We start from the raw sequence: 115,343 nt of genomic DNA, 5'->3' as shown, positions 1-115,343 counted from the left end.
GGGTTGTTCCCTTAGAAACTTATCCTGCGGGCTATCATTGTACGCCAAATACTCCTTTGCCGTTTATCAATCTGGCTTCACAAAAGAATTTTATAGCTTTATATCATATGGGGTTGTATTCCCGTCCGGAGCTTTTAGATTGGTTTGTTGCAGAGTATCCGAAACATTCCAAAAAGAAGCTGGACATGGGGAAATCATGTGTACGTTTTAAAAACCCGGAAGATATTCCTTTTGAATTGATTGCGGAACTGAGTCAAAAGATGACAGTAAAAGACTGGATTGATATTTATGAATCTAAGTATAAGAAATAAAAAAAGCCCTGAATCATATGGATGTCAGGGCTTTTTTAGGTATGAAGTTACTATTGTGTTTCTGCGAGCTTATTATTAAAAATATTCCCGCTTTTTAAAAATCAATATCCCAGATTCCTGCTTTACGTTCAAGATCAATTAAAGCAGAAGCATTGTCAGCAAGGAGCTGGAAATAATTCTGACGAAGCTCGTTGTATGTTCTTTGGGCATTGAGAACTTCCAGAATAGAACTTTCTCCACGCTGATAGCTGTAAGTAATTCCTTTTAATATACTTTCAGCTTCTGTTAACATGCCATTGTCAAATTGTTGCAGCTGTTTTTGTGCAAAAGTATACTGTTGATAAGCCTGAGTAATTTCCATTCGAATACTGTTTTCAATCTGTTTGTATTCTGTTTCTGCCTGAGAGTAGCTCATTTCTGCAATTTTTAAATCTGCATTCCTTCGATTTGAGAATTTTAAAGGAACACTAATCCCTAATTTTACGGTGTTGACAGCAGGTGAAGGTGCTATTTCATTATTGGCAACGGTGTTGTGTCCTGCTCCAGCACTTAATCCTAAATCTATGACACGATTGGCTTTTTCAAGTTTAATTCGGCTCGCTGCAGTATTGATATTCTGTTTTGAAGCTAAAAGATCTGCTCTTTCGTTGAAGGCATTGATGATAAGATCATTCAACGTATAGCTTCTGTTAAAAGAATTGAGATTTCCTGTGACTTCTTTTCCAGTGCTGTCGCTGCCAATAAAATCTGACAAAGCAGTGATCGATTGTTGTTGAGCTCCTTCAAGCTGATAAACTTCATTAAGCAAAGAAGTGGCTTCCAGTCTGCTTTGTTGGGAAGTAACTTTTGAAATGTCTCCTAATTTGTATCGGATACTATCGGATTTTGCCAGCTTAAGCATGCTTTGATAAGATTCTTTCTGAACGTTCAGTAAGGCTTTTGATTTTAAAGCTTCAATATAACTTAAGGTAGCATCAGCAAGCAGATTTCTTACATAATCCTGTAGCTGTAATTTGGAATATTCAGCTTCATTTTTTGCTGTTTCTATTCTTGCTTTTCTTTTTCCACCCAGTTCAAGAGTCCAGCTGATTGCTCCGCCCATAGTATATCCCATGTCCTTGGAAACCCCGTTGTTTGAGGTTTCCATTTCTATTTGAGGATCAGGAAAAATTCCGGCAGTAAGGATAGAGGCTTCTGCAATACTGACATTGTACTTCTGTGCAGCTAGCCCGAGGTTTTTATCCTTTACATACTTCAGATACTCATTGAAGGAGATAGGCTCATTTTCAGATTGTGCCTTGGTGAAAATACCAGTTGCAGTACAAAATAATATGATTAAAAAATTAGATTTCATGAGATGTTGCATTTTGTTTTTCAAAACGATATTCAGCTAAATAATAAATGGCAGGAAGTACAAAAAGGGTAAGGAAAGTAGAGAACATCAATCCATACACAATGACGGTAGCCAAAGGTCTTTGTACATCTGATCCAATGCCTGTAGCAAGTGATGCCGGTAATAATCCTATAATTGCTACGGATGCTGTCATCAATACGGGTCTGAAGCGGTCCTTTGCTCCCTGGATAACCGATGCTTTCAATGGAACTCCTCCTTTTCTGAGCGTATTGATATGGGAAACCATGATCACTCCATTTTGAATGGCAACTCCAAATAAGGCAATGAAACCTACGGCGGAAGAAACATTCAATGACATTCCCCTGATATTGAGCGCCAGCATTCCTCCAAATAAAGCAAGCGGAATAATACTCATTAAAATCAATGCCTGTCTGAAAGTTCCAAAGGCACCATAAAGTAAAAGGAACATCACAGCCAATGCTAAAGGAACAATAACTGCAAGCCTTGAATAAGCTCTGTTTTTATTTTCAAATTGTCCGCCCCATTTGATCTGGTATTTTTCATGGTCATAACGGATGTTTTTTTCAATGCTTTTTTGTGCATCGTTGAGGAATGATGTAAGATCTCGACCTCTCAGATTGAGTTTTACGGTAAGATGTCTCTTATTCATTTCCCTGGTAATGGTGCTTTCCCCTGTACTTAATTTTACGGTTGCTATCTGTGAAAGAGGAATTTTGGCTCCTGATGAAGAAGCAAGCATCAGGTTTCCTATTTTTTCAGGAGTATTACGGCTGTTTTCCACATAGCGGCAGGAAATATCATACACTTTGTTACCAATGAAAATTTGCGAGACGGCTTTTCCTCCAAGAGCGGTTTCAATAAGATCAGTAACATCGGAAACGTTCAGTCCGTATTGTGCGATTTTATTTCTGTCGGCAATAATTTGCAATTGAGGAAGCGGGGGCTCCTGATCAATGGCAAGATCTGCGGAACCGGGAATAGTTTTTAGTAATGAAAGAACATTTTCGGCAACCTGTCTTGTTCCTGCGAAATCATCACCATAGATTTTTACCACTAATTCACTGTGGGCTCCGGATATTTTATCCATTACTCCATCAATCATTGGTTGGGAAAAACCAACTGTAAAGCCTGGCATTTCCTTGTAATCTTCTGCAAGTTCTTTGATGAGGTCCGCTTTTGTTTTTCCTGATGCCCATTCTTTGTAAGGTTTGATTCCTACGGATACTTCAAAGTGGGAAGCTGTCCATGGATCGGTACCATCATCATTACGTCCTGCCTGTACCATGATGTAAGTGACTTCGGAATGTTTCATAGTTCTGAGACGGAGAGAATCACTCATTTCCTGTGCTTTTTTCAGAGAAATTCCGGGTGGAAGCTGTACCTGCAACCAGATGGATCCTTCGTCAAGTTCCGGTAAGAAATCTTTACCCACGCTGTAGGAAAGAATTCCGGCTCCCAGTAATACAATTCCGGCTGGAATGAAAATCTTTTTTGGTGCGGACATGATTTTATCAATTCCTTTTCCATAAGCATTGCTTACTTTTTCAAGCCATTGGTTGTGATAAAGTTTTCTGGGCTTTCTGTAAATCATATAAGCAAGCCCGGGAATTAATAGTAAAGCTACTGCTAAAGCTCCTAATAATGCGTATCCTACTGTAAATGCCATGGGAGTAAATAATTTTTTTTCCACTCTTTCAAATGCGAATAAAGGCAGGTAAGCCGTAATGATGATAATTCCGGAAAAGAATATCGGTTTCGCAATTTCAGTGGCTTTTTGAATGATTGTTTTCTCTTCCAGTTCTTTGTCGGGATGTTCCTCTCTCTGTCTTAAAATAGCTTCCAGCATTACAATAGAACCATCTACAATAATCCCGAAATCTATGGCTCCCAATGAAAGAAGGTTTGCCGGAATATTGGTAAAATGCATTAAAATAAAAGCAATAAGAAGTGAAAATGGAATGGTGATCGCCGTTAAAAGAGCCCCACGCCAGCTTCCAAGGAATACAATCAATATAATAATGACTAATACAATGCCTTCCGTCAATGTATGAGAAACCGTATTAAGAGTTGTTTTTACTAGATCAGTTCTGTCCAGATAGGTATGAATTTTTACACCAGCCGGAAGAATATTTTTGTTGAGTTCATCTACTGCTTCATGTACGCCAATCAAAACCTGTGACGGATTTTGTCCTTTTAATAATAAGACGATTCCACCTACACTTTCATTATAGTTTCTGTTTCTATCGGTAAACCCAAGGATTCCTTTACGTTCAAGGTTCCCATATTTTAAAGTTCCGATATCATTTAAAAAAACAGGAACTCCTTTTTCGGTCTTTACAACGGTTTTTCCAAGATCGTCAAGATTTTTGATCAATCCTATTCCACGAACTACATACGCCAGATCTCCACGGGGAAGCATACTTCCTCCTGCACTGGCATTGTTTTTACTGATTGTTTCAATAATTTCTGCTAAAGAAAGACCGTATTGCTCAAGTTTATTGGGATCAAGTTCGATCTGAAACTGAGTGGTAATCCCTCCAAAATTGGTTACATCTGCAATCCCTGAGACCTGTTTTATTCTGGGAATAATAACGAAATTCTGAAGATCGGTAAGTTCTCTTAAGCTATGATTGTCACTTTCAATCACGTATCTGTAAATTTCTCCTACGGGCGAGGTTAAAGGATCCAAACCCGGCTGTGCTCCATAAGGTAAGGAAACTTCAGCAAGCCTTTCCTGGATACGCTGTCTAGCCCAATAATCATCAATACCGTCATCAAAAACGATGGTAATCATGGATAGTCCGAACGTGCTTTTACTTCGCATCACGTGCATTCCGGGAATTCCGTTGAGAGCTCTTTCCAGAGGAATGGTAATCTGTTGTTCTACTTCTTCAGCAGCCAAGCCCTGTACCTGTGTTACAACCTGTGAAGTAGTATCTGCAATATCGGGATAAGCTTCAACGGAAAGCTTAGTCCATGAATAATATCCAAAAAATCCTAATAATATAAAAAGAGCCAGTATAAGCCACTTTTTCTGTATGGAAACTGTTAATAACTTTTTCATATTCTCACTTTAATGGGAAGCTTAAACTTCCTCAATGAACATTTATTTTACATCCAAAAGATAGATTCCTCCTGTTGTCATGATCTCATCGCCGGATTTTAGCCCTGATGTGATCTTTACGGTTTTCTCCGAAGCTTCAGTAGTCGTCACATTACGCTTCATAAATTGATTTTTTCCTGTTTTGATCCATACATATTGATTGTCGTCTTTTTGCATCAGTGCGGAGGTAGGGATGATAATTGTGTTTTCAGAATCGGTAGAATAGATGATAGTGGCAAACATGCCGGGTTTTAATGTTCTGTCGAGATTATTACATTCTATTAAAACTTTGATACTTCGTGTAGCTTCATCTACCCAGTCGTTAATATGGTATACTTTTCCAGTAATGGCTCTGTCAGGATAGGTATTGACTTTCACGGATACCTGATCTCCATTTTTGATAAAACGAAGATCTTTTTCTTTGACTTCTCCGGAGATCCAAACTTTTGAAAGTTCAGCAACAATCATTACGGGTTCAGCATCTTCACGGAGATATTGTCCGGTAACAATTTTGTTGGAAATAACTTCTCCGGCAATAGGAGCCCTTACAATCAATCCTCCGGAACCTTTACTTTGACTGTTGTAAATCTTTAAAGCTGTAGATGCATTGGACAGTGAGATTTTTTTATTTTTAAATTCGGTCTCTGCTTCTTCCAGTTCTTTCTGTATACCTACGCCATGTTTTACAAGATCCTGTTGGCGTTTATATCTTTTTTCTGCCAAACCCGCTTCATTCAACGCGTCAGAATATTCTTTCTGTACATCCAGATAGCCTGATGAGAGCACTTCAAATAAAGGACTTCCGGCACTTACTTTCTGACCAATATTAACAAAAGCCTTGGTTATTCTTCCTGAAAAAGGGCTTGCTATCTCTGCGTAATTATTGGGTATCGCTTCTATGGTTCCTACAGAAGTAATGTCATGATTATATTCCTGATCACTGACAGTTAAAGTTTTAATTTTCTTTAAAATAGGACTGCTCTCTGGGATGGTAACCTGATTATTTTTAACAATAATTTCCTGTTCCGGAGACTGCTGAGGTACATTGTCTTTGCATGAGGCTGCAAAAAGTATGATAATGCTTAAGATTATTCTTTTCATGATCTTAATAAAATTGAGTACTGTTGCTGATTTTTGGTTTTGTATTATTCTTTTTCTTGTTAATGACCAGCTTTTTACTTCGTGCTTCCTTTTGGGTAGATAAAGTAGGGCGTAGAAATATATTGGTAGAAACAATGAAAAAGACGGTAATGAGTGCTTCTTTTGGATATCCCAGAGCGCATAATGCTCCTATTGCTGCGGAACACCATAAGGTAGCTGCGGTATTCAATCCTCTTACGGTAAGCCCATCTTTCATGATCACACCACCACCAAGAAAACCAATTCCGCTGACGATATAAGAGGTGATTCTTCCGGCTGCATCACCACCAATTCTGATGGCAATCAGTACAAATGCTGCGGAGCCTATGCAAACTAAAGTATTGGTGCGAAGACCTGCATTTTTTTTACGCCACTGTCTTTCGAAACCTATGCCGGCTCCTAAACAGAATGCAGTCAATAAACGAAGTGTAAATTCAAATGTATTCATAACTTTTCCTTTTTTTATAAAGCCTGTAAGCTGTACGGGAAAAGTGAATACAACTAAAGCTTTTAAGATTGATAATTACTGTAAGGATCTGCGTCCATGTGCTTTATTTTTTACAGTGCAAAAGTAGGAAGAGTGGCTTTTTTAAGCCGTTAGAAAAGCTTTAGAATGCTATTAGAATTTTATTAGAAAAAATGAGGAAAGGACTTTTTAAATTAAGAATCATATAATTAATAGTGTTATTTGATGCTATGTATAGATTGATTAATGGTTACAGATTAAGAAATAAAGCTTTCATCTGTAACCATTTTTTAAGATAAAATTTCAATACATTTGGCAAAAGTCCAGCTTTTTACTATACTATTATTAATTTTGTAGAATAAAGCTTGTTTTATTTCCTGGTTTCATACCAAAAGTTGTCTTTATAAATTATATAATTTTAGAAATGAAAAATTCGAATTTAGCGATTCCTGCTACACTTTTAGCGATCATCTGCGTACAGGGTGGAGCATCTATTGCCAAACAGCTCTTCCCGGCAATTGGTGCTATTGGAACCGTTACTTTGAGGATTGTACTTTCTGCAATTCTGTTGACCATCATTAATCGTCCCAAATTTTTAGAATTTACACCACAAAAGTGGAAATATTGCGCCATGTATGGAACGGGGCTGGCAGCTATGAATCTTATTTTTTATATGGCGATTCAAAGAATACCTCTAGGATTAGCTGTTACCGTTGAGTTTGCAGGACCTTTATTTCTTGCATTAGCATTGTCCCGTAAAGTGTTGGACGTTGTATGGGCATTATTAGCTTGTGTAGGAATATTGCTTATTGTTCCGTGGAAGAGTGATCATATAGATTTGTTAGGACTTGGATTAGCTTTTCTTGCTGGTATATTCTGGGCTCTTTATATCGTAATGGGTGGAAAAGTTTCTAAAATAATGGATGGAAAAGATGCTGTAACCACGGGGATGCTATTTGCCAGTCTTGTGATTATTCCTTTTACAATTTGGGACGGTGCGGTTTTTAATATGACTCCAACCATTTTTATAAAAGGTTTGGGGGTTGCTATTTTATCCAGCGCTTTACCATTTTCATTAGAAATGATGGCTCTGAAAAAGCTTCCAGCTAAAACTTTCAGTATTCTGATGAGTCTGGAACCTGCATTTGCGGCACTCTCGGGATTAGTTTTCTTAGCGGAAGAACTTTCTTTTTTACAGTGGATTTCTATTAGTTGTGTTATTGCGGCAAGTATAGGAACTACCGTTTTCAATAAAGCGGCAGCTTCTCATACTTAAAGCCGCTCAATATTTAAACTATTTGTGGTTATTATATTTCTTGATAAATAATTGTATTATTTTATGCTCCCACAGTTTGCGCTAATTTACAATGGTTTTCACTGATGTTTTTAGATAAGAATATCAGGGTTTTTCAAAACTTAAGTGTACTTTTATGCATAAAGCTTGTTACTTAAAATAGCTTAAGTGTTTAAAATCTTTTGTGACTTTTGTGGTTCAAAAAGAGGTAGACTAAGTCGTTTCAATTTCAAATATCACTGTAAATACGGTTTCATTATTTTCAGAGACCACTTTTATAGTTGCATGATGCAGGTGAATAATTTTTTCTGTCAGAAAAAGCCCGATTCCATATCCTTTTTCCTTTGTTGAATCTTCACTTCTATAAAATGGCTCAAAAATATGTAATAAGTCATTCTGAGAAATAGTAATTCCTGTATTGATAAATTGGATTGAAAGTGTTTTTGAGTCTCCTTTCACTTCAATGGAGCATGTGTGTATTGGAGAATATTTACAGGCATTATCGATGAGATTGTTGAAGGCAACCTGTAACAGATATTCATTCCCTTGTAGAAGGAGTTGAGGTTCATCAATATCGCTATCAATATTCAAAGAAACTTTATATTCTGAATTCTCTTTTATTATCTTTGAATAAGACTCCAGAAGAATTTCATCAAGTCGTATTTCAGAAAAACTTATTTCATTAGGATCATAGCTCGCTTTGGCAAGATCCATTAAACTGTTGGATAATTTGACCATATTTCTGGCGTCATCCAAAGCATATTGAATAGTTTGTTGATATTCCTCTTGTGTCTGTTCTTTTTCAGAAGAATGTTCCAATTCTGTAATAATGGCAGATAACGGGGTGCGAAGTTCATGTGAAATATTAGAAACAAAATGTTTTTGAGCATCAAAAGAATTCTCAAGCCTTTCCAGCATTCCGTTGAAGTTTTGGGCTAACTCATTAAGTTCATCTTTTTCACCTGTTGTTTTCAGACGTAATTGTAACTTTCCGGCAGTTATTTTTTTTATTTGGCTCACCATTTCACTGAGTGGGTTCAATGCTTTTTTTGAAAGAAATATTCCTGCCAGATAAACCAGAATCAAAATGCTGATAAAAGCTATGATACTGATGGTTAATAAATGGTTGATCGAGCTATATCCGTATTGGTCATATCCTGCTGCTGTTACCAGATATTCTTTTCCGTTATGAGAATAAATGGTTCCTATTGCTTGTAGATCATCAATAAAGAAACTGAGCTCTTTCTTTTTCTGAATATTAGAAAGCATTTTAGGATCTTCCTTTACGTAATCTACCTTTGAGTCATCATGATAAATCAGGTTGAATTCCGGATCATAGATGGCTACCTGAACCTCGTTGATGGTTTTTGTATTGTTCTTGTAAACACGATGCATTTCCTTTTCACTCAATGTACTTTGGAAAAAAAGATTTGCCTTTGCCACCGCTTCATTTCTCAGCTGAGCATAGAATGAAATTTCCCTTGCTTCACTTGAAGAATAATATACCGCAATACCATAAAACACCATCAGCATTGCCGTGACAAAGGTAAAAAGTAAGGTAAGACGGGTTCTGACTTTCATGTGTTAAGAATTATTGCTGATGTTCCTCGTATCCTTTTTTTAAAATAAAACCCATTCCGGCTTTGGTATGAATCAGTTTATTTTCAAAATCCTTATCAATTTTCTTTCTGATATAATTGATATATACGTCAATGAAATTGGTTCCGGTATCAAAATGAGTTTCCCATACGTTTTCGGCAATTTCCGAACGGGAAAGAACTCTTTCAGGGTTTTCAAGCATGTATTTCATCAGATTGAACTCTTTTGGGGTAAGCTTAATCGCAATTCCGCTTCGGCTTACAGATTTCAGCTTGAGATCCATTTCAATGCTTTCGTATTTTAATACTTGTTCTGTAGGTGAGTGAAGCGAGAATCTTTTCATTAAAACTTTAACCCTTGCAATCAGTTCACGCATTTCAAAAGGTTTGGTAAGATAATCATCAGCTCCTGAATCAAAACCTTCCAGTTTGTCATCTGTAGTTCCCAGTGCTGTAAGCATAATGACAGGAATCAGGGGTTTTAAGGTCTTAATTTCTTTACAAAAATCCAATCCATTTTTTAACGGAACAATAATATCAGTAATAATGAGATCAAAATCCTGAGTAGAGGCAAGTTCTGTGGCTTTTTCACCATCATAGGCAAAACTTACATCCATATCCTGTTCCAAAAGTCCTCTACCAATAAGGCGTGAAAGTCTTTTATCATCTTCAACAAGCAAAATATGAGGCATAAGAAAGGATAGTGTGTTTGGGTTACTAAGAGAAGTTACTCGATATGCACTACAAATGTAATGATTTCTATTTTGTAATTTTGAGCAGAAATAATAATTAGAATACAGAAATTTAAAATGATCTTGAATAAAAAAGGAATTGGTAAAGGGTTTTTGATCCTTTTGATTGTACTGTTTGTACAGTGTACTTCTTATCAGGGGACAAGCCAACTTCAAAATGGTGATTTACTTTTTGTAACAGCAAAGGAAACCGGACTTTCCGGGGCAATTAATAATGTTACTCAAAAACAGAAAGCAGCTTCATTTGATCATATTGGTATTTTAGAAAAGGACGGAAATAAAATGTACGTTTTGCACGCTGCTCCAAAAGGAGGATCTCAAAAACAAAATCTGAAGAGTTTTATTAACGATCAGAAAAAAGATCAGCAAAATATTGTTGTCTACCGCCTGAAGCCTGAATATCAAAACTCAATTCCAGCAGCCATTACAAAGGCAAATTCTATGTTAGGAAAACCTTATAATTTCAACTATATCTTAGATGAAAGCTCGTACTATTGTTCAGATTTTGTGGAAAGAGCTTTTCGGGATAATCATATTTTTAAATTAGAACCAATGACTTTCATTGATCCAAAAACAAAAAAAGTTAATACTTTCTGGGAAGAATTTTATAGTAAGAAAAACCTGAAAGTACCTGAAGGAGAGCTAGGTTGTAATCCGAATGGATTGGCTGGATCAGAAAAACTAAAAAGGGTAGGAGATCTTTAAAATATGAGGAGAAGCAATTATTGCTTCTCTTTTTTTTAAAATTTTTTCAAAAATATTAGTCTACTAATTTGGTGGACTAATATTTTTTTATATTTTTGTGACAGATTTAAATGCAGAGCGCAATATGATCTGAGAGTATTTAACCCAAAAATGTTTAACGATGATTACACCTAACCCAAGCCTGCAGGTTTTTCAAAATAAACTGAACCTGCCTAAAAAAGAATTGTTATTGGAAATAGAATTAAATGGTAAAATGAAATTTGAGCATTTAATGAACACCATCCACAATCAATTGGGAATTTGTCATAGAGTGTTGTCAGCAAACGTTGAATATGTAAACGGATATAGTTTTGGTTCGGTACAGTTGTATATAAATGCAAATTCAGAGGACTATCATAAACTTGAAGTCTATTTGAATAAAAATAAACTTCTGAATACAACGGTGGAGTACTTCTGCCGAAAATATTCTTAAGGGAGATTCATATAGTTTTAATTACCCAAAGTGTCCGGTTCTTTTACCGGACGCTTTTTTTATGCTCTCGCAGATTAAACACATTACGCAGATTTTTTAATAAAAAGTAAATATTGACCTCTACAAACTTTCAATCTTAACAAATATTCCAATGGATGGAATGAAAATTCCCCTACTCTGGAGGGGTGGCAAAAATTCAAAGAATTTTTGATGGGGTAGCCATAAAAAGAACAATTATTACTTTCTTAAATACAAAGTTCTATTCTCCAAATCCCATATTTTAAGACCGCAAAGAGATAATCAATTAAAATTCATTTGATGAAGCTTACGTAAAAACGAGGGAAATAAAAAAGCGCTCAGATTTCTCTGAACGCTCTATAGTAATAAAAATAAGTTTAAATTCTTTCGATATCAGCACCTAATGCTTTTAGTCTTCCATCGATGTTTTCATATCCTCTGTCGATTTGCTCGATGTTATGGATAATAGATTTTCCTTCTGCAGAAAGGGCTGCAATAAGAAGGGCGTTACCAGCTCTAATATCTGGGGAAACCATTGTAGTTCCTCTTAACGGCGCTTCCTGATTCAATCCGATTACTGTAGCTCTGTGCGGATCACATAAAATGATCTGAGCTCCCATATCAATTAATTTATCTACAAAGAATAATCTGGATTCAAACATTTTCTGATGAACCAAAATACTTCCTTTAGCCTGAGTAGCCACTACCAGAATAATAGATAATAAATCCGGTGTGAAACCTGGCCATGGAGCATCGGAAATAGTAAGGATAGATCCGTCAATAAATTTCTGAATTTTATAATGTTCCTGAGCCGGGATGTAAATATCATCACCACTTTGCTCAAGCTGAATTCCTAGTTTTCTGAATGTATTTGGAATTACTCCCAATTGATTCCAGTTTACATTTTTGATAGTGATTTCAGATTTTGTCATAGCTGCAAGCCCAATCCAAGATCCGATTTCTACCATATCCGGAAGCATAGTGTGTTCAGTACCTCTTAAATAATCTACCCCTTCAATGGTAAGAAGATTAGATCCGATTCCTGAAATATTTGCTCCCATTCTGTTCAGCATTTTACATAATTGCTGAAGGTAAGGTTCGCAAGCAGCGTTGTAAATTCTTGTTTTACCTTTTGCTAAAGCTGCAGCCATTACAATATTAGCCGTTCCCGTTACAGAAGCTTCTTCCAACAGGATGAATTTTCCTGTAAGTTCTTTCGCTTTTAAAGAATAGAAATATTCCTCTTCATCATAATGGAACTCCGCACCAAGTTCTACTAATCCCTGGAAATGGGTATCCAATCTTCTTCTTCCGATCTTATCACCTCCAGGTGTTGGCATATAAGCTTCTCCATAACGAGCTAACATTGGTCCCATCAACATGATAGATCCACGTAACTTTGCACCGTCTTTTTTGAATTCGTTTGACTTTATATAATCGAAGTTTACTTTATCAGCCTTGAAAGTATAATCTCCATGGCCGTTTTTAGTAACTTTTACTCCGAAATCTCCAAGAATCTCAATCAGTCTGTTTACATCATGAATGTCCGGAATATTTTTAATTCTTACTTCCTCGTCAGTTAACAAAACTGCACATAAAATTTGTAGAGCTTCATTCTTAGCTCCTTGTGGAGTTATTTCACCCTGCAGTCTTTTTCCTCCTCTTATTTGAAATGTTCCACTCATTATTTTCTGTTTTTATGATTGTTGTTATGCCTTCTTTTATTAGGTTGGTTCTTATTGTTATTATTGTTGTTCCCGCTATTTCGGTTGTTGTTATTGTTGTTTCGGTTGTTATTATTGCTAGTATAATAAATTTTACTCTTTTCAAGAGAATCAATTCCTGTAAGATCCAACCTGTTTTCTGATAATTCTTTCAGATGTCTGAAAATAACATCATCCGTTACGTGTTCTTTATTGTAAACATTGTAAGACTTCTTCATATTGTTGGCAATTACCTCAATAAGGGCTTCTTTTTCATCACCCGTCTCCAGTTCAATTGCTTTTTCTATTAATTGAAGAATACTTTTTCCGTAAAATTTAAAGTCACCCTGCAGTTTTGGATATTCCATTCTTTTAGGTTTTTCTGCCAATTGTTCCATGGTAGGGAACGGATAAGGAGAATCTACATCCAAATCATGATTGGCAAGAATAAAAAGATGATCCCAAAGTTTATGTTTATAATTTTCTTCGTCGCGAAGTTGTGGGTTTCTCTGACCCATAAAATCGATGATTGCCATAGCCATTTCGTTCCTTTCCTCTTTGGTAGGAAGTTCTTTGCAGCGCTCAACCAACTGTTGTATAATTCTGCCGTATTCCGGCATATGAAGCTGAGTTTTTTGGGTATTGTATTCCATAGTATGCAAATATATGGATTAAAAGAAAAATTGTTTCGAGAATCTTAAAAATTTATGATTTTTTAATGAAAAATTTAGATGAGTTTCTTCTTGAATTATTATTTAAAATAAAAATATTTCTCGTTATATTGAATTTGTTTTCAATAAAAATGTAATTTAGTTAATAGGTTAATAATTGAATTTTACAATGAGAAAAACGAATTTTATTCTTTCCCTATTGGCTTTAGCCCTGATCAGCTCTTGTCAGAACAGAGATGAAGCTGATATAAAAACTTCTCAACAGGAAGAAGTACATGATAAAATTGTAAATGTTACCCATCATGACGGAAAACCTTTCAGTACGGGAAGCGGATCTGGCTCAGCTCACGCAAAATTTGTAGCAGGACCTGGTGGCAGTGTTCTGATGCAGGGATTTTATTGGGATGTTCCTGATGGTGGTAACTGGTGGAATACGGTTAAAGACAAATTAACAGCGTGGTCTAATGCAGGAATTGGTGCAGTCTGGCTTCCTCCGGCTTCAAAAGCGCAGAATGGTGCCTATTCTATGGGGTATGATCCTACTGATTATTATGATTTTGGAAACTTTAATCAAAACGGAAGCGTAGAAACCCGTTTTGGATCAAGAATAGAACTAGAAGCATTGATTACAAAAGCTCACGCAGAAAATATGCAGGTTTATGCTGATATCGTTATTAATCATAACAGTGGCGGGCAATCTGAAGCCAATCCTTTTACAGGAACAAATACATGGACTAACTTTTCTGGAGTTGCTTCCGGAAAGTTTCAGAGAAATTATAACGACTTTTATAAAAATTCTTACGGAAACAATGATGAAGGTGCCTTTGGTGGATTTCCAGATCTTTGTCATGCTAATCCTCATGTACAGGATTGGCTTTGGGGAAGAGATGATTCGGTAGCGAAGTACTATAAAAATGTGATGAAATTTGATGGCTGGAGATTTGATTACGTTAAAGGTTTTGGTCCCTGGGTCGTTAATACATGGAACTCAAAAGTAGGTGGTTTTTCTGTAGGTGAATTGTGGGATTCCAATGTCAATACTTTAGAATGGTGGGCAAATAATGCAAACAGTTCTGTATTTGATTTTGCTGCGTATTATAAAATGGATGAAGCTTTTGATAACGGAAATCTGAATGTGTTGAATGATGATATGATGTGGAAAAGAAATCCTTACAAAGCGGTAACCTTCGTGGCAAATCATGATACGGATGTTATCTATAATAAAATGCCGGCATATGCCTATATTTTAACTCATGAAGGGTATCCTACCATTTTTTACCGGGATTATGAAGAGTGGCTGAATAAGGAAAGATTAAATAATCTAATTTGGATTCATAATAATAAAGCTACCGGAACAACCTCTATTTTATATACAGACAATGATGAATATATTGCAAGACGTAACGGATACAATGGAAATCCGGGATTAGTCGTATATATCAATACCTCGTCAAACTGGCAGGAAAGATGGGTTGATACCAATTGGAGTAATCAGCAGATCAAAGATTTTACAGGGCATTCGACTTGGTATCCGACTACGCAGGCAGATAAGCGTGTGAAAATTCAATGTCCACCGAATAGTTATTCTGTATGGTCACTTAATTTATAAATAATGAGTAACGTATTCAGAGCTCAAAACTTAAGTAATATAATTTTTATCTCTCGCAGATTTTGTAGATAAAGCAGATTTACAATTTATAGCATCAACATCTGTGTAAATTTGTGAAATCTGTGGGAGATTATACCTGTATGAATTTTTTCTTCTGATGCTGATCTGGAAGAAAACACTTTTGATTGGCAAGTTTCATTCTGTTTCTTGAAACCATATCATATGCTTTATCACTCAAAGAGGATGGCAGTATTTTACCAATAGCGGAAAGTTTATAAACGCCTCCTAAAATATTGGCAATTTGTAATACTGCTTTCGATTTTATAAGGTAATATTGTTTCGGTTTCCAAAGATATAGAGTGTTGAAAACTTTAGATTCTAAACCTCTTTCGGATAAAAATTTCTGCCCAAATTCAGATTGAAGTGAAGCAAACATAAATTGGTCTTTTTTATCTCTTTCCAGAATCCATTGCACCCAGAAATTGCAGACACCACAATCTCCGTCAAAAAATACAATATGTTTATTCTCCCAGTTTTCCATCACTTTTATTTGTTGAACATGATCCTTCTTTCAGTATCTTCTTTAGCCTGTTTGAAATATTTTACAAGATCTGCACGTTGTTCATCAGTTAGTTTTGCATTTTGATGTCCAATATAGTAAGACTCAAGCGGCATTTCTTTTTTCTCAACCATTTCTATACATTCTTCCAGTTTACGAAGCTGTCTTTGAGATTCATATACTGCAAAGGTAGAAAAATTAAGATGCTTTCTTCCTTCATCAATATGATTTTTTACATACCATGAAACAGGAGAAATATCAGCATACCACGGGTATTTAGTTTCATTGGAATGACAGTCATAGCATGAAGTTCTGATGATTTTTGCCACTTTTTCCGGAGTGTTTTTTATTTTCAGAAAGTCCATGCCGGGAGTAGGGCGTGGATTGGTTTTATCAATTGGAAAAAACTGGATTATAATAAATCCTACGAGAATAATAACTAATATTTTTTTCATGGGACAATATTCATACTTGTGATTTATAAAGATAGTTAATTTTTTTATGATAAGGTTGAAAGCTGTGAGTGGGTATGTAGAAGACGAGGATTTTTTCTTTTACTCATTAAAATAAACATTCTAAAATTGTTTTCTGTCTATTATAGTTTTCTCCCCTTCAGCTTTATGCTTCCAACTTTTCTTCCTTACGTTGAGTTATTCTAAATAAAGCATTGGTCCCCGAACGGATTTAAAAAATTACTAACTTAATACCACAATTGTGTCTATAGTTCAGATGCTGTCGGAAATATTTCTTTATAGTTTTTAACTATCATTGAAATAAATATTAATAGATTGTATTTATTATGTGAACGTTGTAAGTTTGTCATGTCCTTACAACAGAGGAATTACTTAAAACTGTATTAATCAATATAAAATAAATAAACGACAATGGAAAAAGATTTGAATGACATCAGTAAATGCCCGTTTCATAACGGAACAATGAAGAAGAGTGTAGCAGGTGAAGGAACTCAAAATAAAGATTGGTGGCCTGATCAGCTAAGGGTAGATCTTCTACGTCAGCATTCATCACTGTCTGATCCTATGGATAAAGACTTTGATTACGCAGAAGCATTTAAAAGCCTTGATCTTGAGGCGGTAAAAAAAGACCTTCATGCTTTAATGACAGATTCTCAGGACTGGTGGCCTGCAGACTTTGGACATTACGGACCTTTATTTATCCGTATGGCATGGCATAGCGCCGGAACTTACCGTGTAGGTGACGGTAGAGGTGGAGCCGGAGCAGGACAACAACGCTTTGCACCATTAAATAGCTGGCCTGACAACGTAAGTCTTGATAAAGCCAGAAGATTATTATGGCCCATCAAACAAAAATATGGTAGAAATATATCTTGGGCAGACCTTTTAATTCTTACAGGAAACGTTGCTCTTGAATCTATGGGATTCAAAACATTCGGATTTGCCGGAGGACGTGCAGATGTATGGGAACCGGATGCAGATGTATATTGGGGATCAGAAAAAACATGGCTTGGAGGTGATCTACGTTATGCTCATGGATCAGAAGGTGCTATTGAAGGGCATTCTGCAGTTTTGCCTACCGATGACAAAGCAGATGGAGATATTCATTCCAGAAATCTTGAAAATCCATTGGCGGCAGTACAAATGGGATTAATTTATGTAAATCCTGAAGGACCGGATGGAAATCCAGATCCGATTGCAGCAGCCAAAGATATCAGAGATACTTTCGGTCGTATGGCGATGAATGATGAAGAAACTGTTGCTTTAATTGCTGGTGGACATACTTTTGGAAAAACACACGGAGCAGGACCAGCAGATCATGTTGGTAAAGAACCGGAAGCAGCCGGAATTGAACAACAAGGATTAGGATGGGCAAGCAGCTATAAATCAGGAAGTGGAAGAGATGCTATTTCCAGTGGATTGGAAGTGACGTGGACGGAAACACCTACTCAATGGAGTAACTACTTCTTTAAAAACTTATTCGAAAATGAATGGGAACTGACAAAAAGCCCTGCCGGAGCTCATCAATGGGTAGCGAAGGACGGAGCTGAAATCATTCCTGATGCATTTGATCCTAATAAAAAGCATAGACCGACAATGCTTACAACAGACCTTTCATTAAGATTGGATCCTGTTTACGAAAAAATATCAAGACATTTCTACGAAAACCCCGATGCGTTTGCAGATGCATTTGCACGTGCATGGTTTAAATTAACACACAGAGATATGGGACCTCGTGCCCGCTATTTAGGACCAGATGTTCCGCAAGAAGAATTAATCTGGCAAGATCCAATCCCTGAGGTAAATCACGAACTGGTAAACGATTCAGATGTTGAAGCATTAAAATCTAAAGTTCTGAATTCCGGATTAAGTATCTCGGAATTGGTATCTACTGCTTGGGCTTCTGCTTCTACTTTTAGAGGAAGTGATAAACGTGGTGGTGCTAATGGATCAAGAATCAGACTGGAGCCTCAAAGAAACTGGGCGGTAAACAATCCTACTCAATTACAAAAAGTTTTAGGAGTATTGGAAGGAATCCAAAATGAATTCAATGCTCAAAACGGAGGTAAGAAAATATCTTTAGCAGATTTAATTGTTCTAGCAGGAAATGCAGCTGTAGAAGCAGCCGCAAGAAATGCAGGACATGAAGTGAAAGTTTCTTTTGCACCAGGAAGAATGGATGCTTCTCAGGAGCAAACGGATGTAGAGTCTATGGGATATTTAGAGCCTGCAGCAGATGGATTCCGTAACTACCTGAAAACGAAATTCACTGTTTCTACAGAGTCTTTATTAATTGATAAAGCTCAGTTATTAACACTTACTGCTCCTGAATTAACCGTTCTGGTAGGAGGTATGCGTTCTTTAGATACTAATTTTGATGGTTCAAAACATGGAGTATTTACCAGCCGTCCGGGAGTTCTTACCAATGATTTCTTTGTTAATCTTTTGGATATGGGAACACAATGGAAAGCTATGTCAGACGATAAAGAAGTATACATAGGAACAGATCGTAAAACAGGACAGCCAAAATGGACAGCTACCCGTGCGGATCTTGTATTCGGATCAAATTCTGAATTGAGAGCGGTTGCTGAAGTGTATGGAAGTGCCGATGCGCAAGGAAAATTTATCAATGATTTTGTTAAAGCTTGGACAAAGGTGATGAATCTGGATAGATTCGATCTGGCTTAATCTTTTTTAATCTTATATAAACGGGCTGTCTTGGAAAAGGCAGCCCGTTGTTTTTATGAGTAATATTTTATATTCATTGTAAGAAGAATGCTTGACTGGGAAATAGTTCTAATTAATTTCAGTAGGATCGAAAACAAATATAAGAAACACCTGAAAAAGTAAAATTGGAAATGTTAAAGCTAATAAAAAAAGCAATCTTCCGATAATCAGAAGATTGCTTGTGTTCAATGTAGACCCACAGGGATTCGAACCCCAGATGACTGAACCAAAATCAGTAGTGTTACCGCTACACCATGGGTCTGTTTTGATGCTGCAAAACTAGAAAAATTATTTGAACTACAAAAATCAAAATTAAAAAATTATTAACATTATTGCCTGTAAATAGCCTTATGTATTGATATACAAATAATTATTTTTCATGAAAAATTTTTCAAAATAGAGGAGATTTTTAAAACTAAATAATAAAACCTTATCTTTGCAAAAAATTGGGCTCCAAAAGTTGGAGTAACCCATTAATAACTTATCCTGAGCACAGCAAAAGGATTATTAAACATTTTTTATGTCAAATATTGTCGCAATCGTTGGACGTCCCAACGTAGGAAAATCCACGCTTTTTAACCGTTTATTAGAAAGAAGAGAGGCTATTGTAGATTCTACAGCCGGTGTAACCAGAGACCGTCACTACGGAAAATCTGACTGGAATGGGGTAGATTTTACAGTAATTGATACAGGAGGATATGATGTAGGTACAGATGATATCTTTGAAGAAGAGATTCGTAAGCAGGTACAATTGGCAGTAGATGAAGCTACTTCTATTATCTTTATGATGAATGTGGAAGAAGGGCTTACTGATACGGATCAGGAAATTTACAGATTATTGAGAAGATCCAATAAACCGATTTATATTGTTATCAATAAAGTGGATTCTTCAAAAGAAGAACTTCCTGCAACAGAATTTTACCAGTTAGGAATCGATAAATATTACACTCTTTCTTCAGCTACAGGTTCAGGAACAGGAGATTTATTAGATGATATCGTAAAAGATTTTCCAACAACAGAATATAAAGATCCTTTCGAAGGATTACCTAAAATTACCATTGCCGGTCGTCCGAACGTAGGAAAGTCTACCATGACTAATGCCTTATTGGATGTAGAAAGAAATATTGTAACAGATATTGCCGGAACAACAAGAGACAGTATTCAAACTTTATATAACAAATTCGGACATGAGTTTGTATTGGTTGATACTGCCGGAATGAGAAGAAAGTCCAAAGTAAACGAAGATCTTGAATTCTATTCAGTAATGAGATCTATCCGTTCTATCGAATATTCTGATGTAGTGATCATTATGGTAGATGCTACACAAGGATGGGAATCTCAGGATATGAATATCTTCGGATTGGCACAGAAAAACAGAAAAGGTATCGTTATCCTTGTTAATAAATGGGATTTAGTTGAAGACAAGCAGACCAATACAATGCGTGACTTCGAGAAAGCGATCAAAGATAAAATTGGTCAATTCCAGGATATTCCAATTTTATTCGTTTCAGCATTAACGAAACAGAGAATCCTTAAAGCTGTAGATGTAGCAATGGAGGTATATGAAGACCGTAAAAAGAAGATCAAAACTTCAAAACTGAATGAAGTAATGCTTCCTATTTTCGAAAACACTCCACCACCTGCGTTGAAAGGAAAATATATCAAAATTAAATATTGCGTTCAGCTTCCTACACCTTCGCCGCAGTTTGTATTCTTCTGCAACCTGCCACAGTATGTGAAAGAGCCGTATAAGAGATTTACTGAAAATCAATTGAGAAAAGAATTCGGGTTTACCGGAGTTCCTATCGAAGTCTATTTCAGACAAAAATAAAAAACGACTTTTAATAGAATCTGGTGAGGTAAATTCCTTACCAGATTTTTTATAGACCTACTTTATTCCTCGGACATGAATCTGCAAATTCATTTTTTAGTTGTAATTTTGTAGAATCAATGTCGATTAACTGTAATTAAAAACCTAAAATTTTCATGCTTACTATTTTATCGCAAAATTTTTCCCTTGTTAATGAATGGATTAATGAACTTCGAAACGTTCAGGTTCAGCATGATCGGATGAGATTCCGACGAAATATGGAGAGAATCGGAGAAATTGCTGCCTTTGAGATCAGTAAAGGATTGGAAGTAAGAGAAGTTGAAATTCAGACTCCTTTAGATACCATTAAAAGCACCGAAATAGCAGTACAACCTGTTATTACAACTATTTTAAGAGCTGGTGTTCCTTTATTTGAAGGTATTCTGAACTATCTTGACAGAGCAGATTGTGGTTTTGTAGCAGCTTACAGAAAACACGATGCTAATGATTATTTTTCAATCAAACAAGATTATCTTACTTGCCCGAATATTGAAGGAAGACCTTTAATCGTTGCAGATCCAATGTTAGCTACAGGAGCTTCTCTGATTGAAGCAATCAAAGACTTATTAACAAACGGAAATCCTACACAGCTTCATATCGTGGCAGCAATCGCTTCAAGACAAGGTGTTGAAACCGTTCAGAATGCATATCCGGATGCTCACATTTGGGTAGGAGCTATTGATGAAGATTTAACTTCAAAAGGATATATCACGCCAGGATTGGGTGATGCCGGAGATCTTAGCTACGGAGAAAAACTTCAGAGATAATACGCTAGGAAAGGTTCCAGAAATCTTTTATTAAGCTTAACAATAAATTTGGTCGTACTTTATCCATAGGATGCTTGGTGTCTGGGAGTACGACCAATTTTGCATTCGGAAGTGCCCTGTAAACATCAGTGCTTTCTTCAATAGTTACCATATTATCTTTATCTCCCACCATAATCTGAACAGGTATATTAATCGTTGCAAGATTGTTTTTCAAAGGTGGATTTTTCCCCAGATTAATCATTAAATCGGCAATGGCAGGAAGGAGTTGTTTCCATTTTGTACCATGCTGTTTCTCTAAAGCTTGGGCGTATTGTGGGATTTTTTCAAGAATTGTATCAGGATTAAGCATTTTGCTTTCTTTGATAGCCTGCTCTTCACTCCATTCAAATTTTGTCCCCAAAGTAATAATTGAATTGACATTTTCTGGATTCTTCAAAGCATAGCAAAGCGCAACATAGCCACCCATGCTGTGTCCAAAAATAAATACATCTTTAAGATTGTTCTCTGCACAATATTCCGCCAATTCCTGAGTGTATTTTTCTATGTTGATTCCCTCTGCAGGAATTTCAAGACTTCCATGTCCTGAAAATAGCGGAGTGTGAATGGTAAAATAAGATGAAAGTTTTTCCAGATAAGGATTGAATATGTCAGAGTGACCTAAAGCTCCATGTAATAAGATCAGATTGGGCATAGCTATTTGTTTCCGGAAAATTAAGTAAAAGAATCGGAACAGGAAAAAAAGAAATTACTTAAAATTAATAATTTGTAGTAAACCTTAAACTTCTTTAAACGTCCATTGCCATCACCAGCACACTCACTTTATTATCTCCGGCATTCAAAATTTCCCATGCAATAGAAGAGACTGTATTTCCTGTTGTAAAAACATCATCAATCAGAAGAATATGCTTTCCGGTAACAGGTTTTGTTATTGAAAAAGTATTGATTGTATCTATACGATGTTGTTTATCTTTTAAAGCTTGTGCCTTGGAATAATGATTTCGTTGAATTAAATGGTGATCAAAAGGTATTTCGTAGAACTTAGACAGTGTTTCCGTAAACAGATGAAGTTGGTTGTATCCACGTTCTCTCAATTTTTTAGGATGAAGAGGAACACTTATCATTAGATCAGGTTTCAGATCTTTAAAATCTAATCTTTCTATGGTCCAGTCTGCAAGGATTTTTCCTGTTATTTCCCTGTTTCTGTATTTTAATTCATGGATGATTTTCCGACTTAGACTTTCCTCCTCAAACTGAATTAATGCATAAGAATTCTCAATAGGAAAAAGAAGCTTGCATTTCTCTTTCACTGGATTATTTTCAGAATAATCATAATGCATAAAATTGATTTGATTGAAACATAAATTACAAACAAGAAGCTCAGCTTCAATAATTCTGTTACAATGAAGACGTCGATTGGGAAATAGAAGATCCAATATCATGATTGTGTTTTTACTAAGATATAAAATTGTTTCGAACTATCGTTGTTAAATAATTCATGAAAATTTTTTTACACTCAAACACTTATGCTTAAAATTCTTTTCTGATCTTCTCAATAGCACTCTTCATGCTAAGGTTGAAATGTTCCTTTTCCAATCGTACCGGAGGTGCCTGTCTTACTTCACAATCTGGAATACTGCATGATTCGCAGGTTACGCCTACATTGATGGTTTTTAATGTTGGAGATTTTATAAAACCAATTTTCTTAATGGTCTGAGAGTTCAATAAAATCCCCAGGCAATAACTTCTGTTGCTTCCATCAGAAAAAGGATTTCTTTGTGAAGTGGAAATAACCAGATAACTTATTCCCTGATCTTTATAATGTGAGATCTGAGCGTCCGTAAGCGTTTCATTTTCCTTTAGATGATGGAGATTTTTAACGGCTATCCATCTGCGGCAATAATGTTCGTTGGTCGCATTTGCATGAGGAGCCTGTTGATGATTCAAATGAAGTTCCTTTAAGATTTGGATTTTGTCAGAATCTTTCTTTTTAACAAGGCAAAGATAGAACAGATCCTTAATGCCCATTTCCGCAGAAAGAATATTAGTCAGACGATAATAAAATGTTTCAGGTGAATTGGTGAAACTATTAATCAACTGTTCAAAACCTTTAGGTTCCCAAGTGTTTTGCTGAAAAAACTCTGAAGTCTTCTCAATTGCAGTATCTTTTGAAATTAATAAAGCACCGGCAAAATAAGATGCATAAAAATTATTCAGGATTTCTTCAAAGCTTCCGAAATCAAGCCATGAATAAGTAGTAGGACGATTTTTTAACTCAAGAACGTTGAACCCTATTTCTTTAGCAAGGATAAAAGTTTTCTGATCCTTCTCCAATTTTTTATTCAATAACAATAGTTTTTTCTCAGGAATAAATAAAGAACGTAGATTATCCAGTGTTCCATACTTTTCAAAATCCTCAGATTGAATTCTGTAATCGAACTTCTCGGTAAGAATACTCTCCAGAATATCAGACTTTAAGTTCTTCTCAATTTGTAAATGATTTTCATCAATAAATTGCTTAACCTTCTCCTCAATTTCCGGAAAATAATTATCGTACAACTCCTGAAATGATCTTAGCACAGCAAAATAAAATCTTTCTTTTCCCAAGTTATAATTCTGTGAAATCTCTATCAGAGCATTGATAAAAGCTGTTACTTTTTTAGGAGCATCACTGATGATACTAATGAGATTGTTTTTGTTGATCCCAAATAACTCCAAAGGAACCTCCTTAAAAAAATCAGATTGAAGAATTTCATTAAAAGGAGCTAAGCTTTTATCCAGTTTTGTGGAAACAAGATCATCAAAAGTGCAATTCAGTGCTTCAGAAAGCTGAATGATCTTATCATGTTTCGGATATTTCTTTCCGTTTTCAATTTCATTGAGATAAGATTTTGATAATCCTGTCTTTACAGCAAGATCCTGCAGAGACCAATTTTTCTTTTGTCTCTGTTGTTTCAGTTTTAGCCCGAAAACCGTTTTGATAAAGTCGCTTTCTGAATTCATTACTCAAATATAAATATTTAGATGCGATTATTCGCATAATAATTTTTAAATAAATTTAGCGAACGTTCGCTGTTTGTGAAAATTTTTATTTATGTTTGTAACATCAAATCTCAAAATCAATATGTTATGGAAACCAAGGTACAATTAAAAATTACGGCACAGAAGCAGTTTGAAGAAATTTTCACTCCTGATTTAGTAGATTTTCTGGTTGCACTTCATCAGAATTTTAATCATAAAAGGTCAGAACTTTTAGAAGGAAGAAAAAAAACTCAGAAAGAATTTGATAATGGTGTTCTTCCTACATTTTTAAAAGAAACCGAAGAAATCAGAAACGAAAATTGGGTGTGCGCTCCATTACCAGAAGATTTATTGGACAGAAGAGTAGAGATTACAGGTCCTGTAGATAGAAAAATGATTATTAACGCGCTTAATTCAGGTGCATTAACCTTCATGGCAGATTTTGAAGACAGTACAGCTCCTACCTGGGAAAATTGTATGGAAGGACAGATCAATCTTACAGACGCGATTAACCGAACGATTGATTTTGTTAACGAACAGGGAAAAGCTTACAAGCTTAATGAAAAAACTGCAGTGCTGCTTGTTCGTCCCAGAGGATTACACCTTCCTGAAAAACATATTAAAATTAATGATGAAGTGACATCCGGTTCATTAATTGATTTTGGAATTTACTTTTTCAGGAACGTAAAAAAACTCTTGGAAAAAGGAAGCGGACCTTATTTTTATCTACCCAAACTTGAACATTATAAAGAAGCTGCTTGGTGGAATGAAGTATTTGCTTTTGCTCAGGATTACCTTGAAATTCCACAAGGAACCATTAAAGCAACTGTTTTAATAGAAACCATTACAGCATCATTTCAGATCGATGAAATTTTATATCAGTTAAAAGAACATAGCTCAGGACTGAATTGTGGGAGATGGGATTATATTTTCTCATATATTAAAAAATTCAGAAACCTGCCGGAATTTATAGTTCCCGATCGAGATCAGGTAACAATGACTTCACCTTTCATGAGTGCATATTCCAAAAGGGTAATCGAAGGCTGTCATAAAAGAAATGTACATGCCATGGGCGGAATGGCTGCACAAATTCCTGTAAAGAATGATGATGAAGCTAATAATATCGCTTTTGAAAAAGTAAGAAGTGATAAAGAAAGAGAAGTGAAAAATGGTCATGACGGAACTTGGGTGGCACATCCTGCATTGGTTTCAGTTGCGAAAGACATTTTTGATCAATATATGCCTTCAAAAAATCAGATTGATAAAAAAGTTGAGTATCACATCCAGGAAAAAGATCTGCTGGAAATTCCAAAAGGTGAGATTACAGAAAAAGGAGTCCGTAAAAATATCAATGTTGGAATTCTATATCTCGAAAGCTGGTTGATGGGAGTAGGGGCAGCCGCAATTTATAATCTTATGGAAGATGCTGCCACGGCAGAAATTTCAAGAACGCAGATCTGGCAATGGTTGAAAAATGAAGCGGTATTAAGTGATGACAGAACATTGACGAGAAATATGATCCTTCAATGGGAAAGAGAAGAAATGGACAATATTGAAAAATATGTAGGTGAAGAACGTTTTAAAAACGGAAAGTTTAATCTCGCCAAAGAACTTTTCAATGAATTGATATTCTCAGAAAACTTTGAAGAATTTTTAACCCTAAAAGCATATCCTTTTATTTAAATCAACAAACAAAATCCAAATATTATGAAAACAAGACAAGAACAAATCCAGGCTATAGAGCAAGATTGGCTGACAAATCCACGCTGGAACGGTGTAAAAAGACCTTACACGGCGGAAGAAGTTTTAAAACTTCGTGGTTCTTATAAAATAGATTATACGATTGCAACGGAAATGTCTAAAAAATTCTGGGATAAATTAAATAACCAGGATTTTGTTGCTGGACTGGGAGCATTAACGGGTAACCAGGCTGTACAGGAAGTAGATGCTGGTTTGGAAGCAATTTACCTTTCCGGATGGCAGGTGGCAGCTGATGCTAATCTCTCTGGAGAAATGTATCCCGATCAGTCATTGTATCCGGCAAATTCTGTGCCTTCAGTAGTGAAAAAAATCAATAATGCTTTAATAAGAGCAGATCAGGTACAATCTGTAAGCGGAGCAGGAAATAAAGAATATCTGGTGCCTATTATTGCAGATGCCGAAGCAGGTTTTGGAGGAAACCTCAATGCTTTTGAACTCATGAAACAGATGATCGAAGCAGGTGCAGCAGGAGTTCATTTTGAAGATCAGCTTTCTTCAGCAAAGAAATGTGGTCATTTAGGAGGGAAAGTATTGGTTCCTACTCAGGAAGCCGTTAATAAATTAATTGCAGCTCGCCTTGCAGCGGATGTATTGGGTGTTCCAACACTTATTATTGCAAGAACAGATGCGGATGCGGCAGATTTACTGACTTCAGATATCGATGACAGAGATAAAAAATTCGTGACTGGAGAGAGAACTTCTGAAGGGTTTTATGTGGTAAAAAACGGAGTAGAACAAGGTATCGACAGAGGTTTATCTTACGCTCCTTACGCTGATCTGATCTGGATGGAAACCTCCAACCCGGATTTGGAGCAGGCAAGAAGGTTCGCAGAAGGTATTCATGCTAAGTTTCCAGGGAAAATGCTTGCTTACAACTGTTCACCATCATTCAACTGGGCGGCAAAGCTAAGTGTTGAAGAAATGTCTACTTTCCGCGAAGAATTGGCAAAAATGGGATACAAATTCCAGTTTATCACGTTAGCAGGGTTCCATGCGTTGAATACGGCAATGTTTGAATTGGCATTAGCTTATAAAGAAAGAGGAATGGCTGGATATTCAGAACTGCAGGAGCGTGAGTTTGCTTTACAGCAAAAAGGATTTAGAGCAGTAAAACATCAGTCTTTTGTAGGAACAGGATACTTTGATGAGGTGCAAAATGTTGTTACCAATGGTTCCTCGGCTACCGTAGCAATGAAAGACTCTACAGAAACGGCTCAGTTTCATTAATCATTTTCCATATTTTTTTGATGTAAACCTTCTCATTTCGGGAAGGTTTTTATTTGAAATGGATAAAATCCAAGCTTGTTTTTAAGGTTTTATAACTGTTTTTTAAGTGATAATAGTTAAATGAAAAATTACATTTATATTTGGAACCGGAAAAAAACAAAAGTTTTTGAATAAAAGAGATAACAATGAAACTAATTAAATTATTTTTTATTGCAGCAGGATTGACACTAACTGCAAATGTTGCAAATGCTCAGCAGAAGATCGGAAATGTAAATACAGAAGATATTTTTGCAAATTTAGCTGAAGTAAAAACAGCTGGTGCTACTATTGATAACCTGACCAAGGCAAAGCAGGGCGAAATTGAAAAACTGATCACTGAATATCAGACAAAACTGAAGGCTGCTCAGGACAAAGAAAAAACATTAACTGAAGCGAATAAAGAAGCAGTAACTAAAGAACTGATGGCTGCTCAGACTGAACTACAAGGTTTAGGAAAGAAAATTGAAGACGGCAGAGCTCAGGCTGCAAAAGAAATTTCTACAAAGCAAGGAGAATTGATTACTCCAATTCAGCAGAAAGTAAAAGCTGCGATCTCAGCGGTGGCTAAAGAAAGAAACTTAAGTTATGTATTTGACGTTTCAGCGCAGGAAGCAAACAACCTTGTGTATACAGATGGAAGTGAAGATATTACAGCTCAGGTAAAAACAAAGCTAGGAGCTTCTGCAACTGCTACTAAGCCGGCAGCTAAGAAATAATAAACTTAACATAGTAAATAACATACACGGAATCAGATCAATATCTGGTTCCGTTTTTTATTGTTTTTTGTACTGAAGAGACTGATGTATTTGTATTTTAAGTCATAAATTTGAGTAAACATTTACGCGAGATGAATTTAATGCATGAAAAACAAATCAGAGTTACAGAAGAACATATTGATCAAAACAGACATGTCAATAATGTACAATATGTTCATTGGGTAGAGGAAGTAGCCGCAGAACATTGGGATCTTTTGAAGCAAAATACAGAATATGAAAAATGATGCCTGGATGCTTTTGGATCATCATATTCAATATAAAAAACAGGTCTACCTCAATGACATTATCACCGTGAAAACGTATCCGCAAATTCCTGAAGGCGCAAAACAGCCGAGAAAAGTTGAATTTTACTGTAATGATTATCAATAGTTATTTTTTATTAAAAGCAGTAATGATTTCTTAGCGTACATTGTTGATTTTCAGCTTAAATTGTGATAATGCTATATTGATAATAATTAGTTTTTACGTCAACTGTTTATTTCTTATAAGGATAAATTAGTTCAGATATCGTCTTGATTTTGGCTAATAATGATGTTTATTATAGAATCCTTGAATTGACCATCCTAATCCTGCAAAAGTGATCAGTTGATTACTGCTCAAATTGACCACCAAAAAAGTCAGAATGCGTATCTTGAATAACTTAGCCAAAAATATCAATGGTTAGTAAAAGAATAGACGTGTTAAACATCAAACAATTATTACGATTATACGCCCAGGGAGTAAGTAAATTGCAGATAAGCAAACAACTGGGTATCTCACGTAATACTGCCAAAAAGTATACTTGATAAGGGATTAGATAACCTTCAGGATGATGATCACTTTTTCGAGAAGCTTAAACTTCCAAAACACAAAAATATCCGAGGTGGAAAGTACTATCAATAACTATTTATAGTCGGAAAAAACAAAGGGATAAAAAAATAAAAGCTCTCCATTTTGGAGAGCCAGTTGATTAGATACTTTCTAATCAGAAGAATAATATTTAATCAGATAAAAATAAAAAAAATAATCAAATTATAGAAGGAGAAAATTTTGAAGATTGGGAATCTTTATTTAAAGAAAAATTTGAGAATATTGATAGACAAAATCAATACAAAGAAAGAGGAAAACTGGGAGGTCGTCCTAAGCTTTCTGTCCCTAAGTCGGAGCGTCTTGCTTTCGTTTTACCATTTATGAGATGAAGAAGTTAAAAGAAAGAGCGGTTAAAAAAATCTAAAGCTTACAGTCGAATAGTACTCTTAAAAAAAGAAGTTCCGGACTATGAAAAAAAATATATTATTAATGCCTTGCATTTTTTTGCATATTTGTAAAAAACAATGATACAAAAGGAAAAATTATGTAAAATACGCAAGCAAAAGGGTTATACTCAGCAGCAATTGGCTGATTTCATGTCAACAAATGTTTCTAATTATAGCAGAAAAGAAACCGGAAATGTAAAAATTACAAAAGAAGAATGGGAAAAGATTTCAAAATTTCTTGGTGTTAGTATTGAGGAAATTTATGAGAATGAAGAAACTGAAGAACCTAAAGGAAATACAAATAAAGCGATTGGGGTAGCTGAAAGTGCTTCGAACAATGATTTGAATGTTGAGCTTATTAAAAATTTACTGGATTATATAGCATTACTAAAAGAAGAAAATAGAAAACTGAAAGAATCTATCATTTAGAATGATAACAAAATTGAAAAGCTTACACTGGCAGATTTCTTTTGTCGCTTTTCCAGATTCATATTCTGATAATCTGATGTTCTGAAAATTTGCTCTTTTTCATAATGTTTAACAAACTAAATTTAATAATTTCAATTTGTCTGAAAAACATAGAAGTCTACCATCAAATATTTTTTTTACTCTTAAATTATTATTAGAAGAATCAATATAATATAAACTCCAGGATATTATACCTTCTTACATACCCCAAGAAGTAAAATAAAAGTTCCTGTAACGGTTGTTACAGGAATTTAAGAAATATTAAAGTGAGCATAATAAAAAAATATAAGCTTCTGGTCTCAAAAAAGATAATGGTCTATCCTACCAATACGACTTAAATTTATACTTCCAGTGCTTTATTTTATAATTCCAATAATGACGATCCATATTGAATTCTTCATAAGAGATTTCTGGATTATCTATATCTACAAATAAAAATTCATATTGATTTAATATATTAGAAGCGTGCATTTCAAAATAAAAGGGTTGAGTCCATTCTTCTAAAGTATCATTTCTTCCCCAAATCATTATTCCGTTTATTGAAAAGTTATCATTTGACAATAGCCTTACATTAGTTAATAAACAATCATCTAACCATCTATTTTTATCCCAATTTTTATCTTCTAGTAAATGTTCCTCTAATATTGAAGTTAATAATATTGATGTATCGCCCATTATTTCATTATAATAATCAATATGTTGGGCAAAGTTTATTTTTTTTATATTTTGATTAACTTCCAATAATAATAAGTTTTGTAGTTCTTCTAATGATTTCATGCTATTTACGTAAAAATTTCTCTAATGATTTTATCAGATCTTGTTCAGCGCCCTGCCTTTGACCATGCTGCCTATTTTGTAACTTACTTGCATTAGGACCTTTTAAGGTTGTACTTTTGATTCTTTTTGGAACACTTTGTTTCAATTCATTTAATAATATTTTTAATTCACCTTTTGAAAAATTAACAAAGTCCTTCACTCTAGGCAATGCTCCATGAACTTTTCCTGTAGCATCTAAAGACGGCATTTTTTTTAATAGACCTGCACCTTTAAATACACCACCCGGACCAAGAGGCACATCACCTGTTATATATTTAATTTCACTCCATTCTCCTCCAAAATAGGTATAAGTTTTAGCCTTGCTAAAATTGCTCCAAGTGTTCTTATCCAAAATTGAAAACGAATTTTCTGTGTATATATCACCATTTTTAGCATTTTTAGGACAAGTAGGGCAGTCTCCTTCAGTATTAGTTTCTTCTACAACAGTAGTTTCTTTATACGCCAGATAGTTAAAAGCCGTAACAATAAGTCCTCGTCTGGCACCCATCCAGAAGCTTCCTCCTCCAAGTATATAATCTATATTCCATGTATAGTACTGTTAAAGAAAGTAGAGCCACTTAATTTTCAAACATCAAACAACTCCAATAACCTCTGTATTATGAGGTTTCTAAAATTTGTTTTTTTACAATTTGCCATTTGTCATTATTTTTTTCAAAAAAATAAATATCTGTTTTTCCTCCATTCTTTTTTATATTCATATCATTTTCTTGTACTATTATAAAAGCTTTTTCTTTTTTTTCATTAATAAATAAGTTACAAAATTGCAATTCAACATATTCATTGTAGTTTATGCGTGATTGTTTTGTTACTAATTCTAAACTATAGCTATTTAAATCACCTGAAAGATTATCAATATTAAAAGATATGTATTTTGAGTTTTTATCTATATTATACCCTTCTTTATTTATCAAATTAAAATAATCTTGTTGACAGTTTTCATTTAAGTTAAAGCCTTCTATGTTAATTATATTTTTACAATTTTCAACAATAAAATTTTCATCACTAACTTTTTTTCTTACGATAAAGTGAATTTTCTTTTTAGAAGTTATTCCATATGAATTATTAATAAATTTATTTATATTTTGATTAATAATTTCTCTTCCTATTTTTACATTTATGTTTTCATTATTATAACAAGAAAAAAATGTAAAAATCAGAAGAGAAGAAAATAATATTTTAAAATTTCCAATTATATTTAACTGACATCTCATATGCATTACTTTTAAATATTTCATTACCAAATGTTCTAAGTTCCCAATAGTTTCCGTAATCAGATTCACCCCATTTATTATTGGGAGCAAAAGAAGGAAGTATAAGACTTGCTCTCCCCCAATGTACAAATTCATGCAGTACTGTTGTTGCTAATAAGAATGAAGTGGCATTTATTGTACTTTGCAAAGAAGCTATATCTAATCCTCTAACAAAACTAGCAGAAATATAACTTACATGCCCATATTTGCTACTATATCCGGATTCTCCATATCTGTGTGATTTTGAGAAATTTTTCAATAAAATCACTTGTCCTTCTGTATTTTTAACATCCATATAACTGAGTATCTTAGCCTGTTCCACTCCTGAATCTATAGAAAGTTGTTCTAATATTTGAGGATTATTCTTAAGATAATCTGGCAATCTAGAAAGAACCTCATAAAATCTAGGATGCTTCTTTTTAATTGCCTCTAATGATTGTTGTCTAGATATTTGTTGATGCATCAAATAATTGAAAGCTGTAACCATTAATCCTTGTCCTGCACCCATCCAAAAGTTTCCACCTCCCAATACAGAACCAACACCACCACTTACTGCTCCATTAAATAGGGCAAAGGCATCACTTCTCAGTATATTATTTGCTCCTAAGTTATTTATTGCCATACCTAACAAATCGCTTGAAATACTGGCAAAAGCTCCACTTAGTGCTCCGCTCCAGAAGTTCCCTCCTTGTACAGTGGAAAAAACACCCTGCGTAAGAGCATGTGCTCCTGCTTTGACTACAAGGGCTCCCGCTACAGAAGCTATTTTAAATACATCTCCTATTGCTCCTGTTATTCCAGCACTTGCGTATGACATCGCAAGACCTCCTGCGAAACGTGTTCCATTAAACGGAGTCTGTGTATAATACATAGTAAAAAACTCCGAGACTACAGCTGCTATGATAGGTACAAACCAAACCAACTCCCCATTCGGGTCATTATACATCAATGGATTGTTAAATACATACCCATACTTATTATAATTCTGGGTATTGTAAGGATCCTGAATATTTTCATCAGCATTCAAGAATCTTCTTAACAACGGATCATACAATCTACCATTCATGTGGATGATTCCCACCTCTGCAAAATGCTCGTGACTCGTATAGCCTCTGTCTATTAATAACGAAGCATTATCAATTATATTTTTATCTGTAATGATTGCTCCATTTCCAATTTGAAGGTGGGTGAAATTACCCCAAGCATCAAAATGTCTTTGTTCCAGTTTATTTCCTTCTTCATCCCTGATGGCTAAAATACTTCCGATATAATCCTTATGTAAAAATTTGTAAGAACCACTGCTCTCCGTAAAGTTCTTTAAATATATAATATTAGATTCATAAGGTGTTCCCCCGATGTACAAAATATGCTTTTCCTTTCCAGTCGTATTATCTCTTACGATTTCATAGCTTCCCTCTTCACTGTAAAACTTTGTAAATTTTCCTTCTCCATCTGTGCTGAAATTACCTCCATACGTCACTCTTTGCCTCATTGAAGTTAAGCCGTACTGGAAGGCTACATCTCCTTTCATTCCGTCAATGAAAACTGGATCATTGTTCTCATTATAGGTAATTCTTTGAATCAGATCATTATTGTAATTTTGTGTTCCGGCAGCATTCAAGGTCATACTCGTTGGCTGGTAGATTTTAGTGGAATTTTCATACTTCATTGTTCCCACCTGGTCATTCTCCATAATCCTACCTTTAACATCATAACTGTTTCGGTTTGCAGAAGGCTTAATGCCTGTTACAGGATTCGTCCAGTTAATTAATCGGTTGTTATCATCATAATCGAAAGATTCTACGATATTGAAATCTCCTCCTGTAGTTCTGCTTTTCAGCTCATTTTTTATAGCATCAAATGAGTAAGAAAGTTGCAGAATGCCTGGCTTAACAGCTGATGAATGGTTAACATTCGTTAAGAATCCGTTGGCATCATAGATATTATTAACATCTGTTACTCCTAATTTAGCTTTTAAAACCTGACCTTTGGCATTGGCTTCCTTAAGCTCCCAAAGGCTCTTACCAGTTATTTTATCTTTTACCTGTGTAAGCTCTCCATTCCAGGTGCTATACACATTTTCAATCTGAACCTTGGTAAGAACACCAGAAGAATATAATTGCTTCTCATAAGAAACCACCCTTGCTTTATCATCATAGGTAATACCTTTTTGGATAAAGTATTTTCCATTACTGCTTTCCGAAGATGATAAAACTCGCCCCTGTGGATCATAACTGATATTGGAACTGTATGATTTTCCTTTCGAGGTTCCTGATCTTGAAATAATCCGTCCTTTATTATCATAGGAGAAAGAAATTAATTTATTAGTTGCTTCCCCTCCATCAACAGTAGAAAGTTCTTTTTGAGAAATCAATTGTCCTAAAGCATTGTAACTATATTCTTTGGTTCCTTTCGGGCTGATAGTCTTTTTGGGTTGCCCGAATCCGTCATATTCATATTTATAAATACCATTGGAAGGATCGTTAAATTCTGACTTCCTTCCCCAGGAGTCATATTTTGTCGTAACAATATTTTCAGCATATTGAGCTTTAATTTGCTCTCCGGCTGCGTTGTAAGAAAACTGTATCGTTCCGCCTTTATCGGTTGAAGAAACTATATTGCCTAAGGCATCAGTTGTTTTTGAGGTAGTTCTTCCGTAACCGTTGAGTTCTTTTAGTGTTGTAGTCAGCCCAGAAACAGAAGTCTCCATTTTCTTTCCATTAAATGAAGTAGCCCTTGCTTTAGCTGGGAAAACAGTATCATCATATTCTATAGTGTTCCATTGCTCTACTCCCTGCCATTCAAAAAAAGGTTCAGATTCTTTAATCTTTCTTCCTAATACATCATATTGCGTCGCTTTTAACACAAAATAACCTTGTTTAAAAGCTTTAGTGGAAATCATGTATTCCTGCCCTAATTTGTTGGTATATTTTTTTGAAATATCTCCGTCAGGGTCATATTGAGTAACAATTGTATTAGCGTTGTTATCTTTTTCATACTGATAGGTGGTGGTTCCTTCTAAATTGGTTTTGGAAGTTAATAATTTACCCCAATTATCATAAGTATTAATAAAGAAATTCCCTAAAGGATCTGTTTGCTTCTTAATCTGTCCCCAATCATTATACTCAATATGAGTTTCTAATCCTAAGTTATCTGTTTTTTTAATTACAAATCTTCCTTTTGGATCATATTCACTCGTATTTGTTTGAATTTGAGTATCAATACTGTTACTTATTGCTTTTTGGGTAATATTTCCAAAACCATCATTACTATAGGTTTCAAGCAAATATCCAGTATTATTTCTGTTCCATATTTTTAATGTTTTTAAAAGATTATTTTCATAAGTATATTCTTCCTTACCAGATTTTGTATCACCGTATGCCTGAACAGTTTCTGATTTAACTTTAGGTTTTCCAATGCTATAATTTATTCCAGGAGTAATATTAGGTGGATAGTATTCTAATTCAGATGTTGATATGGCATAACCATCATTAATATTCGTTATGGATTTTTTAGGAAGATATAAATTATCATATTGCTCTACAGTATGAATTGTTTTAGTATTGGTTAAAAAATCTTTTGATGTTGTTACGGACGGATTAATGGCAAGAACTATTTTAGATTTATCCGCATTAGAAACATTAGTAACCACATTTCCATTCAATAACTTATCAATTTTATAATCATATTGTTTGAATGTTAATAATTGAGTGTTATTTAACGAAATATCTACAGGAAAAATTTTGTTTTCATCCATTGTTCTAATAGACCAATCCTTATACGGCAACCCTTCATTAATAGGATTTACTTCAGAACCACTCCAGATTTTTGTGTTCTCAAAACCATTGGTATAGAATGTTGATCTTGCCGTTTGTCTGAAACCAATAATTCCTTTACCTTGCAAATGTCCTATTAAATCTCTGTATCTAAATTCCTGTTTTCTTTCTCCTTGGGTTAGTTTTGAGACAACATAATGGTTTAGATTCTCTTTAATATTAACATAAGGATAATTTACAGTAGTAGTCTCTAAATATGATTTATAAATGTTTCCTTCATTTATCAAAGGAGAATATTCTACATCGGTTTTTACACCTCCTTGTATTATAGATTTAATCCTTGCCATCTTATCTAACTTATTTCCTAAGTCCCATGTGATAAGCTTGGTTTTATGAATAATAGCAAAATCAGTATTGAGCTGTGCCAGTCGGAAACTTCCTATTAGTGGTAAAAAGTGTTCACCATAATTAGAGTAGTTAATGTCTTCATCATTCTTATCCCCCCATGCTGTTTCTTCTTTAGAAGCAAGATTATGAGCAACGGTAAATATGGGTTTCCCTGTTGTGTCAACTCCGTCATTTCTAAAATAAACAAATCCATAGCTCGAGTCCGGATTATTGATTGCCCATTCTCTAAACCATACCTCAGATTGGAATTGAAGGAGGTCACTTTTCCCATCTTTATTTAGGTCAGGTACAAAGTAATTTTTTATGGTATTTCTTCGTTTAGTAGGAGATCCAGTATGCTGAGGCTTATAAAGTGACAAATTTGAATAATAATACTCTATAATACCTTTACCGGTTGAAATAAACATTTTCCAATCTGATGAGTCTTCTGCTACTGGAGACATTACATCGGTTTTTCCATCACCGTTAAAATCTCCTAGTAATGCGACTCCTTTAACAGAGATCTGAGCGGATGATTGTACTTTTAAATCAAATTCCTTTGTGGCAAGATTTAGAGAGTAGATTTTAGTCCCGTCTTTCAATCCAAATAAATCTGTTTTTCCATCACCATCAAAATCACCTAACGGTATAGGTTTATAGTAGGCAGATGAGATAAAAGTATACTGTCCCTTATTAGTAGAATAATCCGTTAGTGGATAATCTCTCTTTTTTAGTATTCCTTGTAATGGGTCAAGGTAAAATTCAAAAACCTCACTTCCAAGATTTGCAGTTCCTTGTAATTCAGGATAGCCGTTCCAATCTTGCCCCCAAATTTCTTCATATACATCTTTTAATGTAGTAATAATAAATTCAGAAATACCATCACCATTGAAATCTCCTTCAAGAAATTTTAAATCACTAAGCATATAATCTATTGGTCCATGTTGGTTTCCATAATAACCTGTTAGATCTGAAAACCCAAATGAAGAAAAATCAAATTGTTTTAACATGATTTCATCAACTCCGGATCCATTAAAATTATAGGCTCTAAGATTTAATTTATAAGTTGATCCAGAAATCCATTCATAAGTAAAGAATATATCGTTCGACGGCATTACTCCATTACCTTTAGGGTAATTACCACGAGTTATAACCGTTCCTGTATAATTAATATTTACAAAACTTCCTAAACCATCAAGCCTGCTAAGCATTAATGTATTTCCTTTGATAAAATCTAATTTTCCATCACCATTAAAATCTCCTGAAACAACATTATCTCCATATATTTCGTCAAACCTAGAATTTTTATTAAAAGTATTTGATGATTCAGGAGATAGCTCATTTTCAAACTGAATAGGATTTGCAGGCTTATTGTCTGCATTAAACTCAGTTATTTTATTCACAAATTGATAATTTGAACCATTATTACTGTATTCAATTAGAAATCTTTTAAATTGATTATTATTAGATTTTACAACTATGTCGTTTAAAAGTTTATCTTGAAACAGTGAAATTCCACCTATATATGATATTTCATTTAGGTTTCTTGTGGTATTTGTATTGTAATTAAATGTAATGCTATTAAAGTGGGCTTTCCCAAGATTTTCATTTCCTCCCCAGCTAATACTCGAAATTATCGCTATATTATTAGAATTGTTCTGGGTATAGCTATAAGTAATATAATTCCCTTGTGCATCCTTCCATTTTACAATATTATATTCCAATGGTGTTCTGGCTGTACTATTTCCCGAAGCGATTGCCCCATACCATGACTGAGATCCATCCTCAAAAGTCACCTCCCAATATTCAGGTCCTTGCCATATTTGTCCTGATATGGAACCAATAGATTTTATCTTAATATTGGAATACTTCTCCGTTACATATTCAGCTCCATCTTTTCCATATTCCCCTGATTTAAGAATCAATCGCTGTCCATTAAAACTATAATAATCAGAGTAGTCTAACTGAATACTTTTAGCATCACCATCTTTATCAATGTTTTTTACTACTCTTGAAATAGAGGTAATACCTGAAATATTCCACCCATATCCAGCGATTCCACTCCCTGATCCACTGGTATAAGAAAGGTTAATCTGTGGAGCTATAGATTTTACCCCTGGGGGTAAAGCAATAGGTAAAGTAAATTGCAATTGTCCTGCTCCATTTACCTCAATGTTTCCCTTAGTATCATGGAAAACTTGATTAGGAGGTGTTCCACTAGGATTAGTAGCACCTGCATTTGAATCCGTAGGTCCTCCACCAGGATTCTCAATAGAAGGACCGATCCTAGCAATAAAAGGATTTGATGAACTGGATGAAGCCAAAAAACCTGGGGCTAACACCACCGATTGTGGATCTTGTACAGTTCTCGAGGTACTTTCTGCCTGATATAATATGGTCTGCGATAAACCCAATACCGAACACAGAGACAATATAATTGTTGAAAATACCTTTATTTTCATATTGTAATGTTTCATGGCTCTTATCGTTTGGTAATATTTTTACTGAAAACTCTACCGTCTTTTAGTGTAAAGCGTACAATATACACTCCCCAATCATATCCTGTCATGTTAATCTTGGCTTGCTTGTTAAGATCAGGTGTATTCTGCTGTTGGAATTTCCAGTGAACTATACTATGCTGGTAGAGTGAAACAGATTCTATCAATCCATCTACTTGTTCTGTCCAGTCAATAGTTAGCACATCGTTTACTGGAACGGGGTAAAGCCTGATTTGTTTCCAAAAATAAGCTTCATCTATCATCTGTGATTCTGGCTTAGTTTGAGCTGCAGCAATGATTTTGGATTCAGTTTTTGCAGACTCTTGTGTTGTTTTTTCAGCTATATTAGTTCCTCTATATCGTTGGTTTCCTGCTTCATCATATTTGAAATAAACTTCTGTTTGTGAAAAACCGAAGAAGCCCACCATCAGAGATGATAGTGATAGTAATTTTCTTTTCATTTGTGATTCTTTTTATTTTGATAAAAGCTGTTGAACCTGTTGTTTCAACTTTTCAAGTTCTTTGGATTGATTTTCTAATACTTCAATCTTTTTTGACTGTTGTTGTAATTTCTTGTTTTGCTCAATAGAATATAGTGTTAATTCCTCAATCTTCTCAAGAAGTTTGGAGTTCATGTCAGCAACGTTAATTCCGTTTTTGAGTACTTCCTGAGCAGTGGGAATGTTTGGTAAATGTCCTTTTTCAATAATATGTCTTTCAACATCCTCTAAAGATCTCAGTTGATATTCTTTTTTAAATACATAATCAGCCCATACATTAGCTTTTACTTCAACTTCTTTAGCTTTAATTTTACCATCAAATCTGGCAATGGCGTTGTTGAAAAATTTGACCCATATTCCATTATAAGAATCTTGAATACCGAAATAAGTGGAACCGTCATTAGCATCATTAGGCTGAGCAATAATGATATTATGGTTTTTTCCTAAATTTCTAAGAACAGTATCTCCTGCTTTATCCGAATAACAACCATCACATCCAGCCTTAGCAATTTGAAACCTCCCTAATGAATTAGCAACTTCAACAAGAGTATTTTCACTATTATAAACTTTTAGTTCTGCTGGAGAAGCCGTATCAGTATCATTTAAACCGATTCTTACATCTCCCGATGGTAATAAACGAAATCCTGCATTATTATTAGACTTCAATATTAAAGGTTGATTATCTATAGTCCCAATGAAATTATTGGATGGATTAGTCCCTGAATTTCCTGTTGTATTCCAACTTTGTGCAAATGTAAATGATGACACTAGTAGCGCCATCGAAAATAATTGTTTTTTCATAATTGTGTATGTATTAAATGTTTATATTTTAATTTTCCTGCAAAAGTACATTTTCCATTTCACAATAAAAAGATTTATTTAATCGATTTAGTTTGAACTTTATCTGTTCCTTTAGCAATTAAAATGTTATAATGCAAAGCTATCACGATACAACGACTAGACTTGACGTATTAAATTTTATTTAAATTATTTACTATAAATTCTACGTAAAATGCCCCCATTTATACTTGGTTTTATTATTAAGGCGTAATTTTGGTTATATCTGATTCTAATTTAAAGAAAAAGATAACTTTAAAAAGCTGTCTAAAACACAAATGCTTAAAAACCGCAGTGCTCACTGAGCATTCTCAAAGTGACTAATGTAGATAAATAAAATTTTCACGAAATGTGAAATAAAAAAATATAGATTATTTAATTTGGTGATACTGTGATCAGTATAATTTTTCAGTCATTACTTCCTTAGACTCCTTGTTTTTTCAAAACGCTTGTCGTTTGTTGCTCCTTAGTTCAAGATTCTTCTATAAAATGAGGAAAAAGTATCTGTAGAATCCAGTAAAATATTATTTTCAAAATATGTAAGTGGTTGATATTAGAAATAATTGGAAGGTCTATTCTTAGGATATATCTTCGCGATGAAGAAAGGTCTTTTTTTGTTGATATATCAGGAAAATTTACTATTATAATAAGAATGCTTTAGAATGCGTCACAACATCATTAAAAATTATAAAATATACTTGTAAATTCTTTATTCATAGTGTTTGCATAGAAAAGAAAAACTATGTACTTTCGGAAAAGCTCAAGATTTTTTCTATTTGTTCCGGAAGAGATTTAAGCAAAATGGTAAAAGCGCTGATGTGATATTATTTTTGAAGAAGCCGTTTTTGGGGGCAAAACCCTGAGCAATGAAATTTTTTAAAAGTTTTACTAAAAAGTGATGTTTTGAATAAAACCTGAATATTTATAATAAAGAAAAATAAGTTATTTTTTACATGTGATTAGTACATTTAGTATTGATAGGACTCTTTGCCTTATTCACAGTAGGAACTCTCGTGAAGAAAAAAATTGAAGGATTTATGGAGTGTGAATCGTTTAAAATGGGAATTGAGGCGGAAGATTAACCATCTCTTTATTAAACCTGGTAAGATTTCTTACTTGTTTTTTAATGTGTGGAAATTGCCTTAGAAATGAAGATTTTAACACAAAAAAATAAATTATTTTCAACTGTAGGGACAGCTTTATAGGAATTGTATAAATTCAGAATGTTAAAATTGAAATTCCATTTGAAAACCAATACTTTTTAGACCACATTATTGACCTCTTTTACTATGATTAATTTATTCCAAAATGACGTGATCAATATATCCAGAATTTACACCATAACAATAATTGTATTTTAAAACGTTCGTTTTATAAGGCATAATTAAAATTAAAAATATCAAATCAAATTAGTCCTTTTTTCCGTTTTATTTAATAGTTTATGCAAATAATCCTTATTTAAAACTAAATTTATGATAGTTGGATATGCTAGAGTTTCAATCTCACATCAAAATATCTCTACACAAATCGAAATCTTAGAAAAAAATGGATGTGAAAAAATATTCACAGATATAGCTAGTGGTGTTCGCGAAAACAGAGCGGGATTAAATGAAATGCTCACTTATTTACGAAAGGGAGATATAATAATGATATATGAGACAGACCGAATATTTCGTTCTCTTAAGAACATGATAGGGCTGATTGAAAAGTTTAATGAGAAAGGAATTCTTTTCAAAAGCATAACTGAACCAGCCTTTGACACTACTAGTGCAAATGGTAAATTTATAATTCAAATTTTTGGAGCTGCTGCTGAATTTGAGAAAAACTTAATTAGCGAAAGAACCAAATCAGGGCTGGAAGGAACAAGACGAAGAAATAAGCTTTTAGGCAGACCAAAAGGGCAGGTAAAAAATCATTGGAAAAATACCAGTATGCGAAACATCTTTACGACAATAAGAATATTCCGATTGATAAAGCTTGTAAACAGGCAGGGCTTAGTAAGACAACTTTTTATCGAATTGACAAAAATCAAATAGCTTGATTTGTAAATTTAAAAAGAAATTTTTAGTAAAATGGCAAAATATACGATCAATTAGGAAAAAAAGGAGAGCAAGTAAAACCATGACTTATTTATCAACCGATGGTATTAAATTATTACTAAAGCAAATACCTAATAAAAGCAGGGAGTCAATACGAGATTTGGCTATGCTTACTTTGCTTTATGATACCGGATGTCGTGTTCAGGAGTTGATTGATTTAAAACCTTCGTGTATTCGATTCGAATATCCCTGCCATATTCGGGTAACTAGTAAAGGTAATAAACAGCGAGATATACCATTAAAAAAAGAACAGTTAGAGTTTCTACAACAATATATCGATGAATACAATCTCAATAGAGCGGAGTTTCAGAAAAAAGAATTGTTTTTTAACAGGGCTAGAGGTAAGCTTACGACGGCTGGTGTTACTTATATTCTAAAAAAATATGCAGATGAAGCTAGGAAGGAGAATGGTTCTTTAATTCCAAAGCAAATTAGTCCTCATATTATACGACATTCAAAGGCAATGCACCTTTTACAAGGTGGTGTGAATCTAGTTTATATAAGAGATTTTTTAGGGCATGTAAGTATACAAACAACAGAGATTTATGCACGAGCTGACTCGAAACAAAAAAGAGAAGCGTTGGAATCTGTTTATGAAGATGTGGTTCCTGAAAAGGGAAAAAAAGGTTCTTGGGAAAATAATGATGGGTTAAAGGATTTTCTTAAAAGCCTGGGAATATAACTTTAAAGTTTTTCTGTTTTCCAGATAATAACCAAAATGATCACATTTTTTAAATAATTTTTCCGATTCTTAAATCATCTTTGTGGATAACTTTTTTAAAAATAACGTAATAACAAAAGTGACTATGAATAAAGATTTTTAGATAATTAAGTTGCAAGGAAATATTATGTCAATGTTGAAAAGAGAATAATTTTGTAGGAGAATGGATGAACCATTGAATATTTGTACGTACATTTGTTCATCAAAACGATATATCAAAATGATATTTTATTTTGGAAAAACCAAAAACCTCCTAAAAGGAGGCTTTTAATTAGAACAGTTCTTATTTCTTTTTTGAACGAGTCTCAATCGTGTCAAACAGTTGAATAAGAATTATTAAGAGTTCTAATAAATTAGTAAAATCTTCCATTATGGAAAAAAAATTATAAACTCGAGGGCTCAATCTCGAGTTTATTTGTTTTCAAAGGTATTAAAGACTTTTTGTATTAAAAAGTTAGTTATATAAAAAGTTTTCCACATTTGCATAGAATACAATACGTTGTTTTTACAAACTTTTGAAACACAATTATTAAATTGTTTGTTATGATATTAAACAATGTTTAAATTTTACCTTTAATAAAGGGTGGTGATATTAAACACTGACGTTAGTTGATAATTATGATCTAACTGAAATTTCTATTGATAAATTTAAATAATCTAAACTTTTCAATTTTTTTTAATCTAAACTATAATATCAAAAAGAAATATACCATTTAAAATGAAAATAAAACTTATCACCGCGGAGGCTGAGAAAATCATACTAAAGAAATAATTAGCTTGCAAAAAATTAAGAAGAAAATTAGGGTTGATACCCTGAAAATGAGTACTTTTAACAATATCCAATGAAGGTTCTTAAAAGTAGAACCATTAAAAACTATTCATGAAAAAAAATCTTCTGTTATTTCTACTTCCGGTTTTGCTGCTTTCCTGTAAAACACAGAAATTAGATAATCAATTCTCAATTGTTGATATAGGTTCTACACAAATTTCCACTTTTGCTGAAATCATAAATAATAAGCCTGAAAATCCGGATGAAATTCTTGTGAGAAAAATATATATCCCCAACAAAGAATTATGGGAAGGATATTTAGGTGATGAGAATGATTTTTTAAAATGGACCAATGAAAAAGCTTTATCTCAAGCTGATCTCTGGAAAGAAAATAAAGAAGTAAATTCTCAAATACTTTCTGATGAATTAAAGAAATATGCTAAGGAAATGTCTGTTTTTACAGGATATAAACCCAAAGGAAAATGGTATCTTGTATATGGTCCTGCTTTTACAGATTTAGGAGGATTGTCCAACGGAGTAATGTTAATTGACCTTGCCAATAAGGTGAATATTAATAATAATATTATTATCAATCTTTATCCGCATGAACTTAATCACCAAATATATTCAGTAACTAAACCACAGACAGAAAAAATTGTTCTGGACAGGATCATTGATGAAGGATTTGCGACCTACGTAAGCTATATTTTTCACAAAAAGAAATATACAAAAGCTGATGAACTGAAATATACAGAAGAAGAATTCCAATATTGTATCAGTAATGAGGATAAACTAATTGGTCTTTTAAAGAAATACTATTTGTCTAATGATGAAAATCAGTCAAGAGATTTTGCCAGTAGAAATTATAAAATAGGAGAAAAATATCCTGGGGCAATCGGTTATTATTTAGGGTTCAGAATTGTGGAAGAATTCGTTAAAAGAAATGGAGAAGATTCCTGGAAAAAGATTTATACCATGAAACCTATAGAAGTTCTCGAACAAAGTTTCTTATTAAAATAAAATCAATAAAACACTCAAATGACAAAAATTAAAATTATTCCATTAGAAGGAATTGAAATTGAAAATGTAGGAAAACTTCTCTTGGGAGAATCAAAACCCAATATTAAAAAATTGTTGGGAAAACCATCTGGAATTTCAGATAAACTACAGTCTTATTATGATGATTACGAACTTAGGATTGATTTTGATAACAATGGAAATGCAGAATTTATAGAATTTATCTACGGTCCTTTTCCTGAAAAAACTGAACTTGAAATTTTTGGGATCAATCCGTTTCAGATCGGAGCTAATGAACTTGTTACTTTGCTTTCAGAGAAAAATAATGGCAAAATAAATGATCGGGAAGCAGAATATTGTTATATGTTTTTAAATCTTTCTGTCGGAGTTTGGAGACAGACAACGGAACAGGATGTAGAAGATGAAATAGCAGACATGAAAGCTAATAATGAATATGAAGAAAATAAAGAATGGCTGGAAGAAGATCTGAAAAAAGCAAGAAACTTCTGGACTATAGGAATCGGAATAAAAGATTATTACAAATAGTTTTCATTTCAGAAATAGAAAAAATTTGAGCTTACATAATGCTAAAAAAGTATTAAAAAGCATAAAGTTTTAATAAAGGTAAGCCTTGGTTCTTTGAGCATAAGAACTAAGGCTTATTTTTATACCCTAACTAAATAGAACTAATAAAAAACGATCCATGAAAAAAGTATTTTTAATATTTATACCTCTATCCTTTATCGGTTGCAATTCCACAAAGAAAATATCAGATTCTGAACGTGAGAGAATCGTTTCAGAACTTGATTATATTTCAAAAATAGATCAGGAATACGCAAGGATTCCTTCAGAAGAGATGACCAGAAAATATGGAAAAGATAAAGTATGGAAAATCTTTGAAGCCAAAAGAGATAGTGTAGGAAAAGAGAACCAAAACAAGATTAAAAAGTTGTATGCTCAGTATGGCTTTTTAGGTTTTAAGCAGGTCGGAAAAGAAAATACTACCAAATTTTGGATTTCCGTTCAGCATGCTGATGACGACGTTGATTTTCAAAGAGAAATTCTTAAAGCTTTGAAAAAAGAAATAAAGAAAAATAATGCTCATAAAAATGAGTATGCATTATTGGAGGATAGAGTAGCGATTAATTCTGATCAAAAACAAAGATTCGGAACACAGGTTACTTATAATAAAGTAGGACAGGCAGTTCCCAAAAATGGTTTGACTGATAGTGTGAATGTCGAAAAACTAAGAGCGGAATATGGTCTACCCTCGTTTAAAGAATATTATAATTTCATGACAACTTCACATTTTGAAATGAATAAAGAATTGTTCCTTAAAAAAGGAATTACAGAACCAAAGCTTTACCAATAAAATTGAATATCTAAACTTTTGTTTTTCAATGGTATCTCTAAATGTTTAAAACTTAATGTAACATAATCAGGAAAACGAGAGTCTTATTAAGAGATATTATAACTAACACACCATGAAAGAATCCGTTTTCGTAGCACTTTTTTTAAGCATTCCATTTTTGGGGTATAGCCAAACCGCCGAACAGTCAAAAGCAATTGATCATTATGTGAAAAAGGTCATTCAGATCAATGAGATTCCGGGAATGGCGGTAGGAATTGTAAAAAATGATAAAGTAACATTCCAGCAATATTACGGGCGTGAAAATCTGGAAAATGATAAGAAAGTGAGCGCCACATCCATGTTCAGGGTATTCTCTATTACAAAACTTATTGCCAATATAGGTCTTTTTAAACTTATTGAGGAACGAAAAGTATCGCTGGATGATAAAATTTCAAAATATGTAGACAACCTGCCCAAAGGCTGGCAAAACATACAGGTGAAGAATCTTCTTTCCCATTCTTCGGGACTTCCGGATATGTTTGATATTACAGATTTCACAGAAAAAGCAACCCCTAATGAGGTTATAGATCGCTTATCAAAAGAAAAAATAGAGTTTGAAGCCGGAGATCATTACCGGTATAACCAGACCAATTACCTTTTGATTACAATGATTATTGAAAAAATGACAGGAAAAACCTTTGAAGAATATATACTGGAAAATCAATTTCCGGACTCTAAGAATCAGGTGGCATTTTCTTCCAACTCGGTGGAAGAAATTCCTAATAGAGTAGTGAGGTATATTTATAATCCGGAAAAGAAGCAATATGAAAAATTAATGGCTATTCATGGGCTAAGATCTCATTCGTCTAATGGATTGGCGGTTACCCTTCCGGCTTTTTTACAGTGGAGTATCCATTTCAGTAAAAATGATTTCCTGAAACCGGAAACCAAAACAATGATGTGGAAACCATTTGATTATAAAAATAATGATTGGGAATTCGGGCATGGTTGGGAAATTACGGATTCTAATAATACAAGATCATATGGTTTTTCCGGGGGAAATGTAAGTGCATACAGTATCTTTCCGGATCAGAATATGGCGATTATTGTGATGTATAACGGAAGTAAAGGATTTCCAGTAATGTATCAGATGGTAAATCATATTGCAGGGATTATAGATAAAAATCTTAAGGATCCCTATACATTGGCTGAAGAAATTGCCATTTCGGAACCGCTTGCTCATCCTGATCTGAAAAAGAAAATATATGGTTATAGGATAAAAGACGACAAAGTGATTTTTTTCTATCAATATCCTAAAGATGAAAGTACAGAATTTGTTAAAAGCATTTCAGTAGCAGGTTCATTTAATAATTGGAATATGAATGATTCTTCTTACCAGATGACTCTCAAAAAGAATAATACTTTTGAAGTTGCAGTTCCAAAATCTACTTTTGAAAAAGGAAAAAATTACAGCTTTAAGTTCGTAATGAATAAAACCGGATGGCTTACAATTCCTTACAATACTTTGAATATTGATGGGACGAAGGATAATAATTTAACTCTGACAATCAATTAAGACATAATCTTTAAATATAACGTAATCATGCTCAATAATAAATATCTGACCTTTGCTTTTCTATTGTTTTCTTCGATAGCTTTTTCACAAAATGACAAAAATGTAATTCAAATTCCTAAACAGTTTTCAGATCATAAAAATATGACTAAAGCTGTGAAAAATATCAACACACAATTCAAAGACTATGCTATCGTTGGGTTAGGAGAAGGAACACATGGAACCAAAGAGTTTAATGAAATCAGAAGTGAAATTTCAAAACAATTAATTAATAAAAGTGATTTTAGAATCATAGCTTTTGAGAGCGCTTATGGTGATGCTTCATTTCTTAATGATGCGGTGAACTCTGATGAAGATTTACATGTTGCTTTAAAGAAATATATAACTTCCATCTGGCAGACAAAAGAGATCTATGATCTGATGATGTGGATCAGAGAATATAATAAAAGCCATAAAGACAAAGTCATTATTTCCGGTTTTGATACCGATGTTCTTACCAATAGTGCAGAAATTCTGAAAAAATCTATCGGTCTGGGAAAAGAATATGCTGAGATAACTGATGAGATTAGAAAAAAAGCCGTGTTACAGGATGAAATGTGGGAAAAACAGAACGATCCATCTTTCAAACTGGATATGAAAGCAGTTATAAAAAATGGAACAGAAGGATTCTTGCTAGTAAAAAAGGCAGATAGTCTTTATGGGAAAAAGATAGACTTAAACTCAAAGCTGGCTTTATATAATCTTGAACAAGGCTTTAAAATTCCTTATGAAGCCAGTAAAAAAAACTATGATGTGTCCAGAGATCTTATTATGGCTGAAATGATTCAAAAAATTCAATCCGGATATCATAAGAAAATGATTCTTTTGGCTCATAACGCCCATATTGCGTTAAAACCTATCATTGTAGACGGAATGGGTGGATACCTAAAAGAGAAGTATGGACAACAATATTATGCTTTGGCAACTTCTACAGCCCTTGGAAACTATAGTGCTACAACTGATCCACGTGCAGTGAAAAATAATAAATACACTTCTTATCCGCTTCCAAAGCAAATGGAAAATAGCTGGGAAGAAAAATTAGTAAATAATAAATACGAAAATTATTTTGTTAATTTTAACGGGAACTCAGGAAATACATACGGAGAATCTTTTAAAATGAGATTTGTTGGGTATGGTCCCATTACTCCTGCAACCGAAAAATTTACGATCACAGAACCTCTAAAGCTTAATGAAAGCTTTAATGGAGTAGTTTTCATCAAACAGACTAATGCATCAGAACACTTATAAAACTAATTAAGTTTTTAATGATTTTCAATGGATATTTGAATCCATTAATAGCAGTCTGGCTTTTTTAAGTTAGACTGTTTTATTATATCTTTGCAATATGATACGAATTACAAAAATTTTTACATTCGAAACAGCCCACGTACTTTACAATTACGATGGGAAATGTAAAAATATGCATGGACATTCCTATAAGCTGTTCGTAACAGTGAAAGGAAAACCGATTAATGATATTGAAAACCCTAAAAACGGGATGGTAGTTGATTTCGGAGATATCAAAAGTATCGTAAAATCTGAAATTGTAGACGTATGGGATCATGCCGTTCTTGTAAATGCCCTGTCACCGCATAAAGAATTGGGAGATGATCTTGAACAGAAAGGTCATAAAGTAATTTATTGCAGCTTCCAGCCTACCTGCGAAAATATGTTGTACGCCATTGCCGCAAAAGTAAAAGCAAAACTTCCGGAAGGAATTTCCCTTGCTTATCTTAAACTTCATGAGACGGAAAACTCTTATGGAGAATGGTTTGCAGAAGACAATCAGTAATTTTCATTCCCTAAAACTCAGACGGTGTTAAAAACAACAATTAATTTAGAACCTGGAAAAAAAGTATACTTTGCTTCAGATCAGCATTTTGGGGCTCCTACACCTAAGGAAAGCCGAGTGCGTGAAGAAAGATTTATACGCTGGATGGATGAGATCAAAGAAGACGCTCAGGTTTTATTTTTAATGGGTGATCTTTTTGACTTCTGGCATGAATGGAAGCATGTGGTTCCCAAAGGATATGTGCGTGTTCTGGGAAAAATTGCAGAACTGAAAGATCGTGGAATACATATTTATTTCTTTGTAGGAAATCATGATCTTTGGATGAAAGATTATCTGGAAGATGAAATTGGCTGTACCGTGTTTTATCAGAAACAATATTTTGAAATGGGGGGTAAGCAGTTTTTACTCGCCCATGGAGACGGACTGGGACCAGGTGACAAAGGATACAAAAGAATGAAAAAAGTATTCACAAATCCGATAGCACAATGGTTCTTTAAATGGCTTCACCCAGATATTGCAATGAAAATTGCATTATACATGTCTCAAAAAAATAAGATGATCTCAGGAGAAGAAGACAAAGCATTTTTAGGAGAAGATAAAGAGTTTCTCATTATTTACTCAAAAGAAAAGCTGAAGACTCAAAAGATCGATTATTTCGTATATGGGCACAGACATCTGCCAATGGTCCTTGATCTGGGACAGAATTCAAAATACATCAATCTCGGAGACTGGATTTCCTATTTCACGTACGGTGTTTTTGAAAAAGATTTTGAGCTGAAAGTTTTTGATCAATAAAACAAAAAAATTACCCCTAAAGAGAGGTAATCTGCGAACAGGTCGAAACCCATTCTTGTTTTTAATCCATATTCCAAATAAATAATTGCAAGAATTTTACCAAAGTGTTATTTTGGTATTAAAAAATTATTAAATAAAAATATTTTTATTGATAATCGCTTTGTTTCAAAGCAGTAGAACCTCAAAAAATTATGGAGCTTAAGAGTATATTCAACATACAAACAGAGCAGGATTTCCTGAATGCAGCATTGAAAACATTTCATTATCAGTATGAAAATGTTGAGATATATAGGAAGTTCGTAGATTTTTTAAATATCAATCCGGATGAGGTTGACAGCCTGGTGAAAATTCCTTTTTTGCCCATAGAAATGTTCAAAAATCATCAGATTCTGGATAAAAATGTAACAACAAATCTTTTCTTTCAGAGTTCAGGAACCACACAAATGAATCTTTCAAAACATTTTATTGCTGATCCAGCTTTGTATGAAGAAAGTATTTATAAAAGCTTTGAACAGTTTATCGGAAAACCTGACGATTTTATTTTTTTGGGCTTACTTCCAAGCTATTTGGAAAAACAAAACTCATCGCTGATTTACATGGTAGATTACCTGATGAAAAAATCAGCAAAGCCGGAAAACGGATATTTCCTTTACAATCATGGTGAGTTATTTGATCTGCTGAATACATTACAGGATAAAAAAGTAATTCTTTTTGGAGTTTCTTTTGCCTTATTAGACTTTTTAGATTATTGCCAAGCCGAGAGAAATGAACCACTAAGCTTTCTGGAAAACTTAATCGTGATTGAAACAGGCGGAATGAAAGGAAGAAAAGAAGAAATGACAAAGGATGAGCTTCTGAAGATTTTGCAGAAAGGTTTTAAAACGGATAAAATCTATTCAGAATATTCAATGACAGAACTTCTTTCACAGGCATATTCTCTGGGAAATAACGAATATAGCTGCCCTAATTGGATGAGGATTATGATCAGAAATGCAGAAGACCCTTTTTCTTACGAAAAAGAGGGAAGGACTGGTGCTATTAATATTATAGACCTTGCAAATACTCATTCATGCTCTTTTATTGCCACTCAGGATCTTGGGAAAATATTGGGAGAAAAATTTCAGGTGCTGGGAAGAATAGATCATTCCGATATCAGAGGATGCAGTCTTTTGGTGAGTTAAATAAAACGTAAGAATTTCTAATCGTTAAAGATCAGGTTATTGATATCCATTAACATCATTAAATAAAGAATGATCAAAATAGAAGAACTTGTTCACGCCTATATTCATGCACACTGCGATTTTGAAAAAGAACTCGTACTGACTAACTATTTTCAGGCAGATTGGGAAGCGGATGTACTCATTATTGATGCTGATGGAATAAGCCATGAAATTGAAATCAAGCTTTCTAAAAGTGATTTTAAAAATGATTTTAAAAAATCATACCTCAATAAAGATACCGGAGAAAAGTTTCTGAAACATGATAAAATTTCCTGCGGAGATTATGTGTGTAATACTTTTAGTTTTCTTTTGCCCATGGGAATGGTAGAACCTAATCTTATCCCGGAACATTGCGGAATCATTGAATTTTATCATAATGTAGACACATGGGAAACTGAATTCTATTTTATTCGCAAACCCAGAAAACTACACGAAGACTCTTACTGGAAACTGAATGATAAAGATCTTTTCATCAGAAAAATGGCGCTTAATTTACTCCAGCGTAAAATGGAAATCAAAGGAAAGCATGAAGAACTTATTTTCAGAAATCCTTTTGATATTAAGAATAAAAAATAAAAAATCCTGCCGCCTGACAGGATTTTTTTATTATTTAGATTGTAAGATTAATCAGTTATTTCGGCAGTATCTCTCTGAAGTAAGAATTTGTAGATTAATCCACCTACAATTCCTCCTAAGATCGGAGCTACCCAGAACAGCCAAAGTTGTGACATAGCAAGTCCGCCAGTGAAAACAGCCTGAGATAAAGATCTAGCTGGGTTTACTGAAGTGTTGGTGATAGGAATAGAGATTAAGTGGATCAAAGTAAGTGCAAGACCAATAGCGATCCCTGCAAATTTACCATTAGCCCATTTATCTGTAGCACCCATTATGACAATCAGGAAGAAAGCTGTTAGTAAAAACTCAGCAAGAAATGCAGCTCCCATACTAAATGCTTTTCCGTTATAGACCGCTTCGCCATAGAAATTGGTAGCAAAAGCTCCCGGTTGGGAAAAATCAACGACTCCGGCTCCGTTAAGAATTGTGTATAGACATCCTGCTGCAACAAGCGCACCCAGACATTGAGCTACAATGTAAGGAATAAGGTCTTTTGCAGAAAATCTTCCTCCAGCCAGAAGTCCAAAAGAAACAGCCGGATTAAAATGCCCTCCGGAAATGTGTCCTACCGCATAAGCCATAGTAAGAACAGTAAGACCAAAGGCTAAAGCAACCCCTAAAAGTCCAATGCCGATATCGGGAACACCAGCTGCGAAAACAGCACTTCCACAACCACCGAAAACAAGCCAAAATGTGCCGAAAAATTCAGCAAAAAGTTTTTTTATCATGTTGTTTATTTTAAAAATGTAACTCAAATGTAGAATTTATATCTTAAAATAAAAAGTTAAAACTGAAAAAATATTTCAAAATTAAGTGTGTAAAAATTATAAATTCAGCAATTTGGTTTAATGTTTGTTTGGGATTTATTTGAATACTCTTGTAGTCATAGTTGGAGGATATAACATAAATGATTTATCCTTCATTAGTAATTTAAAGTGGTGGTTAATGAAAAAGTTTCTTTGTGTGGTCTTTGTACCTTTTATTTATAGTTTACATTATTCGCAGGCAGCCAAAAAAAGTCTTCCCTGCTATGATCTTTCGACTGTTTTAAAAGTGGAGCCTACAGCACTTTATAAACCCCATCTGGATGCTTCAAAAAGTTTTGGAGTAAAACTCCTGAAAGATTCTAAAATTGTACAAAAGTATATCGGTAACGGAAAATTCCATAAAATAAAAAAATCTGGAAAAGGATTTCAGGTTCAAAAACTGGATTACAGCAGAGCTTATATGGTCTCTAAAGCAAAAACTACTTTAGAGAATATGGGTTCCAAATTCAGTAAAGCAACCAAAGGAGGAACTTTTACCGTTTCATCTATTACCCGAACTTTGGAAGATCAATGCCGTTTAAGAAAGGTAAATTCAAATGCTTCATTAGGAATAAGCTCTCACAATTATGGTAATTCTTTTGATATTTCATATGTAAGATTCAATAATGTTTTGAAGTATAATCCCAAAATGGAAATAGCGCTGGAGAAAGTTTTAAAGCACTATGCGGATGCTGGTAGAATATATTACATAAAAGAGAAGCAACAAAGCTGTTATCATATTACAGTGAGAAATTATTAAGTTAAATTCCTACTTGCACAGCATGTTTAGTTTGTATAATTTTATACACCTAAAAACCATGCTTATGACAACATTAAACATTCTAGATTACATGCTTCCCGTAAAGGAATGTGGAGAAGCTACAAATGAGTGGAATCTTTGCCGTTCTGATTATTCACGGTTAAAGGATATTATTCCTACCAATTTTGTTTTTAATATTTCTGAAAATCATCTTAATTGGATGAGAGGTTTCAGAGAATATCCTGAATTCTGTGCAGCAGTAGGAGTGTATAATAGACGTTTGGTTCTTATTTTCTATCCCATGGATTCTGAAGGTAAGAGAATCGTGGAAAAAGAATATCCATACACTTATCTTACTGAAATGGTTTCTGATCTTAAGCTTCAGGAAATTCAGGAGTATACCATTGTGAAAAACACAATTCTTTCCAAAGGTTTTGAAAAAATAGAGAAAGATGCGGATTTAGCTTTTCCTATCTCTAACAAACCGGTTCTGGAACAGGATAAAGCAGTAGAAGCTATTGAGAAATGGAGAGAGTCCGGCATGGATTGGTTTTATAGAGAATATAAAGAAACGGAAGGAATAGGAATTTTCAGAAAGTTCTATGTTCCTACAGCAGATTTATGTCTTGATCAATATTTAACAGGTATCACTTGTTCTTTTGGGCTTAAATACAACGATATTTATGGAAAAATGCTTGTGACATTGATCTTTATTTCTTTCCGTGAAAATCTTCAAGGGTCTGAGCGTTCACAGATGATTTCCAATACTTATGACTGGGCAAAACCATGTCCTCCAATCTGCCGTATACCGGATGTAGATGTAGGAAATGAATTTTAAAATATAAAATAAGGAATGGCAGATCTTTATAAGACGATTTTATTCCTGAACTATGGATTGCTTCTGGCTGTTATACTGTTGGGAGCCAATAAATACCGTATATTAAATCATAAAGAAAAGCAATATTTTCACTGTATTGCTTTTCTTTTTTTTATTGAATTTTTGAATCTTGTTCTGCCTTATATTTTTAAGCTGGATGATACGTCATTTCTTTATCCGTTTTATATTGGCGGAGAATTTTTTTTGCTGACAGGATTATTCATCAGGAAATTAAACCTTCCAAAATATCTTTTGGGAATAAGCGGAATATTGGCAATAGCATTTATGATTTCAAAATACGGGTTCAATTATCCTGCAAATGCTGATATTGCTAAAGTAGTTTCAAATATTATCATTATTTGTCTTTCAGGATTTACTCTGATTCGCGAGATAAAACATACATCAGCTGATAATCGTTTCCTTTTTGTGGACGCGAGTATTTTTTTCTACTATTCAGTTTCAGTATTTATTTTTATTGTTCAGCATCAGATCGCCAATCTTTCTGAAAACAGTTATTATATTCTTTTCAGTGCCAATAATATTCTTTCCAGTATTTTATACTGCTCACTTTTATATACCTTCATCAAATTAAAGAAGTAACTTTAAATATCAACCTGCTGATTCTTATAATTGTTACCATAGCAATTATAGTTTCTTTTATTATGCTTGCCTACAGAACTTTTATAAGAAGAATTATTAAAGAAAAAAATGTGCAGCATGAAGCAGAAGTTCTTCACCAGAAAAAATTAGTTCTTGAAAATATTAAAGCTCAGGAAGAAGAAAGAAAAAGAATAGCCGTCATGATCCACGATGATATTGGAAACCGGCTTAATATACTTTCTCTATGGTTGAATAATCTTGATACTCAAGGTGATGAAGTAATCAAGGATAATATTTCAAGTCAGATGTCATCACTTATTGATGCGGCAAGAAGTATTTCGCACTCATTATATCCTGTTAACCTCGAATCTGTAGGATTAGTACTCTATGTAGAAGAATTGATTGCCAATCTTTCACATAAAATTAATATATCTCTGAAGGTAATGCCGGGATATAAAAAGAAAGATATTTTCGTGGAAGTACAGTTGTATAGGATTATTCAGGAATTTACAACCAATGTGATCAAGCATTCAGATGCTACAGATCTGTGGATTTATATTAAAGATTATCCGCAAAATATGGCAGTCGTTATTTCAGATAACGGACAGGGATTTGAATATGAAGAAGTGAAAAAAGGAATGGGAATCAAAAATATTGAATCCAGAATCAAATCTATGAATGCCATCCATAAATGGAAGAAAACTTTTTTAAATAAAGGAAGTCGTTTAATTATTAAAATTCCAAAACAACATGAGTTCCCAAATCAAAATAGCACTGATTGATGATGAACAGCTGATCCTTGAAGGTGTAAAAATGCTGCTGTCTAATGAAAAGAACATTTCCGTCTGTCTTACCTCAGATAACGGTCCTGATTTTATTGAATCTCTCGAAAAACTGACCCCTACAGAATTTCCGGATATTGCATTGGTAGATGTTCAGATGAAACCCATGAACGGTTTTGAATTGGTAGAAGTTCTTAAAGAAAAATATCCCGATCTGAAAATCATTATTTTGTCTTCTCATTATAAAACCTCCATTCTCGGATACATGGTTAAGCTGGGCGTTTCTGCTTTTCTTCCCAAAAACTCAAACAAAAAGACATTTATCGAGGCAATTACTATGGTAGATAAAAACGGAGTTTTCTTTACCGCTGAAGATCATCAGATGCTATTCACTTATATGAACAGTTCAGCCAAGAAAAATTCTCTTTTTGAAATAGCAGACGAACTTTCGGAAAGAGAAAAAGATGTCGTGAAACTGATCTGTCAGGAATTTACAAACAATGAAATTGGAGAAAAACTCTTCATCAGCCCCAGAACGGTTGAAAGCCACAGACAGCGTATCCTTGAAAAAATTGGAGCAAAAAATACTGTGGGAATAGTCATTTACGCCATTGTCAATAATATATACTCTCTTGAAAAAATATAACCTGATTCCGTAGAAATACGGAATTTTTTATTTGGTACTTTCCACTCTAGCTTTAGTCTCCTTTCTTCCGTTATTTTGAAATGTCTCAGATAGGGATTTTGAATAAAAACATAAATGAGCAGGGAAGCCTGTAATATAAATGAATAAAAACTATGGATGACAGCAGAGTGATTTCCGTCGGAATATTTTTTGACGGTACGGGAAATAATGGTATTAATGCCCTTTCATCGGATAAGCCAGTGAACAATAATGAAAGTTATCATGGAGCTTTTACCAATATTTTTAAACTATATCAATCATTTAACGGAAACGAAAAAATATATATCGAAGGAATAGGAACAATCGTAGGAAGTGAAGATAATAACTTTGCCATGGCGACATGTGCCAATCCCCCTTATGGAAACGGATACTCCTCAGACGACAAACTTCAGAAAGCTCAAAGATTTGTAGAAAATGTGATCGGTAATAGAAATTTTGAATATCACTTTTATCTCTATGGATTCGGAAGAGGAGGAATGCTGGCAAGAACATTTTGTAACCAGCTTTTATCTTATTACTGTTCTGGAAATATAAAGATAAAATTTTTAGGAGTTTTTGATACAGTAGAATCCAAACCTTTTAATACCTATGATCTAAGTCTTTCCCATCATGTGGAAAATGCTTTTCATATCTGTGCAGTAAACGAATCCAGATTTTTCTTTCCATTAACAGGTTTTTTTGAAAGCTCAAAATCGATGAAGGATCAAAAATCAGACAGTCACACTGCTGCCTGGAAAGAAATTTTTGTTCCCGGTGCTCATGCAGACATTGGTGGTGGATATCTGGAAGGACCCCAGTCGGTTTATATTTCTACAGACTTTGTAAACCATGATGATCTTGAAAATTATGTGAAAGATATAAGGAACGCAAAAAAAGATGTGGCGGGAAATAAAATCTGGGATGCCTTACTTTCAGGATATAAAATTGAAAAAGAAGAAGTCTTTTTACAGGCATATGTTTGTAGAGATAAAGTATATAATGAACTTTCAAAAGTGTACGGAAAATTAATGCTGGAAGAAACCAATGCAATATCTCCCGTTTTTGATGTAAATAATTCTTTTGAAACAAACTACAGCAGACATCCATTTCTTGAAGTATTATCTAAAGAATTAAAAGATTACGTGAAAAATATTTCAAACGGGAGAAAGCCAAAATATAATTATGATCAGTTAACCGATTATATCCATATCTCAGCAAATTTTGGTTTATATAGTAAAGGTCTATTGAAAAGATCTGAATATGAGATCAATGTCGAACTTCTTAATATCGGGTTAAATGTTTCCAGCAGTACTACCGTAGATCAGGACAGCGGTGCAAGGCTTTCTGTAGAACTTCATCTGCCGGAAGACAGCTTCGTAGCAGATTTTCTGTACGGAACCAATGTTCCCAATAATGATGTTTGGATTCGTTCAATCATGAAAGCTGCAGTAAAAAAAAAATTAAATGAAATGAATTATTATTGTTAGTACTTCTCAATTTTAAATTTAGGTTATTGAGGGCATCCGATCTGGTGCCCTTTTTCTATCCTTAATGATTGATACATTTGACTCCCGATTCTGCTATTCATTTCTTTTTCCGTACTTTTGCCCCGAAAATTCATTATTCATTAATTATTAATTACAAAAATGCTTTCGGTTCAAGGTTTAGGATTACACCATTCAGGAAATTATTTATTTCAAAACGTAAATTTCACCATTAAAAAGGATGATAAAGTAGGTCTCGTAGGAAAAAATGGAGCGGGAAAATCCACTTTATTGAAAATGTTATCAGGGGAAATTAATTTCTTCGAAGGAGACGTTGTGACCGAAGGAAGTGTTACAATTGGTTTCTTGAAGCAGGATCTTGACTTTGTAAAAGGAAGAACCGTTTGGGATGAGACAATGCAAGCTTTCGAGCAAATCAACGCTTGGAAAAACGAGCTTGAAGAAGTTAACCACCAAATGACAACCAGAACCGATTACGAAAGTGATTCCTATACGGATCTGATTAATAAAATGACCGAGCTGAATGACCTTTTAATGAACCATGATGCCTACAATCTGGAAGGTGATATGGAAAAAGTATTATTCGGTTTAGGATTTAAAGCAGATGATTTCCAAAAAATCACTGATGAATTTTCCGGAGGATGGAGAATGAGAATCGAATTGGCAAAATTACTTCTTCAAAAGAATGATATTATGCTTCTCGATGAGCCTACCAACCACCTTGATATGGAATCTATCATTTGGCTGGAGAACTTCCTGAAAGATTATCCGGGAGCTATCGTTCTGGTAAGTCACGATAAGCAGTTCATGACAGCGGTTTGTAACAGAACATTCGATATCAACAATAAAAAGGTTGACGATTATAAAGCCAATTATACCAAATATCTGATCATGCGTGAAGATCGCCGTGAAAAACTGATTCAGGCTAAGAAGAATCAGGATGCGGAGATCAAACAGATGGAAGATAACATCAACAAGTTCCGTGCAAGTGCAACCAAAGCATCATTTGCACAGTCTTTGATTAAAAAATTAGATAAAATCGAGCGTATCGAAGTTGATAATGAAGACGTTTCAAAATTCAATATCCGTTTCGTACAATCTATGGTTCCTGGAAAAATCATTTTTGAAGCAGACCATTTAGGAAAAGCTTACGGGAAAAAACAGATTTTTGATGATGTAGACTTTATCGTTCAGAGAGGAGACAGAATTGCCCTTTTAGGACAGAACGGACAAGGGAAAACGACTTTAGCCAAAATTCTTGCCGGAGATATTAAAGAATATTCAGGAACATGGAACCTTGGTCATAACGTAAACATCGGGTATTTTGCTCAAAATCAGGAAGAGGTTTTAACACCAAACAAAACTGTTCTGGAGGAAGCAGAGGATGCAGCTACAGAAGAAACAAGACCTCGAGTAAGAGACTTATTAGGATCTTTCTTATTCCAGGGAGATGCCGTTTCTAAGAAAACAAAAGTGCTTTCCGGAGGAGAAAGAAACCGTCTGGCACTTTGTAAATTATTGCTTCGTCCTTTCAATACATTGATTATGGACGAACCTACCAACCACTTGGATATTCAGTCTAAGGAAATTATTAAGTTGGCATTACAGAATTTTGAAGGAACATTAATCGTAATTTCTCACGACAGAGAATTCCTTCAGGGACTTTGTGATAAAATTTACGAATTCCGTGATGGGAAAATGAAAGAATTCCTTGGAGATATCAATGAATACTTGGAGTACAGACAAAAAGAAACCATCAGAGAAATTTCTGCAGAAAAAGCTAAACTTCACAAAGAAGAAGTAAAAGTAGAGCCTAAGAAAGTAGAAGAAAAACCAGTTGTTAGTAACAGTCAGGCATCCAATATTTTTACTAAGGAGCAGAAAAACATTCAGAATAAGATCAAGAAAGTAGAAGAGAAAATTTCCGAACTGGAATTGAAAGTTGAGGAAATGGAAGCTTCTTTTGCTAAGGAAAATCCTTCCGATGAAACTTTAGAAAAATATAATAAAGCTAAAGAAGATCTGGATAACGCACTACAGGAGTGGGAGTATCTGGGAACTCAGCTTGATTAAAAAATATAAATGCTTCATCAACTCAAAAGTGGTGAAGCTTTTTTTTGTAACAAATATTTAGATGTTTCGACGTATTGTTAGCAAATCGTAAAAGTAATTTAATGGAAGTTTAGGCTAAAAATTAAATTATTTTCCTAATTTTGAAAAATGATTAAAGAAAGCAGAAACTTAAAAAGGTTTATCTCCAGGCTATTGTTTGGAGTGTATTTCCTCGCGCTGCTTTCTCAAAGCTTTCACCATCACGAATCAGCAGATTTTTTTAAAGCATTCAACATTAAGAAAGTCGAAAATTCAATGACGAAAGCTACACCTAAAGAGAAAGCTGGCGACTGTCTGGCTTGTCATTTCTTGGCTACCGGGCATACATTGGCTCCTGAAGAGTTCAGCTTTAGCTTTGAGCATTATACGCACGAAGTAGAGCAAATCATTGCCATTCAGGAGAAAATTTGGTCTCAGACCAAATTCACTTTTCAACTTCGCGGACCACCCGCAATTTCATAATCAATATATTCTTATTGGGTTTAGCTCTATACCATAGAGTTTAATGTTCAAAACTTGAAGTTTAATATTTAAAGTTGTTGAAAAACAATGATCAGTTTGTAATGAGGAAATATCCGGTTACTTACCTGTTTAAATATTTTAACTTCTCGCTTAGTGTTCATTCATAAATTTCTTATTGTCCATTATATATTGTACAAAGAAGTTTTCGCCCATTCAACAATTTTTAACGAAAAATGTACCCTTCTATAAAAGGGTATACCATCAATCTATTTACAATGAAATTGATATATTGCCTGCTGCTGATCTTTTGTGGATCAGTATTTACAAGTGCACAGAAAACTTACACTGTACAGGGAACCGTTCAGGATTTTCATGATAAGACCATGCTTGAAAATGCGGTGGTTAAAATCGGGAACTTTACAGTGAAAACAGATAAAAAAGGAACGTTTTCCTTCAATAAAATCCCTGCAGGGAAGTATACACTCATTGCCAAACATCCTGATTGCAATGATTATACTGAAAATATAGGAGTTGATAAGGATCTTCACATCAGCATTACCCTTGAACATCACGCAGGTGACATTGAAACCATCACCTTACACGGAAGCCATAAAAATAAAGGTTCCGTAATGATGAAAACTTTGGATAAAACAGATATTGAAAGGAATTCTACAGAAAACCTTGGAAATATTCTTGCTAAAATTTCAGGAGTTGCCGTATTAAAAACAGGAAATAATATTACAAAACCTGTTATTCACGGTCTTTATGGAAGCCGTATATCCATTATGAATAACGGTGTGAAGCTGGCAGAACAGGAATGGGGAGCAGAGCATGCACCCAATGTGGATGTGAATGACTTTGAGCATATCGATGTAATTAAAGGAGCATCCGCACTGAAATATGGAAACGACGGAGTAGCAGGAGTTGTACTTCTGGAACCTGCAATTCCTCCAAAGAAAGATACACTGATGGGAAATATTAAGCTTTCAGGAATTTCTAACGGAAGAGGAGGCGAGATTTCAGCAAATGCATTAAAATCATGGGAAAACGAGTGGTTTGTAAAAGCAGGAGGAAGCTATAAAAAACTAGGAGATATCTATATTCCGCACCATACTCTTCAAAATACCGGAGCAGAGGTGAATTCATTCAACTTTTCATTCGGGAATCACGGGTTTATGCAGGGGTTTGATGTTTCTTACAGCGGAATTAATCAGGAATTCGGTATCTATAGAGGAGCTCACCTTGGAAATAGTGCAGATATCTATCGTGCAATGCATCTGGGACAGCCTTATTTCCTTGATGATTTTAGTTATGATATTGGATATCCTAAGCAGAAAGTAGAACACCATATTGCTAAAATTTCAGCCTATAAACGCTTTGCAGATTTTGGAAAAATTACTTTTCAATACAGTTTCCAGTTGAACAAACGTAGAGAATATGATATCAGAAAAGGAAGTCTTAAAGATACCCCTTCTATGGATTTAAGGCTGATTAGCCATTCAGCAAGTCTTACCCATCTTATCGAACGTTCAAAATGGAGCCTTGAAAGTGGAATTTCAGCAGGTTTTCAGGATAATTATCCCAACCCGGCAACAGAAGTCAGACGTTTGATTCCGGATTATTACCGTTATGATGCAGGAGCTTTTTCTGTATTTAAATACCGTTTTAGTCCAAGATTGAATGCTGAAGCCGGTGTAAGATATGATTTCAGCAGATATGACTCCTACAAATATTATGATTCCAAAGATTGGAATGATAAATATGCAGATGTTTTCCCTCAATTTTATATAGCGGAAAGCGGAAGCAGAACTTTATCACGTCCTATTTTTGATTATCATAATTTTTCAGCAAATGTTGGGTTGAACTATAATCCATCCAAAGACTTTGATATCAAATTTAATTTTTCAAGAATGAGCAGAACACCGAACCCTGCAGAATTATTTGCAGACGGGCTTCACCATTCTGCCGCAATCATTGAAAAAGGAGATTTGAGAATCAAAAAAGAAGAGATTTATAATGCCAATCTTTCATTGACAGGGCGTTTCAATGTTTTGAAAGGATTACAGATAGAAGCCAATCCGTATGTAATATTCTCTGATAGTTTTATCAATCAAATTCCTACAGAAATTCAGAATACAAGCAGAGGAACTTTTGCTGTTTGGACTTATCAGCAGGTGAAAGCCAGAATGTACGGAATAGATGCAGATGCACAGCTTAGTATTTCGGATAATCTGAAATGGACAACTGGCTTCAGTGCATTGAGAGGAGATGATTTAACCAATAATGAACCTCTTATTCTGATGATGCCGATGAGCCTTAGAAACTCACTGGAATTTAAGCTGAATAAGCCGTCCAATTTCTATATCAGACTTGAAAATGAAAATTCTTTCAAACAAAACCGCTTCCCGATCAGGGATCAGTCGGTACAATTGATAGAAGATGGCGAATGGGTGACTAAAATAATAGATTACAGTACACCTCCTGCCGGATTTTCAATATTTCACGCATCTATTGGTGCAGATCTATTTAAAAACATGAATCTGAATTTCAGAATCAACAACATTTTTAACAAAGAGTACAAGGAATATCTTAACAGACTAAGATATTATATGCCGGAACCGGGAAGAAATTTTGTGGTTACTCTTAAATACAATTTTTAACTCTTATTATTTAAAATTTAAATTAAAATGAAAAAATTATTCAACATATCACTTTTATTATTCGCAGCTGTTTTACTATTCTCTTGTCGTGACGGGAATGATATTCCTGAAGATATTCATGAGCATGAAGAAGTAGGACAGGTAGTGGTAACTTTAACGAACAAAGCTGATGGAAAATCACAGAAAGTAACGGTTACTAACGGGCAGACTTTAGATCATTTTCATTTAACTCAGGGGGCTACCTATGCAGTAGATGTTAATTTTCAGATTAAACATGATGACCATTATCATGATGCAGAAGAAATTATTGAGGAAAAGGATATGCACTTTGTTACCTATAAATTTACAGGAGCTGACGTAAAAGTAAAAAGAGCTGCCGATGATGTAGTAAGAACTGATGGCAAAAAGCTAGGGCTAAAAACAGAATGGACTGTAGCAACAGCTGCAGCCGGTAAGGTTCAGATTGTTCTTGTACATGGAGCAAGTGCTGTAAATGATAACTCGCCTTCACCAGATAACCAGCTTGGAAGCACTGTAGGAGGAGAAAGTGACGTAGATATCGCTATAGATTTTCATTAATTAAAAAAGAAAGTCCTTTCGGGAAAGGGACCTACATATCATCATATTAAATTTGGTAAACCACTGATTTTTTCAGTGGTTTTTTTATTTAACAATATTTGGCTGTATTAGTTGATTTTAAATGGGTGATTTTCATAAAAAATTCATATTTTTGCAACCTAAAATTTTAATCAATAATGAAGGTTACCGCACAAAACCATGATGATGTAAGTGCATTACTTACTGTAACATTGGAGAAATCTGACTACAAAGAAAAAGTAGAAAAGCAATTGATTAATTATGCTAAAAATGCGCAAGTTCCTGGATTCAGAAAAGGGAAAGTGCCTTTGAGTATGGTTAAAAAACAATATGAAGCAGGAATTGCATTTGAAGAAATCAACAGACAGGTTTCTGATGCTTTGAACAACTATGTTAACGAAAACAAGTTAAGATTAGTTGGTCAGCCTATTCCTCAGCCAGTAAACGAATTAGATTACAACGCTGATCAGGTAACAGTTGCTTTCGAAGTAGGATATGAGCCTGCATTCACTATAGACTTAGCTAAATATGAAGCTCCTCACTATAAAGTAGAAGCTTCTGACAAAGAAATCAGCAAGAGCATTGAAAACATGCAGAAGCGTTTCGCTGAGCAAGTTCCTCAAGATAAAATCACTAAAGATTCTTACGTTTCTTTAGAAGTTTCTCAGGTAGTAGAAGAGGATGCTGAAGGAGAGCACCACCACCACCCAAAGAACGTTACTGTTACAGCTGAAAACAAAGAAGCTTTTAAATTAGTAAAAGCTTTAAAAATGGACGGTTCTGTAAAAGTAACTAAAGAAACTCTTGCAGGTGATGAAGAATTAGCTAAAGAATTAGGATTCAGTAAAGAAGAAGTAGAGCACCTACACCACAATGAAGTAGAAGTAAAAGTAAAAGACTTCTATTCATTAAACTTAGCTGAGCTTAATCAAGATTTATTCGACAAAGTATACGGAGAAGGAAACATCAAGTCTGAAGATGAGCTTAAAGATAAAGTGAAAACTGAATTAGACGAGTATTTCCAACAGAATGCTGACGTTCACTTTGTGAATAAAGTATTAGAGCAAGTTACTGAAAAAGAAGAAGTAGCACTTCCTGAAACTTTCTTAGTAAAATGGTTAATGTTCTCTAACCAGAACATCCAGTCTGAAGATCAGGCTAAAGAAATCCTTGAAGCTGAGAAAAACCAATTGAGATACCAGATCATCGAAGGTAAATTGATGACTGATAACGAAATCAACCTTGACTATGCTGATGTATTGGCACAAGCTGAGCAATTAGTGAAAAACCAATTAGCAATCTATGGAATCCACCACTTAGGTGATGAAGAAATCCAAAAGTATGCTGTTGAAATGTTGAAAGATCAGGAGCAAGTAAGACAAATCTCTTCTGAAGTTGCTATGGCTAAACTAAAGGATGTTATTCTTGAAAAAGCTAGCAAAAAAGAAACTAAAATTTCTCACGACGAATTTTTAGAAGAACTTAAGAAATAATTATATACAGATATAAATATTTGAAAACCGTCAATTTTTTGGCGGTTTTTTTATTTTAAAATTCCTTTATTTAAAAGTTATTTATTACTTATTATTTATTCCTCATCATTCATCATTTAGGTATGTCCGTCAATATTCCTATATTTACTATCTAAACTTTATATATATGAAAAAGATCATCATTCCATTTTTCTGTGCCGTACTTTTTTCTGTTCCGGCAGTAGCTCAGAAGAAAGATGCCGCTTCTGTAAAAACAGAAGCTACTAAGTCAAAGTTAACAGCAAACGAAGTAATAGACAAATATTTCAAAGCACTAGGTGGTAAAGATAAATTAGATGGTGTGAAATCTATGATTACTGAAAACACGATGAGTGCTCAGAAAATGGAAATTACCATGTCAACTAAAAGATTAGGAAATAAATTTAAGTCCGTACAATCATTGATGGGACAGCAGATGATTCAGCTTTTTGATGGTGAGAAAGGATATTTTGATCAGATGGGAACCAAAATAGATATTCCTGCAGATAAAATTGCCGAAATGAAAAAAGGAAAGCCTGTGGATGCATTAGCATTTGAAGGAACAACTTTTGACAATGTAAATGTAGAAAAATTAGATGGTAAAGACTATAATGTACTTTCATCAGGTAAAGGAAAATTCTATTTTGATGCAGCTACCGGACTTTTATATAAAACTATTGCAGGAGAAGGAACAGTAATTATAAAAAGCTATATGACTGTTGATGGAATACAATTTCCTGCTGATGTAGAGGCTGAAGGATCAGGACAGAAAGTAAATATCAAAACAACTAAAATTGTGCTCAATTCTGGAGTTACGGACGCTGATTTTAAATAATAAAGTAAGGAAGCCTGAGCGTTGAGCTACGGAGATAAAAGATAAAATCTCCATATTAATTCTATAAGACTAGCTACTCATAGTAGTTTCTTACTTCAATAAAAAAGCCGGAAATTAATATTCCGGCTTTTTGTTTTTATTCAGGTTATCTATGAACCATATTCTCTCTTCCATTCTTCAGCTACTTCACTTAAAACAGCATAAAATTCTTCACCGTACTTTCTTGTCAATGGTGTTTTTAAGAACTTATAAACAGGGACCTGAAGCTCTTTTCCCAAAGTACAGGCGTCGCTGCATACGTTCCACTCATGATAATTCAAAGCGGTGAATGCTGAGTATTCTGTAGCACGAATAGGATACAGATGGCATGAGATAGGCTTCTGCCAGTCTACAGCACCATCTTCATAGGCTTTTTCAATACCACATTTTGTAATTCCTTTATCGTCAAAGGTTACATAAGCACATTCGCGGTTCTCCACCATAGGAGTTACATACATTCCGTCGTGTGGATCAGTAGTCCATGTTCCTTGCTCTTCCAGGGCTTTAATGCCTTCCTGAGTAAGGTAAGGTTTAATTTTATCGAAAATACCGTCCAATATTTCAAGCTCATTTTTATCCAAAGGAGCTCCTACATCTCCTTCCACACAACATGCACCCTTACACTTGGTAAGGTTACAAACAAATTCTTCGGAAAAGATTTCCTCAGAAATCAATTTATCGTCTATCTGAATCATAATTTTTTAAAATAAATCAAAAACTGTACCCACTTTAAAGGTAAGTAAACTGATGATAATAAGCCATAAACCGGCTTCCTGCATCCAATATTTAGGTAAAAATCTCATCATTCTGCTTAAAATAATACTTGAAGGAAATGCTAAAAGAAGCAAATAGTCGTAGCTTGTATTCATATAAAGAATGATGGTAATAAGCTGGGCTAAAGAAAATACAAGCAAAAATGTATACTTATATCTACTGATAGGGCTTTTTTTGTTATAATTTTGAAAGTGATCGTATACTGCATAGATCAGCATAAGAACCACAGGTATTAACGGAAACATTTCTGTATAATCTGTCACCGGTTTCATTTTTCCAAAAGGGAAATAATCAATATTCCATGAAGTGAACTGCACGAAGTACATGACAGAAAAATAGCTGAATGCAATTAAAATAATTCCCAACAAAAATCTGAAAAGGTTTAAACCTATTTTAGCAGAAGTAGCAATCACGTGAATGATTACAAAAACAGCCATAGGCCAGGTAGTAGGAAGGAAAATAAAGTTCAGCGCAACAATAGCTCCCACCAATACATATGATTTTTTTCTAACGTCTTCATCTGCACTGGTGAGAAGAAGAATCAGAAATGAATTTGTAAGTAATGAAACAGCAATTCCTATATCAAGATTACCCGGGTACAGCCCAAAAATAAATAGGGTGTACAAAAATAAAGGTAAATGGGTCTGATAATTAAGAGCGATACTGTGAAAACAAAAATATCCCAAAGCAATTCCCAGAAATGTAATTCCGGCAACAATTGCTTCATATGTATTGAAATTCAGTATGTTAAATATAATTACTACTAAAAGAAGAAAACCAATATAAACAGGAATTGAAAAAATATTGCTTTCTTTTGAAAGTAATTTAAACATTTTTTATAAATTTGTACAAAGTTAATTTAAAAAAGGAAAATAATGACGTCTTTCTTTCTATTCTTAAGCAAAGTTTTCAAATCGAGTTTCGGGTTCTTTGATTCTTTTGGTAATGTTTTAAACTGGATTCTATTTATAGTTTGCTGTGTACTATTCACTTACTGGTGCTACGTGCTAGTGGTAACATTAGGTGGTGATAAAGATAAAGACTATTATTCTCCAACGGAAGGTAAGCATCCTTACTATGATCCGAATATCTACAAAAAAGAAGGTTAATTAATTGGTTATATAGTAAAAAGCCGATCAAATAATTTATTTGATCGGCTTTTTTATTACTAACGATTAAAATTTTCTTTTAATTAGTCGTGAATTGGAAGTACCAAAACAGGAACATGTGAACTTTTCGTAAGTCCTTTGGTAAGACTTCCTACGAATACATCATAAATTCCACTTCTACCATGTGATCCCATTACGATATAATCAGCATTTTTTGCTTTGGCAAATTCGAGAATAGTTTCCTTTGCTAATCCTTGCTTTAAAAGATGTTCACAATCGATATCATGACTGATGATTCTCTGTTCAATCTTATTAAGCTGTACCAATTCTTCTCTTATTTCATTGGCTTCCACTTCCGGAAAATATTGAAATCCCATATCTCCAATCGCAAAGCCTATATCTGAAGGTGCAACGTGGATCAGGTAAATTCTACCATTAAGTTGTTTTGCAAATTTTATGGCACCGTCTACCAATTGGTCTGTTTTGTCCCCAAAATCTACGGGTAATACAATATTTATCATAACCTTTCATTTTGTTACCTAAAGATATGAAAAATTTGCCAGACTTTTATGTTAAATACTTATAATATTCGGATATCAAGGATTTTTTCATCTTCAAGATAAGCCTCAAGGATATCATTTTCCTCTACTTTTCCAACCCCTTTTGGAGTTCCTGTATAAATAAGGTCACCCACTCTTAATGTGAAATACTGAGAGGCAAAAGCAATAATATCATCAATATTAAACAACATATCTTTTGTGTTGCCATCCTGAACCTTTTCTTTGTTTTTTAATAATGAAAAAGACAGGTTATCCAGATTGTATTTATCCTTTTTGAAGAAATTTCCTACTACCGCAGAACCGTCAAATCCTTTGGAAAGCTCCCATGGAAGTCCTTTCGACTTTAATTCGCTTTGAAGATCCCTTGCTGTGAAATCAATCCCTAAGCTCAGTTCTTCATAATGTTTGTGAGCGGTTTCCTTCTGAATGTATTTTCCTCCTTTAGATACCTTTATCACTACTTCAAGTTCATAATGAATATCCTTGGAGAATTCAGGAATATAAAAATCACTTCCTTTTAAAACCGCTGTATCCGGTTTGATGAAAATAACAGGGTTCTCCGGAATTTCGTTTCCTAATTCTTTAGCATGTTCGCTGTAATTTCTTCCTATGCAAATGATTTTCATAATTTTATTTTTTAATTTACTATATATTTAAAAATCCTTTTTCTTTTCCTTATTTCTTAAGCGTACAGGTGGTCTTAATGAGTAAATTCATTTCCACAATAGTAGCATATAAATTTATCACTGGTCAAGAATGAAATTCCAAAAAAACTGGTAGCTTTATCATCTCTGTAAATATGATTGGAACCACATTTAGGACATACAAAATCAAACTCAGGGTCTTCAATGGTATGATCCACTTCCAGTGAATATTGCTCGTTATCTTTATAATCCTGAAGTACCTGACCTGCTTTTTCGAGATCTTCTTCAAAAACCTGTAGCTGAATTCCGCCTACAGCCTGAGAAAGCAGCCAATCCGACTGAATAAGCTGTTCATTCGCAATGAAACTATTGATTCCGTTTTCAGACAGAATTTGTTTGTCCCTGTTTGCTTCAAGGGCAGTTTCATAAAATTTAAAACGAACCAGACTGGACATCTTTAAAATCTGCTTGAAAGTTGAATTTTAGTAAAGACTTTCTTAGTGTATAAAGGGAAATCAGCATTCTGAAGCCATCCGAAATAGCCAAGATCCTTTTGGAAAACAGCTTTTACGCCTTGCCCTTTATATTTTCCGAAGTTGAAAACTTCTTCCTGCTTATCATTATACCCAATAAATCCTGCAAGATCTGCATTCTTATTATGGAATGTAAATTCACTCAAAGGAGCGATCTCATTCGGAATATCGTCATATTTACCTACCTGAGCATCCAATACCTCGAATGTTGCCATTACATCAGCTTCCGCAGAGTGTGCATTTTCTAACGTTTTTCCACAGTAAAACTGGTAAGCAGCACCAAGGTTTCTCGGTTCTTTTTTATGGAAGATGGTCTGTGCATCTACCAATTTGAATTTGCTAAGATCAAAATCCATTTCCACTCTCAATAATTCTTCTGCTAAAAGAGGAACGTCAAATCTGTTGGAGTTAAAACCTCCCAAATCTGCACCGGTGATCATTTCCATTACTTTAGGAGCAATCTCTCTGAAAGTAGGGGAATCTTTTACATCTTCATCGTAGATCCCGTGAATTTCACTGCTTTCTTTTGGGATTGACATTTCCGGATTAACACGCCATGTTTTGCTTTCTCTGGATGCATCAGGGTTTACCTTTAAGATACAGATTTCAACAATTCTGTCTTTTCCGATGTTTGTTCCTGTTGTTTCAAGATCAAATATACAAAGTGGTTTATGGAGTTTTAAGTTCATGTTGATGATTAATAATTTGAAAATGTGTTAAATAAGATTTTTTTTGGACTTCTATTTGAGCTGTCTTTGAAAAATAAGTGATACCAATATGTAATAAATTACAAGCATCGGAATTCCTACAATCTGGAAGATTACAAGAATAGCGATACCTCCTACAAGTAATACTACTTTCGGATAGTTGTCTTTTAATGCTTTGGATTTAAACTTCATAGCCATCATTTTTATGGGGCTGATTAGAAGCCATGAGGTCAGAAGACTTAGAATAACCAAAAGCAGGCTGTTTTCAAATAAGAAGCTGAAACTTCCGGTTTCTTTAAAAGCATAATATAATCCAAACAGTAAAACAGTGTTGGTAGGAGTATTTAATCCTTTAAAGTAATATCTCTGTTCTTCATCAAGATTAAAAATAGCAAGTCTCAGACAAGAGAAAGTAGTAACTATCAGTCCTATATATTTAATCTCAAAAGGAAAATGAATTCCGAGAAGCTCTGCTCCGAACGGCTCAAGTGCTTTATACATTGTAAGCCCAGGGATCAGCCCAAAACTTACCATATCCGCAAGAGAATCCAGCTGAAGCCCCAGATTGGAGTTTGATTTTACGGCTCTGGCTACAAACCCGTCAAAAAAATCGAAGATAGAGGAGAGGATAAGGCATATCGCCGTAGTTTGATAGTCTCCTAAAATAAGATGTATTGCACCTATACATCCGGCAAATAAATTAGCCAGAGTCAAGGCATTGGCAAGATTATTCTTTATAAAACCCATAAGTACAAAATTACTCTTTTTAAAAATTCTAACTCAAAATAATATGAACTAAAAAAGGCAATAAAGTGATTTTGGTGTAAATTTGTCCCATGAAATTTTTAAAAGGATTTAGAAAACAGGAAGTTCTGGCATTGCTGTACAGAATTTTTTTAGCCTATGTTTTTTATCAGATTGCGCGACTTTTATTTTGGTATTTTAATAAAGACCTGATCAAGGTAGATTCTGTTTCAGATTATCTGAAGCTTGCTTATCACGGGACAGCTTTCGATACAACGGCAATTTTGTACGTCAATGCATTGTTTATTTTGCTCAGTCTCCTTCCATTGGTTATCAATACGAAAAAAGGTTTTCAGAAAGTTCTTTTCTGGATTTACTTTATCACCAATGGTTTGACGTATGCTATGAATTTCGGGGATTTTATTTATTATAAATTTTCTCAGGCAAGGCTTACTTCTGCGGTATTTCAGGTTGCAGAACATGAATCTAACATTTCTCAAACTCTGACGATTTCTATTGGAGAGCATCCTTTTGTACTGATCTGGTTTATTGTTTTAATGGGATTGTGGGTTTTCCTTTATAAAAGAGTAAAGGTGGAAGAAGCAAAACCTGCAAAACTACTTCCTTATTTCCTTTCATCCATTGTTACCTTATGTATTACGGCTGTTTTGGTTGTAGGAGGAATCAGAGGAGATTTCAAACACAGCACAAGACCTATCAATATGGTGGATGCAACACGTTTTGTGACGAATCCATTACAGGGAAATATGGTTCTTAATAGTACATTCTCTTTCTTTAGAACATTAAATACTAACAGTTTTAAGGAGGTTCATTTTGTAGATGAAAAATACATTGAAGAAAATGTACAACCTTATAAAGAATACGATAGAAAAGTAGAAAACCGTCCTAATATTGTTATTTTTATTGTAGAATCTTTTGGTAGAGAATATTCAGGAGCTTTTAATAAAGATAAAAACATTAAAGACTACGTTTCTTATACACCGTTTATAGATAGTTTGGCGTCTCAGAGTCTTATATTTCCTAATACATTTGCGAATGGAAGACAATCTATTCATGGGATGAGCAGTGTCTTGGCTGGAATTCCGAGTCTTACGGATGCTTTTACGGGATCTCCGTATTCCAATCAGAAAATTCAGTCCATTGTTTCTGTTTGTAATGATCTTGGATATGATACTTCTTTTTATCATGGAGCACCTAATGGTTCCATGGGATTCCTTGGTTTTGGAAATATTTTAGGATTTCAACACTATTTTGGGAAGACAGAATACAATCACGATGAAGACTTTGATGGAATGTGGGCAATCTGGGATGAACCATTCTTACAGTATTTTGCGAAAAATGTCGGAAAGAAACAACCTTTTATGACGACCATGTTTACTGCTTCTTCTCACCATCCGTTTAAAATTCCTGAGAAATATAAAGGAAAATTTAAGAAAGGACCATTGGAAATGCACGAGCCGATACAGTATACGGATTATGCTATTAAAGAATATTTTGAAACTGCTAAAAAACAACCTTGGTTCAAGAATACCATTTTCGTGTTTACAGGAGATCATACCAATCAGATTTATTATCCAGAATATGAAAAAGGAATGAACCGTTTTGCCGTTCCGCTAATTTTCTATTCTCCAAACCCGGAATATAATCTTAAAGGAGTAAATCCTGAAATTGCTCAACAAATAGATATCTATCCTACATTAGCAGATCTTATTGGTTATAATAAACCCATCAGAAGCTGGGGGAGAAGCTTAGTGAGTGATAAACAATATCCGCAGATTATGGTTAATTCCGATGGAAATACAGAGCAGTTTATTATTGGAAATTATATGTATCGTTTTGATGGCAAGGAAATTGTGGGAGTTTATGATCAATCAGATATAGGGTTTGAAAAAAATCTGATAGATAAGGTAAAGACTCCTGAAGTAGAAAAAGGAAAACAGGTTGCTAAAGCCTGGTATCAGGATTATATGGATAGAGTAATCAACAGGAAGCTTTATTAGTAAAAAGGTAAAATTGTAAAAGAGAAAAAAAAGAAAAAAGTAGTATTATAATATTACTGTTCTCTCTTTTATAGCCTTTATGCTTTGTATAATAAAAGTTTTTGTTTGTTGAAAATTAATTTATATTTTTATCAATACATAGATAAGAATATTGTATAAAAATTAAAACTATAAGAAATATGAAAAAGTTAATGCTAACATTCTCACTTTCTCTGTTCAGTGTGCTTACTTTTGCACAGATTGAAGGAAAGTGGAAAACAATAGATGATGAAACAAAACAAGCGAAATCTATCGTAGAAATATTTAAAAAATCGGACGGAAAGTACTACGGTAAGGTTTTTCAGTTATTAATCAAACCAGCGGATCCAAACTGTAGCGCTTGTAAAGATGACAGAAAAGGAAAACCGGTTTTAGGATTGGAAATCATCCGAGGTCTGAAAAAAGAAGGCGATGAATTCACTGGAGGAAATATCACAGATCCTAAAACAGGTAAAACTTATAAATGTACCATTACAAAAAGCGGGGATAAGCTTAATGTAAGAGGTTATTTAGGACTATCATTATTAGGAAGAACCCAGGTTTGGGAGAAAGTCAACTAATATAAGTTTAAATAGAATTTTGAATGACATTTCGTAATGAAATGTCATTTTTTTTATAAAAATATGTAACGAAAATAAAATCTCCCCACTTATAGAATATGAGCACTGAACAGGAGAAAACATTTATCGAATTCTTTAAGCCAAATCAAAAGCTTATCCATAAGATATGCAGGATTTATACGGATAATATGGAGGATCATCAGGATCTTTTCCAGGAAATTACCATACAATTGTGGAAGTCATTTCCAGGATTTAAAGGTGATTCAAAGTTTTCTACCTGGATGTATCGGGTTGCTTTAAATACGGCGATCACTTTATTCAGGAAGCCCCAAAAGAAGGATGCACAAGCTGTAGATGTCGATATCTCCACTCTTAAAATGGAATATGAGGAGTATGAAGATGATGAGCATAAGCTGAAGAAGATGTATAAGGCAATCTACGAGCTGTCTGATGTGGAAAAAGCATTGATCATGATGTATCTGGAAGATAAACCTTATAAAGAAATAGGAGAAATCCTCGGAATCACAGAAGGAAATGCAAGAGTGAAGATGAACAGAGCTAAAAATAATTTGAGAACCAAAATAAACACAAAATAATATGGACGAATTAGAATTACTGAAAAAAGACTGGAATAAGGAATCAGAAGATTTTAAAGAATATTCCGACCACGAAATTTATAACATGATAAAGAATAAATCAGTTTCTATCACCAAAACATTATTACTGATCGGTGCCATTGAAGTTGTGTTATGGACTTTATATGGATATCTTGACAAGCAGTTCCCTTATATCAGAATAACAATGTTTTTAGTTTTTGCAGGATTAATTGTTTTTCTGTTCCGTAAAATGAAAACCGGGCAAAATAGTATTACGCTAATGAAAAGCATTTTAAATCTGAGAATACTTATTTTAGGATATGCGTGTATTTCATTACTGCTGACAATGGTGGATAGTATTATTCACTTTGATCATAATACAAAAGACTTTATGGCAGGGCTTAAGGATGGTTACAATAGTAGTTATGATGTAAAAGCTCTACCTACCAACCCTGATACAATGATGCCAGGAACAGCGAATTATATAATTTTCGGAATTATTGTTTTGATTGGTTTTTACATTCTGTATAAAATATATAATAGAACCTACGGGAAAATTTTACAGGACCTTAGGAAAAATTATAAAGAATTGAGTCTTCAGGAGGAAAAAGCAATTTAAGAAAGGAAGCTGGGAGATGGAAGCAGGAAGTCAGCAGATATCGTTTTTGAAAATTATATTAGAGTTTTATATTGAAACAGGAAGTAAAAGAAAATAAAAATACATTTTCAGTCGTTCACTAAACCTCAATAACTTCTTTCTTCCCGCTTATATCTCACTTTCTCTTCAAACATCCTTTTTTGAATTATTAATAATATTGAAGCATCTTACTCAAATGAAACGCCTTTTTATTATGTGTATAATAAAAAAACACTATTTTTGTAGTCTAAATTTTTCAAGAAAATATGGCAGAATATACTTTTCGTGAGGTAATTGCGCAGGCAATGAGCGAGGAAATGCGTAAAGACGAATCCATTTACCTGATGGGGGAGGAAGTTGCAGAATATAATGGTGCATATAAAGCTTCAAAAGGAATGCTGGATGAATTTGGTCCAAAAAGAGTGATCGATACTCCGATTGCAGAACTTGGGTTTACAGGGATCTCTGTAGGAGCTGCAATGAATGGGAACAGACCTATCGTAGAATTTATGACATTCAATTTCTCTCTTGTAGGGATTGATCAGATTATCAATAATGCGGCGAAAATCCGTCAGATGAGTGGTGGACAATGGAACTGCCCAATCGTTTTCCGTGGACCTACTGCTTCTGCAGGACAATTAGGAGCTACACACTCTCAGGCTTTTGAAAACTGGTTCGCTAACTGTCCAGGGCTTAAAGTTGTTGTACCTTCAAACCCTTATGACGCAAAAGGATTATTGAAAACAGCTATCCAGGATAACGACCCGGTTATCTTCATGGAATCTGAGCAGATGTATGGTGATAAAATGGAAATTCCTGAAGAAGAGTACTATTTACCAATCGGAAAAGCAGATATTAAGAGAGAAGGTAAAGACGTTACGTTAGTTTCTTTTGGTAAAATCATGAAGCTGGCAATGCAGGCAGCGGAAGATATGGAGAAAGAAGGAATCTCTGTAGAAGTTATTGACCTTAGAACAGTTCGTCCTTTAGATTTCGATACCATTTTAACATCTGTAAAGAAAACAAACAGATTAGTGATCTTAGAAGAAGCTTGGCCTTTCGGATCTGTATCTTCTGAAATTACTTATATGGTACAGCAAAAAGCATTTGATTATTTAGATGCTCCAATCAAGAGAATTACTACTCCTGATGCACCTGCACCTTATTCTGCAGCATTATTTGCAGAATGGTTCCCTAAGCTTGAAAAAGTGAAAGAGGAAATCAAAAAAGCGATGTACGTAAAATAATTATAGAGAAAAACTTCCGAAAGGAAGTTTTTTCATTTATTATATTCATGAAGAAAAATTCTTGGGGTCATAAAATTGATATAAATTTGCGCTTTTAAAAAAATAAATTGGCTGATATGGCAGAAGTTACAGAAGGCGGTCATCACTTTGACTTAAAGAAGCTTTCATTTGTAGGCGTTATTGTTTCGCTGGGAATCGTTTTCGGGGATATTGGAACATCTCCGCTCTACGTAATGAAGGCGATTGTGAACGCAAGAAAAGACGGTGCTACCATGCCGTTTGATGAATACATTGAGGGAGCATTATCCTGTATCATCTGGACATTGACGCTTCAAACCACCCTTAAATATGTGATCATTGCTCTTAGAGCAGACAACAAGGGTGAAGGGGGAATTCTGGCGTTATATTCACTAGTAAAAAAGCTCAAGAAAAAATGGCTCTATGTAGTCGCCATCATAGGAGCATCTACACTGGTGGCAGATAGTGTCATTACACCCTCATTAACCGTAATGTCGGCAATTGAAGGATTAAAGATCTATAACCCCGAAACACCGGTTGTTCTCATCACCTTAGTCATTCTATTTATTATTTTTGTTGTACAGCAGTTCGGAACAGCATCTATTGGTAAGTTTTTCGGACCCATTATGGTGACCTGGTTTCTGGTTTTAGGAATTTCAGGATCAATGCATATTTTTGATCATATTGAAATTATCAGGGCTTTCAATCCGATGTATGCCTATAATCTGATCACCCACTCATCAAGTGCTATCGTGATTATGGGAGCTGTTTTCCTTTGTACAACAGGAGCAGAAGCTTTATACTCAGATTTAGGACACTGTGGAGCAAAAAATATCAGAATCAGCTGGATATTCGTTAAACTAATGCTTATCCTGAACTATTTAGGGCAAGGATCATGGTTATTGGATAACTATCACCAGGTACACAACGGAGTAAATCCTTTCTTTGGAATCATGCCGGAATGGGCAGTTTTACCAAGCGTAATTTTGGCTACTGCAGCTGCAATTATTGCCAGTCAGGCTGTAATTACAGGATCATTCACCATGTTCTCAGAAGCAATGTCTATCTCTTTCTGGCCTAATCAACATATTGAATATCCTTCAGGGATCAAAGGACAAATGTATATTCCTAGAATTAACTGGGGATTAATGGCATTCTGTTTTGTAGTGGTAATATTCTTCCAGAAATCAGAGAGTATGGAAGCAGCCTATGGGCTTACGATCACCATTACCATGCTAATGACTACCATTCTTCTTTTATTCTGGCTGAGTCGTACAAGAGTTAATAAAATATTTATCATTGGTTTTGCCATCGTTTACCTGTTCCTTGAATCAGGATTCTTCTATGCGAACGTAATTAAATTCGTTGACGGAGGTTGGTTGACAATGGTATTAGGAGGATTCATTGCTGTATGTATGTACGCTTGGTACAACGGAAGGTTAATTAAAGCAAACTTTATCCAGTACGTAAAGATTGATAAATACATTTCAATCCTTAAAGACATGAAACTGGATGAAACCATTCCAAAATACGCCACAAACCTTGCTTATCTGAGCAGAGCAAAAAGAAACGATGAAGTAGAATCAAAAATTATCTATTCCATTATCAAAAAACAGCCTAAAAGAGCCGATCATTACTTTATTTTAAGTATCGTAAATCAGGAAGATCCATATACATTCAAATATACCGTAGATGAGATTTTACCAGGAACTGTTTATAAAATAAATTTCCTTCTCGGATTTAAAGTAGACCGAAGAATCAACGATTATTTCAATATGGTATTAAGAGACCTTATGGCAGATGGAACAATTCCTTCAAGAAGCAGCCATCCGTCTCTGAGAGCTCACAATATACCACCGGATTTGAAGTATGTAATTATAGATAATACTTATATCAACGATATACTTTTAACTGTTAAACAAAAGATTACCCTTAATATTTATAACTTCGTGAAGTATATCGGAAGTGATGACTTTAAGGCTTGGGGAGTGTCTTCTCACAACGTTGAGGTAGAATCTGCCCCTATCACTGAGCTCACAGTTTACGATAATAAAATCGAACAATCCGGGTATTTCCGTCACAACTCTTAAGCGTTAGGATATTTAACCATACTATCTATTTAAATAAAAATCAATAAATTTGTAGATAATTTTTTTAATGGATACAGTACAAAAAGAAAAAAATATAGCCTTGATCAAGGATGTTTTAAGAAACTACTTATTAGAAAAAGGGTTCAGAAACACTCCTGAAAGGTATACGATACTAGAAGAGATTTATAATATGGATCATCACTTTAATGTTGATGATCTGTATCTTCTCATGATGCAGAAGAAATATCATGTTTCTAAGGCTACTATTTACAACACTATTGAAATTTTCCTTGATGCAGGATTGATCCGTAAGCATCAGTTTGGAGAAAAAACCCTGACCTCTTCATCTTATGAGAAGTCTTATTTTGATAAACAACATGATCACCTTGTGATCTACAAAAAAGACTCTGATAAAGAAATTGAAGAAATTATTGAATTCTGTGACCCAAGAATTCAAGGAATCAAAGAAGCCATTGAAGAAGCATTTGGCGTAAAAATTGATTCTCATTCGCTATATTTCTATGGCACTAAGAATGATTAATTAATGAGAATAATCCTTTTTCTGTTTATCTTTATTTCTACGCTCAGCATGGCGCAGGATAAAACCCCTGTGAAGAGAGATCCGTACTTACAGAACACTTCACCGGCAAAATCACAACCGCTGAAACCAGAGGAGAAAATAAAGCTAATCAATGCAGATAAAATTATCAAAGACCCTGCAAAATATGATGGAAACCAGTATTTCATCGGGAATGTTCAGATAGAACAAAAAGGGTCTATACTTACAGCAGATGAAGTAGTGCTTTACAGTGAAGAAAACTTCGCTAAAGCAATCGGAAACGTAAGACTGCAAAATGCTGACGGTTCTGTCATTACAGCAGGAGAAATGGAATACGATGGTAATACCCAAAAAGGTGTTGCCCGAAAAAATGTTGTCCTTACAGATCCTAAGCAAACCATCAAAACAGAAATTCTGTATTATGATAAGCTTGCCAGCCAGGCATATTTTAATACAGGAGGAACCATCTCTGATACTCAGGGGAATGTGATGTATACAAAATCTGCAACCTATTTCCTGGATACTAAAATGATTGATTTCGTTGGAAATGTAAAGATAGATAACGCGCAATACATCATTGAAGGAGTAAATATCAAGCAAAACCAGAATACAAAAGTTGCTGAGTTTTTTGGTCCTACCACCATTACCAATAGAGCAAATCCTAAAAACAGGGTTTATACAGAAAGGGGAACTTACCGAATGGAAACCAAAGAAGCTTTCCTGAATAAAAATTCCAAGATCTTTTATAATGATAAAATCCTTACCGGTGATGATATGTATTTCAATCAGATTACGGGCTTTGGTAAAGCAACCGGAAATGTAACGCTAGATGATCCAAAAGAAAGACGCTACATAAAAGGAGGATACGGTGAAATCTTTGAGAAAAAAGACTCTTCAATGATGACCAAAAATCCTTACGCGGTTAAAATCATGGAGAAAGACACAGCGTATTTTGCAGCAGAAAAAATAATCTCCTTTCAAAAGCCAGATTCTTTAGATATCACTGTAAAGAAAAGCTTTTTAAGAGCCTATAAAAAAGCGAGGATATACAAATCCAATGCACAGGGTAGAGCAGACTCTATTGCTTTTAATGAAACAGATGGAGTAATGCATATGTTTACAAACCCTATTCTTTGGAGTGGAGAAAAGCAGGTAACAGGAGATAAAGTAGAAGCTTACTTTAATACAAAAAATGAAAATATAGATTCCTTAAAAGTTATTGGAAATGCCTTTGCAATCAGTAAAGTAGATTCTTTAACCCTGAAAGATGAATTCAATCAGGTAAAAGGAAAATTCATGACCGTTTATTACCAAGGAAATGATATTAAAGAAGCAAGAGTGGTAGGAAATGCGCAGGCAATTGTATATGTAGATGATACAGACCAGGAAACTAAAAAACCTGAAAGAATAGGAATCACGCTTTCAACATGTGGAATTATCGGCGCTTTATTTGAAGAAAAAGCTTTACAGATCATTTCATGCAGTATAGGGGCTGTATCAGATACCTACCCGATGAGTAAGATTGAACCTTCACGAAGAAAATTTCCGGATTTCAACTGGAATACAAAAGACAGGATCAGGAAATGGCAGGATATCCTTGTAGACAGTCCTAATAACGAAGAAATAAAGTATACCGCAGATAATGAACTCTTCGATCAGGCTCAGAAAACGATTGATGACGAAAAAGCAAAAGAAGAAGCCAAAAAACCAAAAAGAGTAAGAAAATAATATATGAACCGCTTTTACCAAAGCGGTTTTTTATTCTATTAATTTTATTAGAAATAAAACATTTTTTTGCCCTTCCATTTTCCTTTTAGTATTAATCTCTTCAATTATTAAGGATGGCTTTTATTCTCATTCAATAATTTCGGCATTTGATGAATCTTTTATAGCTTTGCTTAAATTTTTTGAGACGATGGAAATGCACAAAGATTTTTATGTATATCAGGCACAGACTACTAAGTTTGCCGCAGGTTTTGAAGTAGAAAAAGCAGAAGGGAGCTATATTTATGGCACCGATGGAAAGAAATATCTTGATTTTGTAGCAGGAGTTTCTGCCAATACATTGGGACATTCACACCCAAAAGTGGTGAACGCCATTAAAGAACAGGCAGATAAATATCTTCATGTAATGGTGTACGGTGAATACGCCCAGGAAAAGCCTATTGCATTGTGTAAATTGCTGGCAGAAGCTACTCCGGAACCTTTGGAGGTTACTTATCTGGTAAATAGTGGAGCGGAGGCAATAGATGGAAGCTTAAAACTGGCTAAAAGATATACAGGAAGAGAAGAAATTGTTTCCTTTAAAAATTCTTATCATGGGAATACTCACGGTGCATTAAGTGTTTCTGGAAATGAAAATCATAAGAGAGAATTCCGTCCGCTATTACCGATGGTCACTTTTATTGAATTCAATAATGAAAATGATTTCGATAAAATTACTGAGAAGACAGCTTGTGTTATTCTGGAAACCATTCAGGGAGCAGCAGGGTTCTTAGTTCCGGATCAGGATTATCTGATCAAGTTGAAAAAAAGATGTGAAGAAGTAGGAGCACTTTTAATCTTAGACGAGATTCAACCGGGATTCGGAAGAACAGGAAAACTATTCTCCTTTGAGCATTTTGGTATCGTTCCGGATATCCTTGTTATGGGGAAAGGAATGGGTGGTGGAGTTCCGGTAGGAGCATTCATGAGTTCTCGTAAAATTATGGAAACATTATCCCATTCACCAAAGCTGGGGCATATTACCACTTTTGGAGGAAACCCATTGATCGCTGCAGCCAGTTATGCTACTTTAAAAGAAGTCTTGGAAAGTGGTTTAATGAATGAAGTGGAAGAAAAAGAAAAATTGTTCAGAGAACTTCTGGTTCACCCGAAAATTAAAAATATCAACGGTAAAGGATTGATGCTTGCTGTAAATCTTGGAGAACCTGAATATACATTGGAAGTAGCTAAGAAATGTATGGAAAAAGGACTTATTGTTTTCTGGCAGCTTTACAGAAATGAATATCTGAGAATCTCCCCACCAATGACAATTTCCAAAGATGAGATAAGAAAAGGGTGTGAGATTATTTTAGAGATCTTAGATGATAAATAAGTGTTTTTAGTTAAACGCTTTGAATAAATAAAAAAAATATATACTTTCGCACCGTAAAAAAATAACCATGAAAAAATTTATTTTATTCGCAGGAATGGGATTAGTTACCATTCTTGGAATTCAAGCGTGCGGAAGTTCTTCCGATGATGTTGTATCAGAGAATCGTACAACTTCAGTAGCACAAGACAAAGAAAACATTAAGAAAACCATCAATGGTTTTTACGACAAATTAAATACATTGGACGATGGAGATCTGTCCAAGTATATCTTGTATACGATGTTTAATAATACTGCACAAGAGTATGATGATAGCTATCTGAACAATGTTGTAGAAAGTTTTGAAAATCAATACGGCGATGTTTTGATTGATAACAAACTGCAATTTGCAAGTAAACTGGGAACATATACTTATGACAATGCTACAGGTGCATGGACTAAAACAGCGAATGCCTCTGCTGTTGTTCTTAAATTCCCATCTGTGCAAAACCAGGCAGCTGTTGATGGAGAACTGACACTTACTTCTTACACAGATACTCAGACAAGTTACAATTCTGAAACAATCTGGCTTCCAAAAACATTTAATCTTACATTAAAAAGAAGCAATAACACGATCTTTAGTATGAATTTATCAAATGTTACTTTTGATAATAGTACTAACTTTAGTATGCCAATCAGTGCAAATGTTCAGATTTATGCATCTCCAATGACGCAGAATATCGTATGGCAAAGAAACTCAAGCAAAGATTTCCAGCTTAAATATGCTGCAGCAACTCCTCAGGGTCCTAGCGGTGAAGTTGTAGCTAACGTTACTTTAAAACACGCTGACTATGCAAACATTTCATCTAAGGACGATTTTAAAGCAGTGTCAGGATATGTAAGAGAAGGAAATCTGAAAATTACTTATAGCATGAATGTTGAGGCATTAGCTCCAATTAATGATCCTACAGATGCTCAGATCAATGCAAATTCTAAGGCTGAAGTATTCTATTCAGGACAAAAGGTCGGAGATATTGTTTATAAAACTGTAAATGGAAAAGGAGAATTCTTCATTGTTTACTTTGACGGTACAACTGAAAATACAGATGTATACATCGGTGATTTTGAAGAAAAGATCAAAGCTATATTTGCAAACTACATAAAATAAATATAACAACCCAAATACACATCTCAAAGACAAAACCGGTCTTTGAGATGTTTTTTATTATGAAACGTATTACAACAGCTTTTTTCTTCTTTTTCTTCTCAGTGCTTTGCATGGCACAAGCTCAGAAAGACACTTTGTTTACCATTCCACAGCATCAGATCGGAATTGGGATCAATAAATTTATTAAATCCATTTTTGCCTCGGATGATAATGCGATGATCATCAATTACAGATATTCACCAAAAGGAAAATGGTCTTACAGAACCGGATTTGACTTCAAAAAAGACGATAGCGAAGGTGGGTTTACTCAGTTTGCTATAAAATTAGGAGTAGACAGAAACTTGAAAAGATATCGAAACTGGAATTTCTATTATGGAGCAGATTACTTCATGAGATATTCTAATTATAAAAATATTAATAAACCTCAATATGATAATGGGATAGGAGCATTTATAGGAGTGCAGTATTTTATTTCTCCACACTTCTCTATATCTACAGAGCCTATGTTTTATTACAAATATATCTATATCACAGATAAAGATACATTCCAAAAAGATAAAAAAACAGGTTGGAGCGAAACAGGATTTGGAAAAATTGGTTTTGTAGAACTTAATTTTCATTTTTAAATGATCTAAAACCTAGTCATAGCCTTCTATATAAAATCTCCCTGTTACAGAGAGATTTTTTTATGCAATACATGATGGTTTTAAGGGTTCATACTTAACATAATAGAGATTTTTGATCTCTGATAAATATCATGCAGATTCTTTAAAAAAGTAACTGCAATTTTGTGTAATAAAAAAATTAATTTATATATTGCGGGACGATAAAAACAAAGATATATGGCGAAACATAAAGTCCATTACGAATTTCCAATGCACTGTTTATCAGAGATTTTATATGAATATCTGGCGACTGCGGAGGGATTGTCTGAATGGTTTGCGGATGAGGTTACAGAGAAAGGCGATGATTTCTTTTTTAGCTGGGGTGGAGGTCCTGCTGAAAAGGCCACTTTGATCAGATATAAGCCTGAAGGTTTCGTACGTTTCAGATGGGAAGAAGACGAAGGAACTAAGAATTTCTTTGAAATGACTATCGTAATAGACGATATTACAGAAGATCTAGCTCTGAATATTACAGATTTCTGTGAAGAAGGAGATGAAGATGAAAACGCAATGTATTGGGAAAATCTTATTGAGAATCTCAGAATAAAATTAGGTGCTGCATAATGCAGGGCTGTATTAAATGATAAAACTGATGAACGATTTATCGTTCATTATTTTTTTATAAATAAATCACATCAAAAATTGGAAAATCAATATTTTACATCAGACGCATTAAATGTAAAAAATAGAGCCTTTCTTTGGGGCGACGCAGTAAAGGTCTCTTTCTTTGTGAGAAATGGTGGATTGATCATGGATGAAGAATGTTATTTCTTCCTGATGGCTTCCATGAGAAAGATGAGACTGAATATTCCTTTAACCTATACACTGGAGTTTTTCCAGACATTATTCCAAAAGGAAATAATAGACGGTAAGGGGATAAATAATGGAATTATCAATTTCCAGGTATTTAGAAACCAGAATGAATTGACACTGGCAAAATCTTCTGTTTCCTATTTTTATGAAATAACAGAAATGGATGATCTATTGGCTGTTCACGAAAGACCTTTGGAGCTGGATTTGATCAAAGAAATTAATGTCAATAATAACCTGCTAAGCAATATTAGAGTACATTGCCCGGAAAATATTTACGGAAGTATTTATGCCCAGGAAAACGACCTTGATGACGTTATTCTTTTAAATCCAAATAAGAGAATTGCACGTACCACTTCAGGTAATCTTTTATTTCTTGAAGGAGATGTGATTAAAGTTCCAAAACAAACCGAAGGAGCCTACATTTCCCCTTTAATGGAGAATTTTGTTACTTTTTTACATAAAAATAAGCTTGCAGATATCCAAGAACACGAGATTATTGCATTTGAATCTCAGAAAGCCGAAGAAATTTTAATGATTTCAGATGAGAAAGGCATATTTTCTGTAGGTAAAATAAGAAATAAGACCTTTGAAACTTCCCGATTCACAGAATTGGTAGAAGGTTGGAAAAAGAGTTTTAATCAATAAAATTGACAAACCCGGTAAACAACAAAGTTCCAGAAGTCCTTTACCGGGTTTTATTCTGAATAAATCAGAAATTGTTTTTTTATTTAGTACTCGTTGATGATCTCAACGAATTTTTGTGCGATTTCTTTTTGCCCGCTTTCACTCGTGATATATTGTCTGTCCACGGAATTATTCATAAATCCGAGTTCTACCAATACAGCCGGAGCTTTGGTTTCTCTTAGCATATGAAGATTTCTGTCTTCAATCTTTCGGGCATTAAATTTTTTAGAAATTTTTTCAGCAAGCTTTCTTGATACTTCAGAGTTTTGAGTGAAAATTTCAGTTCCCTGATCAGTCGTTTCCTTTTGCGGAGAAGAATTCACATGCAGTGAAATAACCATTTCAGGATTGAGCTTATTGATTTGTGCTGTTCTTTCAGAAAGAGTAGGGAAAGTATCCGTATCTCTTGTCAGAATGATTTCATATTCACCTTGGTTGCCATTAATTTTCTGTATTTCTTTGGCAATATTTAGAGTGATATTTTTCTCTTTAAAATCACCATAGGTAACTCCCTGGTCATTTCCGCCGTGGCTGGCATCAATAACAATATACTTCTTGTTAATAGGTGCAAATGATAAAAAGGCAGTCGAAAAGATTGATAAAGCAAGTAATGTAATACCTTTCATTTCAGTGATTTTGGTTTTTCAAAGAACGGAAAAACTTTCTTTAAAATTGGTTAACAGAATCTTAAAATTTGTTAATTGTTTTATTTCTGTGAAAGTATACTATTAATTCAATGAAATGTCTTCAGGAGAATTTGCCCAGAGTAAAAATTCACCGCCAAGGTTTTGCATTATGGATTTCCATAAAGTCTGGTCATTCGGTAAAGTATAATCCAGATTGTAAACATCTACAACCGTCCACATCTTTCTCTGAACCTCAGTATCCAATTGATTAGGAGACCATCCTGAATATCCCGAAAAAATCTTTACATTATGAATATCCAGTTCATTATTCAATACGGCATGAATGATACGCTCAATATCTTCGGTAAGATAATATTCATCAGTAATCTCAGAATAGATTTCAGTTACCTTCTTTCCTTTTACAATGAAAAATACCTTATCATTTTCTACAGGACCTCCATCATATACTTCAATTTTAAAATCAAAGAAATCCTTGAACTTACTACTCATCTGGCTGTTTTTCTTATTCAATATCAAACCAAATGCACCACTTTCATTATGTTCAATGACCAATACAACCGATCTGGAAAAAATATCGCCGGAAATGTCAGGTGTCGAGATTAATATTTTACCTTTGTATGAGTGATTCATACTCAAATTTAATAAAAAATATTTATGGAAAACCTGCACGACAAAAGAAAAGTGTACGAGAAATCCCAACTTATTGAAAGTGAGATAAAACAAAATCCAATTGAACAATTCAGAGATTGGTTTTTGGATGCAAGTGAGAGCCCGGAGGTCTCTGAAGCTAATGCTATGGCTGTTTCTACAGTAGAGGAAGATGGTTGCCCGAGAACAAGGATGGTATTGTTGAAAGCATATACTCATGAAGGATTTATTTTCTACACCAACTACGACAGTAAAAAAGGAAGAGCAATAGAAAACAATCATAAAGCATGTCTGCATTTTTTCTGGCCTAATCTGGAAAGGCAGATTATCATCAAAGCGAATCTTGAAAAAGTAGCAGAAAATTTGAGTGATGGCTATTTTCATTCAAGACCGAAGGGAAGCCAGCTAGGGGCTGTAGTTTCACCACAAAGTCAGGAAATTCCAAACAGAGAATTTCTGGAAGAGAAATTGAAAGAGCTTGAAAAGCAGTATGAAAACAGCGAAGTTCCCAGACCTGCAAATTGGGGTGGTTATCTCGCAAGACCATACGAGATTGAATTCTGGCAAGGGCGTCCCAATCGCCTTCATGACAGGATTATTTATACGTTAGAAGATCTCGATTGGAAAGTTTCACGATTGGCTCCATAGAGAAACTAAGATAGAGAATATCCGGCTTTTAAAATAGGTTAGGATATCAATTTATAAAGAATGATATGTATCAATAGGAGCGGGCTTCAGCCCGCTTATTTTTTTCCATCAAAAGGCTTTAGCCAAAACCTAATGATCTTAACATCTTCATTTACCATTGATGGTTTTAATGAAATAGTCTTAAATCTCTTTTTGAGGAATTCACAATTTGTTATCCGTAATTACAAGGCACAAAAAAGGCTGCTTCCTAGAAACAGCCCTTGAATTTTTGTAATCTGAATGATTATTTTTTCTTAGCACCAGAAACTGCATTTGATAAATCAGCTCCAGCCTTGAATTTAGCAACTTTTTTAGCAGCAATTTTGATTGGTTTTTTAGTTGCAGGGTTAATACCTTGTCTAGCTGCTCTCTCAGCTACTGAGAAAGTACCGAAACCTACTAAAGAAACTTTTCCGTCTTTTTTCTTTAAAGTAGAAGTTACGTTAGAAATGAAAGATTCTAAAGCAGCCTTTGCTGCAACTTTAGTGATACCTGCATCTTTTGCGATTGCGTCGATTAATTCAGACTTGTTCATAATTTTTAATATTAAAGTTAGTTCGTAATTATAGCAAATATAATACTATTTTCTAATTGTGCAATTTTTTTATTAAAACTTATACAATTTTTTTACTTTTTAGTGAAAATAGTTAAAATATGATAATTCGGTTTTTTACGAAAAATCTACGTTACAGGTTACTAAAATCATGCCAAATGCTTATGTTTATTGACTTTAGCAAAAACTTAATATTATTTCCTGTATTTATTAAATCCTAAATTGAGTATAAAGTATTGATATTTTTAAGAATATAATTAATAATTCTGCATCTAAAATTAATTTTTTTTGTCTTTTATAAAATTAATAGCCTGTGTTTGTGGGAGTTTTTTAATGATACTAAAGGTCTGATTTATTAATTTTTATTAATAAATTTGCAGCATGTTAATAGAAGTTTTCAAGTCCAAGATCCATAGGGTAAGAGTAACAGCCTCTGACCTTAATTATATAGGAAGTATAACGATAGATGAAGATCTTATAGAAGCTGCCGGATTGGTAGTGGGAGAAAGGGTCTATATCGTGAATGTGAATAATGGGGAGCGTTTTGATACCTATGTTATCAAAGGAAAAAGAAAGTCGGGAGAAGTATGCCTGAACGGTCCTGCTGCAAGAAAGGTACAAAGGGATGATATCATCATCATTATTGCCTATGCGCAGATGACACCGGAAGAAGCAAAAGACTTCCAGCCGAAAATCGTTTTCCCGGATGAAAAAACAAACCTGCTTACATAATTCATGGAGAAAACATCAAAAAATCCTTTAAAATCAATACTTACAATAGTAATATCGCTTGCTTTTGCAGGCTTTTTTTTATGGCTTGCCTTAAAAGGTCTTGATTTTAAGGTGATTCAGCAGTCATTGGCTAAGGCAAACTATATTTGGGTATTATTTGCAGCTGTATTTGGGCTTCTTGCTTATTGGTTCAGAGCAATTCGTTGGAATTTAATGCTGGAGCCAATGGGACATCAGATATCAAACTCCAATTCACTTTGGTCCATATCATTTGGATACCTGATGAATCTGACGATTCCGAGAAGTGGTGAACTGGCAAGAGCTACTGCTTTATATGGAGTAGAAAAAGTACCGGTAGACAAATCTTTTGGAACAATTATTCTTGAAAGAGTAGTGGATCTGATTTGTATGTTGGGATTTCTCGGATTGACTTTATTATTCAAATATGAGGCAATCCTTTCATTTTATGAAAATTCGGGGGTAAATTTTAATACCAATAAAATATTACTCGTTCTTTCCATATTGATTGGAGGTACCGTTTTATTTTTTGTCTTTAAAAAGAGATTAGCGAATGTGCCTTTTTTGGGTAAGATTGTCAATTTTATAGACGGAATTTTCCAGGGACTAACAACAATTTTTAAATTAAAACAGAAAGGGAAGTTTATACTTTACACATTAGGAATCTGGATTTCTTATTATTTTGCGGCATATCTGGTGTGTTTTGCACTTCCTGAAACCTCAGCATTTACCTTTGCAGACGGCTTTTTCATTATTGTTGTAGGAACACTGGGAATGATTATTCCGGCAAGTGGAGGAATCGGAGCTTATAATCTTGCGATGAAGTATGGTTTTATGGCTCTTTTTATCTCCGTAGGAAAAAGTGCAGACTTGGGAGGAGAAATGGGACTTACCTATTCCTTTATTTCTTTACCGCTGCAGATTGTGATTATGCTGGTGATGGGACTTATTTCTATTCCAATGTTGGCAAAAGCACGAAATGCTGCCGTTTCTGATAAGGATATCAAATAATCAAACATATTTATTATATATAAGGTTCAATTTTTTAATTGAACCTTTTTATTGTCTTTTATTTAATTGAGAAATTAGACTTAATTGCTTTATATCCATTATTTTTAATAAATAAATTTGGTCAATTCGTAAATCAAATCTATCTTAATGCAAAAAATAATTCATAACATAAAATATTATGGCAATTAATCTACAGAAAGGACAGAAAATCGAGATCGGATTGACAAAAATGACGATAGGACTTGGTTGGGATCCTAATGAAGGGACAGGCTACGATTTTGATCTTGATGCTTCTGCAATCATGATTGATTCTGACAGAAAATTAGTAAGCGAGGAATATTTTGTTTTTTATAATAATCTGAATTCTCCGGATGGTGCTCTTACTCATACAGGTGATGACCCAAGTGGTAAGAATAGTGACGGGGATGATGATGAAGCAATCGTTATCGATCTTGATAAAGTGGATTCAAGAGTAGAAGAAATTCTTTTTGTGGTAACTATAGAGGATTTTGAGAGAAGAAGACAGAATTTCGGACAGGTAAGAAATTCATACATCAGAGTGGTTGATAACAGTACAAACCAAGAGATAGCAAAGTATGAACTGGACGAAGACTTCTCCATTGAAACGGGTGTTGAATTTGGAAGACTATATAAGAGAAACGGGAGCTGGAAATTTGAGGCTTCAGGAATAGGTTACAGAGCAGATTTAGGTTTTTTCCTTGAGAAATATTATAAAGGACAAATCATCAAATAATTATCAATTACACAAAACTATAGCTATGGCAATTAATTTACAGAAAGGTCAAACGATAGATTTAAGAAAAAACGACCGTGGGGAAAGTGTTTATGACCTTTCAAAGGTAACGATCGGCTTAGGATGGGATGTAAGAAAGCAGGGAAGCGGTGGCTTCTTTGGAAAACTGTTCAGTAAAGAAGCTGAATATGATCTGGATGCAGTGGCATTCCTTTTAGATGGTAACGGAAAGGTTGCCAATCTTGGAAGAACGGTTCAGACAAATGATGGCAGACAGATGGGGCTTTATCAGGGTGATGTGGTTTTCTTTAATTCTATGCAGCATCCAAGCGGAAATGTATGGTTGACAGGCGACAACAGAACCGGAGCAGGAGATGGTGACGATGAGCAAATTATTGTGAGGCTGGATCAGCTGGATGAAAGCTATCAAAAAATTGTGTTTCTTGTAACGATCTATCAGGGAAGAAGCAATAATCAGCACTTCGGAATGATTGAAAATGCATTTATTCGCGCAGTAGACGCTACAGGAAAAGAAATTACAAAGTACAGTCTTTCCGGAGATTCAAGTATGAACGGAATGTGTGCTATGGTATTTGCTGAGGCATACCGCCATAATGGTGACTGGAAGTTCCGTGCACTGGGAGAGCCTTCTCCTACAGATAACTTCATCGATATTCTGAGACAGCAATATTCATATTCAAACTAGATTTTAAATTTCTATTTAACATACAATCTGGCGGCGGAAGTCGAAGACTTCCGCCGCCAGATTCAGAATTAATATTGTCTTATGACCAGAAGATTATTAGCCTATTTTTTATTGGATACTTCCGGATCTATGAACGGAGAACCTATCCAGGCATTGAATAATGGATTCAATGGATTGATCAGTATGCTGCGGGCAGATCCACAGGCAATGGACAGCCTTCATTTAAGTGTGATTACTTTCGATAGAGAAGTTAAAAATATAATTTCTTTAATTGCTCTGCAAAATTTCTATCCGATGGAAATTACATGCCCGGATAGCGGTCCTACCCATACAGGAGCTGCTTTGGAAATGGTTTCAGAGCTTGTACAAAAAGATCTTGTAAAGGGATCTGGAGAAAATAAAGGAGACTGGCAGCCGTTACTCTTCATATTCACGGATGGAAAACCTTCTGATATTCAGAAATACAGACAGATGATTCCGGTGCTTAAAGATTTAGAATTTGGAGCTATCGTAGGTTGTGCTGCAGGTCCTAAAGCAGATGAACAGTTTCTAAAAGAGCTGACAGATCATGTGGTAAAGCTTGATACCACTGATGCTATTACACTTTCTTCCTTTTTCAGATGGGTAAGTTCTTCCATTACACAAGGAGGACAATCTCAGAACACAGGGGAAAATATCACATTGCCTCCGCCACCATCGGAGCTTAATATTATTATCTAAAAAATTGTCTTTACAGCTATGAGAAGACTGCCGATTTACTTTTTGATTGATGTCTCTGAATCTATGATAGGAGAACCTATTGAGCAGGTACAGGAAGGAATTTCCAATATCATCAGGGAATTGAAAAAAGATCCGTATTCATTAGAAACGGTTTATATTTCTGTTGTAGGTTTTGCCGGAGAAGCAGAAGTTATTACACCGCTTCAGGATATTATCAGTTTTTATCCTCCGAAAATTCCGATTGGAAGTGGTACCTCTTTATCTCAGGGACTTATTAAAATTATGGACTGCATAGATAAGGATATCATAAAAACTACGTATGACAGAAAAGGAGACTGGAAACCTATTGTTTTCCTTTTTACGGATGGAGTTCCTACTGATGATGCTACGAAAGCTATAGAAAGGTGGAATAATAAATATAATGGGAAAGCAAATACTATTGCTGTATCCATAGGAGAAAATACAAATTATAAACTTCTGGGATTGTTAGCAGATAACGTATTGCTGTTCAATAATACCGATGAAAACTCTTATAAAGAATTCTTCAAATGGGTGACAGATTCCATTAAGACAACCAGCCAAAGTGTAACGGAAGCACATAAAGAAGGAATTAATTTATCCAAGATAGATTCCGTTATCCTTGAGAAAGTTGATCCGCAGATGGAGCAGCGTTTTCCGGATAATAATTTTGTAGTTCTGAACGGTAAATGTTCAGAAACGAATAAACTTTATCTGATGAAGTTTAAAAAAACTTTCGGGGAATCTAGTATTCCAGGAATGTCTACCCGATATTACAAGATGGAGGGTGCTTATAAAATTGATGAAAAAGCATATTACAGGCTTTCTTCACCTCAGAGAAGCAATCTTAAAATTTCAATTGAAGAATTGCAGGGAGGAGCTTCCTGTCCTCATTGTGCCAATTATATAGCATTAGCGACCTGCTCATGTGGCGGAATTCACTGTTTGCAGGGGGAAGGATATAATAAATGCCCTTGGTGTGGTACTTCCGATTATTATGGATATTCGGGAGGCGGATACGATATCAACAGAACATTGGGATAATCATATAAACTTATGAAAATACCGTTGTTTTACTTTGATGGAGACAAAGATCCCAAGAGAAAATCCATTATTCATCAGGAAAAAGAAGATTTTAAAGATGCTCACTGGGTACTGAAAAATGCTACTTCAGGGAAGTTCTATGAATTTAGTGTTAAGATGGCAGAATTTCCGAATATCAGAATTCAAAACATTCGAAATCTTGAAGAAATTGGATTAGTATTTGAGAATAGCAGAATTTTTGGAACTCCGATAACCAATACCGTTCATGATCTGGATATTGAATTCTTTCATACAGAAGATCAAGATAATATTGACATTAAAAGAGTTCAGCTGTTTATCAATACCGATCCGAAAAATTTATGGAAAAATATTCCAACTGATAAAAATGCTGATTTTTATAAAGACGATGAAGCTTCCTTTTATGGAACATTTTCAGATAAAAAAATTGTGGTAGCTTCCAAAAGAGGTCGTGCCCACGCGCATGAAGGAAAATTCAGAGAGGATGATTTCGCTGTAAATATACTTCCGGCAGAATGGAACATTGTTTCCGTTTCAGATGGGGCAGGTTCTGCAGTAATGTCAAGAGCAGGTTCAGAATTGGTTACAGCTTCAATAAACAGTTTTTTCAGTTCCGAAGAGATTTTACATGATATCGAAAAGAATATTCATCTTGTTTATTCCAAAAAACATTCTACACAAGAACAGAATGAAGCACACCAAAATATTATAAGATGTTTATATGAAGGCGTTTTGCAAGTACATCATGTTTTAGAGAAGACCGCTTTAGAAAATAATCTTTCCATTAATGATTTTCATGCTACTCTTATCTTTTCATTGGTTAAAAAGTTCAGTTTTGGGTATGTGATACTTAGTTTTGGTGTAGGAGATTGCCCGATTAATATTATTAACACTGATTTTTCCGAAGTAAAGCTTCTCAATTCAATGGATGTAGGAGAATTCAGTGGCGGAACCCGCTTTATTACCATGAAAGAAATTTTCAATGATCAGATTGTTTCCCGTTTCACAATAACCTGTGTAGAAGACTTCTCTTATCTCGTACTGATGACGGATGGTATCTATGACCCTAAATTTCTTACAGAAAATAAGTTAGAATATATAGAAAGCTGGAACGCTTTTTTTAAAGATCTGAACGGAGGTAATGAAGATCAAGCTCAGGTAAACTTTATGAATGATACCGGAATTGATCAACAACTTTTACAATGGACAGACTTCTGGAGCAGAGGAAACCACGATGACCGTACTTTGGCAATAATTTATTAATAACTATGAAAAACACGATTAAGGTTGTTTCTGTTCTGAATTCATCCAAATCCTATGAATACGTTGACGAAAAACCCATTCAGGGCGGAGTGAAAGATGTTTATTTTTCGCCTCAGAGAGATTATGTTGTTGCATTTTACCGAAATCCTTTAGATGAAGGACAAAAAGAGAGGATTATGAGAATCGTTTCTACTTATCTTCAAAATCTTCAAAACGGGAATGCTTCAGAATATTTTCTCAATGATATTTTTCGTTGGCCTTATGATATTGTTGAAAAGAACAGATTAACAGGAATTGTGGTTCCTATTTATAATCAAAAGTTTTTCTTTGCCAAAGGATACATCGGTTCAGATACCATTCAGGGAGAAGATAAAGTAGGAAAGTGGTTTACAGCTCCAATGTTCAGAAATCCGCAATATCCATTGAGACTTGACCGTTCTGAGCTTGGAGACTGGCTGAGTTATTTTCAGATAGCGATAAACATTAGCAGAGGGGTGAAAAAACTGCATCAGATGGGATTGGCGCATTCAGATTTATCTTACAATAATATTCTGGTAGATCCGGTAACAAAGTCTGCATGTATCATTGATATTGATGGTCTTGTTGTTCCCAAATTATTCCCGCCTGAAGTCATTGGAACGGCTGATTTTATTGCTCCCGAAGTGTTAAAAACCAAGCATCTGAAACTTCAGGATCCTCAAAGACATCTTCCAGATCAGAAAACGGATTTACATGCACTTGCCGTACTGATCTATATGTATCTGCTAAGACGTCATCCTCTTCGCGGCGGAAAAATATGGGATCTTGATGCTGAAAAGGATGAAATATTATCCATGGGAGAAAAAGCACTGTTTGTAGAACATCCGACAGATTCTTCAAACCATGTAAAAGCTGATCACCTCAGAAAATGGGATGCCTTTTGGGGCGATCCTCAAAAAATTCCTTATACGATAACAGGTCCTTATATTTCAGATTTGTTCAAAAAAACATTCATAGACGGATTACATGATCCGATCAGACGCCCAACAGCAAATGAATGGGAAACCGCTTTACTGAAAACAGTAGATCTTATACAACCTTGCCAAAATACAGATTGTACAGAAAAATGGTATGTTTTTGACAATACCAGCAATCCGAAATGCCCTTTCTGTGGAACTCCGCATAAGGGAACACTTCCGATACTTGATCTTTACTTTAAATTCGATGATGAGATTTGGAAACCGGAGAATCATAGATTGATGGTGTATCACAATCAGTATTTATTCAAGTGGCATGTTTCCAGAAAAGTGATCCGAAATGAAAATTTAACGATGCAGGATAAAATGCCTGTCGGCTACTTTACATTTCATCAGGGGAAATGGGTGTTGGTCAATCAAAGTTTATCAGGAATGAAGGATATTACAGAACAAAAGGAAATTCCTCCCGGATCTATGGTAGAACTTACAGATGGAAAGAAAATACTCCTATCCGCAGAAGAGGGTGGAAGACTGATCTATGTGACAATGGCAAATCAATAGTTGGAATGGAGATGGATGCCATAATATTTACTAGAAATAAAAATATTAGAATTCAATAGAGTGGGCTTTAGCCCGCTTTGAAATATTTGTTTTATCCAATGGCTTTAGCCAAAACTTATACTCAAATCTGATGTATTTTTATTCTCACAGATTATTTATTCCCAGCAGAAGAAAACTCCATGAAATAAGAATGTTCATCCTCACGTACCGTTTTAAAACCAAGACTCATATAAAGATGCTGGGCTTTATTCACCTTTAAAACACTTAATGTTGCGGTTTTCCCTGTAGCAGAAGCTTCTTTCAGAATATCGGTAAGAATCATTTTCCCAAGTCCTTTACCTTGCTGGCTCGGATCAATCTGAAGCTGTAAAATATCGATATGCGTCTCCGTTCTATCTACTTTTAGCAATCCTATCGGCTCATCATTAAGGAAAATAATGTTACCCTTCTCGAATTGATAAAGAATCCTTTTAAGAGTCGTTTCCCGGTCAGTTGGTAAATTTGCTTCCGCATAATGTGGAACCATAGTCTTCGTTCTGAGATCAAAAAGATAATCGATGTCGTTTTCTGTAGCTTTTTTATAGGTAACGGAAGTATTCATACTTTTAAATTCAATTTTTAGAACTAATCAAATATAATATTTCTTTGTCTGAGATAATTTTCATCAATCGTTTCTCTCTCAATATGATCCGGATGCATGGTGATTTTTATGAAATCCTCACCACTGTAAAGCCCTGCTAAAAACAAATCATTATCAATTATTTTCACCTGAATTGTAAGTGCATTCAGAATAATTTCTTCGTCTTTTAAAGTTTTGATATTAAAGATAAATAATCTTTGGTAATGTCTGTCTTTATACTTTATGATCAGATAATTTTTATGAAAATATAAAAGACCGTCCCGGAATATGGGTTTTATCAATGTATCAACAGGAGGTTTCCATGTAATGACATTTCTTTCCTTTAATCTGATATGAACATGTTCTTTTCCTGCCTCATTACACTGCCACCATGCAAAAACTCCTTCATTATTGATTGCTGTCTGATGAGGTAATATTGAATTTTCTGTTCCAGAATGATCTTTCCAGATTATTTTTTGATCACTCAATTCGGTTTTAATATTATCAAGAAACAGTTCGTCATCAATCAGGGTAAGGATTTCAGCCTGCGTCATTACATTTTATTTATAAAACGAAGATATTGATTTAATCGGACTAAGGGAAATTTAATTAAGAGGTAAAAAATGAAATTAAAAAAAGAATAATGGAAGCTGGAATTTAAGACTATACCCTAGCTATTACATTTAATTAAAGTACTTCCAGCCCCATCTTCCAGCCTTTATAATAGCTCAAAAAAACCTCTTTTCCCGATCTTTATTTTGATATTTTTTGTAAGCTCAATTTCTTCATCAGGTTCCGTTATTTTAACTGAATTTATCTGGACTCCTCCGCTTTGGATAAGTCTTCGTACAGCAGATTTGCTTATGTCATTTTTTAACTTGTGACACAGCTCAATTACTGTCGTTTTGTTATGAGTATGATTCAAATTATTGATCAATACAGGATCAAAGCTTTTCTCCTCAAAATTTTTGTTTTGAAACTGATTATTAAAAAACTCTTCTGCATCTTGAGCCGCATTTTCATTATGGTATTGACAAATAATGTTTTTTGCAATCAGTTTCTTGATGTTCATTGGGTTTTCACCGCTTTCGATTTTCGATTTTAAACTATTTTTCTCATCCATTGAGAAATCAGTGGTAAGGTCGATAAACTCATCAATCAAAGCATCAGGGATAGACATCGTTTTTCCGAACATTTCATTAGGCTCATCAGTCAGTCCGATAATATTATTTAATGATTTGCTCATCTTTTCCTTTCCGTCAAGTCCTTTTAAAAGAGGCATGCACATGACAATCTGAGCCGGCATCTGATGTACTTCCTGTAATTGTCTTCCCATAGTACAGTTGAAAAGCTGATCAGTTCCCCCCATTTCAATATCACATTCAATTTTTACTGAATCAAATCCCTGGAGGATAGGGTATACCAATTCATGCATTGCGATAGGAGTATTTTCCGTAAATCTTTTGTTGAAGTCATTTCTGTGCATCAGTTGTGCGACTGTTACTTTTGATAACAATTGGATAACGTCTGAGAATTGGAGTGCATCCAGCCAATCAGAATTAAAAACAATCTTTGTTTTTTCGACATCAATAATTTTGGATAACTGATTGATATAAGTTTCTGCATTATGCTGAACATCTTCTGCACTTAAAGGTTTTCTTGCCTTATTTTTACCTGTAGGATCACCGATTCTTGCCGTAAAACTTCCCACAACAATAATGATTTGGTGTCCAAGATCCTGAAACTGTTTCAGCTTTTTAAGAACAACAGCATGTCCCAGATGTAAGTCGGGAGCAGTAGGGTCAAATCCCAGTTTGATACTAAGCTTTCTGCCTTCGCTTTCAGCCTGTTTTAATTTTTCTTCCAGCCCATTTTCAGGCAGAATAATAGCTACGTTTTCTTGTAAAATAGAAGTCATTTTTAAATGTTTTTTAAACGAAAAAAAGCCCGAACAATACTGTCCGGGCTCTATATAGGTTTGATTATATAATTAGTTTACAGATATAGAAAGTCTTCCCGAACGATAACTCGGGGTGTAATATTCACTGAAGAATGGAAGACGCAATATGCTGTTTAAATGTTTCATTGAGGTAAATATAACAGGATTTTCCTGTAGATCCAATATTTAAACCATTAAGAAATTTTGTAGTGGTTATAACAAGATTTGTTTTTATAAAAAAACTTAACCATTTACCAATCTTAATGGTTTAAAATAAAGGTTCAAAACAATTTTACTTACCGTTCTTTAAGCTAATTCTATGCCACAAATCTCTTAAAATGATCTTATATGTTTTTTATCATGTGAGCAGATCCTTTTGCATTTTATAATTGATGAGGTCAACCCCTTTTACATTCACAGTTTGCTCAGAAAGGACATGAAAACCCATTCGTTCAAAAAAAGGTTTTGCTGTTTTGCTGACGTCTGCCGTAAGGGGTAAATTCTTCTGTTCTAATGCTTCTTTTTCGATGAGGTTATAGAGTATAGACGCTATTCCCAAATTTTGATGATCTTTATGTACAAATAATAAATCAATGTAATTTTTCTGGTCAAGAGTACAGAAGCCTACAATTTTATGATCAATTTCGGCAACTAAAACAAGCTGTTCTTTCATTACTTTCTTCCATCTTTCAAGATTATCGGCTCCCGATTTCCATGCTTCAATCTGATTTGTATTATAATCTTTTTTACAAACGAAAGTAATGGTATCCTTAAATAGGGTAAGTATTGTCGGAAGATCTTCTGGATTTCCCTGTCTGATACTTATGGAGTGATTATCGGATATATTGTTGTTCATAAAGTTTTTGTTGTTCGTCATTCAGAAAAGGATAGAAAAGATTCATCTGCAGCAACGTATAATGATGGATCGCTTTTTCCTTCTCAAACTTTGAAATCATTCTGTTATGAGTGAGCCAGTTGTCAGCAATAATAAAAATCTGCTCTGTAAGGCAGTCTGTAATAAATTCAGGGATATTTTCTCTGAAAATATTATTCTTCTGAAGTCCTGAAAATATAAAATAAAATTCCTCTTTTCTACTAAAATTAATCCCTTCATATTGAGCTTTTATCTCTGGAATATTATTTAAAATATCTACGAAGTTCACAAAAATAAAACGGTAGGAATAAAATATTTCACAGGTTGAAAACGTGAAGTCATAAAGGTCCTTCAATACTTTATTTTCATTTTTTTTCATTTCGTTTAGCAGTTCATCCATTTTCACAATTAGCTCGGAAAAAAGGATTTTGATAATATCTTCAGAATGTTTGAAATGATAGTGAAGGTTGCCGGGGCTGATTGAAAGTTCAGCAGCAATATGTCTTGTGGTAATAGTGTTGTAGCCCTTTTCGTTATAAAGTTCCAGAGCCTTTGCTAAAATTTTTTCCTTTGTGCCCATGCTTCAAAGATAAGAATATAAGATAGGATTTATATCATATTTCCTAAATTAGAACAAATGTTCTAATTTGATTATCTTTGCTTAGTCAAATCTTATTACAATGGAAGGAAAACAAAAGTTTGATTATGAGAATGCTGGAAGTAGTTCAAAGAAGAATGAAACAGATATTCAGGATATCGTGGCAAAAGTTCTGCAGGTAATTATTGGATTTATCATGGCTGTATTGCATATGTAATGAAAAAAAGAATTTCATATTGGTTTTTGTTGGGGTTGGTTGGCTGGTTATTGATCATTCAATTGCGGAAGAATGGAATTTATATTCCTGTTATCAACAATCATTTCACAGATTTCATTACCGTTCCTATGTATTGTTATCTGATAGAATATATTATGAATGACTGGTTGGGATTTCGATGGAAACCTGATTTTAAATTTGTTTTGACTTCTGTATTATATCTTTCTCTGTTATTTGAAGTAATATGTCCTAAGCTATCAGAACTTTTTACGGGAGATATTTTAGATGTATTGATGTATTTTGTAGGTGGAATGTTTTACTACTTTTTTAAAATTCAATCATTTCACGAGGTTAATAAAGATTGAAGTAAATGATTATAATAAAAAATCAGCAGTACCTTATTGAAAGTACTGCCGATCGGGGTTATAGTTTCTATCCTGTTTTTTTAATGATTAACTGCCTGCTCTCTTGGATTCGTCAAATTTCATTTGTTTAGTAGCGCCTTTCACATTATTGTTACCAAATTTATAGGTAAGAGAAAGATGTACATTTCTTGTAATTCCTTTGAATTGATAATCTACATTATAAGTCGGGTAGTATTTTATTCCTTTTTCACGATTTGTATTCAGAAGATCATTTAGATAAAGGTTTAAGAATAGTTTTTTATCCATCATATTCAATTTCATTCCTGCATACAATGAAGCATTGCTGTAGTAATAGGTATTCCCGTTTCTATTCGGTAAGCTTCCCCATAGCCCAAGCATTAAGGTTACTGTCTTTTCTTTATTAAGGAAGAAATTATTATCGATGTTGATATTAGCGCTATATCCTGCAGAAGCTGAAATGATAGAAGGGTCATAAGATTTTGATTTTGCATAAAAACCATTTAAGAAAACATTTGATTCCAGCCATTTCAGTTTATTATAATTGTAGCTTACATTGATTCCTGCCTGGTCTTCATTATAAAAGTTTTTAGCAACTGTATACCGGTAATTCCCGTCTACCATCTGAACTCTGTCCCAGTTATCCTTGTTATAATTATAATATAGAGTTACATTAAGATTATTATTTAACACATATCCCATTTCAAAATTATCTGAAAATGAAGGCAGGAGATAAGGGTTTCCGGTTATGTATTCAAAATTAGAAATCAGATATTTGAAAGGATTCAGGTTCCCAAAGTAAGGGCGTGAGATTCTGCGGGAATAATTAAGAGAAAATGAATTGTTTTCATTAGGTTTATAACTCAAATAAGCAGTTGGGAAAAATTTGCCATACTTGATCTTTGCAGAAGTATTGTCATTCATCGAAACCCCTTCCAATGTGGTATATTCATAACGAAGTCCGGCTTTTGCATCCCATTTATCATTAATCTTAAAATTGGTTGAGAAATAGGCAGCATAATTCTCTTCACTATAAAAGAATGTATTGGTATTCTCAGGAATAAGATGATATTGTCCATTATTGACATCAAAGAAATTAAACTCTGAATCATTTTTGATCTTCGTGTATTTTAATCCTGATTCCGTTTTAATCTTAGCAAAAGTTTTTTCAAGATCAGCCTGCCCGGAATAAATTCTGTATTTACTGATAGGATTTAACAGGGTATAAATACTTTCATCTGACGTAAATGTATTGGAGAAATTTCTTGCATCAGAATTATTGAGCATCATATTGGCAACTAAGCTAAGCTTACCACCTGCACTGTCTATTTTCGTTTCGTAAAATGCTGTTGCATTATGAACATCTCTGCTTGTCCTGTAATTATAATCAGATAAAATATTTACCAAACCATTCTCATTGAACCTTGAAGATTTATTTTTACTTTGTTCCCAAGGATTACTGTGTGAATAATTATAATTGATCCCGAAAAGATTTTTGTCATTGATCTTATATTCAGCCTTTACATTTCCGCTTTTGTACTTATAATTATTTAAATTATCACTGTTTCTATTCCAATAATAGCTGTTGGTAGTACCTGTCAGATAATTGTCATTATAATATTGCCAGTAATTATCTCCTGCAGATAAATTGGTGCTTAGGGATAATTTTTCTCCCTGATAATTAAAGCTGGCGCCACTTCTGGTAGAGACTGTGGTTTTTCCCCAATAATAATTTCCTGAAGTTTGAAGAGAACCATTCCAGCCAAGATTGGCATTTTTCTTAAGAATAATATTGATCAGCCCGCTTTTTCCTTCTGCATCATATTTCGCAGGTGGAGTAGTGATTACTTCAATTTTAAGAATATCATCAGAACGGAGTGTTTTCAGATAATTGATAAGCTCCTGCCCGTTAAGATTCAGGAGACGATCATTGATCATAACGGCTACATTACTTTTTCCGGCAATGCTTATCCCTTCATCACTGGTTTTTACCATTGGTGTTTTAGACAAAGCTTCAATAGCATCTACCCCTTGTGAAGCAACAGAATTTTCAACATTGAAGATCAATCGGTCTACTTTTCTCTCGAATAATTTTTTCTTTACAGTAACTGTTACTCCTTCTACCTTTTGTACTACAGGCTCTTCTTTAATCTGAATATCCTTTCTGGCATTTCCCTTTACCGCAATTTTTTCACTATTGGTTTTTACTCCGTCTTTTATAATTTCAAGTAAATAATTTCCATTTTCTTTCAAAGGAATTCTGAAAGCTCCTTTTTCATCTGTAATGGCTGTAAACTTATTATTATCTTTTGTAATCACTACCTCAGTTTCAACTGCTGGCTTATTGTCTTTGTCCGTAATATTTCCTTCTACACTTTGTGCAAAAACGAATGTTGTGGAAATAAGACTTAAAAGAAGAATAATTCTCCGGTTCATAGTTAGTTTTTTTATACAAGACATTTTTTACATGGCGAGTATTACATCAAACCGTGAATTTTTTTATTCGATTTTAAAACATAATCATCCTTGAACAATCATTGAAAGTTCTTTTTTATGTTGATTTATAGGGAATTGAATGAAAAATAAAAGTTGAAAAAATAAACAGAAATATGAAGAAAGTATTTCAATAACTTACTGTTTTTTCCTTTATTTAAAATTACAGCTGAATAATTGAACCCTTATAAAATCTTGTGAGATCATACAGGTCATTAAAATAACGTTGAAGATCAGCGCTGTTTTTCTGATCAAAATTCTTTAAATCCGGATGATTTTCTGCTGAAGAATACAAAGCCTGGTAATCCTGTTTTAGATAATCAGAAAGAATATTTTCATTATCATATTCCTTGTTGATGATTTCCATGACGAAGATTCCATAGATCAGAAATTCACTGAAATTCTTAGAATCCACAATATAATTCATATTCTGCTGAAACAGTTTTTCATACGTTGAAAGAATCTGTAAATAATTTTCTGTATGATGAACAGAAGGAATTTCATAAAAAAGATCAATCCCGTTAATGAAAAGCTGGGTTTTTATTTCCTCATGATCTGATTGATAGGCTTTATTGAACCACGAAAATATCTGCGAAAGCTCTTCTTTGGAAAGTTCTTCTACAGAGTCTTTTACTTTTTCTTTAATCAGTTCAAGGTTTGTAGCTCCATTAGGTTGAAGAAAGTTCAATATGTTTTCTTCCTCACGGCAAAGTCTATTGTACAAATTAATTTTGGCAATATTTGGGTTGGTTTTGATGAAATAAAGTTCTTCTGTCATAACGAATTACCAAATATTTTTATGGAAATGGTAATTAAAGATACAAAATATGTTGAAACTTTATTATAAAAATATTATGCAGTGAATGGAATTACAACCACTGAAAATGAACACTATAGTCAGGCTTTAATTCAGTATCGAGCATTATTTTTTGTACCATATAAGAGCGTAGAACTGTATGATAAGACTAGAATAATGATTTGGTTAATCTATATGGTTTTAAATTTATTTTGCTTTTTCAATACCTCAAAAAACTCAGATCGTTTCATGCAAAGCAATTCTGTTTCCTTCCGAGTCTTCAAATTCCGCTACTGCAAAACCATATTTTTCATCAATTCTTTTAGGATAAAGAATTTTTCCGCCCTGTTGAAGTACTTTTTCCAGAGTAGTATCAATATTTTCTGTTTTAAAATAAATAATAACTCCATTTTTTGAAGGTTTATAAACATCACCTTTTGCCAGTGCACCAGTGATTCCACTATTTTTTTCTTCAAATGGGAATAGTGCCATTTCATAATGATCAATGATTTCTTTTTCAAAACTGAAGTTGAAAACAGCGGTATAAAATTTCTCTGCACGCTCCAGATTATCCACAGGAATTTCAAAATAGACCACAGGATTAGTTTTACTCATATTTTTATTATTGTTCTTTGTTTGCGATGGTTTACAAGATGAAAAACCCAATATCAGAATAAGGAATAATAACGATAGTTTCATTAGTTTTTTCATTAGTTTAAATATCGTTCTTATTTTATAATAACACGAATTTTCATCGCAATTTTTGTCAGGTTTTAATTATTCATTAAGCCGATAGAATTTTCCAATTGTAAAAAATAGATAGACTTCTCTATTTTTTATGTAGCTTTGTTAAAATTTTCAGCATGAAAAAGGAAAAAGTACATGATAGAATTCTTAGAGTAGCTTCAGAATTGTTTTACAAACAAGGATTTAATTCTACCGGGATCAATCAGATTATTGCTGAGGCTGATATAGCTATTGGTTCGCTGTACAATCACTTTTCATCTAAAAATGATCTTCTTCATGCCTATCTGATTAAAGAAGAAAATAATTGGCTTGAGGGATTAGAAAAGAGCCTTGTCAATATTGCTGAGCCAAGTAAAAAGCTTTCATCAATTGTCGATTATCGTAAAAAACTTCAACAATCTTCAAAGTTTGCTGGCTGTCATTTCATTAAAATTGTTTCTGAGATGGGTGAAGGAAATCCTGTGGTATCAGCTTTCGTCAAAAGTCATAAGGAAAAGCAGAGGGAAATTATTTATACAATTGTAAAAGAGGGTGTAGCAAGTAATCCGTCAATGAATATTGATTTAATCACTGATCAGATTTTCCTTTTGATAGAAGGTGCAGTCGTGACTTCTACGATCAGTAAAAACAACGATTCTTTTGATCATGTAAAAAAAATTGTTCAGGGTTTGTTATCCTAATTTTTTTTTTGATCATTAAAAATAGATATATCTATATAAAAATGAAAAATAACTATTTAATATTAAGTATAATACTTCTTGGGCAATTGTTGACAATCATGGATATTTTTATCATCAATGTATCCATTCCTTCTATACAGAGAGATTTACATGCTTCTAACGGAGAAATGCAGTTTATAATTGCTGCTTACCTTATTGGCTTTTCTTCTTTTTTAATTACCGGTGGGAGATTAGGAGATTTGTATGGCAGGAAAAAGATGTTCATTATTGGGCTGCTCTTCTTTATGATCAGTTCTATAGGGTGTGGAGTTTCATCCGGTGCAATACAGCTTATTATTTCAAGATTTATACAAGGGATAAGTGCTGCATTGCTGGCTCCACAGGTACTTTCAATGATACAGATTCTCTTTCCTGATCATGAACAGCGTACCAAAGCAATGGGTTGGTACGGAATTACCATTGGAATTGGAACGATTGCAGGACAGTTTTTAGGAGGTTATTTTTCATCATTAAGAGGATTCGAAGAACCTTGGCGATTTATTTTCTTCATTAATGTTCCTGTATGTCTGCTTGCTGTATTTTTTAGTGTTATAAAATTGCAGGAATCTAAAGTGATAATGAAGCAATCATTTGATATTTGGGGGGTAGCTACCTTATCCACAGGGCTTTTCAGCATAACTTATGCGCTTACAGCTTTGGAACAGGATGAGTTTTCACTTCAAAATATATTTGTGCTCATTATTTCTGTTATAATATTAGTTTATTTTATACAGAATCAGAAAAACAGGATGAAAGCTGATAAACCGTTTCTTATTGATTTTGAATTGTTTCGGTTTAAGAATTTCAATCTGGGAATCATTGCGGTTTCTTTCTTTTTTATCATGTTGGACTCTTATTTCTATATTCTGTCTGTCTTTTTTCAGGATGGATTAAAAATAAGTTCTTTGAAAGCCGGGGAAGTCATCGTTTTTCAGGGAATAGGATTTATTTTGGCGTCAGTTTTTTCGGTGAAATTTATATTGAAATACGGAAAGGCAGCTTTGATTTTTGGACTTGGATTTATTATACTGGTTCTTATTATTCAGATCATTGTGTTCAGATTTCAGGATGACTATTATCTGTTTTGTCTGTTGTTATTTCTACATGGTTTGGGTGTGGGGTCTATTATTCCTTCGCTTGCCAACATTGCACTTTCCGGAATGCCAGACAAACTCATTGGTAATGCATCAGGAGTTTACAATACTTTTCAACAGATAGCTGCTATCATTGGAATTGTAGCTGTGGGAAGCATATTTTATTATTTCCTTGGAGAGAAACCTGTGGTGAAGCACTATCACAATGCTTTTACAATAGCGGTAATTCTTAATGTCTTTTGTCTAATGTTTGTATTGGTCGCAGTTTTTAAAGTACCGGATTATGTCCTTCCGAAACCGTTTAAAGTGAATCCGAAAATTACTGAATCTTCAATTAATGAAAAGTTTCACAGATAGTAAATTTGAATTTAATAGTTACCATTAAAAACATGGTTGAATTATTTTTCTACAGAAATCAGTAGCATCATTGGTCTTCTGAGCTCATCTTTCATTCCTGGGATTTCTTTTAACATTTCCTGGCTAGGTTCAGGTTCAATGATTTCGTTTATTTTAAAACCATGCTTTAATAGGGTGTTCAGATAAGAAGTTAAAGTTCTGTGATATTTGATAACGTTTTCTCCTAAGAATGTGGTATTTCTTTTTCCTTCAATGAAATATTTGTCGACGGGCCAACAGGTTTTCTCTCCGGTTTGATCATAAATCCAGTCCTGACCTCCTTCTGCTGTAAAAACAGGATGTTCCACAGAAAATACAAAATGTCCGCCAGCGGTTAACCATTGATAAATATTTTTTGCAATATCATCAAATGATGCTACGTAATGAAGGGTAAGTGAACTTAAGACAATATCAAACTGTTCGGAAGGATAGTTTACATCTTCCAAAGCTTTTCTTTCATATTGAATTCCTTCCAGATTATTAATTTCCTGAGCTTTTGCCAGCATCTTTTCCGAAAGATCGATTCCAACTACAGATTTTGCTCCGTTTTCTATGGCGTACCGACAATGCCACCCAAATCCACAGCCTAGATCCAGAACATTTTTATCTTTAAAATCTGGTAACATATTTTTCAGAGCATGCCATTCTCCGGCACCTTCCAATCCCAACTGAGATCGTAGCATTTTCTCATACCGATCAAAAAATGAAGGGTTATCGTATTTGTTTTCTTTCATAAGATGTAGAATTTGCTGTTGTTAGGATAAAATTACGATTATTAATCGAATAGTTTTTAGACTTAAAAAACAAAAATCCTTTAAAGAATAAAGGATTAGAAATTATAGATGTAAAATTGTTTTATTTTTGACTTTCGCGCACTGCACGAATGAGTTCCTGATTTCGTTCATTGGCTCTTTCATTATTCAGAGACATTACTGCCCAGATTGCAGCAGGAAGCCATCCGATCAATGTAATTTGAAGAATCAAGCAGATAATTCCGGTAAGAACTTTTCCACGGACAATAAAGGATAAGAAGGGAAGTACAATAGCTAAAAACATGATGTATACTTTTAAGGTTATATAGTTAAACAAATATATTGATTTTCAATATAATGAAAGTAATTGGCTGATAATTAATTCTGAATGTGTTTATTCCATAATTTTTCAGCATATTCCCTAAATACTTTCGGACCTTCTTTAAATGCTTTATCAAAAGTATAGTTGCCCCCTTCAAACATAGGTTCATTATTGTCATTGATTCCATATTGAATTCTTGATTCTCCACGGATGGCAAATTTTTTATTGCCTTCATACATAATGATCTTCATGTCTGAAGGGCTTACATCACCATGACAAACCGTTTTGTACATCATCCAGACTTCAGCAATTCCGTTGTGATCCAGATCGGTTACGCTTAAAGTATTTTTTACAAATTCGGCTACGATATCTACCGGACAGTCTTTAATGTAATCATAGACTTTCCATATCTGTTGATTGTTTTGCAATGAATAACAATGGGCGAAAATCTCAGCGTCACCACTGTCATCAAATTCATGTGGAAGATTTTCATTTCTGTAAATTCCCGTCTCGGAAGTAATGACAATATATTCGCCTGTTTTATCTTTCCATCGGAACCCATCTCTGAAATTTCCTTTATACTTTATTGTTTCCGGAATTTTTGCAGAATCAATTCTTGCAGCAATCAGAGAATCGGTTTTTTCAGTTTGGGTAATTTCTGGAGAATTATTATGCTCTGGAGAATCTTTCTTTTCCTTTTTACAATTCAGCAGAAATATGAAGGGAATACAGTAAAGAAAAGCTTTTTTCATGTGTTATTTCGTTTTGTTGGTGTGATGAAAAGGTTCGAATCTGCGTCTTTCAGATTAAATAGGATGTGTTCTACTATTGGATTTTATATCCGTAGATAGTATTCTTCAGTCTTTGATCTCCATTTTATTTGCTTACAACCAACTCTTTGATCGTTTTATCCGTTTTCAACAACTCTCCCTGTGGAATCTGATGATTAAGATCCGTGAAAAGTAAGTTGGAAACCCAACTGTTTTCAATATCGTGAATATAATAAGAACTGATTAATCCAAAATCATCAGAAATATAAGAAGAGAGTTCAGATGATCCCGTAAGTTTAAAAATAGATACAAAAATTTCCTTTCGGATTTGGGTTATTGTATCTTCTGTTTCATCATCCGTTACTTTTTCTTCAATGACATGGTAAGCTTTCATCCATGCATCCGAAAATGTTGAAGAATCTCTGTTATCCAGGATTTCATCAATCTTTTCCGGATCAATATTGTGAAGAGCAGCTTTTAGCGATTCATTAAAATCTGCTTCCAATTTATTTATTTTTTCTTTCATTATATAAAAAGATCTTATCTAAAACTCTTAACGGGACTGTGGTTCGAAATGCGCTTTAAAGGTAAGAGGATTCTCCACTTTTTCTTCAACATCTTCAAGATATTCTAAATATTCTGACTGATGTTTTTCCATATAAATCATAACAATAGTAAGGTTTACAAAAAGGTTTTTATCTTCAGAACCTAAATTTAAAGCCAGTGTCAAATATTCCAGAGCTTTCTCATTTTCACCCATATCGGAATAAATTGCACCGATATTAATTAAGGCTGAAGTATTTTCAGGTTCGATCAGAAGAATTTCATCCAGTTCTTTTATTAAAAGCTCATTGAGCTCATCCCAATGGTCTTCATTTTCCCATCTTTTAGCTTGGAGTTTTTTTACATTTTCTAGCCTTTTTATTATCGTATTCATGTTCATGATTTAAAATTACAGAATTATTTTTCTTCCGTGTAAATTCCTTTCTGCAGTTGTGGTTTCCAGTGTGTCAGGTCCAGAATGTCTGATGAAAATTTTATTTAAAACTGGGGTAAATTATAGATGTTTTAATCCTGTATTGTAGACAAAACTCCATTGTTGAAATATAGATAGGTTCCAAAGCCATAAACCCACTGTTCATGAGCGTACCCTTTCATTGTGATTCTGTTGATATCCAAAGGTTCTCCCCATGCAAGTCTGCACATTTCCATATTCATTCCTATGGCAACTTTACTGTCAGCAATTAAACTTCCGAATTTTGCACCATACTTATTGATATATAATTGTCTGTTTTTTTTATCTTCCGCAATACGTTTTTGCTCATCTTCTTTTTCCTGCTTTATTTTTTCAGCTTCTGCTAATTTTTTCTCCTCCTGAATTTTATCGTATTGTACTTCAGTAATGAAAGAGCTGCGTAGTTGATCTATATCTAAAACAATCGTATTATTTTGATTCGTGAGGTAATAAAGAGGTTTTAAATATTTAGCTTTATTGGTGTCTGTTAAGCTCAAATCTTCACAAAACCATTTTTGATTTTGCTCAATATTGACAATATCTCCAGTCTTGCTATTGACCAAATTAGAAATGTTTTTTGTAGCCACTAAATTTTGACCAACAAAATCCCTTTTTGCTTTTTCAAAGTAGGGGACAAGAATGAAAGGATAGTTTCCAAAGTTTCTAGCCTCATTTACATTCCAGTAAAGGGTGTCATTTGTTTGATCTTTTTTCAGCTTTATTCTTAATTCAGCAGTTTGGGTAGATAAATCTGATGGAAGATCTTCCAGTTTTTTGAATTTCTTGTCTTGGGAATATTTGTCTCTTCCTTCTATTTCGAGTATCGTAAAATACTTTGATTCTACTTCAGACTGTTTGGTAGCTGCATATCCATATATTACTCCATCAGTAGGATCTGTTTTTACAGAAATAAATTCCGGCAGATAAATATTGGTATTTAATTTATCAAGATCTTCATATTGTTTAAGAGCCCTCTGATATTGATCTTTAGCAGCTTCTGAAAGTCCTTTTCCTCCATTAAAAGCTTTGTATATGATGATATCATTGAAAGGAATTTTTCCCGGTTTTTTCAATGAGGTTTCTTTGTCAGTTGTTAAATAATCAATAAACTTTTTATCTGTTTGAGATGGTGTGAATTTAGTAGATTTTGGTTTTAAATATAATTTGTATCCTAAATATTGCTTATAATCAATAAATCTTTTTTGTTCCTGAATATTTGATAAGCTGTCAAAAGACTTGGGTTTATAATAAGGTTTTTCAACTAAGCTTTCGTTTCTGATTGTAATTTGTGAATAGGCGAAATTCGAAATAAGAAGTAATAAAAATAGTACCGTTTTCATAATTGTTTTTATGAGGCGAAACTATAAAAAATAGATAATAAATAAAATTAATATTGGTACTTTGTTTCAAATTCAACTGAAGCTTTTTTATCACCAATTCTAAAAGACTAATTCAAATTCAATACGTCATGCTTATGCAAATTAGTTCTATTGATTCTGTATTAAATTAAAAAACCATTAAGCTTTAATAAGTCTTAATGGTTTTCAATATTATTTTTTATCCAAATGCCCTCTTCAACAAGCTTTCCACTTTAGGTTCGCTTCCTCTAAAGGCTTTATACAGCTCCATAGGATCTTTTGTGCCTCCTGAAGAAAGAAGAATTTTATATTTTGCTGCAATTTCAGGATTGAAGATTCCATTTTCCTTAAAATACTGGAATGCATCAGCATCCAATACTTCTGCCCATTTGTAAGAATAATATCCTGCAGAATATCCGCCCTGGAAAATATGTGAAAAGCTTGGGCTCATCGCTGTTTCAGGGTTGGAAGGATAAAGCGCTATGGCTTTGGTGTATTTATCTTCAAATTCTTTTACACTTTCATGTTCCAGTTCGTTGACTTTGGTATGATAATTCATATCCAGTAATCCAAAACCAAGCTGTCTTAAAGTCTGATAGCCTTCCATGAAGTTTTTAGACTGTTCTATTTTTTCTATTTTTTCATCTGGAAGAACTTCTCCTGTTTTATAATGTTTTGCAAACGTTTTTAAGAATTCAGGCTCATAGCAGAAATTTTCCAAAAACTGGGACGGAAGTTCCACAAAATCCCATTTTACAGAAGTTCCGGATAGAGTAGGGTATTGAGTATCCGCCATCATTCCGTGAAGAGCGTGACCAAATTCATGGAATAAAGTCGTTACCTCCTGGAATGTCAATAAACTAGGCGTATCTTTTGTCGGTTTACTGAAGTTACAAACAATAGAAATATGCGGACGGGAGTTTTCTCCGTTCTGCTGATACTGGTTTTTATAACTCGTCATCCATGCACCGGCTCTTTTTCCTTTTCTTGGAAAATAGTCAACATACAGAAGTGATTTATAATCTCCATTTTCTTTTACTTCATACACTTTTACATCTTCATGGTACTTTGGAATATCATTTCTTTCCTCAAAAGTTAACCCAAATAGTTTTTCAGTCAATCCAAAAACAGCCTCCTGAACTTGGTTCAATGGGAAATAAGGTTTTAATTCCTCATCATTAAAATCATATTTCTCTTTACGAAGCTTTTCAGCATAAAAAGCGTGGTCGTAGCTTTGCATTTCATCAATACCATCAGCTTTAGCCAAAGATTTTAACTCCTCAATTTCTTTATCAGCGTATGGCTTTGCTTTCGTTAAAAGTTCATTCAAAAACTCAAAAACCTTTACCGGAGATTTTGCCATTCTTTCTTCCAATACAAAATCTGCATAATCTTTATATCCTAAAAGTTCAGCTTTCTGTTGTTTTAAAGTAAGAAGTTCTTTGATCAGGTTTTGGTTATCATACTCTCCGCCATCAAAAGATTTTTTGCCATTTGCCAGTGCAAGTTCCTTTCTAAGCTCACGATTTTCTGCATACGTCATGAAAGGAATATAGCTTGGATACTGTAATGTAACTACCCAGCCTTCAAGATTTCTTTCTTTTGCTTCCTCTGCATACTGTTCAATAATTGCTTCCGGAATTCCTGCCAATTGTTCCTTATCCGTAATGTGTTTGAAATAAGCATTCGTAGAAGCCAGTACATTTTGTCCGAACTGCAAAGATTTTAAAGAAAGGTCCATACTGATTTTCTTTAATTTTTCCTTGTCTTCTTCATTTAATAAAGCACCGCTTCTTACAAAACCTTTGTAGGTTTCATTCAAAAGCATTTCCTGCTCTTCATTAAGGTTATATTTTTCCTTTTCATCATATACTTTTTTGATTTTGTTGAAAAGGGCTTCGTTTTGAGATATTTTTGAAGAATATTCTGTTAAAATAGGAGAAACTTCCTGAGCGATCTGTTGAAGTTCATCACTGGTTTCTGCAGAATTTAAATTGAAAAAAATATTGGAAACCACATCTAATTGTTCACCGGAATAGGCAAGAGCTTCGATAACATTTTCAAAAGTAGGATCATCAGAATTGTCAACAATGGCATTGATTTCTTCTTCTGATTTCTGGATCAATTCCTTAAATGCCGGAAGATAATCTTCATTTTTGATGTCACCAAACGGTGCTGAGTGATATGGAGTGTTGAATTTTTCTGTTAAAATATTCATTTTTCGATTTTTAGTTAAACGTAAATGTAAGGATTCATCGGGGAATCCTGGTTGAAATGCACAAAAATAATGCCCGGAAACTGAATTATGACAAAAATGCCTTAACTTTAAATAATCTTGTCATATGGAAAGAGGGAGTGATGTGGGAATATTTAATTTTGAAAAACAAATCTTAGATTCATTTAAAATAAATAACCTTAAATAAATAGACTATGAAAACACTCTTAAAATTTATCGGCATCATCATTTTGCTGGTTATTGTATATGCTGTAATCGCCATGTTGGCTTTCAGTAAAGATTATCATTATGAAAAATCTGTTGTCATCAATGCTCCAAAGGAAAAAGTATGGCAATATATAGGTTCCAATAAAGGAATAAATGCATGGAATCCTTTTGCTAAAGGTGATCCTAATATTCAGATTACATATTCTGGAACAAGCGGGCAGGTAGGTGACACTTACAAATGGAAAGGAAATGAAAAAGTGGGCGAAGGAGAGCAGATGGTTACAGATATCATTCCGAATGAAAAACTGGGTGCAAAACTTCATTTTATCAAGCCATTTGAAGGAGATGCGAAAATTGCTTTCGTGTTAACTCCTGATGGAAACGGTACAAAAGTAACCTGGATATTTGATAATGAAATGAATACAATAATGAAACCTATGAAACCTATGATGGATATGAATATGAATAAAATGTTCAATCAGGGACTTGAAGATCTGAAGAAATTATCAGAAAAATAAAATGAAAAGCCTTGTAATATTCTACAAGGCTTTTTTATGCTGTAGATTTTATTTTCCTTGATAACAATGATAGAGTTTTTGTCTAATGTATGTAACTATGGATTATTAAATATTTTTTATAGAAATAGGAAAGTATAATTATTATTTTAAAAAATATTATCTTTATATAAAGAATCGATTTATGGAGAAGATTGTATTTGAAAAAAGTGATATCAGAGACTTTGTAACTACTACTATTGCAGAGAAAATTGAGAAGCTTAAAAATTTTATCGAATTTACTCAGGAAGCGAGTCGTGATATAAAAAAAACACCAAAGTACGACAGCATGAGAGAAGAAATGCAGGAGGAAATCTATCAGATGCAGCGACAGCTTGGTGCTTTGAATGATCTGAAAAGGAACATGGCAAAAGTACTGAATAACTCTACAGAAAGAATTCAGCTGGGATCTTTGGTGATTACCAATAAAGCCCGTTTTTATATTTCCGTTTCATTAGGCGAATTTTTCTTTGAAGGAGATCGCTTTTATGCCATTTCTCCAGAGAGTCCCATGGCAAAAAAAATGATGGGAATGAGAGCAGGTGATGAATTTACTTTGAATAAAATCCACCAGAAAATAGTGGAGGTACTATAGAATGATAAATTTTTATTTCGCGATTGAATTTTCTATGATTCGATAAATACAACTTCAAATAAATTTGAAGTTTTTGTTTTTATTTAATACTTTGGACCTCAAAAATATATAACCATGACATTTGAGAGTTTAAGAACCAATAAATTCAATCAATGGGTCATTATCCATTTGCGCTATTTGTTGGGGTTCGCTTTTTTTCCATCTGGATTAGTGAAATTGTTGGGAGAGAGGTTCACCAGAATTTCAACGGATCATCCAATAGGATTTTTTTTTGAAGCCTTATATCAATCTGGTTTTTACTGGAATTTCTTAGGACTGGTTCAGCTCACAGCCGGAATTTTACTGATGACTCAGCGGTTTGCAACTTTTGGTGCATTATTATTTCTTGCTATATTGACGAATATATGGATCATCACTATCAGTCTTTCTTTTACGGGAACCTGGATTATAACGTCCTTAATGATGATTGCTGTTCTGGTACTTATAATGTGGGATCAACATAAGCTACTTCCAATTTTTAATTATAATAAAGCAAGCACAGTGAAGGTATATCCCGATCCTGGTTACGGCTGGATCATTGCAGGTGTGATATATACCATAAGTTTTATCGCTTTATATAGGCTGAATCCTATAATGGGAGAAGGGTATGAAAAATGGTT

General features: G+C 34.1%; 113 protein-coding genes, 1 tRNA gene and 1 pseudogene (2 of these 115 cut by a window edge). 69 read left to right on the top strand and 46 right to left on the bottom strand.

What is annotated here, in order from left to right:
• Positions 1 to 311 carry the 3' portion of a DUF1801 domain-containing protein gene (locus BBI01_RS12655; protein ID WP_065395035.1) on the top strand. 145 nt of this gene lie to the left of the window's left edge, so the window shows 311 of its 456 coding nt (coding positions 146-456); the start codon falls outside the window, past its left edge; its stop codon occupies positions 309 to 311.
• Between the two features lie 94 nt (positions 312 to 405).
• Here BBI01_RS12655 and BBI01_RS12650 read toward each other — a convergent pair whose 3' ends face one another.
• From BBI01_RS12650 to BBI01_RS12635, 4 genes are read right to left on the bottom strand one after another with little or no spacing between them, the layout of a single operon-like run.
• Positions 406 to 1,665: a TolC family protein gene (locus BBI01_RS12650; protein WP_185114353.1), complete on the bottom strand. Its 1,260-nt coding sequence runs from the start codon at positions 1,663 to 1,665 to the stop codon at positions 406 to 408.
• Complete coding sequence (locus tag BBI01_RS12645; RefSeq protein ID WP_065395033.1) at positions 1,655 to 4,750, bottom strand: efflux RND transporter permease subunit; 3,096 nt, start codon at positions 4,748 to 4,750, stop codon at positions 1,655 to 1,657. The genes BBI01_RS12650 and BBI01_RS12645 overlap by 11 nt, the downstream gene beginning before the upstream one ends.
• A 42-nt stretch (positions 4,751 to 4,792) precedes the next feature.
• Entirely contained in the window at positions 4,793 to 5,890 is a 1,098-nt protein-coding gene (locus BBI01_RS12640) for an efflux RND transporter periplasmic adaptor subunit (protein ID WP_065395032.1), read from the bottom strand.
• Between the two features lie 4 nt (positions 5,891 to 5,894).
• Positions 5,895 to 6,377, bottom strand: a complete 483-nt coding sequence (locus BBI01_RS12635) for an MgtC/SapB family protein (RefSeq protein ID WP_065395031.1) — start codon at positions 6,375 to 6,377, stop codon at positions 5,895 to 5,897.
• A 442-nt stretch (positions 6,378 to 6,819) separates the two neighbouring features.
• On the opposite strand from BBI01_RS12635, the gene BBI01_RS12630 reads away from it, so the two are divergent.
• Positions 6,820 to 7,671 carry an EamA family transporter gene (locus BBI01_RS12630; RefSeq protein WP_065395030.1) on the top strand — a complete coding sequence of 284 codons (852 nt, stop codon included), beginning with the start codon at positions 6,820 to 6,822 and terminating at the stop codon, positions 7,669 to 7,671.
• A gap of 231 nt (positions 7,672 to 7,902) precedes the next feature.
• Here BBI01_RS12630 and BBI01_RS12625 read toward each other — a convergent pair whose 3' ends face one another.
• Entirely contained in the window at positions 7,903 to 9,270 is a 1,368-nt protein-coding gene (locus BBI01_RS12625; protein ID WP_065395029.1) for an ATP-binding protein, read from the bottom strand.
• Between the two features lie 10 nt (positions 9,271 to 9,280).
• Entirely contained in the window at positions 9,281 to 9,979 is a 699-nt protein-coding gene (locus BBI01_RS12620; RefSeq protein ID WP_065395028.1) for a response regulator transcription factor, read from the bottom strand.
• A gap of 117 nt (positions 9,980 to 10,096) precedes the next feature.
• Here BBI01_RS12620 and BBI01_RS12615 point away from each other — a divergent pair, with 117 nt between their 5' ends.
• Entirely contained in the window at positions 10,097 to 10,744 is a 648-nt protein-coding gene (locus BBI01_RS12615) for a YiiX/YebB-like N1pC/P60 family cysteine hydrolase (RefSeq protein WP_083190099.1), read from the top strand.
• 160 nt (positions 10,745 to 10,904) lie between these two features.
• Positions 10,905 to 11,216 carry an NIL domain-containing protein gene (locus BBI01_RS12610; RefSeq protein WP_065395027.1) on the top strand — a complete coding sequence of 104 codons (312 nt, stop codon included), beginning with the start codon at positions 10,905 to 10,907 and terminating at the stop codon, positions 11,214 to 11,216.
• A gap of 395 nt (positions 11,217 to 11,611) precedes the next feature.
• Here the strand turns inward: BBI01_RS12610 and murA are convergent, their stop codons facing one another.
• Together murA and BBI01_RS12600 are read right to left on the bottom strand one after the other, a co-directional pair.
• The gene (gene murA, locus BBI01_RS12605; RefSeq protein WP_065395026.1) at positions 11,612 to 12,919 is read right to left on the bottom strand and encodes a UDP-N-acetylglucosamine 1-carboxyvinyltransferase; all 1,308 of its coding nucleotides are present in this window, start codon (positions 12,917 to 12,919) and stop codon (positions 11,612 to 11,614) included.
• Positions 12,919 to 13,590, bottom strand: coding sequence for a DUF4290 domain-containing protein (locus tag BBI01_RS12600; protein WP_065395025.1), 672 nt, complete (start codon positions 13,588 to 13,590; stop codon positions 12,919 to 12,921). The genes murA and BBI01_RS12600 overlap by 1 nt, the downstream gene beginning before the upstream one ends.
• A 187-nt stretch (positions 13,591 to 13,777) precedes the next feature.
• On the opposite strand from BBI01_RS12600, the gene BBI01_RS12595 reads away from it, so the two are divergent.
• Positions 13,778 to 15,217, top strand: a complete 1,440-nt coding sequence (locus BBI01_RS12595; RefSeq protein WP_065395024.1) for an alpha-amylase — start codon at positions 13,778 to 13,780, stop codon at positions 15,215 to 15,217.
• Between the two features lie 130 nt (positions 15,218 to 15,347).
• On the opposite strand, the gene BBI01_RS12590 is transcribed toward BBI01_RS12595, so the two are convergent.
• Positions 15,348 to 15,758: a thiol-disulfide oxidoreductase DCC family protein gene (locus BBI01_RS12590; RefSeq protein ID WP_065395023.1), complete on the bottom strand. Its 411-nt coding sequence runs from the start codon at positions 15,756 to 15,758 to the stop codon at positions 15,348 to 15,350.
• 5 nt (positions 15,759 to 15,763) lie between these two features.
• Complete coding sequence (locus BBI01_RS12585; RefSeq protein ID WP_065395022.1) at positions 15,764 to 16,231, bottom strand: heme-binding domain-containing protein; 468 nt, start codon at positions 16,229 to 16,231, stop codon at positions 15,764 to 15,766.
• A 429-nt stretch (positions 16,232 to 16,660) separates the two neighbouring features.
• Here BBI01_RS12585 and katG point away from each other — a divergent pair, with 429 nt between their 5' ends.
• A complete protein-coding gene (gene katG, locus BBI01_RS12580; RefSeq protein ID WP_065395021.1) occupies positions 16,661 to 18,937 on the top strand; it encodes a catalase/peroxidase HPI in 2,277 nt (758 codons plus the stop codon).
• A 230-nt stretch (positions 18,938 to 19,167) separates the two neighbouring features.
• Here katG and BBI01_RS12575 read toward each other — a convergent pair.
• Positions 19,168 to 19,238 (bottom strand) — tRNA-Gln (locus tag BBI01_RS12575).
• Positions 19,239 to 19,496: 258 nt separating this feature from the next.
• On the opposite strand from BBI01_RS12575, the gene der reads away from it, so the two are divergent.
• Both der and upp read left to right on the top strand, forming a co-directional pair.
• Positions 19,497 to 20,807: a ribosome biogenesis GTPase Der gene (der, locus tag BBI01_RS12570; RefSeq protein ID WP_065395020.1), complete on the top strand. Its 1,311-nt coding sequence runs from the start codon at positions 19,497 to 19,499 to the stop codon at positions 20,805 to 20,807.
• Between the two features lie 155 nt (positions 20,808 to 20,962).
• The gene (gene upp, locus BBI01_RS12565) at positions 20,963 to 21,613 is read left to right on the top strand and encodes a uracil phosphoribosyltransferase (protein WP_065395019.1); all 651 of its coding nucleotides are present in this window, start codon (positions 20,963 to 20,965) and stop codon (positions 21,611 to 21,613) included.
• Between the two features lie 4 nt (positions 21,614 to 21,617).
• On the opposite strand, the gene BBI01_RS12560 is transcribed toward upp, so the two are convergent.
• The 3 genes from BBI01_RS12560 to BBI01_RS12550 all read right to left on the bottom strand — a co-directional run bounded on the left by BBI01_RS12560 (position 21,618) and on the right by BBI01_RS12550 (position 24,613).
• Positions 21,618 to 22,304: an alpha/beta fold hydrolase gene (locus tag BBI01_RS12560; RefSeq protein WP_065395018.1), complete on the bottom strand. Its 687-nt coding sequence runs from the start codon at positions 22,302 to 22,304 to the stop codon at positions 21,618 to 21,620.
• 94 nt (positions 22,305 to 22,398) lie between these two features.
• Complete coding sequence (locus BBI01_RS12555) at positions 22,399 to 23,052, bottom strand: ComF family protein (protein ID WP_065395017.1); 654 nt, start codon at positions 23,050 to 23,052, stop codon at positions 22,399 to 22,401.
• Between the two features lie 88 nt (positions 23,053 to 23,140).
• Positions 23,141 to 24,613, bottom strand: a complete 1,473-nt coding sequence (locus BBI01_RS12550; RefSeq protein WP_065395016.1) for a helix-turn-helix domain-containing protein — start codon at positions 24,611 to 24,613, stop codon at positions 23,141 to 23,143.
• Positions 24,614 to 24,739: 126 nt separating this feature from the next.
• Here BBI01_RS12550 and aceB point away from each other — a divergent pair, with 126 nt between their 5' ends.
• From aceB to BBI01_RS12530, 7 genes are all read left to right on the top strand, one after another.
• Positions 24,740 to 26,314 (top strand): malate synthase A, encoded by a 1,575-nt coding sequence (aceB, locus tag BBI01_RS12545; protein WP_065395015.1) that lies wholly within the window; start codon positions 24,740 to 24,742, stop codon positions 26,312 to 26,314.
• Between the two features lie 24 nt (positions 26,315 to 26,338).
• Entirely contained in the window at positions 26,339 to 27,619 is a 1,281-nt protein-coding gene (gene aceA, locus BBI01_RS12540; RefSeq protein ID WP_065395014.1) for an isocitrate lyase, read from the top strand.
• Positions 27,620 to 27,804: 185 nt separating this feature from the next.
• Complete coding sequence (locus tag BBI01_RS12535; RefSeq protein ID WP_065395013.1) at positions 27,805 to 28,374, top strand: OmpH/Skp family outer membrane protein; 570 nt, start codon at positions 27,805 to 27,807, stop codon at positions 28,372 to 28,374.
• A 131-nt stretch (positions 28,375 to 28,505) separates the two neighbouring features.
• A complete protein-coding gene (locus tag BBI01_RS23095) occupies positions 28,506 to 28,658 on the top strand; it encodes an acyl-ACP thioesterase domain-containing protein (RefSeq protein WP_228394004.1) in 153 nt (50 codons plus the stop codon).
• Entirely contained in the window at positions 28,648 to 28,803 is a 156-nt protein-coding gene (locus BBI01_RS23090; protein ID WP_228394003.1) for a hotdog family protein, read from the top strand. The genes BBI01_RS23095 and BBI01_RS23090 overlap by 11 nt, the downstream gene beginning before the upstream one ends.
• Before the next feature lie 287 nt (positions 28,804 to 29,090).
• Complete coding sequence (locus BBI01_RS22555; RefSeq protein ID WP_228394002.1) at positions 29,091 to 29,219, top strand: helix-turn-helix domain-containing protein; 129 nt, start codon at positions 29,091 to 29,093, stop codon at positions 29,217 to 29,219.
• A 528-nt stretch (positions 29,220 to 29,747) separates the two neighbouring features.
• On the top strand, positions 29,748 to 30,098 hold the full coding sequence (locus tag BBI01_RS12530; protein ID WP_228394001.1) for a helix-turn-helix domain-containing protein: 351 nt from the start codon (positions 29,748 to 29,750) through the stop codon (positions 30,096 to 30,098).
• Positions 30,099 to 30,458: 360 nt separating this feature from the next.
• On the opposite strand, the gene BBI01_RS12525 is transcribed toward BBI01_RS12530, so the two are convergent.
• The 6 genes from BBI01_RS12525 to BBI01_RS12500 form a co-directional block, all read right to left on the bottom strand.
• Positions 30,459 to 30,914 (bottom strand): hypothetical protein, encoded by a 456-nt coding sequence (locus tag BBI01_RS12525; RefSeq protein WP_065395012.1) that lies wholly within the window; start codon positions 30,912 to 30,914, stop codon positions 30,459 to 30,461.
• A gap of 1 nt (position 30,915) precedes the next feature.
• Complete coding sequence (locus tag BBI01_RS12520; protein ID WP_065395011.1) at positions 30,916 to 31,461, bottom strand: hypothetical protein; 546 nt, start codon at positions 31,459 to 31,461, stop codon at positions 30,916 to 30,918.
• A gap of 109 nt (positions 31,462 to 31,570) precedes the next feature.
• Positions 31,571 to 32,185, bottom strand: a complete 615-nt coding sequence (locus tag BBI01_RS12515; RefSeq protein WP_123862147.1) for a hypothetical protein — start codon at positions 32,183 to 32,185, stop codon at positions 31,571 to 31,573.
• Positions 32,151 to 38,849, bottom strand: coding sequence for a SpvB/TcaC N-terminal domain-containing protein (locus BBI01_RS12510; protein WP_123862146.1), 6,699 nt, complete (start codon positions 38,847 to 38,849; stop codon positions 32,151 to 32,153). The genes BBI01_RS12515 and BBI01_RS12510 overlap by 35 nt, the downstream gene beginning before the upstream one ends.
• Before the next feature lie 20 nt (positions 38,850 to 38,869).
• Complete coding sequence (locus tag BBI01_RS12505; RefSeq protein ID WP_065395008.1) at positions 38,870 to 39,346, bottom strand: T9SS type A sorting domain-containing protein; 477 nt, start codon at positions 39,344 to 39,346, stop codon at positions 38,870 to 38,872.
• Between the two features lie 12 nt (positions 39,347 to 39,358).
• Positions 39,359 to 40,186 (bottom strand): cell wall anchor protein, encoded by an 828-nt coding sequence (locus BBI01_RS12500; protein WP_083190098.1) that lies wholly within the window; start codon positions 40,184 to 40,186, stop codon positions 39,359 to 39,361.
• Positions 40,187 to 41,694: 1,508 nt separating this feature from the next.
• On the opposite strand from BBI01_RS12500, the pseudogene BBI01_RS12495 reads away from it, so the two are divergent.
• The 12 genes and pseudogenes from BBI01_RS12495 to BBI01_RS12445 all read left to right on the top strand — a co-directional run.
• A pseudogene (locus tag BBI01_RS12495) lies at positions 41,695 to 42,042 on the top strand (recombinase family protein); the annotation flags it as partial.
• A 95-nt stretch (positions 42,043 to 42,137) separates the two neighbouring features.
• A complete protein-coding gene (locus tag BBI01_RS23085) occupies positions 42,138 to 42,263 on the top strand; it encodes a helix-turn-helix domain-containing protein (RefSeq protein ID WP_228394000.1) in 126 nt (41 codons plus the stop codon).
• An 80-nt stretch (positions 42,264 to 42,343) separates the two neighbouring features.
• Positions 42,344 to 43,003, top strand: coding sequence for a tyrosine-type recombinase/integrase (locus tag BBI01_RS12490; RefSeq protein ID WP_123862145.1), 660 nt, complete (start codon positions 42,344 to 42,346; stop codon positions 43,001 to 43,003).
• Between the two features lie 919 nt (positions 43,004 to 43,922).
• Positions 43,923 to 44,831, top strand: a complete 909-nt coding sequence (locus BBI01_RS12485) for a gliding motility protein GldB-related protein (protein WP_065395005.1) — start codon at positions 43,923 to 43,925, stop codon at positions 44,829 to 44,831.
• Positions 44,832 to 44,849: 18 nt separating this feature from the next.
• On the top strand, positions 44,850 to 45,374 hold the full coding sequence (locus tag BBI01_RS12480; RefSeq protein WP_065395004.1) for a hypothetical protein: 525 nt from the start codon (positions 44,850 to 44,852) through the stop codon (positions 45,372 to 45,374).
• A 157-nt stretch (positions 45,375 to 45,531) separates the two neighbouring features.
• The gene (locus BBI01_RS12475; RefSeq protein WP_065395003.1) at positions 45,532 to 46,200 is read left to right on the top strand and encodes a DUF6624 domain-containing protein; all 669 of its coding nucleotides are present in this window, start codon (positions 45,532 to 45,534) and stop codon (positions 46,198 to 46,200) included.
• Between the two features lie 112 nt (positions 46,201 to 46,312).
• The gene (locus BBI01_RS12470; RefSeq protein ID WP_065395002.1) at positions 46,313 to 47,755 is read left to right on the top strand and encodes a serine hydrolase; all 1,443 of its coding nucleotides are present in this window, start codon (positions 46,313 to 46,315) and stop codon (positions 47,753 to 47,755) included.
• Between the two features lie 27 nt (positions 47,756 to 47,782).
• The gene (locus BBI01_RS12465; protein WP_065395001.1) at positions 47,783 to 49,039 is read left to right on the top strand and encodes an erythromycin esterase family protein; all 1,257 of its coding nucleotides are present in this window, start codon (positions 47,783 to 47,785) and stop codon (positions 49,037 to 49,039) included.
• Between the two features lie 97 nt (positions 49,040 to 49,136).
• Positions 49,137 to 49,583: a 6-pyruvoyl trahydropterin synthase family protein gene (locus tag BBI01_RS12460; RefSeq protein ID WP_065395000.1), complete on the top strand. Its 447-nt coding sequence runs from the start codon at positions 49,137 to 49,139 to the stop codon at positions 49,581 to 49,583.
• A 24-nt stretch (positions 49,584 to 49,607) separates the two neighbouring features.
• Positions 49,608 to 50,378, top strand: a complete 771-nt coding sequence (locus tag BBI01_RS12455; RefSeq protein WP_065394999.1) for a UDP-2,3-diacylglucosamine diphosphatase — start codon at positions 49,608 to 49,610, stop codon at positions 50,376 to 50,378.
• 191 nt (positions 50,379 to 50,569) lie between these two features.
• Positions 50,570 to 51,559 (top strand): LuxE/PaaK family acyltransferase, encoded by a 990-nt coding sequence (locus tag BBI01_RS12450; RefSeq protein ID WP_065394998.1) that lies wholly within the window; start codon positions 50,570 to 50,572, stop codon positions 51,557 to 51,559.
• A 69-nt stretch (positions 51,560 to 51,628) separates the two neighbouring features.
• Entirely contained in the window at positions 51,629 to 52,174 is a 546-nt protein-coding gene (locus tag BBI01_RS12445) for a hypothetical protein (RefSeq protein WP_065394997.1), read from the top strand.
• 47 nt (positions 52,175 to 52,221) lie between these two features.
• On the opposite strand, the gene aqpZ is transcribed toward BBI01_RS12445, so the two are convergent.
• Positions 52,222 to 52,938, bottom strand: a complete 717-nt coding sequence (gene aqpZ / locus BBI01_RS12440) for an aquaporin Z (RefSeq protein ID WP_065395408.1) — start codon at positions 52,936 to 52,938, stop codon at positions 52,222 to 52,224.
• Positions 52,939 to 53,158: 220 nt separating this feature from the next.
• Here aqpZ and BBI01_RS12435 point away from each other — a divergent pair, with 220 nt between their 5' ends.
• The 12 genes from BBI01_RS12435 (at position 53,159) to BBI01_RS12380 (ending at position 66,384) form a co-directional block, all read left to right on the top strand.
• The gene (locus tag BBI01_RS12435; RefSeq protein ID WP_065394996.1) at positions 53,159 to 53,779 is read left to right on the top strand and encodes a DUF5715 family protein; all 621 of its coding nucleotides are present in this window, start codon (positions 53,159 to 53,161) and stop codon (positions 53,777 to 53,779) included.
• A 64-nt stretch (positions 53,780 to 53,843) separates the two neighbouring features.
• Complete coding sequence (locus BBI01_RS12430) at positions 53,844 to 54,617, top strand: hypothetical protein (protein WP_228393999.1); 774 nt, start codon at positions 53,844 to 53,846, stop codon at positions 54,615 to 54,617.
• A gap of 15 nt (positions 54,618 to 54,632) precedes the next feature.
• Positions 54,633 to 55,256, top strand: coding sequence for a hypothetical protein (locus tag BBI01_RS12425; protein WP_065394994.1), 624 nt, complete (start codon positions 54,633 to 54,635; stop codon positions 55,254 to 55,256).
• A 62-nt stretch (positions 55,257 to 55,318) separates the two neighbouring features.
• On the top strand, positions 55,319 to 56,038 hold the full coding sequence (locus BBI01_RS12420; RefSeq protein WP_228393998.1) for a sensor histidine kinase: 720 nt from the start codon (positions 55,319 to 55,321) through the stop codon (positions 56,036 to 56,038).
• Entirely contained in the window at positions 56,007 to 56,684 is a 678-nt protein-coding gene (locus BBI01_RS12415) for a response regulator transcription factor (protein WP_065394992.1), read from the top strand. The genes BBI01_RS12420 and BBI01_RS12415 overlap by 32 nt, the downstream gene beginning before the upstream one ends.
• Positions 56,685 to 56,836: 152 nt before the next feature.
• A complete protein-coding gene (locus tag BBI01_RS12410) occupies positions 56,837 to 58,189 on the top strand; it encodes a phospholipase effector Tle1 domain-containing protein (RefSeq protein WP_065394991.1) in 1,353 nt (450 codons plus the stop codon).
• A gap of 159 nt (positions 58,190 to 58,348) precedes the next feature.
• A complete protein-coding gene (locus BBI01_RS12405; protein ID WP_065394990.1) occupies positions 58,349 to 60,280 on the top strand; it encodes an ABC-F family ATP-binding cassette domain-containing protein in 1,932 nt (643 codons plus the stop codon).
• Between the two features lie 147 nt (positions 60,281 to 60,427).
• On the top strand, positions 60,428 to 60,781 hold the full coding sequence (locus BBI01_RS12400; protein WP_065394989.1) for a hypothetical protein: 354 nt from the start codon (positions 60,428 to 60,430) through the stop codon (positions 60,779 to 60,781).
• Positions 60,782 to 61,056: 275 nt separating this feature from the next.
• Positions 61,057 to 63,441, top strand: a complete 2,385-nt coding sequence (locus tag BBI01_RS12395; RefSeq protein ID WP_065395407.1) for a TonB-dependent receptor — start codon at positions 61,057 to 61,059, stop codon at positions 63,439 to 63,441.
• 27 nt (positions 63,442 to 63,468) lie between these two features.
• On the top strand, positions 63,469 to 64,020 hold the full coding sequence (locus BBI01_RS12390; protein WP_065394988.1) for a hypothetical protein: 552 nt from the start codon (positions 63,469 to 63,471) through the stop codon (positions 64,018 to 64,020).
• Positions 64,021 to 64,196: 176 nt separating this feature from the next.
• Positions 64,197 to 65,531, top strand: a complete 1,335-nt coding sequence (locus tag BBI01_RS12385; protein WP_065394987.1) for a trigger factor — start codon at positions 64,197 to 64,199, stop codon at positions 65,529 to 65,531.
• Between the two features lie 166 nt (positions 65,532 to 65,697).
• Positions 65,698 to 66,384 carry a hypothetical protein gene (locus BBI01_RS12380; RefSeq protein WP_065394986.1) on the top strand — a complete coding sequence of 229 codons (687 nt, stop codon included), beginning with the start codon at positions 65,698 to 65,700 and terminating at the stop codon, positions 66,382 to 66,384.
• Between the two features lie 149 nt (positions 66,385 to 66,533).
• Here BBI01_RS12380 and BBI01_RS12375 read toward each other — a convergent pair whose 3' ends face one another.
• Both BBI01_RS12375 and BBI01_RS12370 read right to left on the bottom strand, forming a co-directional pair.
• Entirely contained in the window at positions 66,534 to 67,118 is a 585-nt protein-coding gene (locus BBI01_RS12375; RefSeq protein ID WP_065394985.1) for a DUF3109 family protein, read from the bottom strand.
• A 6-nt stretch (positions 67,119 to 67,124) separates the two neighbouring features.
• Complete coding sequence (locus BBI01_RS12370) at positions 67,125 to 68,030, bottom strand: DUF6427 family protein (RefSeq protein WP_065394984.1); 906 nt, start codon at positions 68,028 to 68,030, stop codon at positions 67,125 to 67,127.
• 42 nt (positions 68,031 to 68,072) lie between these two features.
• Between BBI01_RS12370 and BBI01_RS12365 the strand changes: the two genes are divergently transcribed.
• The gene (locus BBI01_RS12365) at positions 68,073 to 68,306 is read left to right on the top strand and encodes a DUF6341 family protein (protein ID WP_065394983.1); all 234 of its coding nucleotides are present in this window, start codon (positions 68,073 to 68,075) and stop codon (positions 68,304 to 68,306) included.
• An 83-nt stretch (positions 68,307 to 68,389) separates the two neighbouring features.
• Here the strand turns inward: BBI01_RS12365 and BBI01_RS12360 are convergent, their stop codons facing one another.
• The 5 genes from BBI01_RS12360 to BBI01_RS12340 form a co-directional block, all read right to left on the bottom strand.
• Entirely contained in the window at positions 68,390 to 68,827 is a 438-nt protein-coding gene (locus BBI01_RS12360) for a universal stress protein (protein WP_065394982.1), read from the bottom strand.
• Positions 68,828 to 68,886: 59 nt separating this feature from the next.
• Positions 68,887 to 69,492, bottom strand: coding sequence for a fumarylacetoacetate hydrolase family protein (locus BBI01_RS12355; RefSeq protein WP_065394981.1), 606 nt, complete (start codon positions 69,490 to 69,492; stop codon positions 68,887 to 68,889).
• Between the two features lie 74 nt (positions 69,493 to 69,566).
• Positions 69,567 to 69,965, bottom strand: coding sequence for a putative signal transducing protein (locus BBI01_RS12350; RefSeq protein ID WP_065394980.1), 399 nt, complete (start codon positions 69,963 to 69,965; stop codon positions 69,567 to 69,569).
• A gap of 2 nt (positions 69,966 to 69,967) precedes the next feature.
• Complete coding sequence (locus BBI01_RS12345; protein ID WP_065394979.1) at positions 69,968 to 70,732, bottom strand: 3'-5' exonuclease; 765 nt, start codon at positions 70,730 to 70,732, stop codon at positions 69,968 to 69,970.
• 51 nt (positions 70,733 to 70,783) lie between these two features.
• A complete protein-coding gene (locus BBI01_RS12340; protein ID WP_065394978.1) occupies positions 70,784 to 71,497 on the bottom strand; it encodes a CDP-alcohol phosphatidyltransferase family protein in 714 nt (237 codons plus the stop codon).
• 89 nt (positions 71,498 to 71,586) lie between these two features.
• Here BBI01_RS12340 and BBI01_RS12335 point away from each other — a divergent pair, with 89 nt between their 5' ends.
• From BBI01_RS12335 to BBI01_RS12275, 13 genes are all read left to right on the top strand, one after another.
• Positions 71,587 to 73,515: an LTA synthase family protein gene (locus tag BBI01_RS12335; RefSeq protein WP_065394977.1), complete on the top strand. Its 1,929-nt coding sequence runs from the start codon at positions 71,587 to 71,589 to the stop codon at positions 73,513 to 73,515.
• 179 nt (positions 73,516 to 73,694) lie between these two features.
• The gene (locus BBI01_RS12330; protein ID WP_065394976.1) at positions 73,695 to 74,114 is read left to right on the top strand and encodes a DUF2147 domain-containing protein; all 420 of its coding nucleotides are present in this window, start codon (positions 73,695 to 73,697) and stop codon (positions 74,112 to 74,114) included.
• Between the two features lie 98 nt (positions 74,115 to 74,212).
• Positions 74,213 to 74,710: an RNA polymerase sigma factor gene (locus BBI01_RS12325; RefSeq protein WP_065119651.1), complete on the top strand. Its 498-nt coding sequence runs from the start codon at positions 74,213 to 74,215 to the stop codon at positions 74,708 to 74,710.
• Between the two features lies 1 nt (position 74,711).
• Entirely contained in the window at positions 74,712 to 75,329 is a 618-nt protein-coding gene (locus tag BBI01_RS12320) for a DUF8845 family protein (RefSeq protein WP_065394975.1), read from the top strand.
• Positions 75,330 to 75,613: 284 nt separating this feature from the next.
• On the top strand, positions 75,614 to 76,594 hold the full coding sequence (locus BBI01_RS12315) for a pyruvate dehydrogenase complex E1 component subunit beta (protein ID WP_065394974.1): 981 nt from the start codon (positions 75,614 to 75,616) through the stop codon (positions 76,592 to 76,594).
• Between the two features lie 116 nt (positions 76,595 to 76,710).
• Positions 76,711 to 78,702: a KUP/HAK/KT family potassium transporter gene (locus tag BBI01_RS12310; RefSeq protein WP_065394973.1), complete on the top strand. Its 1,992-nt coding sequence runs from the start codon at positions 76,711 to 76,713 to the stop codon at positions 78,700 to 78,702.
• Positions 78,703 to 78,769: 67 nt separating this feature from the next.
• Positions 78,770 to 79,243, top strand: a complete 474-nt coding sequence (locus BBI01_RS12305; protein ID WP_027374694.1) for a Fur family transcriptional regulator — start codon at positions 78,770 to 78,772, stop codon at positions 79,241 to 79,243.
• Between the two features lie 3 nt (positions 79,244 to 79,246).
• Complete coding sequence (locus tag BBI01_RS12300) at positions 79,247 to 80,989, top strand: OstA-like protein (RefSeq protein WP_065394972.1); 1,743 nt, start codon at positions 79,247 to 79,249, stop codon at positions 80,987 to 80,989.
• A gap of 193 nt (positions 80,990 to 81,182) precedes the next feature.
• Entirely contained in the window at positions 81,183 to 82,358 is a 1,176-nt protein-coding gene (locus BBI01_RS12295) for an aspartate aminotransferase family protein (RefSeq protein ID WP_065395406.1), read from the top strand.
• A gap of 67 nt (positions 82,359 to 82,425) precedes the next feature.
• On the top strand, positions 82,426 to 83,502 hold the full coding sequence (locus BBI01_RS12290; RefSeq protein ID WP_065394971.1) for a hypothetical protein: 1,077 nt from the start codon (positions 82,426 to 82,428) through the stop codon (positions 83,500 to 83,502).
• A gap of 59 nt (positions 83,503 to 83,561) precedes the next feature.
• Positions 83,562 to 84,128 (top strand): hypothetical protein, encoded by a 567-nt coding sequence (locus tag BBI01_RS12285; protein WP_065394970.1) that lies wholly within the window; start codon positions 83,562 to 83,564, stop codon positions 84,126 to 84,128.
• A gap of 216 nt (positions 84,129 to 84,344) precedes the next feature.
• Positions 84,345 to 84,731, top strand: a complete 387-nt coding sequence (locus BBI01_RS12280; RefSeq protein WP_065394969.1) for an START-like domain-containing protein — start codon at positions 84,345 to 84,347, stop codon at positions 84,729 to 84,731.
• Positions 84,732 to 84,809: 78 nt separating this feature from the next.
• Positions 84,810 to 85,625, top strand: coding sequence for an aminotransferase class IV (locus BBI01_RS12275; protein WP_065394968.1), 816 nt, complete (start codon positions 84,810 to 84,812; stop codon positions 85,623 to 85,625).
• Between the two features lie 83 nt (positions 85,626 to 85,708).
• Here BBI01_RS12275 and BBI01_RS12270 read toward each other — a convergent pair whose 3' ends face one another.
• Complete coding sequence (locus BBI01_RS12270; protein ID WP_065394967.1) at positions 85,709 to 86,290, bottom strand: N-acetylmuramoyl-L-alanine amidase family protein; 582 nt, start codon at positions 86,288 to 86,290, stop codon at positions 85,709 to 85,711.
• Positions 86,291 to 86,392: 102 nt separating this feature from the next.
• The gene (locus BBI01_RS12265) at positions 86,393 to 86,941 is read right to left on the bottom strand and encodes a YqgE/AlgH family protein (protein ID WP_065394966.1); all 549 of its coding nucleotides are present in this window, start codon (positions 86,939 to 86,941) and stop codon (positions 86,393 to 86,395) included.
• Between the two features lie 24 nt (positions 86,942 to 86,965).
• On the opposite strand from BBI01_RS12265, the gene pdxH reads away from it, so the two are divergent.
• Positions 86,966 to 87,607 carry a pyridoxamine 5'-phosphate oxidase gene (gene pdxH / locus BBI01_RS12260; protein ID WP_065394965.1) on the top strand — a complete coding sequence of 214 codons (642 nt, stop codon included), beginning with the start codon at positions 86,966 to 86,968 and terminating at the stop codon, positions 87,605 to 87,607.
• Between the two features lie 283 nt (positions 87,608 to 87,890).
• Here pdxH and BBI01_RS12255 read toward each other — a convergent pair whose 3' ends face one another.
• Positions 87,891 to 88,181: an HU family DNA-binding protein gene (locus BBI01_RS12255; RefSeq protein WP_047097388.1), complete on the bottom strand. Its 291-nt coding sequence runs from the start codon at positions 88,179 to 88,181 to the stop codon at positions 87,891 to 87,893.
• 399 nt (positions 88,182 to 88,580) lie between these two features.
• Here BBI01_RS12255 and panD point away from each other — a divergent pair, with 399 nt between their 5' ends.
• The 8 genes from panD to BBI01_RS12215 all read left to right on the top strand — a co-directional run bounded on the left by panD (position 88,581) and on the right by BBI01_RS12215 (position 96,000).
• The gene (gene panD, locus BBI01_RS12250; RefSeq protein ID WP_029294648.1) at positions 88,581 to 88,931 is read left to right on the top strand and encodes an aspartate 1-decarboxylase; all 351 of its coding nucleotides are present in this window, start codon (positions 88,581 to 88,583) and stop codon (positions 88,929 to 88,931) included.
• 3 nt (positions 88,932 to 88,934) lie between these two features.
• Positions 88,935 to 89,960, top strand: coding sequence for a lysylphosphatidylglycerol synthase transmembrane domain-containing protein (locus BBI01_RS12245; protein ID WP_065394964.1), 1,026 nt, complete (start codon positions 88,935 to 88,937; stop codon positions 89,958 to 89,960).
• Between the two features lie 178 nt (positions 89,961 to 90,138).
• Positions 90,139 to 90,714, top strand: a complete 576-nt coding sequence (locus BBI01_RS12240; protein WP_065394963.1) for a TerD family protein — start codon at positions 90,139 to 90,141, stop codon at positions 90,712 to 90,714.
• A 25-nt stretch (positions 90,715 to 90,739) separates the two neighbouring features.
• Positions 90,740 to 91,420, top strand: a complete 681-nt coding sequence (locus BBI01_RS12235) for a TerD family protein (RefSeq protein ID WP_065395405.1) — start codon at positions 90,740 to 90,742, stop codon at positions 91,418 to 91,420.
• Between the two features lie 81 nt (positions 91,421 to 91,501).
• Positions 91,502 to 92,140 carry a vWA domain-containing protein gene (locus tag BBI01_RS12230; RefSeq protein ID WP_065394962.1) on the top strand — a complete coding sequence of 213 codons (639 nt, stop codon included), beginning with the start codon at positions 91,502 to 91,504 and terminating at the stop codon, positions 92,138 to 92,140.
• Between the two features lie 18 nt (positions 92,141 to 92,158).
• Positions 92,159 to 93,202: a TerY-C metal binding domain-containing protein gene (locus BBI01_RS12225; RefSeq protein ID WP_065394961.1), complete on the top strand. Its 1,044-nt coding sequence runs from the start codon at positions 92,159 to 92,161 to the stop codon at positions 93,200 to 93,202.
• A gap of 12 nt (positions 93,203 to 93,214) precedes the next feature.
• Positions 93,215 to 94,483, top strand: a complete 1,269-nt coding sequence (locus BBI01_RS12220; protein WP_083190097.1) for a PP2C family serine/threonine-protein phosphatase — start codon at positions 93,215 to 93,217, stop codon at positions 94,481 to 94,483.
• 5 nt (positions 94,484 to 94,488) lie between these two features.
• Positions 94,489 to 96,000, top strand: a complete 1,512-nt coding sequence (locus BBI01_RS12215; protein WP_065394960.1) for a helix-hairpin-helix domain-containing protein — start codon at positions 94,489 to 94,491, stop codon at positions 95,998 to 96,000.
• A 151-nt stretch (positions 96,001 to 96,151) separates the two neighbouring features.
• Here the strand turns inward: BBI01_RS12215 and BBI01_RS12210 are convergent, their stop codons facing one another.
• The 5 genes from BBI01_RS12210 to BBI01_RS12190 form a co-directional block, all read right to left on the bottom strand.
• Positions 96,152 to 96,601, bottom strand: a complete 450-nt coding sequence (locus BBI01_RS12210) for a GNAT family N-acetyltransferase (protein WP_065394959.1) — start codon at positions 96,599 to 96,601, stop codon at positions 96,152 to 96,154.
• A 23-nt stretch (positions 96,602 to 96,624) separates the two neighbouring features.
• On the bottom strand, positions 96,625 to 97,173 hold the full coding sequence (locus tag BBI01_RS12205; RefSeq protein WP_065394958.1) for a hypothetical protein: 549 nt from the start codon (positions 97,171 to 97,173) through the stop codon (positions 96,625 to 96,627).
• Positions 97,174 to 97,337: 164 nt separating this feature from the next.
• Positions 97,338 to 98,537 (bottom strand): tyrosine--tRNA ligase, encoded by a 1,200-nt coding sequence (gene tyrS, locus BBI01_RS12200; protein WP_065394957.1) that lies wholly within the window; start codon positions 98,535 to 98,537, stop codon positions 97,338 to 97,340.
• 379 nt (positions 98,538 to 98,916) lie between these two features.
• The gene (locus BBI01_RS12195; RefSeq protein WP_083190096.1) at positions 98,917 to 99,414 is read right to left on the bottom strand and encodes a GNAT family N-acetyltransferase; all 498 of its coding nucleotides are present in this window, start codon (positions 99,412 to 99,414) and stop codon (positions 98,917 to 98,919) included.
• The gene (locus BBI01_RS12190) at positions 99,392 to 100,012 is read right to left on the bottom strand and encodes a TetR/AcrR family transcriptional regulator (RefSeq protein ID WP_065394956.1); all 621 of its coding nucleotides are present in this window, start codon (positions 100,010 to 100,012) and stop codon (positions 99,392 to 99,394) included. Before BBI01_RS12190 ends, BBI01_RS12195 begins: the two co-directional genes overlap by 23 nt.
• Before the next feature lie 100 nt (positions 100,013 to 100,112).
• Here BBI01_RS12190 and BBI01_RS23145 point away from each other — a divergent pair, with 100 nt between their 5' ends.
• Complete coding sequence (locus BBI01_RS23145) at positions 100,113 to 100,247, top strand: hypothetical protein (RefSeq protein WP_262487292.1); 135 nt, start codon at positions 100,113 to 100,115, stop codon at positions 100,245 to 100,247.
• Positions 100,247 to 100,612, top strand: coding sequence for a hypothetical protein (locus BBI01_RS12185; RefSeq protein ID WP_065394955.1), 366 nt, complete (start codon positions 100,247 to 100,249; stop codon positions 100,610 to 100,612). The genes BBI01_RS23145 and BBI01_RS12185 overlap by 1 nt, the downstream gene beginning before the upstream one ends.
• Positions 100,613 to 100,699: 87 nt before the next feature.
• Here BBI01_RS12185 and BBI01_RS12180 read toward each other — a convergent pair whose 3' ends face one another.
• The 3 genes from BBI01_RS12180 to BBI01_RS12170 form a co-directional block, all read right to left on the bottom strand.
• A complete protein-coding gene (locus tag BBI01_RS12180; RefSeq protein ID WP_065394954.1) occupies positions 100,700 to 103,066 on the bottom strand; it encodes an outer membrane beta-barrel family protein in 2,367 nt (788 codons plus the stop codon).
• 220 nt (positions 103,067 to 103,286) lie between these two features.
• Positions 103,287 to 103,901: a hypothetical protein gene (locus tag BBI01_RS12175; protein ID WP_065394953.1), complete on the bottom strand. Its 615-nt coding sequence runs from the start codon at positions 103,899 to 103,901 to the stop codon at positions 103,287 to 103,289.
• A 255-nt stretch (positions 103,902 to 104,156) separates the two neighbouring features.
• Positions 104,157 to 104,534: a VOC family protein gene (locus BBI01_RS12170; RefSeq protein WP_065394952.1), complete on the bottom strand. Its 378-nt coding sequence runs from the start codon at positions 104,532 to 104,534 to the stop codon at positions 104,157 to 104,159.
• Between the two features lie 248 nt (positions 104,535 to 104,782).
• Here BBI01_RS12170 and BBI01_RS12165 point away from each other — a divergent pair, with 248 nt between their 5' ends.
• Together BBI01_RS12165 and BBI01_RS12160 are read left to right on the top strand one after the other, a co-directional pair.
• A complete protein-coding gene (locus BBI01_RS12165; protein WP_065394951.1) occupies positions 104,783 to 105,346 on the top strand; it encodes a TetR/AcrR family transcriptional regulator in 564 nt (187 codons plus the stop codon).
• 41 nt (positions 105,347 to 105,387) lie between these two features.
• On the top strand, positions 105,388 to 106,836 hold the full coding sequence (locus BBI01_RS12160; RefSeq protein WP_065394950.1) for an MFS transporter: 1,449 nt from the start codon (positions 105,388 to 105,390) through the stop codon (positions 106,834 to 106,836).
• A gap of 41 nt (positions 106,837 to 106,877) precedes the next feature.
• Here the strand turns inward: BBI01_RS12160 and BBI01_RS12155 are convergent, their stop codons facing one another.
• From BBI01_RS12155 to BBI01_RS12125, 7 genes are all read right to left on the bottom strand, one after another.
• A complete protein-coding gene (locus tag BBI01_RS12155) occupies positions 106,878 to 107,609 on the bottom strand; it encodes a class I SAM-dependent methyltransferase (protein ID WP_065394949.1) in 732 nt (243 codons plus the stop codon).
• Positions 107,610 to 107,730: 121 nt separating this feature from the next.
• On the bottom strand, positions 107,731 to 107,931 hold the full coding sequence (locus BBI01_RS12150; RefSeq protein ID WP_228393997.1) for a YqaE/Pmp3 family membrane protein: 201 nt from the start codon (positions 107,929 to 107,931) through the stop codon (positions 107,731 to 107,733).
• A 74-nt stretch (positions 107,932 to 108,005) separates the two neighbouring features.
• Positions 108,006 to 108,701 (bottom strand): M949_RS01915 family surface polysaccharide biosynthesis protein, encoded by a 696-nt coding sequence (locus BBI01_RS12145; protein WP_065394948.1) that lies wholly within the window; start codon positions 108,699 to 108,701, stop codon positions 108,006 to 108,008.
• A 124-nt stretch (positions 108,702 to 108,825) separates the two neighbouring features.
• Positions 108,826 to 109,245: an immunity protein PIM1 family protein gene (locus BBI01_RS12140; protein WP_065394947.1), complete on the bottom strand. Its 420-nt coding sequence runs from the start codon at positions 109,243 to 109,245 to the stop codon at positions 108,826 to 108,828.
• A 27-nt stretch (positions 109,246 to 109,272) separates the two neighbouring features.
• Positions 109,273 to 109,656, bottom strand: a complete 384-nt coding sequence (locus BBI01_RS12135) for a tetratricopeptide repeat protein (protein WP_123862143.1) — start codon at positions 109,654 to 109,656, stop codon at positions 109,273 to 109,275.
• A gap of 131 nt (positions 109,657 to 109,787) precedes the next feature.
• Positions 109,788 to 111,074 (bottom strand): hypothetical protein, encoded by a 1,287-nt coding sequence (locus BBI01_RS12130; RefSeq protein ID WP_065394945.1) that lies wholly within the window; start codon positions 111,072 to 111,074, stop codon positions 109,788 to 109,790.
• A gap of 217 nt (positions 111,075 to 111,291) precedes the next feature.
• Entirely contained in the window at positions 111,292 to 113,310 is a 2,019-nt protein-coding gene (locus BBI01_RS12125; protein WP_065394944.1) for a M3 family metallopeptidase, read from the bottom strand.
• 212 nt (positions 113,311 to 113,522) lie between these two features.
• On the opposite strand from BBI01_RS12125, the gene BBI01_RS12120 reads away from it, so the two are divergent.
• From BBI01_RS12120 to BBI01_RS12110, 3 genes are all read left to right on the top strand, one after another.
• The gene (locus BBI01_RS12120; protein WP_065394943.1) at positions 113,523 to 114,053 is read left to right on the top strand and encodes an SRPBCC family protein; all 531 of its coding nucleotides are present in this window, start codon (positions 113,523 to 113,525) and stop codon (positions 114,051 to 114,053) included.
• A 181-nt stretch (positions 114,054 to 114,234) separates the two neighbouring features.
• Entirely contained in the window at positions 114,235 to 114,684 is a 450-nt protein-coding gene (locus BBI01_RS12115; RefSeq protein WP_065394942.1) for a hypothetical protein, read from the top strand.
• A gap of 114 nt (positions 114,685 to 114,798) precedes the next feature.
• On the top strand, positions 114,799 to 115,343 hold the 5' portion of the coding sequence (locus BBI01_RS12110; protein ID WP_065394941.1) for a DoxX family membrane protein. The gene runs 91 nt beyond the window's last position; only the first 545 of its 636 coding nucleotides appear in the window; its start codon is at positions 114,799 to 114,801; its stop codon lies off the right edge, out of view.

It is taken from the genome of Chryseobacterium artocarpi, from assembly GCF_001684975.1.
Classification (GTDB): Bacteria; Bacteroidota; Bacteroidia; order Flavobacteriales; family Weeksellaceae; genus Chryseobacterium; species Chryseobacterium artocarpi.
Note: the sequence above shows the minus strand (reverse complement) of the source record. Positions and strands in the feature narration are given on the sequence as shown.

Bases quoted from the DNA above. Each gene is read 5' to 3' on its own strand.
- der (WP_065395020.1), top strand. From the start codon at position 19,497: ATGTCAAATATTGTCGCAATCGTTGGACGTCCCAACGTAGGAAAATCC.
- BBI01_RS12235 (WP_065395405.1), top strand. From the start codon at position 90,740: ATGGCAATTAATTTACAGAAAGGTCAAACGATAGATTTAAGAAAAAAC.
- BBI01_RS12640 (WP_065395032.1), bottom strand. From the start codon at position 5,890: ATGAAAAGAATAATCTTAAGCATTATCATACTTTTTGCAGCCTCATGC.
- BBI01_RS12515 (WP_123862147.1), bottom strand. From the start codon at position 32,185: ATGAGATGTCAGTTAAATATAATTGGAAATTTTAAAATATTATTTTCT.
- BBI01_RS12280 (WP_065394969.1), top strand. From the start codon at position 84,345: ATGGCGAAACATAAAGTCCATTACGAATTTCCAATGCACTGTTTATCA.
- BBI01_RS12120 (WP_065394943.1), top strand. From the start codon at position 113,523: ATGAAAACACTCTTAAAATTTATCGGCATCATCATTTTGCTGGTTATT.
- BBI01_RS12490 (WP_123862145.1), top strand. From the start codon at position 42,344: ATGACTTATTTATCAACCGATGGTATTAAATTATTACTAAAGCAAATA.
- BBI01_RS12150 (WP_228393997.1), bottom strand. From the start codon at position 107,931: ATGTTTTTAGCTATTGTACTTCCCTTCTTATCCTTTATTGTCCGTGGA.
- BBI01_RS12265 (WP_065394966.1), bottom strand. From the start codon at position 86,941: ATGAATCACTCATACAAAGGTAAAATATTAATCTCGACACCTGACATT.
- BBI01_RS12635 (WP_065395031.1), bottom strand. From the start codon at position 6,377: ATGAATACATTTGAATTTACACTTCGTTTATTGACTGCATTCTGTTTA.
- BBI01_RS12255 (WP_047097388.1), bottom strand. From the start codon at position 88,181: ATGAACAAGTCTGAATTAATCGACGCAATCGCAAAAGATGCAGGTATC.
- BBI01_RS12205 (WP_065394958.1), bottom strand. From the start codon at position 97,173: ATGACGCAGGCTGAAATCCTTACCCTGATTGATGACGAACTGTTTCTT.
- BBI01_RS12325 (WP_065119651.1), top strand. From the start codon at position 74,213: ATGAGCACTGAACAGGAGAAAACATTTATCGAATTCTTTAAGCCAAAT.
- BBI01_RS12270 (WP_065394967.1), bottom strand. From the start codon at position 86,290: ATGAAAGGTATTACATTACTTGCTTTATCAATCTTTTCGACTGCCTTT.
- BBI01_RS12620 (WP_065395028.1), bottom strand. From the start codon at position 9,979: ATGCCTCATATTTTGCTTGTTGAAGATGATAAAAGACTTTCACGCCTT.
- BBI01_RS12165 (WP_065394951.1), top strand. From the start codon at position 104,783: ATGAAAAAGGAAAAAGTACATGATAGAATTCTTAGAGTAGCTTCAGAA.
- BBI01_RS12155 (WP_065394949.1), bottom strand. From the start codon at position 107,609: ATGAAAGAAAACAAATACGATAACCCTTCATTTTTTGATCGGTATGAG.
- BBI01_RS12555 (WP_065395017.1), bottom strand. From the start codon at position 23,052: ATGATATTGGATCTTCTATTTCCCAATCGACGTCTTCATTGTAACAGA.
- BBI01_RS12360 (WP_065394982.1), bottom strand. From the start codon at position 68,827: ATGATAAATATTGTATTACCCGTAGATTTTGGGGACAAAACAGACCAA.
- BBI01_RS12370 (WP_065394984.1), bottom strand. From the start codon at position 68,030: ATGTTTAAATTACTTTCAAAAGAAAGCAATATTTTTTCAATTCCTGTT.
- upp (WP_065395019.1), top strand. From the start codon at position 20,963: ATGCTTACTATTTTATCGCAAAATTTTTCCCTTGTTAATGAATGGATT.
- BBI01_RS12245 (WP_065394964.1), top strand. From the start codon at position 88,935: ATGGAGAAAACATCAAAAAATCCTTTAAAATCAATACTTACAATAGTA.
- BBI01_RS12475 (WP_065395003.1), top strand. From the start codon at position 45,532: ATGAAAAAAGTATTTTTAATATTTATACCTCTATCCTTTATCGGTTGC.
- BBI01_RS12355 (WP_065394981.1), bottom strand. From the start codon at position 69,492: ATGAAAATCATTTGCATAGGAAGAAATTACAGCGAACATGCTAAAGAA.
- BBI01_RS12505 (WP_065395008.1), bottom strand. From the start codon at position 39,346: ATGAAAAGAAAATTACTATCACTATCATCTCTGATGGTGGGCTTCTTC.
- BBI01_RS12410 (WP_065394991.1), top strand. From the start codon at position 56,837: ATGGATGACAGCAGAGTGATTTCCGTCGGAATATTTTTTGACGGTACG.
- BBI01_RS12535 (WP_065395013.1), top strand. From the start codon at position 27,805: ATGAAACTAATTAAATTATTTTTTATTGCAGCAGGATTGACACTAACT.
- panD (WP_029294648.1), top strand. From the start codon at position 88,581: ATGTTAATAGAAGTTTTCAAGTCCAAGATCCATAGGGTAAGAGTAACA.
- BBI01_RS12180 (WP_065394954.1), bottom strand. From the start codon at position 103,066: ATGAACCGGAGAATTATTCTTCTTTTAAGTCTTATTTCCACAACATTC.
- BBI01_RS12305 (WP_027374694.1), top strand. From the start codon at position 78,770: ATGGATACAGTACAAAAAGAAAAAAATATAGCCTTGATCAAGGATGTT.
- BBI01_RS12335 (WP_065394977.1), top strand. From the start codon at position 71,587: ATGAAATTTTTAAAAGGATTTAGAAAACAGGAAGTTCTGGCATTGCTG.
- BBI01_RS12465 (WP_065395001.1), top strand. From the start codon at position 47,783: ATGCTCAATAATAAATATCTGACCTTTGCTTTTCTATTGTTTTCTTCG.
- BBI01_RS12430 (WP_228393999.1), top strand. From the start codon at position 53,844: ATGACAACATTAAACATTCTAGATTACATGCTTCCCGTAAAGGAATGT.
- BBI01_RS12175 (WP_065394953.1), bottom strand. From the start codon at position 103,901: ATGACAGAAGAACTTTATTTCATCAAAACCAACCCAAATATTGCCAAA.
- BBI01_RS12365 (WP_065394983.1), top strand. From the start codon at position 68,073: ATGACGTCTTTCTTTCTATTCTTAAGCAAAGTTTTCAAATCGAGTTTC.
- BBI01_RS12230 (WP_065394962.1), top strand. From the start codon at position 91,502: ATGACCAGAAGATTATTAGCCTATTTTTTATTGGATACTTCCGGATCT.
- BBI01_RS12135 (WP_123862143.1), bottom strand. From the start codon at position 109,656: ATGAATACGATAATAAAAAGGCTAGAAAATGTAAAAAAACTCCAAGCT.
- BBI01_RS12615 (WP_083190099.1), top strand. From the start codon at position 10,097: ATGATCTTGAATAAAAAAGGAATTGGTAAAGGGTTTTTGATCCTTTTG.
- BBI01_RS12460 (WP_065395000.1), top strand. From the start codon at position 49,137: ATGATACGAATTACAAAAATTTTTACATTCGAAACAGCCCACGTACTT.
- BBI01_RS12510 (WP_123862146.1), bottom strand. From the start codon at position 38,849: ATGAAAATAAAGGTATTTTCAACAATTATATTGTCTCTGTGTTCGGTA.
- BBI01_RS12600 (WP_065395025.1), bottom strand. From the start codon at position 13,590: ATGGAATACAATACCCAAAAAACTCAGCTTCATATGCCGGAATACGGC.
- BBI01_RS12140 (WP_065394947.1), bottom strand. From the start codon at position 109,245: ATGAAAGAAAAAATAAATAAATTGGAAGCAGATTTTAATGAATCGCTA.
- BBI01_RS12525 (WP_065395012.1), bottom strand. From the start codon at position 30,914: ATGAAATCATTAGAAGAACTACAAAACTTATTATTATTGGAAGTTAAT.
- BBI01_RS12400 (WP_065394989.1), top strand. From the start codon at position 60,428: ATGATTAAAGAAAGCAGAAACTTAAAAAGGTTTATCTCCAGGCTATTG.
- BBI01_RS12190 (WP_065394956.1), bottom strand. From the start codon at position 100,012: ATGGGCACAAAGGAAAAAATTTTAGCAAAGGCTCTGGAACTTTATAAC.
- BBI01_RS12290 (WP_065394971.1), top strand. From the start codon at position 82,426: ATGAAAAAATTTATTTTATTCGCAGGAATGGGATTAGTTACCATTCTT.
- BBI01_RS12240 (WP_065394963.1), top strand. From the start codon at position 90,139: ATGGCAATTAATCTACAGAAAGGACAGAAAATCGAGATCGGATTGACA.
- BBI01_RS12170 (WP_065394952.1), bottom strand. From the start codon at position 104,534: ATGAGTAAAACTAATCCTGTGGTCTATTTTGAAATTCCTGTGGATAAT.
- BBI01_RS12115 (WP_065394942.1), top strand. From the start codon at position 114,235: ATGGAGAAGATTGTATTTGAAAAAAGTGATATCAGAGACTTTGTAACT.
- BBI01_RS12350 (WP_065394980.1), bottom strand. From the start codon at position 69,965: ATGTCCAGTCTGGTTCGTTTTAAATTTTATGAAACTGCCCTTGAAGCA.
- BBI01_RS12320 (WP_065394975.1), top strand. From the start codon at position 74,712: ATGGACGAATTAGAATTACTGAAAAAAGACTGGAATAAGGAATCAGAA.
- BBI01_RS12345 (WP_065394979.1), bottom strand. From the start codon at position 70,732: ATGAACTTAAAACTCCATAAACCACTTTGTATATTTGATCTTGAAACA.
- BBI01_RS12500 (WP_083190098.1), bottom strand. From the start codon at position 40,186: ATGAAAAAACAATTATTTTCGATGGCGCTACTAGTGTCATCATTTACA.
- BBI01_RS12300 (WP_065394972.1), top strand. From the start codon at position 79,247: ATGAGAATAATCCTTTTTCTGTTTATCTTTATTTCTACGCTCAGCATG.
- BBI01_RS12595 (WP_065395024.1), top strand. From the start codon at position 13,778: ATGAGAAAAACGAATTTTATTCTTTCCCTATTGGCTTTAGCCCTGATC.
- BBI01_RS12330 (WP_065394976.1), top strand. From the start codon at position 73,695: ATGAAAAAGTTAATGCTAACATTCTCACTTTCTCTGTTCAGTGTGCTT.
- BBI01_RS23090 (WP_228394003.1), top strand. From the start codon at position 28,648: ATGAAAAATGATGCCTGGATGCTTTTGGATCATCATATTCAATATAAA.
- BBI01_RS12445 (WP_065394997.1), top strand. From the start codon at position 51,629: ATGATCAAAATAGAAGAACTTGTTCACGCCTATATTCATGCACACTGC.
- BBI01_RS12480 (WP_065395004.1), top strand. From the start codon at position 44,850: ATGACAAAAATTAAAATTATTCCATTAGAAGGAATTGAAATTGAAAAT.
- aceA (WP_065395014.1), top strand. From the start codon at position 26,339: ATGAAAACAAGACAAGAACAAATCCAGGCTATAGAGCAAGATTGGCTG.
- BBI01_RS12220 (WP_083190097.1), top strand. From the start codon at position 93,215: ATGAAAATACCGTTGTTTTACTTTGATGGAGACAAAGATCCCAAGAGA.
- BBI01_RS23095 (WP_228394004.1), top strand. From the start codon at position 28,506: ATGAATTTAATGCATGAAAAACAAATCAGAGTTACAGAAGAACATATT.
- BBI01_RS12425 (WP_065394994.1), top strand. From the start codon at position 54,633: ATGGCAGATCTTTATAAGACGATTTTATTCCTGAACTATGGATTGCTT.
- BBI01_RS12530 (WP_228394001.1), top strand. From the start codon at position 29,748: ATGATACAAAAGGAAAAATTATGTAAAATACGCAAGCAAAAGGGTTAT.
- BBI01_RS12450 (WP_065394998.1), top strand. From the start codon at position 50,570: ATGGAGCTTAAGAGTATATTCAACATACAAACAGAGCAGGATTTCCTG.
- tyrS (WP_065394957.1), bottom strand. From the start codon at position 98,537: ATGACTTCTATTTTACAAGAAAACGTAGCTATTATTCTGCCTGAAAAT.
- BBI01_RS12160 (WP_065394950.1), top strand. From the start codon at position 105,388: ATGAAAAATAACTATTTAATATTAAGTATAATACTTCTTGGGCAATTG.
- BBI01_RS12375 (WP_065394985.1), bottom strand. From the start codon at position 67,118: ATGATTCAGATAGACGATAAATTGATTTCTGAGGAAATCTTTTCCGAA.
- BBI01_RS12650 (WP_185114353.1), bottom strand. From the start codon at position 1,665: ATGAAATCTAATTTTTTAATCATATTATTTTGTACTGCAACTGGTATT.
- BBI01_RS12285 (WP_065394970.1), top strand. From the start codon at position 83,562: ATGAAACGTATTACAACAGCTTTTTTCTTCTTTTTCTTCTCAGTGCTT.
- BBI01_RS12340 (WP_065394978.1), bottom strand. From the start codon at position 71,497: ATGGGTTTTATAAAGAATAATCTTGCCAATGCCTTGACTCTGGCTAAT.
- BBI01_RS12195 (WP_083190096.1), bottom strand. From the start codon at position 99,414: ATGAACAACAATATATCCGATAATCACTCCATAAGTATCAGACAGGGA.
- BBI01_RS12385 (WP_065394987.1), top strand. From the start codon at position 64,197: ATGAAGGTTACCGCACAAAACCATGATGATGTAAGTGCATTACTTACT.
- BBI01_RS12130 (WP_065394945.1), bottom strand. From the start codon at position 111,074: ATGAAAACGGTACTATTTTTATTACTTCTTATTTCGAATTTCGCCTAT.
- BBI01_RS12225 (WP_065394961.1), top strand. From the start codon at position 92,159: ATGAGAAGACTGCCGATTTACTTTTTGATTGATGTCTCTGAATCTATG.
- BBI01_RS12395 (WP_065395407.1), top strand. From the start codon at position 61,057: ATGAAATTGATATATTGCCTGCTGCTGATCTTTTGTGGATCAGTATTT.
- BBI01_RS23145 (WP_262487292.1), top strand. From the start codon at position 100,113: ATGGAAGGAAAACAAAAGTTTGATTATGAGAATGCTGGAAGTAGTTCA.
- BBI01_RS12405 (WP_065394990.1), top strand. From the start codon at position 58,349: ATGCTTTCGGTTCAAGGTTTAGGATTACACCATTCAGGAAATTATTTA.
- BBI01_RS12435 (WP_065394996.1), top strand. From the start codon at position 53,159: ATGAAAAAGTTTCTTTGTGTGGTCTTTGTACCTTTTATTTATAGTTTA.
- BBI01_RS12310 (WP_065394973.1), top strand. From the start codon at position 76,711: ATGGCAGAAGTTACAGAAGGCGGTCATCACTTTGACTTAAAGAAGCTT.
- BBI01_RS12560 (WP_065395018.1), bottom strand. From the start codon at position 22,304: ATGCCCAATCTGATCTTATTACATGGAGCTTTAGGTCACTCTGACATA.
- BBI01_RS12550 (WP_065395016.1), bottom strand. From the start codon at position 24,613: ATGAATTCAGAAAGCGACTTTATCAAAACGGTTTTCGGGCTAAAACTG.
- BBI01_RS12420 (WP_228393998.1), top strand. From the start codon at position 55,319: ATGCTTGCCTACAGAACTTTTATAAGAAGAATTATTAAAGAAAAAAAT.
- BBI01_RS12630 (WP_065395030.1), top strand. From the start codon at position 6,820: ATGAAAAATTCGAATTTAGCGATTCCTGCTACACTTTTAGCGATCATC.
- BBI01_RS12470 (WP_065395002.1), top strand. From the start codon at position 46,313: ATGAAAGAATCCGTTTTCGTAGCACTTTTTTTAAGCATTCCATTTTTG.
- BBI01_RS12485 (WP_065395005.1), top strand. From the start codon at position 43,923: ATGAAAAAAAATCTTCTGTTATTTCTACTTCCGGTTTTGCTGCTTTCC.
- BBI01_RS12185 (WP_065394955.1), top strand. From the start codon at position 100,247: ATGAAAAAAAGAATTTCATATTGGTTTTTGTTGGGGTTGGTTGGCTGG.
- BBI01_RS12585 (WP_065395022.1), bottom strand. From the start codon at position 16,231: ATGAAAAAAATATTAGTTATTATTCTCGTAGGATTTATTATAATCCAG.
- murA (WP_065395026.1), bottom strand. From the start codon at position 12,919: ATGAGTGGAACATTTCAAATAAGAGGAGGAAAAAGACTGCAGGGTGAA.
- BBI01_RS12625 (WP_065395029.1), bottom strand. From the start codon at position 9,270: ATGAAAGTCAGAACCCGTCTTACCTTACTTTTTACCTTTGTCACGGCA.
- BBI01_RS12315 (WP_065394974.1), top strand. From the start codon at position 75,614: ATGGCAGAATATACTTTTCGTGAGGTAATTGCGCAGGCAATGAGCGAG.
- BBI01_RS12145 (WP_065394948.1), bottom strand. From the start codon at position 108,701: ATGAAAAAAGCTTTTCTTTACTGTATTCCCTTCATATTTCTGCTGAAT.
- BBI01_RS12295 (WP_065395406.1), top strand. From the start codon at position 81,183: ATGCACAAAGATTTTTATGTATATCAGGCACAGACTACTAAGTTTGCC.
- katG (WP_065395021.1), top strand. From the start codon at position 16,661: ATGGAAAAAGATTTGAATGACATCAGTAAATGCCCGTTTCATAACGGA.
- BBI01_RS22555 (WP_228394002.1), top strand. From the start codon at position 29,091: ATGGTTAGTAAAAGAATAGACGTGTTAAACATCAAACAATTATTACGA.
- BBI01_RS12390 (WP_065394988.1), top strand. From the start codon at position 63,469: ATGAAAAAATTATTCAACATATCACTTTTATTATTCGCAGCTGTTTTA.
- BBI01_RS12415 (WP_065394992.1), top strand. From the start codon at position 56,007: ATGAGTTCCCAAATCAAAATAGCACTGATTGATGATGAACAGCTGATC.
- BBI01_RS12125 (WP_065394944.1), bottom strand. From the start codon at position 113,310: ATGAATATTTTAACAGAAAAATTCAACACTCCATATCACTCAGCACCG.
- BBI01_RS12215 (WP_065394960.1), top strand. From the start codon at position 94,489: ATGAAAAACACGATTAAGGTTGTTTCTGTTCTGAATTCATCCAAATCC.
- pdxH (WP_065394965.1), top strand. From the start codon at position 86,966: ATGGAAAACCTGCACGACAAAAGAAAAGTGTACGAGAAATCCCAACTT.
- BBI01_RS12380 (WP_065394986.1), top strand. From the start codon at position 65,698: ATGAAAAAGATCATCATTCCATTTTTCTGTGCCGTACTTTTTTCTGTT.
- aceB (WP_065395015.1), top strand. From the start codon at position 24,740: ATGGAAACCAAGGTACAATTAAAAATTACGGCACAGAAGCAGTTTGAA.
- BBI01_RS12590 (WP_065395023.1), bottom strand. From the start codon at position 15,758: ATGGAAAACTGGGAGAATAAACATATTGTATTTTTTGACGGAGATTGT.
- BBI01_RS12520 (WP_065395011.1), bottom strand. From the start codon at position 31,461: ATGGGTGCCAGACGAGGACTTATTGTTACGGCTTTTAACTATCTGGCG.
- BBI01_RS12645 (WP_065395033.1), bottom strand. From the start codon at position 4,750: ATGAAAAAGTTATTAACAGTTTCCATACAGAAAAAGTGGCTTATACTG.
- BBI01_RS12610 (WP_065395027.1), top strand. From the start codon at position 10,905: ATGATTACACCTAACCCAAGCCTGCAGGTTTTTCAAAATAAACTGAAC.
- BBI01_RS12210 (WP_065394959.1), bottom strand. From the start codon at position 96,601: ATGAATACTTCCGTTACCTATAAAAAAGCTACAGAAAACGACATCGAT.